This is a genomic window from Specibacter sp. NPDC057265 (assembly GCF_042668835.1).
Classification (GTDB): domain Bacteria; phylum Actinomycetota; class Actinomycetes; order Actinomycetales; family Micrococcaceae; genus Specibacter.
Map to the genome: position 1 here is coordinate 112737 of NZ_JBHUYE010000001.1, position 115343 is coordinate 228079.

The 115343-nt window shown below is 65.8% G+C and carries 89 protein-coding genes, 3 tRNA genes and 1 riboswitch (2 of these 93 cut by a window edge); of the genes, 26 read left to right on the forward strand and 66 right to left on the reverse strand.

Features of this window, described 5'->3' with window-relative positions; translation table 11 throughout:
• On the reverse strand, window positions 1-423 hold the beginning of the coding sequence (locus tag ACFUCV_RS00525) for a carboxyl transferase domain-containing protein (protein WP_380810878.1). The gene continues 1185 nt to the left of window position 1, outside the view; the window shows 423 of its 1608 coding nt (coding positions 1-423); the start codon lies at window positions 421-423; its stop codon lies beyond the left edge, outside the window.
• A 106-nt stretch (window positions 424-529) separates the two neighbouring features.
• On the opposite strand from ACFUCV_RS00525, the gene ACFUCV_RS00530 reads away from it, so the two are divergent.
• Complete coding sequence (locus ACFUCV_RS00530) at window positions 530-1192, forward strand: TetR/AcrR family transcriptional regulator (protein ID WP_380810880.1); 663 nt, start codon at window positions 530-532, stop codon at window positions 1190-1192.
• Here ACFUCV_RS00530 and ACFUCV_RS00535 read toward each other — a convergent pair.
• From ACFUCV_RS00535 to pdhA, 3 genes are read right to left on the reverse strand one after another with little or no spacing between them, the layout of a single operon-like run.
• Entirely contained in the window at window positions 1127-2443 is a 1317-nt protein-coding gene (locus tag ACFUCV_RS00535; protein ID WP_380810882.1) for a dihydrolipoamide acetyltransferase family protein, read from the reverse strand. The two genes, ACFUCV_RS00530 and ACFUCV_RS00535, sit on opposite strands and share 66 nt — an antisense overlap.
• Window positions 2440-3456, reverse strand: coding sequence for an alpha-ketoacid dehydrogenase subunit beta (locus ACFUCV_RS00540; RefSeq protein ID WP_380810884.1), 1017 nt, complete (start codon window positions 3454-3456; stop codon window positions 2440-2442). Before ACFUCV_RS00540 ends, ACFUCV_RS00535 begins: the two co-directional genes overlap by 4 nt.
• Window positions 3453-4577, reverse strand: a complete 1125-nt coding sequence (gene pdhA / locus ACFUCV_RS00545; RefSeq protein WP_380810886.1) for a pyruvate dehydrogenase (acetyl-transferring) E1 component subunit alpha — start codon at window positions 4575-4577, stop codon at window positions 3453-3455. The genes ACFUCV_RS00540 and pdhA overlap by 4 nt, the downstream gene beginning before the upstream one ends.
• 145 nt (window positions 4578-4722) lie before the next feature.
• Here pdhA and ACFUCV_RS00550 point away from each other — a divergent pair, with 145 nt between their 5' ends.
• Window positions 4723-5193, forward strand: a complete 471-nt coding sequence (locus ACFUCV_RS00550; RefSeq protein ID WP_380810888.1) for an Lrp/AsnC family transcriptional regulator — start codon at window positions 4723-4725, stop codon at window positions 5191-5193.
• Window positions 5194-5310: 117 nt separating this feature from the next.
• Here ACFUCV_RS00550 and ACFUCV_RS00555 read toward each other — a convergent pair whose 3' ends face one another.
• Window positions 5311-6933, reverse strand: coding sequence for a cation acetate symporter (locus ACFUCV_RS00555; RefSeq protein ID WP_380811448.1), 1623 nt, complete (start codon window positions 6931-6933; stop codon window positions 5311-5313).
• A gap of 33 nt (window positions 6934-6966) precedes the next feature.
• Window positions 6967-7335 (reverse strand): DUF485 domain-containing protein, encoded by a 369-nt coding sequence (locus ACFUCV_RS00560; protein ID WP_380811450.1) that lies wholly within the window; start codon window positions 7333-7335, stop codon window positions 6967-6969.
• A 180-nt stretch (window positions 7336-7515) separates the two neighbouring features.
• Here ACFUCV_RS00560 and ACFUCV_RS00565 point away from each other — a divergent pair, with 180 nt between their 5' ends.
• From ACFUCV_RS00565 to ACFUCV_RS00580, 4 genes are all read left to right on the forward strand, one after another.
• Window positions 7516-8751, forward strand: a complete 1236-nt coding sequence (locus ACFUCV_RS00565; RefSeq protein WP_380810890.1) for a histidine kinase — start codon at window positions 7516-7518, stop codon at window positions 8749-8751.
• Window positions 8752-8815: 64 nt separating this feature from the next.
• Window positions 8816-9541, forward strand: a complete 726-nt coding sequence (locus ACFUCV_RS00570; RefSeq protein WP_380810892.1) for a LytR/AlgR family response regulator transcription factor — start codon at window positions 8816-8818, stop codon at window positions 9539-9541.
• A complete protein-coding gene (locus ACFUCV_RS00575) occupies window positions 9538-9927 on the forward strand; it encodes a hypothetical protein (protein WP_380810894.1) in 390 nt (129 codons plus the stop codon). The genes ACFUCV_RS00570 and ACFUCV_RS00575 overlap by 4 nt, the downstream gene beginning before the upstream one ends.
• Window positions 9924-11429, forward strand: coding sequence for a cation acetate symporter (locus tag ACFUCV_RS00580; protein ID WP_380810896.1), 1506 nt, complete (start codon window positions 9924-9926; stop codon window positions 11427-11429). The genes ACFUCV_RS00575 and ACFUCV_RS00580 overlap by 4 nt, the downstream gene beginning before the upstream one ends.
• A gap of 27 nt (window positions 11430-11456) precedes the next feature.
• On the opposite strand, the gene ACFUCV_RS00585 is transcribed toward ACFUCV_RS00580, so the two are convergent.
• The 6 genes from ACFUCV_RS00585 to rpsB form a co-directional block, all read right to left on the reverse strand.
• On the reverse strand, window positions 11457-12056 hold the full coding sequence (locus tag ACFUCV_RS00585) for a DivIVA domain-containing protein (RefSeq protein WP_380811452.1): 600 nt from the start codon (window positions 12054-12056) through the stop codon (window positions 11457-11459).
• A gap of 56 nt (window positions 12057-12112) precedes the next feature.
• Window positions 12113-13543, reverse strand: a complete 1431-nt coding sequence (locus tag ACFUCV_RS00590) for a phosphatidate cytidylyltransferase (RefSeq protein ID WP_380810898.1) — start codon at window positions 13541-13543, stop codon at window positions 12113-12115.
• Entirely contained in the window at window positions 13543-14100 is a 558-nt protein-coding gene (gene frr, locus ACFUCV_RS00595) for a ribosome recycling factor (protein WP_380810900.1), read from the reverse strand. Before frr ends, ACFUCV_RS00590 begins: the two co-directional genes overlap by 1 nt.
• 120 nt (window positions 14101-14220) lie before the next feature.
• Window positions 14221-14988 (reverse strand): UMP kinase, encoded by a 768-nt coding sequence (gene pyrH / locus ACFUCV_RS00600; RefSeq protein WP_380810902.1) that lies wholly within the window; start codon window positions 14986-14988, stop codon window positions 14221-14223.
• 233 nt (window positions 14989-15221) lie between these two features.
• Window positions 15222-16049 (reverse strand): translation elongation factor Ts, encoded by an 828-nt coding sequence (gene tsf, locus ACFUCV_RS00605; protein ID WP_380810904.1) that lies wholly within the window; start codon window positions 16047-16049, stop codon window positions 15222-15224.
• 164 nt (window positions 16050-16213) lie between these two features.
• Window positions 16214-17068: a 30S ribosomal protein S2 gene (gene rpsB / locus ACFUCV_RS00610; protein WP_380810906.1), complete on the reverse strand. Its 855-nt coding sequence runs from the start codon at window positions 17066-17068 to the stop codon at window positions 16214-16216.
• 352 nt (window positions 17069-17420) lie between these two features.
• On the opposite strand from rpsB, the gene ACFUCV_RS00615 reads away from it, so the two are divergent.
• The gene (locus ACFUCV_RS00615; protein ID WP_380810908.1) at window positions 17421-17945 is read left to right on the forward strand and encodes a M23 family metallopeptidase; all 525 of its coding nucleotides are present in this window, start codon (window positions 17421-17423) and stop codon (window positions 17943-17945) included.
• An 82-nt stretch (window positions 17946-18027) separates the two neighbouring features.
• On the opposite strand, the gene ACFUCV_RS00620 is transcribed toward ACFUCV_RS00615, so the two are convergent.
• From ACFUCV_RS00620 to ACFUCV_RS00645, 6 genes are all read right to left on the reverse strand, one after another.
• Complete coding sequence (locus tag ACFUCV_RS00620; protein ID WP_380810910.1) at window positions 18028-19218, reverse strand: acyl-CoA dehydrogenase family protein; 1191 nt, start codon at window positions 19216-19218, stop codon at window positions 18028-18030.
• A gap of 164 nt (window positions 19219-19382) precedes the next feature.
• A tRNA-Ile gene (locus ACFUCV_RS00625) sits at window positions 19383-19456 on the reverse strand.
• Window positions 19457-19540: 84 nt separating this feature from the next.
• Window positions 19541-20767, reverse strand: a complete 1227-nt coding sequence (locus tag ACFUCV_RS00630) for a glycosyltransferase (RefSeq protein ID WP_380810912.1) — start codon at window positions 20765-20767, stop codon at window positions 19541-19543.
• Window positions 20768-20794: 27 nt separating this feature from the next.
• Window positions 20795-21691, reverse strand: a complete 897-nt coding sequence (locus ACFUCV_RS00635) for a DMT family transporter (protein ID WP_380810914.1) — start codon at window positions 21689-21691, stop codon at window positions 20795-20797.
• The gene (locus ACFUCV_RS00640) at window positions 21688-22293 is read right to left on the reverse strand and encodes a CDP-alcohol phosphatidyltransferase family protein (protein WP_380810916.1); all 606 of its coding nucleotides are present in this window, start codon (window positions 22291-22293) and stop codon (window positions 21688-21690) included. Before ACFUCV_RS00640 ends, ACFUCV_RS00635 begins: the two co-directional genes overlap by 4 nt.
• A 34-nt stretch (window positions 22294-22327) precedes the next feature.
• A complete protein-coding gene (locus ACFUCV_RS00645) occupies window positions 22328-23182 on the reverse strand; it encodes a phage holin family protein (protein ID WP_380810918.1) in 855 nt (284 codons plus the stop codon).
• Between the two features lie 231 nt (window positions 23183-23413).
• Between ACFUCV_RS00645 and ACFUCV_RS00650 the strand changes: the two genes are divergently transcribed.
• Complete coding sequence (locus tag ACFUCV_RS00650; RefSeq protein WP_380810920.1) at window positions 23414-24634, forward strand: multidrug effflux MFS transporter; 1221 nt, start codon at window positions 23414-23416, stop codon at window positions 24632-24634.
• 486 nt (window positions 24635-25120) lie between these two features.
• Here the strand turns inward: ACFUCV_RS00650 and ACFUCV_RS00655 are convergent, their stop codons facing one another.
• The 6 genes from ACFUCV_RS00655 to dusB all read right to left on the reverse strand — a co-directional run bounded on the left by ACFUCV_RS00655 (window position 25121) and on the right by dusB (window position 32155).
• Window positions 25121-26512, reverse strand: a complete 1392-nt coding sequence (locus ACFUCV_RS00655; RefSeq protein WP_380810922.1) for an MFS transporter — start codon at window positions 26510-26512, stop codon at window positions 25121-25123.
• A gap of 435 nt (window positions 26513-26947) precedes the next feature.
• Window positions 26948-27020, reverse strand: a tRNA-Asn gene (locus ACFUCV_RS00660).
• A 103-nt stretch (window positions 27021-27123) separates the two neighbouring features.
• Window positions 27124-27199: transfer RNA gene (locus tag ACFUCV_RS00665), tRNA-Asn, on the reverse strand.
• A gap of 62 nt (window positions 27200-27261) precedes the next feature.
• Complete coding sequence (dnaG, locus tag ACFUCV_RS00670; protein ID WP_380810924.1) at window positions 27262-29250, reverse strand: DNA primase; 1989 nt, start codon at window positions 29248-29250, stop codon at window positions 27262-27264.
• Between the two features lie 86 nt (window positions 29251-29336).
• Window positions 29337-30611: a deoxyguanosinetriphosphate triphosphohydrolase gene (locus ACFUCV_RS00675; protein WP_380810926.1), complete on the reverse strand. Its 1275-nt coding sequence runs from the start codon at window positions 30609-30611 to the stop codon at window positions 29337-29339.
• Between the two features lie 362 nt (window positions 30612-30973).
• Window positions 30974-32155: a tRNA dihydrouridine synthase DusB gene (gene dusB, locus ACFUCV_RS00680; protein WP_380810928.1), complete on the reverse strand. Its 1182-nt coding sequence runs from the start codon at window positions 32153-32155 to the stop codon at window positions 30974-30976.
• Between the two features lie 142 nt (window positions 32156-32297).
• On the opposite strand from dusB, the gene ACFUCV_RS00685 reads away from it, so the two are divergent.
• From ACFUCV_RS00685 to ACFUCV_RS00695, 3 genes are read left to right on the forward strand one after another with little or no spacing between them, the layout of a single operon-like run.
• On the forward strand, window positions 32298-33575 hold the full coding sequence (locus ACFUCV_RS00685) for a type III polyketide synthase (protein ID WP_380810930.1): 1278 nt from the start codon (window positions 32298-32300) through the stop codon (window positions 33573-33575).
• A complete protein-coding gene (locus ACFUCV_RS00690; RefSeq protein WP_380810932.1) occupies window positions 33568-34317 on the forward strand; it encodes a class I SAM-dependent methyltransferase in 750 nt (249 codons plus the stop codon). Before ACFUCV_RS00685 ends, ACFUCV_RS00690 begins: the two co-directional genes overlap by 8 nt.
• Window positions 34304-35461, forward strand: a complete 1158-nt coding sequence (locus ACFUCV_RS00695) for an FAD-dependent oxidoreductase (protein ID WP_380810934.1) — start codon at window positions 34304-34306, stop codon at window positions 35459-35461. The genes ACFUCV_RS00690 and ACFUCV_RS00695 overlap by 14 nt, the downstream gene beginning before the upstream one ends.
• Before the next feature lie 21 nt (window positions 35462-35482).
• Here the strand turns inward: ACFUCV_RS00695 and ACFUCV_RS00700 are convergent, their stop codons facing one another.
• Genes ACFUCV_RS00700 through ACFUCV_RS00710 form a run of 3 tightly spaced genes read right to left on the reverse strand, consistent with a single transcriptional unit; the run spans window position 35483 to window position 39171 of the window.
• Window positions 35483-36748, reverse strand: coding sequence for a YibE/F family protein (locus tag ACFUCV_RS00700; protein WP_380810936.1), 1266 nt, complete (start codon window positions 36746-36748; stop codon window positions 35483-35485).
• A 45-nt stretch (window positions 36749-36793) separates the two neighbouring features.
• A complete protein-coding gene (locus ACFUCV_RS00705) occupies window positions 36794-37783 on the reverse strand; it encodes a GNAT family N-acetyltransferase (RefSeq protein WP_380810938.1) in 990 nt (329 codons plus the stop codon).
• A 2-nt stretch (window positions 37784-37785) separates the two neighbouring features.
• The gene (locus ACFUCV_RS00710) at window positions 37786-39171 is read right to left on the reverse strand and encodes a glycine--tRNA ligase (protein ID WP_380810940.1); all 1386 of its coding nucleotides are present in this window, start codon (window positions 39169-39171) and stop codon (window positions 37786-37788) included.
• Window positions 39172-39457: 286 nt separating this feature from the next.
• On the opposite strand from ACFUCV_RS00710, the gene ACFUCV_RS00715 reads away from it, so the two are divergent.
• Window positions 39458-40150, forward strand: a complete 693-nt coding sequence (locus tag ACFUCV_RS00715; protein ID WP_380810942.1) for a GTP pyrophosphokinase family protein — start codon at window positions 39458-39460, stop codon at window positions 40148-40150.
• Here the strand turns inward: ACFUCV_RS00715 and ACFUCV_RS00720 are convergent.
• A complete protein-coding gene (locus tag ACFUCV_RS00720; RefSeq protein WP_380810944.1) occupies window positions 40147-41217 on the reverse strand; it encodes a lactonase family protein in 1071 nt (356 codons plus the stop codon). The genes ACFUCV_RS00715 and ACFUCV_RS00720 overlap by 4 nt on opposite strands.
• Window positions 41218-41376: 159 nt before the next feature.
• On the opposite strand from ACFUCV_RS00720, the gene ACFUCV_RS00725 reads away from it, so the two are divergent.
• On the forward strand, window positions 41377-41604 hold the full coding sequence (locus ACFUCV_RS00725; protein ID WP_380810946.1) for an RNA-binding S4 domain-containing protein: 228 nt from the start codon (window positions 41377-41379) through the stop codon (window positions 41602-41604).
• Between the two features lie 26 nt (window positions 41605-41630).
• Here ACFUCV_RS00725 and ACFUCV_RS00730 read toward each other — a convergent pair whose 3' ends face one another.
• On the reverse strand, window positions 41631-42272 hold the full coding sequence (locus tag ACFUCV_RS00730; protein ID WP_380810948.1) for an alpha/beta hydrolase: 642 nt from the start codon (window positions 42270-42272) through the stop codon (window positions 41631-41633).
• A gap of 85 nt (window positions 42273-42357) precedes the next feature.
• Between ACFUCV_RS00730 and ACFUCV_RS00735 the strand changes: the two genes are divergently transcribed.
• Entirely contained in the window at window positions 42358-43152 is a 795-nt protein-coding gene (locus ACFUCV_RS00735) for an SGNH/GDSL hydrolase family protein (RefSeq protein ID WP_380810952.1), read from the forward strand.
• Between the two features lie 161 nt (window positions 43153-43313).
• Complete coding sequence (locus tag ACFUCV_RS00740; protein ID WP_380810954.1) at window positions 43314-43718, forward strand: hypothetical protein; 405 nt, start codon at window positions 43314-43316, stop codon at window positions 43716-43718.
• On the opposite strand, the gene ACFUCV_RS00745 is transcribed toward ACFUCV_RS00740, so the two are convergent.
• From ACFUCV_RS00745 to ACFUCV_RS00755, 3 genes are all read right to left on the reverse strand, one after another.
• The gene (locus tag ACFUCV_RS00745; protein WP_380811454.1) at window positions 43715-44788 is read right to left on the reverse strand and encodes a homoserine O-acetyltransferase; all 1074 of its coding nucleotides are present in this window, start codon (window positions 44786-44788) and stop codon (window positions 43715-43717) included. The genes ACFUCV_RS00740 and ACFUCV_RS00745 overlap by 4 nt on opposite strands.
• Window positions 44789-44919: 131 nt before the next feature.
• The gene (locus tag ACFUCV_RS00750; RefSeq protein WP_380810956.1) at window positions 44920-46236 is read right to left on the reverse strand and encodes a bifunctional o-acetylhomoserine/o-acetylserine sulfhydrylase; all 1317 of its coding nucleotides are present in this window, start codon (window positions 46234-46236) and stop codon (window positions 44920-44922) included.
• A 75-nt stretch (window positions 46237-46311) separates the two neighbouring features.
• Window positions 46312-46428: riboswitch (SAM riboswitch) on the reverse strand.
• Between the two features lie 116 nt (window positions 46429-46544).
• Window positions 46545-48917: a Tex family protein gene (locus ACFUCV_RS00755; protein ID WP_380811456.1), complete on the reverse strand. Its 2373-nt coding sequence runs from the start codon at window positions 48915-48917 to the stop codon at window positions 46545-46547.
• 171 nt (window positions 48918-49088) lie between these two features.
• On the opposite strand from ACFUCV_RS00755, the gene ACFUCV_RS00760 reads away from it, so the two are divergent.
• A complete protein-coding gene (locus tag ACFUCV_RS00760) occupies window positions 49089-49727 on the forward strand; it encodes a VOC family protein (protein ID WP_380810958.1) in 639 nt (212 codons plus the stop codon).
• Between the two features lie 182 nt (window positions 49728-49909).
• Here ACFUCV_RS00760 and ACFUCV_RS00765 read toward each other — a convergent pair whose 3' ends face one another.
• Both ACFUCV_RS00765 and ACFUCV_RS00770 read right to left on the reverse strand, forming a co-directional pair.
• A complete protein-coding gene (locus ACFUCV_RS00765) occupies window positions 49910-51172 on the reverse strand; it encodes a DDE-type integrase/transposase/recombinase (RefSeq protein ID WP_380810960.1) in 1263 nt (420 codons plus the stop codon).
• A 205-nt stretch (window positions 51173-51377) separates the two neighbouring features.
• Window positions 51378-52091 carry a CPBP family intramembrane glutamic endopeptidase gene (locus ACFUCV_RS00770; RefSeq protein ID WP_380810962.1) on the reverse strand — a complete coding sequence of 238 codons (714 nt, stop codon included), beginning with the start codon at window positions 52089-52091 and terminating at the stop codon, window positions 51378-51380.
• Window positions 52092-52263: 172 nt separating this feature from the next.
• Between ACFUCV_RS00770 and ACFUCV_RS00775 the strand changes: the two genes are divergently transcribed.
• Window positions 52264-52941, forward strand: coding sequence for a histidine phosphatase family protein (locus ACFUCV_RS00775; RefSeq protein WP_380810964.1), 678 nt, complete (start codon window positions 52264-52266; stop codon window positions 52939-52941).
• Window positions 52942-52996: 55 nt separating this feature from the next.
• Here ACFUCV_RS00775 and ACFUCV_RS00780 read toward each other — a convergent pair whose 3' ends face one another.
• The 5 genes from ACFUCV_RS00780 to ACFUCV_RS00800 are packed head-to-tail and all read right to left on the reverse strand — an operon-like array spanning window position 52997 to window position 57564.
• Complete coding sequence (locus ACFUCV_RS00780; RefSeq protein WP_380810966.1) at window positions 52997-53788, reverse strand: DeoR/GlpR family DNA-binding transcription regulator; 792 nt, start codon at window positions 53786-53788, stop codon at window positions 52997-52999.
• 28 nt (window positions 53789-53816) lie between these two features.
• Window positions 53817-54665: a ketose-bisphosphate aldolase gene (locus ACFUCV_RS00785; RefSeq protein ID WP_380810968.1), complete on the reverse strand. Its 849-nt coding sequence runs from the start codon at window positions 54663-54665 to the stop codon at window positions 53817-53819.
• An 8-nt stretch (window positions 54666-54673) separates the two neighbouring features.
• A complete protein-coding gene (locus ACFUCV_RS00790; RefSeq protein WP_380810970.1) occupies window positions 54674-55633 on the reverse strand; it encodes a 1-phosphofructokinase family hexose kinase in 960 nt (319 codons plus the stop codon).
• Entirely contained in the window at window positions 55630-56619 is a 990-nt protein-coding gene (locus tag ACFUCV_RS00795; protein WP_380810972.1) for an ROK family protein, read from the reverse strand. The genes ACFUCV_RS00790 and ACFUCV_RS00795 overlap by 4 nt, the downstream gene beginning before the upstream one ends.
• A 39-nt stretch (window positions 56620-56658) precedes the next feature.
• Complete coding sequence (locus ACFUCV_RS00800) at window positions 56659-57564, reverse strand: SIS domain-containing protein (RefSeq protein WP_380810974.1); 906 nt, start codon at window positions 57562-57564, stop codon at window positions 56659-56661.
• Window positions 57565-57828: 264 nt separating this feature from the next.
• On the opposite strand from ACFUCV_RS00800, the gene ACFUCV_RS00805 reads away from it, so the two are divergent.
• On the forward strand, window positions 57829-58473 hold the full coding sequence (locus ACFUCV_RS00805) for a LysE family translocator (protein WP_380810976.1): 645 nt from the start codon (window positions 57829-57831) through the stop codon (window positions 58471-58473).
• Between the two features lie 77 nt (window positions 58474-58550).
• Window positions 58551-59549 (forward strand): formylglycine-generating enzyme family protein, encoded by a 999-nt coding sequence (locus ACFUCV_RS00810; RefSeq protein ID WP_380810978.1) that lies wholly within the window; start codon window positions 58551-58553, stop codon window positions 59547-59549.
• On the opposite strand, the gene ACFUCV_RS00815 is transcribed toward ACFUCV_RS00810, so the two are convergent.
• From ACFUCV_RS00815 to tdh, 3 genes are read right to left on the reverse strand one after another with little or no spacing between them, the layout of a single operon-like run.
• Window positions 59524-60279 (reverse strand): hypothetical protein, encoded by a 756-nt coding sequence (locus ACFUCV_RS00815; protein ID WP_380810980.1) that lies wholly within the window; start codon window positions 60277-60279, stop codon window positions 59524-59526. The genes ACFUCV_RS00810 and ACFUCV_RS00815 overlap by 26 nt on opposite strands.
• A gap of 38 nt (window positions 60280-60317) precedes the next feature.
• On the reverse strand, window positions 60318-61526 hold the full coding sequence (locus ACFUCV_RS00820) for a glycine C-acetyltransferase (protein ID WP_380810982.1): 1209 nt from the start codon (window positions 61524-61526) through the stop codon (window positions 60318-60320).
• 26 nt (window positions 61527-61552) lie between these two features.
• Window positions 61553-62602, reverse strand: coding sequence for an L-threonine 3-dehydrogenase (tdh, locus tag ACFUCV_RS00825; RefSeq protein ID WP_380810984.1), 1050 nt, complete (start codon window positions 62600-62602; stop codon window positions 61553-61555).
• Between the two features lie 109 nt (window positions 62603-62711).
• On the opposite strand from tdh, the gene ACFUCV_RS00830 reads away from it, so the two are divergent.
• On the forward strand, window positions 62712-63737 hold the full coding sequence (locus ACFUCV_RS00830) for a LysR family transcriptional regulator (protein WP_380810986.1): 1026 nt from the start codon (window positions 62712-62714) through the stop codon (window positions 63735-63737).
• 92 nt (window positions 63738-63829) lie between these two features.
• Here ACFUCV_RS00830 and gatB read toward each other — a convergent pair whose 3' ends face one another.
• From gatB to ACFUCV_RS00950, 24 genes are all read right to left on the reverse strand, one after another.
• Complete coding sequence (gene gatB, locus ACFUCV_RS00835; protein ID WP_380810988.1) at window positions 63830-65338, reverse strand: Asp-tRNA(Asn)/Glu-tRNA(Gln) amidotransferase subunit GatB; 1509 nt, start codon at window positions 65336-65338, stop codon at window positions 63830-63832.
• Window positions 65338-66885, reverse strand: a complete 1548-nt coding sequence (gene gatA, locus ACFUCV_RS00840) for an Asp-tRNA(Asn)/Glu-tRNA(Gln) amidotransferase subunit GatA (RefSeq protein WP_380810990.1) — start codon at window positions 66883-66885, stop codon at window positions 65338-65340. Before gatA ends, gatB begins: the two co-directional genes overlap by 1 nt.
• A gap of 3 nt (window positions 66886-66888) precedes the next feature.
• A complete protein-coding gene (gene gatC / locus ACFUCV_RS00845) occupies window positions 66889-67185 on the reverse strand; it encodes an Asp-tRNA(Asn)/Glu-tRNA(Gln) amidotransferase subunit GatC (protein WP_380810992.1) in 297 nt (98 codons plus the stop codon).
• Window positions 67186-67288: 103 nt separating this feature from the next.
• Window positions 67289-67786: a GNAT family N-acetyltransferase gene (locus ACFUCV_RS00850; RefSeq protein WP_380810994.1), complete on the reverse strand. Its 498-nt coding sequence runs from the start codon at window positions 67784-67786 to the stop codon at window positions 67289-67291.
• A 120-nt stretch (window positions 67787-67906) separates the two neighbouring features.
• Complete coding sequence (locus ACFUCV_RS00855) at window positions 67907-69313, reverse strand: CoA transferase (protein ID WP_380810996.1); 1407 nt, start codon at window positions 69311-69313, stop codon at window positions 67907-67909.
• 9 nt (window positions 69314-69322) lie between these two features.
• Window positions 69323-70177, reverse strand: a complete 855-nt coding sequence (locus ACFUCV_RS00860; RefSeq protein ID WP_380810998.1) for an inositol monophosphatase family protein — start codon at window positions 70175-70177, stop codon at window positions 69323-69325.
• A complete protein-coding gene (ligA, locus tag ACFUCV_RS00865; protein ID WP_380811458.1) occupies window positions 70174-72450 on the reverse strand; it encodes an NAD-dependent DNA ligase LigA in 2277 nt (758 codons plus the stop codon). The genes ACFUCV_RS00860 and ligA overlap by 4 nt, the downstream gene beginning before the upstream one ends.
• 158 nt (window positions 72451-72608) lie before the next feature.
• Complete coding sequence (locus ACFUCV_RS00870; RefSeq protein ID WP_380811000.1) at window positions 72609-72872, reverse strand: hypothetical protein; 264 nt, start codon at window positions 72870-72872, stop codon at window positions 72609-72611.
• Window positions 72873-73029: 157 nt separating this feature from the next.
• On the reverse strand, window positions 73030-77466 hold the full coding sequence (locus ACFUCV_RS00875) for an FtsK/SpoIIIE domain-containing protein (protein WP_380811002.1): 4437 nt from the start codon (window positions 77464-77466) through the stop codon (window positions 73030-73032).
• Window positions 77463-78167, reverse strand: coding sequence for a hypothetical protein (locus ACFUCV_RS00880; protein ID WP_380811004.1), 705 nt, complete (start codon window positions 78165-78167; stop codon window positions 77463-77465). The genes ACFUCV_RS00875 and ACFUCV_RS00880 overlap by 4 nt, the downstream gene beginning before the upstream one ends.
• A 70-nt stretch (window positions 78168-78237) precedes the next feature.
• Window positions 78238-80001, reverse strand: a complete 1764-nt coding sequence (locus tag ACFUCV_RS00885; RefSeq protein WP_380811006.1) for a serine/threonine-protein kinase — start codon at window positions 79999-80001, stop codon at window positions 78238-78240.
• Window positions 79998-82076 carry an FHA domain-containing protein gene (locus tag ACFUCV_RS00890; protein ID WP_380811008.1) on the reverse strand — a complete coding sequence of 693 codons (2079 nt, stop codon included), beginning with the start codon at window positions 82074-82076 and terminating at the stop codon, window positions 79998-80000. Before ACFUCV_RS00890 ends, ACFUCV_RS00885 begins: the two co-directional genes overlap by 4 nt.
• Window positions 82069-83079 carry a PP2C family protein-serine/threonine phosphatase gene (locus ACFUCV_RS00895; RefSeq protein ID WP_380811010.1) on the reverse strand — a complete coding sequence of 337 codons (1011 nt, stop codon included), beginning with the start codon at window positions 83077-83079 and terminating at the stop codon, window positions 82069-82071. The genes ACFUCV_RS00890 and ACFUCV_RS00895 overlap by 8 nt, the downstream gene beginning before the upstream one ends.
• On the reverse strand, window positions 83076-84590 hold the full coding sequence (locus ACFUCV_RS00900) for an RDD family protein (RefSeq protein WP_380811012.1): 1515 nt from the start codon (window positions 84588-84590) through the stop codon (window positions 83076-83078). Before ACFUCV_RS00900 ends, ACFUCV_RS00895 begins: the two co-directional genes overlap by 4 nt.
• Before the next feature lie 14 nt (window positions 84591-84604).
• Window positions 84605-87094 carry a transglutaminase family protein gene (locus ACFUCV_RS00905; RefSeq protein WP_380811014.1) on the reverse strand — a complete coding sequence of 830 codons (2490 nt, stop codon included), beginning with the start codon at window positions 87092-87094 and terminating at the stop codon, window positions 84605-84607.
• On the reverse strand, window positions 87091-88416 hold the full coding sequence (locus tag ACFUCV_RS00910) for a DUF58 domain-containing protein (protein ID WP_380811460.1): 1326 nt from the start codon (window positions 88414-88416) through the stop codon (window positions 87091-87093). The genes ACFUCV_RS00905 and ACFUCV_RS00910 overlap by 4 nt, the downstream gene beginning before the upstream one ends.
• A 61-nt stretch (window positions 88417-88477) precedes the next feature.
• Window positions 88478-89449 carry an AAA family ATPase gene (locus ACFUCV_RS00915; protein WP_380811016.1) on the reverse strand — a complete coding sequence of 324 codons (972 nt, stop codon included), beginning with the start codon at window positions 89447-89449 and terminating at the stop codon, window positions 88478-88480.
• Window positions 89450-89599: 150 nt separating this feature from the next.
• On the reverse strand, window positions 89600-91672 hold the full coding sequence (locus ACFUCV_RS00920) for a DUF222 domain-containing protein (protein ID WP_380811018.1): 2073 nt from the start codon (window positions 91670-91672) through the stop codon (window positions 89600-89602).
• A 160-nt stretch (window positions 91673-91832) separates the two neighbouring features.
• A complete protein-coding gene (locus ACFUCV_RS00925) occupies window positions 91833-97946 on the reverse strand; it encodes an Ig-like domain-containing protein (protein ID WP_380811020.1) in 6114 nt (2037 codons plus the stop codon).
• A gap of 166 nt (window positions 97947-98112) precedes the next feature.
• Window positions 98113-104286, reverse strand: a complete 6174-nt coding sequence (locus ACFUCV_RS00930) for an Ig-like domain-containing protein (RefSeq protein WP_380811022.1) — start codon at window positions 104284-104286, stop codon at window positions 98113-98115.
• Window positions 104287-104515: 229 nt separating this feature from the next.
• Complete coding sequence (locus tag ACFUCV_RS00935) at window positions 104516-105937, reverse strand: pyridoxal phosphate-dependent decarboxylase family protein (RefSeq protein WP_380811024.1); 1422 nt, start codon at window positions 105935-105937, stop codon at window positions 104516-104518.
• A 111-nt stretch (window positions 105938-106048) separates the two neighbouring features.
• A complete protein-coding gene (locus ACFUCV_RS00940; RefSeq protein ID WP_380811026.1) occupies window positions 106049-107128 on the reverse strand; it encodes an adenylate/guanylate cyclase domain-containing protein in 1080 nt (359 codons plus the stop codon).
• Complete coding sequence (locus tag ACFUCV_RS00945) at window positions 107112-107711, reverse strand: PH domain-containing protein (RefSeq protein WP_380811028.1); 600 nt, start codon at window positions 107709-107711, stop codon at window positions 107112-107114. Before ACFUCV_RS00945 ends, ACFUCV_RS00940 begins: the two co-directional genes overlap by 17 nt.
• Window positions 107704-108627 carry a biotin--[acetyl-CoA-carboxylase] ligase gene (locus ACFUCV_RS00950; protein WP_380811030.1) on the reverse strand — a complete coding sequence of 308 codons (924 nt, stop codon included), beginning with the start codon at window positions 108625-108627 and terminating at the stop codon, window positions 107704-107706. Before ACFUCV_RS00950 ends, ACFUCV_RS00945 begins: the two co-directional genes overlap by 8 nt.
• A gap of 294 nt (window positions 108628-108921) precedes the next feature.
• Here ACFUCV_RS00950 and ACFUCV_RS00955 point away from each other — a divergent pair, with 294 nt between their 5' ends.
• From ACFUCV_RS00955 to ACFUCV_RS00980, 6 genes are all read left to right on the forward strand, one after another.
• Complete coding sequence (locus ACFUCV_RS00955; RefSeq protein ID WP_380811032.1) at window positions 108922-110505, forward strand: acyl-CoA carboxylase subunit beta; 1584 nt, start codon at window positions 108922-108924, stop codon at window positions 110503-110505.
• A complete protein-coding gene (locus tag ACFUCV_RS00960) occupies window positions 110505-110750 on the forward strand; it encodes an acyl-CoA carboxylase subunit epsilon (protein WP_380811034.1) in 246 nt (81 codons plus the stop codon). The genes ACFUCV_RS00955 and ACFUCV_RS00960 overlap by 1 nt, the downstream gene beginning before the upstream one ends.
• Window positions 110751-110796: 46 nt before the next feature.
• A complete protein-coding gene (locus tag ACFUCV_RS00965; RefSeq protein ID WP_380811036.1) occupies window positions 110797-112500 on the forward strand; it encodes a DUF885 domain-containing protein in 1704 nt (567 codons plus the stop codon).
• Window positions 112501-112616: 116 nt separating this feature from the next.
• On the forward strand, window positions 112617-114026 hold the full coding sequence (locus ACFUCV_RS00970; protein WP_380811038.1) for a dicarboxylate/amino acid:cation symporter: 1410 nt from the start codon (window positions 112617-112619) through the stop codon (window positions 114024-114026).
• A gap of 158 nt (window positions 114027-114184) precedes the next feature.
• Window positions 114185-114817: a TetR/AcrR family transcriptional regulator gene (locus tag ACFUCV_RS00975; protein WP_380811040.1), complete on the forward strand. Its 633-nt coding sequence runs from the start codon at window positions 114185-114187 to the stop codon at window positions 114815-114817.
• 74 nt (window positions 114818-114891) lie between these two features.
• Window positions 114892-115343, forward strand: partial view of an MMPL family transporter gene (locus ACFUCV_RS00980; protein ID WP_380811042.1) — the beginning only. The gene runs 2191 nt beyond the window's last position; only the first 452 of its 2643 coding nucleotides appear in the window; the start codon lies at window positions 114892-114894; its stop codon lies off the right edge, out of view.

The window sequence follows — 115343 nt, forward strand, 5'->3', positions numbered from 1 at the left end:
GTATAGGCAGGGCAGCCGGTTTTCCAAGGCAATTTCCTGCGCCCGCAAATGCTTTTTCACACTCAGCGGATAGTAGCTGCCGCCTTTGACGGTGGCGTCATTGCACACCACCATGACGTGCCGCCCGCACACCAGGCCAATGCCGGCAATGACGCCGGCCCCCGGGGACGCGCCGTCGTACAGGTCATAAGCGGCCAGCGGCGCGATCTCCAGAAAGGGGCTGCCGGGATCCAGCAGAAGGTCAATCCGCTCACGCGGCAGCAGCTTCCCCCGGGCCACGTGCCGCGCCCTGGCTTTATCGCTGCCGCCGCGCGCGGTGGCCCGCAGCCGCTGCCGCAGCTGCTCCACCAAGTCCCGCTGCTGCGCGTCGTTGCGCCGGTACGTTTCCCCTGTGGGGTCCACGCGGCTCTGTAAAGTCTCCATTGACCCCTCGCCTGTGCCATACACTAAGTTAATAATCACTAACTGAATTTCAGGTTAGTGCGTAGTCTTGATGATGTCCAGCACAATTTTTCAGCATGGGGGAAACATGGCCGCCGAACCTCTCACAGCCCGCTCCCTGGCCAAGGCCGAGCGCCGGAGCGTGCTGCTCACTGCGGCCGCGGGGCTTTTTGCCGCCCGCGGCTACAACGGGGTGTCCATGGAGGATCTGGGGGCGGCGGCAGGTGTCAGCGGCCCGGCCGTCTACCGGCATTTCCCGGGCAAGCAGGCCCTTCTGGGTGCCCTGCTGGTCGGCGTGAGCGAGGACCTCCTGCACGGCGGCCAGGCAGTGGTGGACGCCAACGCCGATCCCGGCCGGTGCCTGCGGGCGCTCATTGGCTTCCACGTGGATTTTGCCGTGAAAAAACCCGATGTCATCCGCGTCCAGGACAGGGATTTTGACAGTTTGGGCACCGCGGACCGGGCCGCGGTGCGGCAACTTCAACGCCGGTACGTGGAGCTGTGGGTGCAGGTGTTGGGCAGGCTGTTCCCGGACCGCCCGGCGGCTGTGCGCAGGCTTCAGGCGCAGGCGACCTTTGGGCTCATCAACTCCACCCCCCACAGTGCCCCCCTGCACCGGCAACAGCCCGCCGCCGCCCGTGAGGTGCTGGCGTCCATGGCGTGGGCGGGCCTGACGTCCCTGGAGTCACTCCAGGGCCAGGACCATCGCCGGGTCGGCCAGCACGGCACCGACCTCGGCCAGGAAGAGTGAACCTGCCCGCCCATCCACGAGCCGGTGGTCGAAGGACAAGCTCAAGGTCATCACCTGCCGCAGTGCCACGGCGCCCTTGTGCTCCCAGGGAATGCGCCGGACGGCACCCAGGGCCAGGATGCCGGCCTCCCCGGGATTGAGCAGCGGGGTGCCGGCGTCAATGCCAAACACCCCAATGTTGGTGATGGAAAAGGTGCCCCCGCTCAGCTCCGCCGGGGACATCTTCCCGGCCCTGGCACGGTCGGCCAGGGCGTTGAGCGCGCCGGCGAGCGCGCGGAGCCCCATGTCCTGGGCGTCCGCAATGACCGGGACCACCAGCCCCCGGGGGGTGGCGGCGGCAATGCCCAGGTTGACGTAGTGGTGGCGCACTATTTCCTGTGCCTGCCCATCCCAGCTGGAGTTCAGCTCCGGGTGGCGCAGCAGCGCCCCCGTTACGGCTTTGGCCGCCAACGCCAGGGGCGTGAGCTTGATGCCGGCAAAGTCGCGGTGTGCCCGGAGCCGGGAAAGAAAGGCCATGCCGCGGGTGACGTCCACAGTGAGGAATTCCGTGACATGCGGTGCTGTAAATGCGCTGTGCACCATGGCCTGGGCCATATGTTTTTGCACCCCTTTGATGGGCACGCGCTCCTGCCGCCGGGCCTGCCTTCCGGCAGCCGCCGGCTCGGCGCCGGCCTTTTGCTGCGCGAAGGCATTCACATCCGCCCGGGTAATGAGGCCGTGCTCCCCGGAACCCTGGAGCCGGGTCAAATCGACCCCGAGATCACGCGCCAGCTTGCGCACCGGCGGGGTGGACCGCGGCCGCTGGGCGCCTTGGCCACCGGCCTGCGGCCCGGCGTGGGGCACGGAAGCACCGGACCCGCCGGCCGACGGCGTCGCGGCGGCCGTCGGCGCCGGAGGACCAGTGCCGGCGGACGAGGCGCGGACCCGGCGCACCGGCTGCCGTGCGGATTCCGGATCGGCGCCGTAGCCCACCAGGGTTGGCACACGTTTGGGTTCCCCGGCTGGGGCGTCCGCAGCGACCTCAAAGGCAATGATGACCTCGCCGACCTGCACCACCGTGCCCGCCGGATGCGGGATGGCGGTGACGGTCCCCGCGTGCGGGGAAGGAAGTTCCACCAGGGCCTTGGCCGTTTCCACCTCGCCCAGCACTTGATTCAGCACAACTGTGTCACCGACGGACACCTGCCAACTGACAATTTCCGACTCGGTGAGGCCTTCGCCCAAATCCGGCAGTTTGAACTCTGCAATCATTGCTGGTCCTTTAGGGTGGTTTCCGAGTTGGGGCGGTCCAGGGCACGGTCGACGCCGTCAAGTATGCGGTCCAGATCCGGCAGGTGGTGGTGTTCAAGCTTTGACGGCGGGTAGGGAATGTCAAAACCGGTCACACGCACCGGTGCGCTCTCCAAGTAATTGAAGCACCGCTCAGTCAAGGTTGCGGCAATTTCCGCACCCAGCCCGAGTGTGCGGGAGGCTTCGTGGGCTATGACCACCCGTCCGGTGCGCCGGACCGAGTCCAGCAGGGGTCCGTAGTCAATGGGTGAGAGCGAACGCAGGTCAATGACCTCAATGGACACCCCTTCGGCCGCCGCTGCCGCCGCCGCATCAAGGGCCGTCTTCACCAGCGGCCCGTAGGCCACCAGCGTCACATCCGTCCCCGGTGCCGCGATTCGGGCCGCACCCATGCCGGCGGCGGCATCCAGGGGCGCCTCCAAGTCCACTTCGCCCTTTGCGTGGTAGCGGCGTTTGGGTTCAAAGAACACTACGGGGTCGTCGCTGGCGATGGCCTGGCGCAGCAGCACATAGGCGTCCTGCGGGGTGGCCGGACTGACCACCCGCAGGCCCGAGGTGTGCACAAAATAACTTTCCGGGGATTCCGAATGGTGTTCGGGGGAACCTATGCCGCCGCCAAAGGGTACCCGGATGGTGATGGGCATCCGGACGGCGCCCTGGGTCCGGGCATGGATCTTGGCCACCTGGGCCACAATTTGATCGAAACCGGGGTAGATGAAACCATCGAACTGGATTTCACACACCGGCCGGAAGCCCCTGTAGGCCAGGCCCACGGCGGTGCCAATGATGGCGGCTTCGGCCAGGGGCGTGTCCATGACGCGGTGGCCGCCAAAGTCCTTCTTCAGACCGTCGGTGACACGGAAGACGCCGCCAAGGGTGCCAATGTCCTCGCCGAGCAAAACCACTTTGGGGTCATCCTCCAGGGCCCGGCGCAGGGCTGCATTGATGGACTGGGTCAAACTTAACGAGGTCATGATGCACTCCCGTCACCGGCTGCGGCGAACTGCTCCAAATATTGCTGGTACTGCCTTCGCTGCCTGTCCAGGACCGGATGGTCCGTGACGTACACGTGGTCAAAGACGCTCAGGGGCGCCGGCTCCGGCAAGGCAATGCACGCTTGGCGCAGCTCCGTTGCGGCGGCATCGGCAGTGGCTGACATGCCGGCCTCCATGTCGTCGTCGAATATTCCCTGCGAGCGCAAATAGGCCTGCAGGCGGGCAATGGGGTCCTTCTGCGCCCAATCCTCCAACTCGGTGACGCCACGGTAACGGGTGGGGTCGTCGGCGGTGGTGTGGGGGCCCATCCGGTAGGTGAGGGCCTCAATGAAGGATGGACCGCCGCCGGTGCGGGCCCGCTCGGCAGCCCACCGGGTGGCAGCCAGGACGGCCAGGACGTCATTGCCGTCCACCTGCAGGGTGGGAATGCCGTAGCCGGGACCCCGGGCGGCCAGGGGCAGCGTTGATTGCAGCCCCACCGGTTCCGAAATGGCCCAGTGGTTGTTTTGGCAGAAGAAGATCACCGGGGCCTGGAAGCTGGCGGCAAAAACCATGGATTCATGCACATCACCCTGGCTGGTGGCTCCGTCCCCGAAATAGGCCATGGCCAGCGATCCGCCGCCGTCGAGCACAATGCCCATGCCGTAGCCGGTGGCGTGCAGCGTCTGGGCGCCAATGACAATTTGCGGCGTGGCCATGTTCAAGGTGTAGGGGTCCCAACCCGAGTTGTTGTTCCCGCGCCAAACGCTCATGAGTTCTGCCGGCTTGGCCCCGCGCAGGTAGGCCACGCCGCTTTCCCGGTAGGTGGAAAAAACGAAGTCCGCCGCCTGAAGGGCATGGGCGGAACCTGCCTGCGCGGCTTCCTGCCCCAGCAGCGGCGGCCACAGCGCCAGTTCGCCCTGCCGCTGCAGGGCCGTGGCTTCGGCATCGATCCGGCGCATGCTGACCATGTCCTGCAACAGTTTTTGCAAGGTGCCGGCCGTGACATCGGCGACAAAGCCGTCGAGCAGGCCGTCGGCCATCCGCTCCCCCGTCGCGGTGATGAGCTGATGGCAGGCCACCACCTTACCGTCGGCGGTTTCCTGGTGTACCTTGCCCATCGCTGCACGCCCCTTTGCGTCTTGCCCCTGCTGCATCCACTTCAAGTGTGACCCTACTCACATGCTGCATTTAGGGCAATCGCGGTTCGAAGGATTGATCATTTTGCTCTATCACGGAGGCCTTTGCCGTGCTAACGTGCGCACTATGCCCACTTTGGACGCAAGCGATGCCCGCATCCTGCTGGCCCTCATCCACGATCCCCGGCAGACGGTGGTGGCCATGGCCGCCCGTCTGGGCCTGTCCCGCAACACCGTGCAGGCCAGAATGGCGGCCTTGGAAAAACACCATGCCTTCCTCCCTTTTGACCACCGCATCAGTGCCGAACCACTGGGCTACCCGCTCACAGCGTTCATCTTTGTTCATGTCCAGCAGCAGAAACTGGGTGCCCTGGCGCTGTCCCTGGCCGCCATCCCCGAGGTGCTGGAGGCCCACGGGCTCAGCGGGCGGGCGGACATTTTGGTGCGTGTGGTGTCCACCGGCGCCGAGGACCTGTTCCGCATCAACGGCAAAATCCTGGCCTGTGACGGCGTGGAACGCACTGAAACCTCGCTGGCCATGAACCAGCTGGTGCCGTTCCGCATGACACCGCTGCTGCAGCGCACCTTCGAGAAGTAGCTGGCGCGCAAAAGGCCCCGCCCGGCGTCGTTGCCGACGCGGGCGGGGCCATGTGCCTCACTGCGGCCCCCCGTGGACCGGCCGCCCCCAGCGACCTTGCCACGGGAAACCGCAGGACTAGTGGTTGGTGGCCTTTTCGGCACCAACGCCGGTCAGGGAACGAACTTCCATTTCCGCCTGGACGCGGGGGTTTTCCGAGTTCTTATCCAGCACCGTGCCCAACCAGCCCAGGAAGAAGGCCAGCGGGATGGAGACGATGCCCGGGTTCGCCAGCGGGAACCAGGAGAAGTCCACGTTCTTGATCATGGCCGTGGGGCCGCCGGAAACCACCGGGGAGAAGGCAATGAGCACGATCGCCGAGGCCAGGCCGCCGTACATGCTCCACAGCGCGCCCTGGGTGGTGAACTTCTTCCAGAACAGCGAGTAGATGATGGTGGGCAGGTTGGCCGAGGCTGCGATGGCGAAGGCCAGCGCCACCAGGAACGCAATGTTCTGTCCGTTGGCCAGGATGCCGCCGCCGATGGCGACCAGGCCGATCACGATGACAGTGCGTCGGGCCACCTTGACCTCCATTTCCGGCTTGGGCGCACCCTTGACGATCACGTTGGAGTAGATGTCGTGGGCGAAGGATGCTGCCGCGGTGATGGTCAGGCCGGCCACAACCGCAAGGATGGTGGCGAAGGCGACGGCGGAGATGAAGCCGAGCAGGATGGGCCCGCCCACCACGAATGCCAGCAGCGGGGCGGCGGCATTGACGCCGCCGGGGGCTGCCAGGATGGCTTCCTTGCCGATCAGCGCGCCGGCACCGTAACCCAGCACCAGGGTGAAGATGTAGAAGGCGCCAATGAGCCAAATGGCCCAGACCACCGACTTGCGGGCTTCCTTGGCCGTGGGGACGGTGTAGAAGCGCATGAGCACATGCGGCAGTGCCGCGGTGCCCAGCACCAGGGCCAGCGCCAGGGAAATGAAGTCCAGCGGAGCCTTGCTGTACTGTGCGCCCGGGTTCAGCAGCGCCTCGCCCACACCGCCTTCGTTGATGGAGGTCTGCACCGCCGCGTCCATGAGTGTGGAGAGGTTGAAGCCGTGCATGGCCAAGACAATGATGGTCATGATGGCTGCACCAATGATCAGCAGGAACGCCTTGATGATCTGCACCCAAGTGGTGCCCTTCATGCCGCCAATCAGTACGTACACGATCATGAGCACGCCGACGACGGCAATGACGATGTTCTGGCCGGCCTTGTTGCTGTTGTCCAGGCCAAGCAGCAGCGACACGAGGCCTCCGGCACCGGCCATCTGGGCCAGCAGGTAGAAGAAGCAGACCACCAAGGTGGTGGTGGCTGCGGCAATGCGTACCGGACGCTGCTTCAGGCGGAAGGAGAGGACGTCCGCCATGGTGAACTTGCCGGTGTTGCGCAGCAGTTCAGCCACGAGCAGCAGTGCCACCAGCCAGGCGACGAGGAAGCCAATGGAGTACAGGAAACCGTCGTAGCCATTGACGGCGATGGCGCCGGTGATGCCCAGGAAGGAGGCTGCCGAGAGGTAGTCGCCGGCAATGGCCGTGCCGTTCTGCCCGCCGGAGAAGGAGCGTCCGGCCGCGTAGTAGTCGGCGGCGGTTTTATTGTTGCGGCTGGCCCGGAACACCACAATCATGGTGATGGCAACGAAGCCGACGAAGATCAGGATGTTGATCCAGGAATTTTCCTTGGTCTGTTCACCAAGTGAGGTTTCCAGCGGCAAGGCAGTGGAGAGAACTGAGGACAGGCTCACGGATCAGACCTCTTCCTTGGTGATGGTGGCGTCCGTGATCCGCTTTTCCAGGCGTTCACGGATCACTGCCGCTTGGGGATCAAGCTTGCGGTTGGCGTAGGAGACATACCAGGTGGTGATGCCAAAAGTGGTGACGAACTGCAGCAGGCCCATGACCAGGCCAATATTGAGGCTGCCCCAGACCTTGATGGACATGAAGTCATGGGCATAGGCGGCCAGCAGCACGTACAGGAAGTACCAGAGCAGGAAGCCGATGGCTACGGGAAAAACAAAGTTTCGGTGCGACTTACGGAGTTTCTTGAACTCCGGCGAGGCCTGCTCGGTGACAAAGTCCACCGGACCTTCTTGACTGGCGTGGGCTGAACTACCCATCATTCCTCCTTCAGCTATGTGATCCCTTTCACTATGGAGTGTCGCAGCTCACCTTGGTGGCGCTTTGGGTTGTGCCGCGGTGAACGGCATTGATGCTGCGCCCAATGGCAGGCCGGGCACGAGCTGCGGGTGCTGCAGGTGTTTCCTGGCGCGCAGCGGGCAAAGGCTAGTCTGGACAGCATGCCCTCCCCCGTGCTCAGCGACTCCACGTTAATGCTTGTCACAGCCATTGCCGCCGTGCTGGCAGCCATTGCCATCATGGCCGCCGTGGGCTTCCGCCTCTCTCGCTCCCACCGGGAACTTGGCACGGACGCCGAGCACGCCACCTTTGCCGCCCTGCACTCGGCGGCCGCTGCCGGACAGCAGTTGCGTGAAGGCCTGGAACCGGCGGGGGCGCTGAAGGCCAGCCGCCAGCTCCGTGCCCTGTTAAACTGTGCGGCCTTTGCCATGACGGATGATTCCGCGCTGTTGGCCTGGGACGGCACGGGGGCCGCGGCCAGGCAGCCCAACGCGGACGCCGTCATGGGGATGGCCGCCAAGGCCCTGCGCACGGGGCGCACCCAGGTGGCGACCTTGGATGCGTCCCTGCGCGCGGCCCTGGGTCTGCCGTCCCAGGGCAGCGAGCTGAAGGCAGCCGTCATCTGTCCGCTGAAGGTGGAGTCGCGGGCCGTGGGAACAGTGATCATCTTGTCAAAGTCGCCGTCGGGCGGTCTGGTCCGCGCCACCAGCGAGGTCGCCGCCTGGGTTTCAGCCCAGCTGGAACTGGCCGAACTCGCCTCCTCCCGTTCCTTGCTGGCGGAGGCGGAGGTGCGTGCCCTGCGCGCCCAAATCAGCCCCCATTTCATTTACAACTCCCTGAACGCCATTGCCTCCTTCATCAACACCGACCCCGCGCGCGCCCGGGATCTGGTGGTGGAGTTTGCCGACTTCACCCGCTACTCCTTCCGCCGGCACGGGGATTTCACCACCCTGGCCGAGGAGCTGCGCTGCATTGACAGGTATCTTTTGTTGGAAAACGCCCGTTTTGGTGACAGGCTCCAGGTCAGCCTGCAAATTGCCCCGGAGGTCTTGAGCACGGTCATCCCGTTTTTGAGCCTGCAGCCGCTGGTGGAAAATGCGGTCAGGCACGGCTTGGAGGCCAAGGTGGGCGCGGGGCTGGTGCAGATCACCGCCAGGGATTTGGGTGCCTACGCGCAGGTCACCATTGAGGACGACGGCGTGGGCATGGATCCGCAGCAGCTGGAACTGGTGCTGGCCGGCAAGCACGACGGCGTCCACGTGGGTTTGCGCAATGTCGACGCCCGGCTGCGGCAGGTCTACGGCGACGACCACGGGCTCACAATCGACACCGGCGTGGGCCGTGGCATGCTGATCACCATGACCATTCCCAAAAACCAGCCCGGCCACAGCGCCTAGCGCCTGCCCGCCGTCTTCCACCGGCTTCGCCCCCGCCGGCGCCCCGGCGGATAGGCTTAGCCCCATGATTACTGTCCTTGTCGCCGACGACGAGCTGCCCGCCGTGGACGAATTGGCGTTCCTGCTGGGCAAAGACCCCCGGATTGGGAGAATTTTGCGTGCCACCAGCGGCCCGCAGGCGCTGGAGGTCCTGGCCGCAAACGACGTCGATGCGGCGTTCCTGGATATCCACATGCCGGGCATGTCCGGCCTTGAACTGGCCCGGATTGTGGGCCAAAAAGACAACGCCCCCGTCGTCGTCTTTGTCACGGCCGACGACGACAGGGCCTTGGAGGCGTTCGAGCTCGCCGCCGTCGACTACCTCCTGAAACCCCTGCGCACCGAGCGGCTCACCCGCACCGTGGACCGGGTGGTGGAACTGGTGGCCCACCCGGCGGCGGCTGAAGCGGCGGAGATGATCACTGTCGATCAAGGCGGGACCAGCAAACTGATCCGGCTCGACGAGGTCAAATTTGTCCAGGCCCAGGGCGATTACGCGCGGCTGCACACCGCAGAGGCCAGTTATTTGATCCGGGTTCCGCTGGCGGATCTGGAACAGCGTTGGGCCGCCTCGGGGTTCGTCCGCATCCACCGCTCCTATCTTGTGTGCCTGGGCTTTGTCACCACCATGAGACTCAGTGCCAGCAAACCCACGGTGTCGGTGGAAAAAGCCGTGCTGCCGGTCAGCCGCCGCCACGTCGCGGTGCTGCGGGACCATTTGCAGGCCACCCGGGTACGGCCCCTGCGATGAGCCTGCCCCCCACTGGGCCGCCGGCGGAAGGCCGCATGCGGGTGCGCGCGCCGCGGACCATCCCGCAGCTGGCGCATGAAACCACGGTCCTTGACGAAGTGGCCGAACAATCAGCTGTGGGTGAGGTGATGGTGCGCTCGCTGATCCGGTCCCAGCTGCGCCTGGCGGTGGTGGTGGCCGCGGGGTTCCTGGCGGCGCTGTTTCTGTGCTGGGCCCTCATGGCGTGGTTGCCCAGTTTTTCCCAGTGGCGGATCCTGGGCGTGCCGGCCCCGTGGCTGCTGCTGGGGGTGGGAATCCATCCCTTGATTGCCGTCTGCGCCTGGTTGTATGTGCGTGCAGCGGCGAAAAATGAGAACCGCTACCGGGATTTGGTGGCTGAGGAATGAACCCGGCCATTGGCTACGCGGCCCTGACGGTGGTTTCGCTGGCGACCATGGTCATTGGCGTGTACGGTCTGCGGATTTCACGCACCACCAGCGATTTCTATGTGGCTTCACGCACCGTCAAACCATGGTGGAACGCCTCGGCCATTGGCGGGGAGTACCTTTCCGGCGCCAGTTTCCTCGGCATTGCCGGGCTGGTGGTGATTTCCGGGCTTGATGCCCTCTGGTTTCCCATTGGCTACACGGCCGGATACCTCATGCTGCTTTTCTTTGTGGCCGCGCCGCTGCGCCGCTCGGGTGCCTACACGATCCCGGACTTCGCCGAGGCCCGGCTGGACTCCACCATGGCCCGGCACGTGACCAGCATCCTGGTGGTGCTGGTGGGCTGGTTTTACATTGTGCCGCAGCTCCACGGGGCAGCCCTGACCATTCAAATCACCACGGGGCTGCCTTCCTGGGTGGGTGCGGCAGCGGTGGTGCTGGTGGTGTGCCTGACGGTGGTCACCGGCGGCATGCGTTCCATCACCTTCGTGCAGGCCTTTCAGTACTGGCTCAAGCTCACCGCGCTGGCCGTGCCGGCAGTATTTCTTTTGCTGGTTGTTGCCGGCGGCACGGCCGATCCCCTGGCCGGCTCCGTCCCAGACGCGGACCTTTTTCCCGCCGCCGCCGAAGTCACCGGCAGTTCCATGTACGCCACCTTGTCCCTGATGATGGCCCTGCTGTTCGGCACCTTGGGCCTGCCGCACGTGCTGGTGCGTTTTTACACCAACCCCGACGGCGCCGCGGCCCGCCGCACCACCTTGATAGTTTTGGGGCTGCTGTCGGTGTTTTATCTCTTTCCCACCATTTACGGGGTGCTGGGGCGGGCCTTCCTGCCCGGGGTGGCCGCCAGCGGCCACCCGGACGCCACGGTGCTGTTGCTGCCCGGGGCCCTGGTGGGCGGGCTCGCCGGTGACATGCTCACCGCATTGGTGGTTGCCGGTGCCTTCGCGGCATTTCTATCCACCACCTCGGGGCTCGTTGTCTCTTTGGCCGGCGTCATCAGCCAGGATGTGCTTGGCGGCAGCGTGCGCGGCTTCCGCATTGCGGCGGTGCTGGCGGCAGTGGTGCCCTTCGGCTTTGCGCTGGTGACCGATTCCCTGGCCCTGGCTGGCAGCGTGGGCCTGGTGTTTGCCTTCACCGCCTCCACCATCTGCCCGCTGCTGCTGCTGGGCATCTGGTGGCGCGGACTGACCGATGCCGGTGCAGTGGCCGGCATGGTCACCGGGGGCGCCCTGTGCGGGAGCGCCATTTTGCTCGGCTCCCAGCTTCAGCCCGCGGGGCCGTGGCGGGAGCTGTTGGTGCAGCCTGCGGCGTGGACGGTCCCGGCGGCGTTTTTGGTCACGGTGGTGGTCTCCAAGGCCACCGCACACCGCCGCAGCCACTCCGTGGCGCGCTTCATGACCAAGCTGCACGTGCCGGAACGCCCCCTGGCCGTGGAGGATCCGCGCCACCACGGCGCATAGGAAGCCTTCGCTGCTGCCGGGAGGGGGTCAGCGCGAAGGCTGGGAATCAATGGCCGCCATGAGTTCGACCACGCGGTCCAGGAATGCATCAACCTGGCTTTCCTCATAACCGTCGGCACCCTTTTCCGGGGCAAAAACGGCCCGGCGGACCACGTCCACGCTGAGTTCGCCATTGTCTTCAATGTAGACCAGCAGTTCCCGGCACAGCACATCCACGTCCTTGACGTTGTAGCTGGGGGTGTTTTTCCCGGTGGGGCGGCGGAACCGCTCACCGTCCGGGCGGTGCAGGCGGGCACGCAGCACGGAGGCGGTCTTGCCGATCTTCATCATCCAGGCTTTTTCGCCCTGGGCGGCAATGAGCAGTTCCTTCTCGCGCAGCACGAATTCATCCTCGATCCGGTCCATGGCCGCATCCACCGCCTGCGCGCTGTAGCCGCCCCGGGCGGGGTCAAAAACAGCCGTGCGGACATCGGTGCTGGTGATGGCCGAGCCGTGCGTGTCGGCATTGAGGAAGTAGGCGCGGGCACGCTCAAGGAACACATCCACCTGCTTGATGTTGTAGCCAACTTCCTTGGGCCCAACCAACTTGAACTTGCTGCGGGGTGTCTCTTCCACTGTCACAGTGATTCCTTGAACTTGTGCTCGACGGGTTTGCATGCGGGACCAGGCCCTGACTTCGGGCCTTAGACGCGGCCCACTGCGGTAAAGATTGCGTATGCCACGGGCGCGGCGAACACCAGTGAATCGAGCCTGTCCATGATTCCGCCATGGCCGGGCAATAAATTGCTCATGTCCTTGATCCCCAGCTCGCGTTTGATCATGGACTCGGCAAAGTCACCGCCGGTTGCGGCGCAGACCAGGCCAACGGCCAGGACCAGACCCACCCACCATTGCTGCTCCAGCAGCAGCATGGTGGCCGGGATGGCCACCATGGTTGCGCCCGCCAGGGACCCGGCAAAGCCCTCCCACGATTTTTTGGGACTGATTTTCGGGGCCATGGCGTGCTTGCCAAACAAGACCCCCACCAGATAGCCGCAGGTGTCATTGGCCACCACCAGCAGCAGCATGATCATGACCTGCAGCACTCCGGCGCCCAGGTTGTCCACTTCCAGGGTCAGCCCGGTGGTGGCCCCATTGGACGAGCGCAGCATCAAGAACACAAAGCTGAGCAGAAACGGGATCCACATCAGGGAGAAGACGCCGGCAAAGATGCTTTTGAGCGCGCCGCGGCTGACGTCCATGGAGCGCCACAGCACGGTGGCGGCGGCACTGGCCACCAGGGCGAAGAGCAAACCCTCCGCCCCCGCAAAATAAGCCGACGCCGGCATGGCCAAGGTTCCCACCATGACGGGGGTCAGGGGCGCCTCAATGCCTTTGGACACCAGGGCGCGGTTGACCTCCCACACTCCGACGCAGGCGAAAACCGTGGCCACCACAAGGAAGGCCAGCGGGTAAAACAGCAGTGAGCCGACCACCGCAAGCAGCAGGGCCAAGCCCACGCCAATGGCGGCCGGCAGATCCCGCCCGGCCTTGGGGGTGCGCGTGACCTTGACCGCCGTTGCCTCGGCCGGCATGCCGGCAACCGGTGACAGCAGCTCGGGAACCAGCGGGACGCCGCCGGCGGTCATGGCCGACACGGGAGCGGGTTCGCCCGCGGCGGGCTCCTCCGGCGCTTCCGCCGCCGGCAGATCGTCGTCATCGGCCAGGGGCCGCTGCGCAGTCCGGGCGGATCCGGCGGCTGCGCCCTTCACTGCCGGAGTGCCTGCGGCGACGACGGCGGCGGGCACCGGATCCTGGGCGGACAAGCCGCTCCGGGCCGGCGCCACTGCGGGTGCCGGCGCCCCTTCCGCTGCCGGCGCCAGGGCTACTCCGGTCTGGTTTGTGGCGGGGGCAGGGGCCACTGCAGGGGCCGGCACCGCAGCAGGGGCAGGCTCCACTGCGGGGACAGCACTTTTGGGCACAATGATGGGGATCATGCCCGTCAGCTCGGCTTCGCGGCGTGCCTTCCGGGTGGGGAACTGGTACCCGGGCGGTGCCGGCATCAGTTGCGGCGCAGCATCGTGCTCAAGCTGTTCCCGGGCGGAACCGGCCGGCTTGTTTTGGGGGTCTGACATTAGACCTCGAGAAGCTCGACTTCCTTGCGTTTTAACAACTCGTCAATATTGTCGGTGTGGGACTTGGTCAGGGCATCCAATTCCTTTTCCGCGCGGCTGCCCTCATCTTCACCGGCGTCGCCGTCCTTGACCAGCTTGTCCAACTGCTCCTTGGCCTTGCGGCGCACATTGCGGACGGAAACCTTCGCTTCCTCGCCCTTGGTGCGAACCAGTTTCACGTATTCCTTGCGCCGTTCCTGGGTCAGCTCCGGCATGACGATGCGAATCACATTGCCGTCATTGGACGGGTTGGCACCGACCTCGGAGGAGCTCAGTGCCCGTTCAATCTCATGCATGGACGTCTTGTCAAAGGGGGTGATGAGCAGGGTGCGGGCTTCCGGCACGGCAAAGGCGGCCAGCTGCTGCAGCGGGGTGGGTGAGCCGTAGTAGTCCACCATCACCTTGTGGAACATGGCGGGGTTTGCACGGCCGGTGCGAACCGCGGAGAATTCCTCTTTGGCTACCTCAATGGCCTTGTCCATCTTTTCCTCGGCCTCGAGCAAAGTATCTTCGATCACGCGTCTCTCCCTGAAATTAATGACTGGCTACAGTGTCCACGGGCCGTGCCCGCGGCAATTCTGAACCCATCCTATCGTGAGCTGCACCCCGGCCGGGGCCAGCCACACGGCCACGGCCGCTTACGGCGTGACCATGGTCCCCAGTTCCTCGCCCAGGATGGCCCGGGCCACATTGCCCTCCCCTTCCATGCCAAAAACCAGCATGGAGACATTGTTGTCCCGGCACAGGGCAAATGCCGTCTGGTCCATGACCCTGATGTCGCGGGCCATGGCCTCGTCATAGCTCAAGTGATCAAACTTCACGGCTGCCGGATCCTTTTTCGGGTCGGCAGTGTAGACGCCGTCGACGCCGTTCTTGGCCATGAGCACCACGTCGGCGTGCACCTCCAGGGCCCGCTGGGCGGCCACCGTGTCAGTGGAAAAGTACGGCAGGCCGGCACCGGCGCCAAAAATGACCACACGGCTCTTTTCCATGTGCCGGATCGCGCGCCGGGGAATGTAGGCCTCGGCCACCTGGCCCATGGCAATGGCGCTCTGCACCCGCGTGTCCACGCCGGCCTGCTCCAAAAAGTCCTGCAGGGCCAGGCAGTTCATGACGGTTCCCAGCATGCCCATGTAGTCGGCCCGGGAGCGGTCCATGCCCGAGGCGGACAGCTCCGCGCCGCGGAAGAAGTTGCCGCCGCCGACCACAATGGCCACCTCGACCTGGTCGACAGTGCTGGCAATCTGCTTGGCAATGTTGCGGATGGTGTCCGGATCAACGCCGAGCTTGCCGGCGCCAAAGACCTCCCCGGAAAGCTTCAGCAGCACCCGCCGGCGTTTGCCGGTGCCCGCTGCTGCCAGGGGTGCGTCGCTGTTGGCCGTGTTCTGCGTGTTATTTGTGGTCATGATGCCTTCCGTGGGTGCGTGCTCCGGCGAACCGCGCCCGTGGTGAGGCGGGCGTGCTGATGCCATTGTGCTTTGGTGCTGCTGGGATCCGCTGGGGGATGCCGTGGGTGCCGCGTGTAAAATCCTATCCGACTGCGGGCGCAAAGAAGGGGCAGCCGCATTGGGCGGCCGCCCCTTCCTTTGGATCACAGCTGTTTCAGGCCATGCCTGCGCATGCCTTGTTGCCGTTGTGCCTATGCGCCCACGCGGAAGCGTGCGAAGGCCACGGGCTTGACGGCTGCTTCAGCCAGCACGGCGCCAACGCTCTTCTTGGCGTCCTTCGCGAAGGCCTGGTCCACCAGGACGATCTCCTTGAAGAAGCCGGTCAGGCGGCCTTCGACGATCTTGGTCATGGCCGCTTCCGGCTTGCCTTCGGCCTGCGCGGTTTCGGCGGCGATGCGGCGTTCGCTTTCAACGACGTCGGCAGCAACTTCGTCGCGGGTCAGGAACGTCGGGGACATGGCAGCAATGTGCACGGCCACGTCGTGGGCGACTTCCTGGTTCTCGCCGTCAACAGCGAACAAAACGCCAACCTGGGCCGGCAGGTCCTTGGAGGTCTTGTGCAGGTAGGCGTCAACCGTGGCGCCCTCAACGCGGGCCAGGCGGCGGATGGCCACCTTTTCGCCCAGCAGCGCACCGGCTTCAATGACAACCTCGGACATGGGCTTGCCGTCAACGTCAACGGCCAGCAGCGCCTCAACATCGCTGGCGCCGGAGGAGATGGCCGTGGCCAGAACCTTGTTGGCGAACTCGATGAAGGGGGCGGCCTTGGCTACGAAGTCGGTTTCGCAGTTGACTTCGACCATGACGCCGACGCCGTTTTCAACGGTCGCGGCAACGAGGCCCTCAGCGGTGGAACGGCCTTCACGCTTCGTGGCACCCTTGAGGCCCTTGATGCGGATCAGTTCCATCGCCTTGTCGGCGTCGCCATTTGCCTCGTCGAGAGCCTTCTTGACGTCCATCATGCCAGCGCCCGTGCGCTCGCGCAGAGCCTTGATATCAGCGGCGGTGTAGTTCGCCATGTGAACCCCTCAATGTAGATGTTTAGATATGCAAAATCAGTGACAGGCCAGTTCTGGCAGGACCGCTGTGCCTTGTGGGCGGTGCGATCCTGCCAGCGACTGCGTCCATGTTCGGCAGCGCAGCCGGTGAAAATTAACCGTGGTGCGCTGCTAGGAAGACTTTTTTACTTCTCGGTTGCAGCTTCGGCGGGAGCCTCAACGGCGGCTTCGGCGGGAGCCTCAACAACGGCTTCGGCCGGGGCAGCAGCTGCCTTGTCGCCTTCGAGGAGCTCGCGCTCCCACTCGGCCAAGGGCTCGGCCGGAGCTTCTTCATTGCCGCTGGCCTTGTTGTTGCGGGCCATGAGGCCCTCGGCGACTGCATCTGCAATCACGCGGGTCAGCAAGGCAACGGAGCGGATGGCGTCGTCGTTGCCCGGGATCGGGAAATCAACTTCGTCAGGGTTGCAGTTGGAGTCCAGGATGGCCACAACGGGGATGTTCAGCTTGTGTGCCTCGTCAATGGCGAGGTGTTCCTTCGGTGTGTCAACAACCCAGAGCAGGGACGGAGCCTTGGTCAGGTTGCGGATGCCGCCGAGGTTGTTCTGCAGCTTGGTGAGTTCACGCTTGAGGAGCAGGAGCTCCTTCTTGGTGTGGCCGGAGGAAGCAACATCGTCGAAGTTGATTTCTTCGAGTTCCTTCATGCGGGAGATGCGCTTGGAGACAGTCTGGAAGTTGGTGAGCATGCCACCGAGCCAGCGCTGGTTCACGTAGGGCTGGCCCACGCGGGTTGCCTGCTCGGCAATTGCTTCCTGCGCCTGCTTCTTGGTGCCGACGAAGAGCACGGTGCCGCCGTGTGCAACGGTGGCCTTGACGAACTCGTAGGCGCGGTCAATGAAGGACAGTGACTGCTGCAGGTCGATGATGTAGATGCCGTTGCGCTCGGTGAGGATGAATCGCTTCATCTTCGGGTTCCAACGACGGGTCTGGTGTCCAAAGTGGACGCCGCTGTCAAGCAGCTGGCGCATGGTTACGACGGGCATGCCGGCGCTCCTTCTAGTTAGTTTTACGGTTGTGTCAGCCTTGGTTCCGGCGCGGTTTCCCGTACTGGTTCCTATGCTCCTGGCACCCATCGTGCATTCCATCAACCACCGCAGGGTGGACCGCATGGGCACAATCCCTCAGCAGGATCCTTGGCGTTTTCGCCAAAGCCTCATCGGGGTGGGGTGCGCGTAGTCAGCGCACAAACAGCGCGCTGCTGCCACAATCTTACTACAGCGGGCCCTGTTCCCCTGACCACGGCCGCTCCCCCACAGCCCTGGCCCACCCGCCCCGTTCTCCCCAGCCCGGCCGGCACTGCGGCCACAGCGGCTTCAGGGACGCCAGGATGGGACCATGAGGATCCTTTCGGCGCCGCTGCAGCGATCTGTGGCCCTGGCAGTGGCCATGCTTTTGGCGTTTGTCCCGACGACGGCGGCACCGCTTCCGGCCAACCTCGCCTGGGCGTGGCCATTGGCCGGGGCGCCCACCGTGGTGCGTGGTTTTGACGCACCGGCCAAACCTTGGCTTTCCGGCCACCGCGGCGTTGACCTGCTGGCGGCCCAGGGTACGCCGGTGGTGGCACCGAGCGACGCCGTGGTGTCCTTTTCCGGCGTAGTGGTGGACCGGGCGGTGCTGACCCTGACCCTAAAGGATGGCCTGCGTTTGAGTTTTGAACCAGTGCAGAGTGGACTCCGGGCCGGTGACGCCGTGGTGCGTGGGCAGTTCCTCGGGGTGGTGCAGGGCCCCACCCACTGCCGGGATCCGGCCGCCACTGGCAGTTGTCTGCACTGGGGCGTGCGGCGGGATGGGATGTATCTGGACCCCCTGCAGTTCATCCTGGACCTGCGCCCTTCGGTGCTCCTACCGCTCCGTGGCTGACGGACCGCAGGCTGACGGGCGGCAGGAGGCGGAACCGCAGCGGCCTGACCGCAGGCCGGTGCAGGCCGGTGCAGGCCGGGGTCTAGACGATGGCTGAAATGCCCGTGATGGCCCGTCCCGTGACCAAGGTGTTGATCTCGTAGGTGCCCTCATAGGAGTAGATGGCTTCGGCGTCGGCGAAGATTTTGGCCATTTCAAAGTCGGTGACAATGCCGTTGCCGCCGAGCAGGCTGCGGCCCATGGCCACGGTTTCCCGCATCCTTGCAGTGGTGAAGGCCTTGGCCAGCGCGGATTGTTCGTCCTTGGCCACGCCCAAATCCTCCAGCTGCGAAAGTCTGGCCATCATGCCCATGGAAGCAACAGTGTTGCCGAGCATCTTGACCAACTGGTCCTGCACCATTTGGAAGGAGGCGATGGGGCGGCCAAATTGCTGGCGCTCCACGGCGTACCGGCGCGCCACGTCGAAGGCCGCCATTTGTTGACCCACGGCCTGCCATGCCACGGCAAGGCGCGTGACCTTCAGGACCTTGTTGGTGTCGCGGAAGCTGTTGGCGCCGGCCAATTTATGGTCATGGGAGACCACTACGTTCTCAAGGGTGATGTCTGCGTTTTGAACCGTGCGCAGGGCGGTCTTGTTTTCAATTTTCCTGGCGCTGTAGCCGGGCAGCTTGGTGTCCACCAAAAAGCCCTTGACTTGATTGTCAGCGGTGTCCCTGGCGTAGATGACCACCCAGTCGGAGAATGTGGCGTTGCCGATCCAGCGCTTGGCCCCGTTGAGGGTCCACTGGTCACCCGTGCGCACGGCAGTGGTGCGGGTGCCGCCGGCCACGTCCGATCCCCCCAGGGGTTCGGTCAGGCCAAAGGCCCCGATCTTTTTCATGGCATAAATATCCGGCAGCCATGCCGCCTTTTGCTCCTCGGATGCCAAGGCCTCAATGGATCCTGTGAAAAGGCCGTCGTGGACCCCCATGAAGGTGGCGATGGAGGAATCGGCGCGGGTGAATTCGGCGTGTGCCAGGCCGGCGAAAAGGCTTGAATGGCCTTGGCGGTGCACCGGGCTCATCATGTCCATGGCCGCGAGCTTGGGAATGATCTCCATGGGGAATTCGCCCCGGTTCCAGCAGTCCACGGCAATGGGCCTGACTTCGCGGGCAAGAAAACCGCGCAGTTCGTGCAGGCGGCTGCGCTCGGCATCGGAGAGCATTTGCTCAAATCCGTAAAAGTCGCCGTCGGGGTAGGGAAGATTGTCGGGATCTACAGCAACCTTGGACACGGTGATTCCTTTGCTTGAATTCTTTGTTCAACAGTGAACATGTGCGGCGCAACACTTTGTTACTCACCAGTAACGTACCGTATTCACTGTGTTGCAGGCAACAGAACCGCGGGGGCAAAAAGAAAGCCGCAGTCCAGCAAATTGCTGAACTGCGGCTGTGTACGTAGGGCCACTCGGACTTGAACCGAGGACCTTAGGATTATGAGTCCCGCGCTCTAACCAGCTGAGCTATGGCCCCGTACCGTATGCCTTGGCGGCTGCGCCCCGCTGGGAGGGAGCGCAGTGTCCAAAAAGCACTTTTACCATCCTAAGGGGTCAAGGCCTAAACTGCATGATCCTCGTAGCTGCCGCCACGATAAATGCTTTCAAAGGTGTCCAGTGTCTTCGCCAAACCGTGGCGTGCCACCATGTCGTGGCTGGCCGCGCCCATGGCCAGGCGTTCAGCCTCTTCTGCGGTCATGATGCGAAGGATCTTTTCGGCCAGGTCGTCGCTGTCATTGGGGGTGAAAAGGTAGCCGTTGACGCCGTCGTCCACCAGATGCGGCAGGGCCATGGCGTTGGCCAGCACCACGGGGGTGGAGGCGCTCATGGCTTCCAAGGTCACCAGTGACTGCAGCTCGGCGGTTCCGGGCATGACAAAAAGATCAGCCTTCAAATAGATCCCGCGCAGTTCCGCGTCGCTGATCAGCCCGGTGAATTCCACCCGTTCGGCCAGCCCCAGCCTGGCGGCCTGCGCCTTCAGTGCGGCTTTGACCTCGCCGCCGCCCACCACCACGAGGTGCAGATTCAGCTCCACAGGCGTCTTGGCCAAGGCGTCTATGAGCACGTCAATGTGCTTCTCCTCCGCCAGCCGGCCCACGAAGGCAATGGTGGGATAGGGGTTGCGCGGCGCGGTTTCCCCCTCGTTCAGTTCATAGTTGCCCACCTCGATCCCATTGGAAAGCGGCAGCACCTTGCGCAGGAAGGCATGCTCGTGCATGGCCTTGGCCGCCAGCGGCGTCGGTGTGGTGACCACGTCGGCCCGGCTCATGACCTTGCCCATGTCACGCCAGGAAACCCGGCCCACAATGTTTTTAAACCACTGCGGGAACGGCAGGAAGGGGTTGAGGTTTTCGGGCATGAAGTGGTTGGTCGCCACGATGCGGATGCCGCGCCGCGCCGCCTCGTACACCACGTGTTCGCCAATCATGTAGTGGCTTTGCACGTGCACCACGTCGGGGTTGATGACGTCAAAGAGCGCCGCAATGTCCTTCTTGATTTCCCAGGGCAGTGAAATGCGGAAGTACTCGTGGGTGGGCACCGCCCGCGAACGCAGCCGGTGCACGGTGGCCTCGGGGCGCTGCTCGGTGAACATGGGGCCGCTGCCGGCCCGGCAGGCCATCACATGGACCTGGTGGCCGCGCCCCGTCATGCCCGTGGCCAGCCGCAGACAAAACTGGGCCGCTCCATTGATGTGCGGCGGGTAGGTGTCGGCGGCAATCAAGACGGTGAGCGGCTTTTGGCCACTCGCGCTTGAGGAAGGACTCACGGAATCAGCTCCTGGGTACATGGCTGGCCTGGGGGCCACTGTTGATGCTTAGGCTGCATTCTTTTTTGCAGCGCGCCGCCGCTTCACAACATCAGGGTGGTGCCTTGACAGCGCAATCACCCCAACGATAGCAAGGAACGCGGCCCCGGCCATGGCAATTGCCACCACGGGCGGCACGTCGTCGCGCAGTTCACTCAAAATGGCAATACCGATGGCGATGCCCACTATGGGATCAATCACCGTCAAACCGGCAATGACCAAATCAGGTGGCCCGCTGGCATAGGCGCTCTGGACAAACCAACTGCCCAGACCGCCCGCCGCAGCAATGGCCAGCACTGAATACCACTGCACATTGAGCAGATACAGGCCGTTCGGGTCAAAAATTTGTTTGGAAATGATCCTGGTCAACACCGCCACGAAGCCAAAGAGCACCCCGGAGCCAACAATGTAGAAAAAGGATTTGAGGCGGCGCCTGAACAGCACCAGGATGCCGCTGAAGAAAATCACCACCACAGTCAGCAGCAGCACCACCGTCAGCTCCTGCTCCAGCGTCACATGGGTGCTTTCCCGCACCACGTTCACCGCCATGAGGACAAACAAGGCACTGCCGGCAACACAGGCGGTGATGGAAACCACTGTGGCGCGGTTCATCCTGATGCCTTGATCACGGGAATTGACCACCGTGGTGATGACCAGGGCAATGGCGCCAATGGGTTGCACCACAGTCAACGTGCCCAGGGTCAAAGCCACCACATTCAAAACTGTCCCAAGGCCCAGCAGCAACAGCCCCACCACCCAGCGGGTATTGCTGAACAGGCGCAGGAACCCGGCACCGCCCAAGGCCAGGCCACCGGTGTTGTTGCTGACGGCGCTGCCCTGGCGCTGGGCGCCAAAGGCCAGAAAGAAGGCCCCCGCGATGGCGCACGCGACGGCCAGCCACATCATGCGCCGCCCCGTGCCCCACCGGTCAGGTGAACGGCGCGGTGCTTGGCCAGCAGGGTCACCAGGTATTGGCAAAAGGCAATGACATGCATGACCATGCCTGCGGCCAGAAAAATCCACGCCAGCCAAAAGGTGAAACCGGAGTTCAGGGCCTCGGCCAACAGCAGCATGGGAGTGCCCACCATCAGGGCCGCCGTCCGGGTTTTGCCCAGCATGGTCACCTTGAGGCCAGCGTCGCCGTGGAACAGAAACAAGGTCAGTGCCAGCAGCACGACGTCGAGAACCACCAGCAACAGCAGCAGCCACAAGGGCAGGAATCCGACCAGCACCATGGTGATCACCACTGCGACGAGTGCCACCCGGTCAGCCAACGGATCCATGATGCGTCCGAGGTGGGAGCTTTGCTTGAGCTTGCGGGCCACGAAGCCGTCAATCCAGTCCGTGCACCCCATCATGGCCAAAACGAACACACCCCAGCCATATTCATCACGGGCCAAAACCAGCCAGACAAAGAGCGGTGTGCCCAGAAACCTAAAGACAGTGATGGCGTTGGGGATGGTGAAAACAGCGTTCGAGTAGTCAGTCCGGCCGTCGTGGTCAGTCATCGGCGCTACTTTCCCCCTTTGTGGTGCCGCAAAATTACTTCTGCAACAACTTTCGCAGCAAAACCACCACTGTCGCCGTCGACACGGCAAAAACCGTGGCCGGCTTCCAGCGGTCCTTCACCGTTTCGGTGAAGTCGCTGGCGGCGTCTGCCGCTGCCTGGCCCACGGTATGCCGGGCCTTGTCCTTCGCTGCATCCACCGCGTGGGTGGCCAGCTTCTTCACGTCGGCCTCGATGAGAATTTCTTCACGGAGGTTGAGCAGGTGGTCGCGGCGGGCGGCGGTGCGCTTGACCAGCTCCTCTTCGGTGGGCTTGGGACCCTGCTCGGCTTCCTTGGCTGCGCGCTCGGCGTTGGCCTTCATCTTCTCCTGCGTTTGCTGGACCTTGCGGGCCTTCTTCTCCTCCCGGCTCAATTCCTGCTTCTCCAAGGTTGCGGGGTCAAAGGCCCGGCCTTCCTTGATGATGCCCAGATCATGGCGGACGCCCCGTTTGGCCTGCGGCGGAAGCAAGGGGAGCAGTTTCTGGAATTTCTTGTACGCAATCAGGGCGCTGATGGCCAGCACCAGCAACAGTGCCCCGCAAACCACCAAGGCCGAGAGCCACAGCGGCATCACGGTGGCGAGACCGGCAATGGCCGCCACCACCAGTGCCACCACCAGCAGCGCGGCAAACACCAGGGCCACGGCGGCAAATATGACCACCCCGCCGACCCGGTCCTTTTTATGTTCAAGTTCCAGTTTTGCCAGCGAGATTTCATCATTGAGCTGACGTGGCAGCAGACGGGCGGCGGTCTTGGCCGTTTCCAGCAAGGCACTTGCTCCGGCACCATGATCCTCTGCCACCACAAGCTGCACGTCGTTCTGCTTTTCCGTCACTGTGACCGCCTCCATTGCGAAAGTTCATGCAGCGTACGCAAAAGCGCATGAATTCCTAATCTTTGTGGTGCCCTGGACCAGCGGCACAACCATCATCACAAAATTACCATTCATCGTGCCGGCAGTGGGCTCAGCCCTGCCGTTGTTGCCGGCGGAATAGTAAAGGACCGGCCGGTGTTGCCGCAGCCGTGGGGTGTAGCAACACTCCACTTTTGCATGCGCTCTACATCTTTGAGGATTCTTTAGTTGACCACCACGTCCCACCCCGGCGATGCCTTGTCGCGCCGGCAAAAATTTGTTTATGTCTTAGTGCTGGGGCTGTTGACTGCCCTGGGCCCGTTCACCATTGATTTGTACCTGCCGGCTTTTCCCATCATTGCCCAGCAGCTGGACGTCAGTGCCGCCGCCGTGCAGTTGACGCTCACTGCCACCACCTTGGGCTTTGCCGCCGGGCAGTTGGTGGTGGGGCCATTGAGCGATAAGTTTGGCCGCAAGCTGCCCTTGATTATTGCCACAGCCGTGCATGTGGGGGCATCGCTGGGCGCGGCGCTGTCCACCGACATCACCATGCTGGGAGTGTTCCGGGTGCTGCAGGGCATTGGCGCCGCAGGCGGAAGCGTGGTGGCCATGGCCATGGTCAGGGACCTCTTTGGCGGCTACCGGCTGGTGAAGATGCTCTCCTACATGGCATTGATCAGCGGCATGGCCCCCATTCTGGCCCCCGTCATTGGTTCCCAGCTCCTGGCAGTGGTGGACTGGTCGGGGATTTTTTGGTTCCTGGCCGGCTATGGGGTGCTGGTGGTGGTGGCCTCGGCCGTCTTCCTCATTGAAACCCGCCCGCCGGCGTCGCGCCTGGACGACGGGGTCAGCACCCTGGACCGCTACCGGGCGGTGTTCAGGGACAGGATCTTTGTTGGCACGCTGCTGGTGGCTGGTTTCAATTTTGCCGCCCTCTTCACCTACTTGTCGGCCTCAACGTTCCTGTTCCAAGGGACCTTTGCCTTCAGCGCCCAGGAGTATGGCTTCCTGTTCGCCGTCAACTCCCTGGGCGTGGTGGTTGGTGTGCAGTCGGCCTCACGGATCATGCGCCGCACCGGTCCGCAATGGGTCATTGCTGGAGCCACGGTGGTGCAGGTGCTTATGGCCGGTGCCATGGTCCTGTGTGATCAATTGGGTGCGGGCCTGTGGGGCATCATCATTCCCCTGTGGTTTTTCATTTGCGCCACGGGTTTCATGTTCCCATCCGTGCAGGTCATGGGCTTGACCCGCCACGGCAAGCAGGCAGGCACTGCCGCCTCCCTCCTCGGCGCGGCCAACTTTGGTTTTGCCGGCCTGATGAGCCCCGTGGTGGGCCTCATTGGTGTGGCCACCGCAACACCGATGGCAGTGGTCATGGGCGCCTCCAGCCTGCTGGGCATGGCGGCGCTGTGGTTCATTGTCCGGCCCCGCACGGTTCCCAGCATCTAAAGGATTTGCTTCGCACCCGTCACTGCATGCCCGGGGCAAGCAAGAGCAGTGGTCTTCGCCGCGGCGGAGGCCACTGCTCTTTTCCTTGGTGCCGACCGGTGGCCGACGGCGGTGCCGGCCTGGACTGCGTCGCTTCCGGCCCCGGCCATGGTGGCTCCGCCGCCATGGCCGAGGGGGCCGTCTGGGCTTGGGCGCCTGCAGCGTTGGGTGTTCAGCGCAGCCGATTCACGGCGGTCGGTTCCATAATTGACCTTCAGAACCAGGGCGCAAAGACGCACTCCGCTTCGAGCCTTGACACGGAATCCGGCCGTACCTGCCCGGCAGCTGCGGCCCATGGGAGCAAACATTGTTTGGCGGTACCCAAAACCACCCGCGCTCCCAGGTGCCGTCGTCGACCTCCAAAACAAGATAAAAACGGCCCCCTTGCAATTCATGCAGGCACGCACGGGGGGCCGTTGGTTCCGGGTCCGCAGCCCGGAACAGGATTTAAATCGAGGCTTCCGAGCGTTGCCGGTGGTCCTCAATCGCCGCTTTCTCGTCCTTGTTGATGAGTGCAAAGAAAACGATGGTGATGCCCACGAAGCCAATCATCATTATGAACGCTACGTCCCAGCCAAAGTTTTCGACCACGAGACCAATGCCCGACGAGGCGAGGGTCGCGCCCAGAACGTAGCCAAAGAGGCCGGTGAACCCAGCCGCGGTGCCTGCGACACGGCGCGGCGCAAGGTCGAGGGCCTGCAAGCCAATCAACATGACGGGCCCATAAATGAGTCCGCCGATGAATGTTACAGCGACAAGTGAAACCCACAATGGGGCGGACTGTGGCGTCAGCCAGTACACGGCGACGGCAATGCCGACGGCGGCCATGAATACGATCCCGGTGATCGAGCGGTTGCCCCGGAATATTTTGTCCGAAGCCCAACCGCAAAGCAGCGTTCCACCAATCCCGGCAAGTTCGAACAGCGAGAACCCTGCGATGCCGCCCGTGAGGGAAGCACCCCGCACGGTGGATAGGTAAATCGGTGTCCACGTCAGCACGCCGTAGCGAAGGGCATAGACAAAGACGTTCGCGAGGGCCAAAAGCACCATTGTCCGGTTGCCCAGCACGTGCTTGCGCACGACCGACCACATGCTGAGTTTGGATTCGGCCTCTTCATCCACCTCAACCTTGGCAGGATCATTCCGGAAGGTCTCGATGGGGGGAAGGCCCTGTGACTCGGGAGTGTCCCGAATGAGCACAAAGGCCACAACTGCCACGACGATCGCCACCAAGGCTGGCAGCCAAAACGCCACCTTCCAATCGTTGCCGGTGAGCGATAGACCCAGTGCGGCCAGCGCGCCGACCGCGAAACCACCGACGTTGTGTGCGACATTCCAGATGGAGGTCTTGATGCCGCGCTCGTTCGTGGAAAACCAATGCACCAGAACACGCCCGGAGGGCGGCCAGCCCATGCCTTGGAACCAGCCGTTAATGAACATCACGACCGCGAACAGGGCCAGCGATGCCGAAACTGCCGGAACGAACGCGATGACAAGATTGGCGATCGCGGAGAGAAGCAGTCCAATGGGCAGGAAGTACCGGGCATTGGAACGGTCCGACACCGTCGCGGAGAGGAATTTCGAGAAACCGTATGCGATCAATGCGGCATTGGCGATAATGCCGACACCCACTTTATCCAGGCGTCCATCATCGATGAGCAAGGCGCCTACGAGGGGGATGTTGTTGCGGATGAGGTAGAAGCCTGCGTAACCGATAAAGATGCCAAGGAACACTTGCAGGCGCAAACGCGGGTAGGCGCGTTTGATCTCAGGACCGGTTCGAAGCGGCGCAGGTGGCGGCGCGGCAAGCCACCGGCGGGTTGTGGACGATTGAGACATTTGAGCTCCAAGGTCTAATGCACGCTCCCTGCGTGCTGCTGAAGGTTCGCGAGGGCAAGTCGGGCAGGGATACGCCGTTTGTGTGCACCGCAGGCCGGTTCAGGCGGCCTGCGGTTACGGCGCCTCCCGCCGCTTGGAGAAACACCCATTGGGCGAACCATGATGTGTATCACAACACCATTCCCTTTTTAGTTCCGGTGTTCAAAGAATTGCACAAACGTGCAGGAACCGCCCGCAGGGCTTACGGCTTTGCTGCTTCAATGCCAACTCGGCCAGCTTTCGCCGGCTTGCCCTCAACTCGATCCTGCTCACCGGTGCGGCCAGTGCCAATGCCAAGGCGTCCCGTGGGACATGGTGGGTTAGCTGCGCGACTGAAGGTTTCCGGGACGCGAAAAAACCCCGCACTCAGTACGAGTGCGGGGATTTTGGCAGATGCTCCCCCACCTGGACTTGAACCAGGAACCTTTCGATTAACAGTCGAACGCTCTGCCAATTGAGCTATAGGGGAATGAAGCAAAATAATTCTAGCAGAATTTACGGCCCAGGAATTTACTTCAACACGGGCATAAATTGTCTCCGGCCCAATGACGGGCCGGAGACAAATTCAGCTTTGGCTCCCCCACCTGGACTTGAACCAGGAACCTTTCGATTAACAGTCGAACGCTCTGCCAATTGAGCTATAGGGGATCGTGCAGGAACAACAATAACAAAGGCTTGCCCGGTTGTGAAATCGGTGGATCCTGGGAGAATCAGCCGTCTCCGCGCAACTGCCGGCGGGCTGTTTCCAGCTCCATTAGTTCGCGTTGGAGCAACTGATAATTTTCCGGGTCCACGGCCGGATCCATGCGCTGCAGGGCACCCAGACGCTCCTGCTTGAGCCGGGTGATCTGCAGCTCAAACAACCGCCGCAAAATGTCACGGCAGTACCGTGCCAGCGTGTCCTCCCGCGTGGCCGGCAGCGGACTGAGCGCCAGCTCAGCCACCAGCTGCTCCAATTCCGGGGGAACAGCGGCACGGACGGCTTCAAGCCATTGCACGGAGCTCTGCTGCGCCTGTCCCGCGGCCACGATCCCACCCTGCACGGCCCGGTAGGCGGCATTGACGAACTCGGTTGCGGCAAAATGCTGCCAGTTCCCGGCGCTCAAATAGCCGGGGTGCTGCAAAACCACCTCCAGCGCCTCCCGTTCCATCCGCCCCTGCGGATCGCGCGGATCCGGACGGGCAAAGCCGCTAGGCATTCCAGCCGCAATGTCCCCCTGCGTCGAATCCGCCCTCTCCTGCGCAGCGCCGTGCCCGGCTCCTGGCTGGCCGTTGGGGCCTGCCCCTGTGGCTGCACGGGCGCCGGCGCCAGCCATGGCCTCAGCCGGACGCTGCCGCCCCCGTGTCTCATGCTGGGGGGTGTTGTGGGCCTTGCGGTCGGCGTTTTTCACCGCCCGCAGCACCTCATTGGGATCAGCCAGACCCAGCCAGCCGGCCAGCTCCTGGCTGTAGCCCATGCGGGTGGAGCCGTCACGGATGGCTGCCACCACCGGAGCGGATTCCCGCAGGCCGCTGACACGTCCCTCCACCGTGCTGAGGTCAAACTTGGCCAGGGTGGAACGGATGGCAAATTCAAACAACGGCCTGCGGGAGCGGATCAGGGCGTGCACCGCCTCATCGCCCTTGCGCTGGCGAAGCTCGCAGGGGTCGGCGCCGGAGGGCTCCACGGCCACATAGGTCTGGGCCGTAAAGCGCTGGTCCTCATCAAAGGCCTTCAGTGCAGCCTTTTGCCCGGCCGCGTCGCCGTCGAAGGTGAACACCACTTCCCCGCCGCTGCCGTCGTCGGACAACAGGCGCCTTGCCACTTTAATGTGGTCTGCGCCGAAGGCTGTGCCGCAGGTTGCCACTGCCGTGTCCACCCCGGCCAAGTGGCACGCCATGACGTCGGTGTAGCCCTCCACCACCACCAGCTGGCGTTTGGAGGCAATGCTCCGCTTGGCCAGATCAATCCCGTACAGCACCTGCGATTTCTTGTACAGGGTGGTTTCCGGGGTGTTGAGGTATTTCGGGCCCTGGTCGTCATCGAAGAGTTTTCGGGCGCCAAAACCCACCGTGTCCCCGGCAATGTCGCGGATGGGCCACATGAGCCGCCCCCGGAAACGGTCATAAATGCCCCGGCTGCCCTCGGAGAACATGCCTGTCAGCTTCAATTCCTCGTGGTTGAAGCCCCTGCCGCCGAGGTGTTTAAGCAGCGCATCCCAGCCTTTGGGGGCAAAGCCCACGCCAAAGTGCTCGGCGGCCGCCCGGTCAAAGCCGCGCTCGGCCAGGAACTGCCTGCCTGCCGCCGCGCCGGGATCGAGCAGCTGGGCGCGGAAAAACTCGCCGGCAATTTTATGCGCATCCAGCAAACGCTGGCGGCGGCCAATATCCTCCCGGCGCGGTCCGGTGCCGCCATCTTCATACCGCAATTCATAACCGATTTTGGCGGCAAGTTTTTCCACGGCCTCGGAAAAGGTGATGTGATCCATTTTTTGAATAAAGGAAATGACATCACCACTTTCCTGGCAGCCAAAACAATGGAAATATCCCATTTGCGGGCGCACATGAAAAGAGGGACTGCGTTCATCATGGAAAGGGCATAAACCCTTCCACGAACCAATGCCGGCCGATTTCAACGTCACGTACGCGTCGACCATTTCCTTGAGGTCGGTGCGTGTGCGCACCTCGTCAATGTCTTCACGTCTAATCAGTCCAGCCACCTTGCCAGTTTACGTGAGGAACCCAGCTCCCGGCCCCGTTGTGCACACCTTCGGGCTCCCGGTGCGCGGCCGCTGCGGCCGCCGGGTTACAGCAGCGTGCGTTCGGTGCCCACAAGCCGTTCGTGCAGGGCCAGCGCCGATCCATCGGTGAGCGAGGCGATCTGGTCGATGACCACCCGAAGGCGGGTGCCGTCGTCGTCCGCGTCCCGCCAGTCAGCGGCGAACATGGTTTCCAAATGGGCGTCACCGGTGGCGCTGAGCACTGCCACCAGCTCGCTCAACACGTCCCGCTGGCGCTGGTAAATGGGCTGGCGGTGGTCGGTGGTCATGACAAATGTGGTGGCAAGGCCCTTCATGACGGCTATTTCCGTCAAGGTCTCCTGCGGCACAATCACATCTCCGGCGTAGCGTGAGAGCCGTCCCGTCCCGTGGACCGTGCGGGTGGCAGCAACGGCGCTCTGGCAGAACCGGCCAATGAGCTGGCTCGTCATGTCCTTCAACGCCGCCATGGAGCGCCTGCTGCCGTCGGCATGCCGCACCCACACATCGGTTGCCTCCAGGCGCTGCAGGGCCGCGTCAATTTCCGCCGTGTCGGTGGTGGGCAGGTACCACTGCTGGGTGTAGCCCAAAACCCGTTTCCGCTGGTCTTGGTTCGCCAGCCACTTGAGCTGCACGTGCCCTGCCACGATGGCATCTTCGACGTCGTGCACGGAGTAGGAAATGTCATCGGCGAGGTCCATCACCTGGGCTTCAATGCATGACTTGCCCGTGGGGGCGCCGTCGCGCAGCCAGGTGAAGACGGGCAGATCGTCGGTGTAGGCACCAAACTTGCTGGTCCGCAGCCCCCCGATCACGGGCGCGTCCAAAGCCAGCCAGGGGTACTTGGTGGAGGCATCCAGGCACGCCCGCGTCAGGTTCAGGCCAGCTGAACCCCCGTCGGGCGTGAGCACCTTGGACTCCAACCGGGTCAGCAGCCGCAGGGTCTGGGCATTGCCTTCAAAACCACCAATGTCGTGGGAGAGCTCATTGAGCACCGACTCCCCATTGTGGCCAAAGGGCGGGTGGCCCAGATCATGGGCCAGGCAGGCAGTGTCCACCACATCGGGGTCGCAGCCCAGCGTCCGGCCCAATTCACGGCCAATCTGGGCCACTTCAAGGCTGTGGGTCAGGCGGGTGCGGACAAAGTCGTCGGTGTCCGGGGCCACCACCTGGGTCTTGGCACCCAGGCGGCGCAACGCCGAGGAATGCAGCACCCTTGCCCTGTCCCTTTCAAACACGGTGCGAAGGGAGTTCTTGGGCGTCTCCTGCACCCACCGCTGCTGGTCCTGGGGCAAGTACACCGGATGTGAATCTGTTGACATGTTCCCTAGTTTAGGTCCAACCCCGCACCCCGAGGGGACACTGCCCACAGGCCGGCCCGTCGGCCCAGGAGTCCCCGTTCATTCCGCGAACCCGCAGATAATGTCCCCTTGAGTGCGCCAAAGGGACATGATCTGCGGGTTTGGCGAAGCCGGGAGGAGCGCGAGGGGCGGGGCGGGGCGGCGCAGCGGGGAAAGGGACAATCATCCCCTATTCCGCTCAGGTATCCACGCGAACCCGCACATAACGTCCCCTTGAGTGCGCCAAAGGGACGTTATGTGCGGGTTCGGCGGAGCGCGGCGCAAAGAGCGGAGCGCGGCGCGGAGCACGGCGCCATGCGGGCCCCACACCCCGCACCGCCGCGTCAGCCTCCGGAGACGTCCAGTTCGGCGCCTGCCAGCTCGGCACCCTGGGAGTCGCTGACGGTGCGGCTGTCCAACCAGTTGGCGGGAAGTGCCGTGCGTTTGGGCGTTCCGGCGCGGCCCCGGGGGCCCTCGGCATCCACCCCCGGGTACCCTTCATCCATATCCAGCTGGTCCAAAAGCCCGCGCAGCACTTCCAAGGTGGGCACGCAGGAGAGCTTGGCGCGCAGTTCGCCACCCACCACATACCCCTTGAAATACCAGGCCATGTGCTTGCGGATGTCACGCAAGGCCTTGTTTTCATCGTCAAAGGTGTCCACCAGCAGTTCGGCATGGCGGTACACGGCAGCCGCCACTTCAGCCAACCCTGGCTGGTGCCGGGTGTCGCTGCCTTCAAAGGCCGCCATCAAATCACCAAAGAGCCAGGGGCGGCCCTGGCAGCCGCGGCCAACCACCACACCGTCAACACCCGTCTGGCGCACCATGGCCACGGCGTCCTCGGCGCTCCAGATGTCACCATTGCCCAGCACGGGCACATCCGGCAGGGTCTCCCGGAGCCGGGCAATGGCATCCCAATCGGCTTTGCCCGAGTAGAACTGGTTGGCGGTGCGTCCATGCAGTGCCACGGCCGCCACTCCCGCGTCACGGGCAATGCGGCCCGCCTCCAAATAGGTCAGGTGATCTTCGTCAATGCCCTTGCGCATCTTAATGGTCAGCGGGATCCCGCCGACCGACGCCTCGCGCACCGCCGTCTGGACAATATCGGTGAACAAATCCAGCTTCCATGGCAGGGCCGCGCCCCCGCCGCGCCGGGTGACCTTCGCCACCGGGCAGCCAAAATTCAAGTCGATGTGGTCCGCGTGGTCTTCCTCCACCAGCATCCGCACCGCCTTGCCCACCGTTTCGGGGTCCACGCCGTAGAGCTGGACCGAGCGGACCCGCTCATCCTCATCATGGCTGATCAGGCGCATGGACTCCGGCGTCCGCTCCACAAGGGCCCGGGAGGTCACCATCTCAGAGACAAAGACTCCCCCGCCGTGTTCGCGGCACAGCCGGCGGAACGCCGTGTTGGTGATGCCCGCCATGGGGGCAAGCACCACGGGTGTTTCCACGGTGATGTTGCCTAATTTCAAGGGCGGCAGGTCGAGTTTTGTCTTGCTGGTGGGAAGATCTGTAACAGTCACTGTGCAATTCTCTCAAAGATGGGCAAATCCTGCCCACTCACGATTAAATTGGCGCCCCGGCACCCCCAACGCCGGTTCCGGCGGCGGCCCGCCGCGGGGTGGAGGCATTGTGTTATGAGCTGTGCGCCACTAAGAATGGACTATGACTGTCACACTCAGGGCTTTGGAAACTGCCGTCCCGTCCACCATCTTGATCCAGGAACAGGCCCGGGATGTCTTTGCCGCCCAGCCCGGGTTGACGCGGCTGGGCCAGCGCCTGGTGCGCGCCTGCTTTGACGGCGCCGCCATTGACACCCGGCATACGGCAGTGAGCGAGCTGACCACCTCCTCCCGGAGCGAGGACCCCATGTTTTACGACGCCGGCACCGGGCTGTTGCTCAATCCCACCACCAAGGAACGCAACGACCTCTTTGCCGCCGAGGCGACGCCGCTGTTCATTGAAGCGGCTGCCAAGGCCCTCGCCGCGTGCCCCGAGCTCACAGCCGGCGACGTCACCCACGTGGTCACCGTGTCCTGCACCGGCTTCTTCAACCCCGGCCCGGACTATAAGATTGTCCGTGCCTTGGGCCTGAAGCCCTCGGTGCAGCGCTATCATCTGGGATTCATGGGCTGCTATGCGGCATTCCCGGCGCTGCGGGCCGCCAAGGCTTTTTGCGACGCGGACCCCGACGCAGTGGTGCTGGTCGTGTCGGTGGAACTGTGCTCCCTGCACGTGCGCACCTCCAACGATCCGGACACCATCATGGGGTCCTCGCTGTTTGCCGACGGCGCGGCCGCGGCGGTGGTGAGCGCCCGCGAACTTCCCACAGAGCGTCCGGTCCTGGCCATGGACCATTTTGAAACGGTCCTGACCCCGGTGGGAGAAGATTCCATGGCGTGGAACATTGGTGACCACGGTTTTGAAATGGTGCTGGACAGCTACGTGCCCAAAATCATTGACGAACACATCACCGGCGCCCTTGAACCACTGCTGGCCACCGCCCCCAAGCTGGCGGCCGGCGCCTACAGCGACATCCCGCACTGGGCCATCCACCCCGGCGGCCGCAGCATCCTGGACAAGGTCCAGGCCAAACTGGAGCTCAGTGCCGAACAGCTCATTCCGGCCCGGGAGACCCTGCGCAACTACGGCAACATGAGCAGCGCCACGGTCATGTTCGTGCTCAAACACATTCTGGAACAGCCCGCCAAGCAGGCCAGCGAAGCCATCTGCGCCATGGCCTTTGGCCCGGGCCTGACAGTGGAGACCGCCCTGTTCACCAAACTCTCCACCTTCGACGCCGGCGCACCGGCCACCGGCCGCCCCGCCAGCGCAGCCACCGGACGGACCGGTGACAACGGAGACGGCGGGGACGGCGGAGACAACGGAGACGGCGGGAACCACGCCGGACGCCTCAGCGCCGTTCCCGCAGGCCATGCCTGAAACGCCATTGCGGACGGTGCCCCCGCGCACGGTGCGCCGCTGGCTGCTGGCCGTCCGGGATGTACAGGCACGGGAGGAAATGGACAGCCCCGACTGCGATCCGGCCCAGCTGGAGCGCACCTATGCGCAGTTTCCGCTGATCAACAAGGTGGTGGCCCGTTGGCGGGCGGTGTACCGCAAAAGCATCAGGCCCCTGCTGTCCAACACGCGGGAGACCACCTTGCTGGACATTGGCTGCGGCGGCGGGGACATTGCCGCCGGCCTGGCCCGCTGGGCGGCGCGGGACGGACTGCGGCTGAGCATCACGGCCATTGATCCCGACGTCCGGGCCATTGCCTACGCACGCACCCACAATGTGCTGCCGCGGCTGGAGTTCCGCAGCGTGCACAGCAGTGCCCTGATTGAGGAAGGGGCCGCCTTTGACATCGTCATCTCCAACCACCTGCTGCACCACCTGGGCCAGGAGGAGTTGGCGCTGTTGTTGCAGGATTCGCAGAAAGTGGCCCGGCGCGCCGTCATCCACGGCGACATTGCGCGCAGCCCGGTGGCATACGCCTTGTTTTCCGCCGGGACGCTGCCCTTTTTCCCGGGTTCCTTCATCCGCCGGGACGGGCTGACGTCCATCAGGCGCAGCTACCGGGCAGCTGAACTGCAGGCGGCCGTGCCCCGGGGCTGGCAGGTGGAATCGGCTGCGCCGTGGCGGAACCTGCTGCTGTGGAGCCCCGCGGATGCCCATGCTTGATGTGGCCATTGTGGGCGCCGGGCCGGTGGGCCTGTACCTGGGCGCCCTGCTGCTGCAGGAGGGGTTGAGCGTGCGGATTTTGGAACAGCGCGCGGCGGCCGGCACGCATTCGCGCGCCATTGGCATCCACCCGCCTGGCTTGGACGCCCTGGCCCGCGCCGGAGTGGCGCCGCAGCTGCTGGCCGAGGGGCTGCGCATCACCTCCGGGGCGGGCTACAGCGCCGGAAAACGTGTCACGGAGCTGCGCTTTGACCGGCTGGGCAACGCCTATCCCTTCATCCTGTCACTGCCCCAGGCGCGCACCGAGGCCATCTTGGCGGCCCGGGTGCACGCCTTGGATCCGCACGCCGTGCAGCGGGCCGTGACGGTCACCGCCGCGCACGACGCCGGGGACTCGCTGACGCTGTCCACCGCCCACCACCGGGGGTCGGTGGCCGCCCGCCTGGTGGTGGGCGCCGACGGTGCCCGTTCCACCCTCCGAACACAGCTGGGCATCGCCACCCGGGGACGGGACTATCCGGACAACTTCCTCATGGGTGACTTTGTGGACACCGGTTCCCACGGACCGGCCGCGGTGCTGTACCTGGAACCGGGCGGCATCGTGGAATCGTTCCCCCTCCCCGGCGGGCTGCGCCGCTGGGTGGCCCACACCCCCCGCTTCCACTCCGACGCCGGTGCGGAGTTTTTGACGGCGCTCATTGCCGAACGCACGGCTGTGGCAGTGGATCCGCGCGGCAACAGCATGCTCAGCGCCTTCAAGGTCAGGTCCCGGCACGCCACGCGCATGGTGGCCGGACGGGCGGCCCTCATTGGTGACGCCGCCCATGAGATCAGCCCCATTGGCGGCCAGGGCATGACGCTGGGGTGGCTGGATGCCGCGGCGCTGGCCCCCATCATGGCAGCGGCCCTGCGCGGTGAAGACACCGGGGCGCGCCTGCGGCAGTTTCAGCGCAGCCGTCAAAGGGCGGCTGCCCAGGCCTCGGCCCAGGCATGGCTGAACACGGCGCTGGGCAGGCGGCAGCCGGCGTCGTTGTTGGCGCTCAGGCACCGGCTGGCCGGTGCGGCACTGGACCACCCCCGGATCCACGACGCCGTGGCGCGGCGCTTCAGCATGGCACCGTGGCAGGGGCCCGGGATCCCCTGAGCAGGCGCCCGGCCCGGCGCCTCAGCCGTGGGCCTGCGCCGGCACGCCCTGGGTGCCGGCCGGGGTGCCGGTGGCTTTAACCACTGCCACGGCCACGGCGGTGGTGACCGGAATGGCCAGCACCAGGCCAATGGAGCCCACCAGGATGCGCACAATTTCCTCGGCCAGTTCCACACCCGTCAGGGCGGTGATCAGCTGCTGGTCGTACAGGGAGACCATCAGCAGCACCGGCAAGGCGCTTCCGGCATAGGCGAAGGCAATGGTGTACACGGTGGAGGCAATGTGGTCCCGGCCAATGCGCATGGCGGAGGTGAAAAGTTCCTTCACCGAGGTGTGGGGGGCCAGCTCATGCAGTTCCCACACGGCCGAGGACTGCGTGATGGTGACGTCGTTGAGCACGCCCAGGCCGGAAATGACCAGCCCGCACAGGATCATCCCGGACAGTGACATGCCATTGGTGAGGGTGCTCAGCTGGTAGGCGTTCTCCCCCGTGGTTCCGGTCAAAGCGGCGGCATCCACCGCCCACGCCGCCAGCCCGGCCGTCACTGCCAGACCAAAAAGCGTCCCCAGCAGGGCCGTGGAGGTGCGCACGGAAAAGCCGTGGGCGAAGTACAGCACCCCAAACATGATGGCCGAGGAACCCACCAGGGCAACCAGCAGCGGCGACTGCCCCTGTGACAGGGCCGGGAGCATGAACCAGGCCAGGACCGCAAAGGCCCCGGCCAGACCAACCATGGCCCGCAGCCCGCGCCACCTGGCCACGGCCACCACCACCACGGCATAGACCACTGCCAGCAGCCCCATGGGCACGGTGCGGACAAAGTCCATGAAAACGTACTGCGCCCCGGCCGTTTCCACCCCCGCGACGGCCGCCAGGCCCGTCAGGTCAAGGAAGCTGATGGTGTCGCCGGGTTTCACGCCCCGGGACTGCGCAATGTCCGGGCCCACCACCACGGGCAGCTCCTCTTGGCCGTCCACCGAGGTGTACGCCACATGGCAGTCCATGCCCGCGTTGCCGTCAATGCCGGCGCAATCCTCCGTCACCGCCCGCAGCACCGTCCCGGTCACAATGCTGGCACCGGGGGCCGCCGCCTGCGGATTTCCCGCAGGTGGCGGGCCGGTCTCGGCATTGGGCCACATCAACACCAGAGCCAGCAGCGTCAACACCGCCAATGGTCCCAGCAGCCAGCTGAGCAGCACCACCGCACGGCGACGCACCGCCTTGCGCCGGCGCAGCTCCGGCCGGCTGACAGGGGCCTGCGGAACATGCGAATGTGAGTGGCCCATGGGCTTGAAGGTGTCCTTTGCGTGAAGGGTCCGGGCGTGGAAGTGCTATTCGCCGACGACGAGGGTTTCCGCGCCGCGTTCCTGGGCGGCGGCTACGGAAATCATGGGATCAACCACGGCGCAAAGGGCCTCCATGGAATCATCCAGTTCCAGCAGCACCGGGTACTGGTGCGTAATGAGGGCGAGCAGATCATACACGGCCTGCACGGCCTCATCACGGCCCAGGGCCGGTTCCACGCCGAGGAACACCTCGGAGGCGCCAGCGGCAACGTCCGGGGAAGTGTCGATGCTCCCTCGCGAGTAGCTCAGGGCAAAGGCCTGGATTTTGCCTTTTTTGCTGGGCGCCACGCCGGTGCCAAAGGCGCTGGCGGGCTCCGCCCGCAACACCAGGGCGCCGTGGGCACCTGTGAGGTCGTCAAGGAACATTTGCTGGACCAGGCCCGGGCTCAGCGTGCCGGTGGTATCCCAGCGGTTCACAGATTCGTAGTAGCGGCCCACCACATCCGTCAGTTCCACCGAACCCGTGGCCAGGTCCTGGACGCGGGCGGTGGCCTCTTCCTCGCTCCCGTTGCCGAAGAGGGGCAGCTTCAAGGCGCCGGGCCCCACCTCCACCACCCGGTTGCGCTGCAGCACGTCCAGGCCCATGGCCTGGGCAAAGGCCGCCCCCGGGGTGCCCGGGGCAACCTTGCTGCGCAGCGCCGTGGTGCCCACGAGCCCCGCAGCCAGTGCCGCGGCGGCTTCGGCACGCAGCATGGTCACCAAGGTGGCGCCCACGCCGGCGCGCCGGTGGTCCTTGGCCACCTCCACATAGGTCCACAGCCGTGTGGGGTGCAGCTTCGTGGAGTAGACCACCCCGGCCGCGACCGGGATGCCCTGATCCTGGGCAACGATGGTCCGCCGCCAGGGATTGGCGTCCTGGGACGGCACCAGGGCCGCCCGGAACTGGCGGGCCGGAGCGGAATCGGCGTCGCCCCAAATCTCCAAGAGCGTCAGGTCATCGCCCTCCTGCCAGGGCCGGTAGGAAAGTTCAGCCATGCCTAGGCGCCCAGCAGCCGGGTCGCCAGGTACGCCTGCACCTGATCCAGGGGCACCCGCTCCTGGCTCATGGTGTCGCGCTCCCGGATGGTCACGGCGTTGTCCTCGAGCGTGTCGAAGTCCACGGTGATGCAGAACGGCGTGCCGATCTCGTCCTGGCGGCGGTAGCGGCGGCCAATGGCGCCGGCGTCGTCAAATTCAATGTTCCAGTGCTTGCGCAGGGCGTTGGCGAGCTCCTTGGCCTTCGGCGACAGCTCCTCGTTGCGGCTCAATGGCAGGACCGCGGCCTTCACCGGGGCCAGGCGGGGATCGAGCTTCAGCACGGTGCGCTTGTCCACGCCGCCCTTGGCGTTGGGGGCTTCATCCTCGACGAAGGCGTCCACCAGGAACGCCATCATGGAGCGGGTCAGGCCGAAGGAAGGCTCAATCACGTAGGGGGTGAAGCGCTCGCCCGTGGCCTGGTTGAAGTAGCTCAAATCAGTGCCGGAGCCCTTGGTGTGCGAGCCCAGGTCGTAGTCGGTGCGGTTCGCGACGCCCATCAGTTCGCCCCATTCCGAACCCTGGAAACCGAACTTGTACTCAAAGTCGATGGTGCCGGCGGAGTAGTGCGCACGCTCGTCCTCGGGGACGTCAAAGCGGCGCATGTTCTCCGGGTTGATGCCCAGGTCCAGGAACCAGTCCCAGCACAGCTCAACCCATTCCTTGAACCATGTCTCGGCGTCTTCGCCGGGGACGAAGAACTCGATTTCCATCTGCTCGAATTCGCGGGTGCGGAAGATGAAGTTTCCGGGCGTGATTTCGTTGCGGAACGCCTTGCCGATCTGGCCGATCCCGAACGGGGGCTTCTTGCGGGAGGTGGTCAGCACGTTGTTGAAGTTCACGAAAATGCCCTGCGCGGTTTCGGGGCGCATGTAGGCCATTCCGGCCTCGCTCTCGACCGGGCCGAGGAAGGTCTTCATCAGGCCGGAGAACAGCTGGGGTTCGGTGAACTGGCCCTTGGTGCCGCAGTCCGGGCACACGATCTCGTCCATGCCGTTTTCCGGCTGGCGCTTCTTCTTGGCCACAAAGGCTTCGATGAGGTGGTCCTGGCGGTGGCGCTTGTGGCACTGGGTGCACTCAACGAGGGGATCGGTGAAGGTGGCGACGTGGCCCGATGCGGCCCAGACGGCCTTGGGCAGGATGATGGAGGAATCCAGGCCCACCATGTCCTCACGGCCGCGGACAAATGACTGCCACCACTCACGCTTGATGTTTTCCTTCAGCTCAACACCGAGGGGGCCGTAATCCCAGGCCGACCGCGAACCGCCGTAAATTTCACCGGCCTGGAAGACAAAGCCGCGACGTTTTGCGAGGGAAATGACCTGGTCAAGCTTGGATTGGGGCGCCACTGTTTAACTCCTAAAGGATTTACGAGGCCGCTGGGTGCGGTCCGCCAGTGCACCAGCCTACCTTTGGGTGCCGGTGTGCCGGGAATCCGGCGGTGCTGCCGCGGCGGTGCCCCGGGTGCCCCGGCCGTGCCGGGGCACCCGGGGCACGTACAGCTGGCTCTGCGCTTGCTTGTTTATGCTTGTCCCGGGGGACACAAGCCAAACCGTTCCCAACAGCTGCGGGCTGACCACCCAGTCACGCATCAGCCGCCGCATGTCAGCCATGTGTGATTGGAAGGATCCTTTTATGACCGGGCCGAAGCCATGGTTGGACAGCCACGACCCCGAAACCACCGGGCAGCTGGTCGAGGGCAAGGAGCTGCGTGCTGGTTTGGCCCGCTTCATGCTCAACTACCAGTTCGCCATTGAGGAGATCATGACCAAGATCAACATCCTCAAGACCGAGTTCGAGCACCTGCACGACTACAGCCCCATTGAGCATGTCAGCTCCCGGTTGAAGTCTCCGGACAGTATTTTGGACAAGGCCCGCCGCCGGGAGATACCGCTGACCTTGGCGGCGTTGAGTGAGCACATCACCGACATTGCCGGGGTGCGCATTGTCTGCAGCTTCAACGCCGATGCCTACTGGATTGCGCAGATGATCAGCTCGCAGCAGGACATCACCGTGGTGACCACCAAGGATTACATTGCCAACCCCAAGGCCAATGGCTACAAGAGCCTGCACTTGATAGTGAAGGTGCCGATTTTCCTCTCCGAGTCCATTCAGGACATGGCGGTGGAGCTGCAGATCCGCACCGTGGCCATGGATTTTTGGGCCAGCCTTGAACACAAGATCTACTACAAGTACGACCACGCCATTCCGGCGGCCATTTTGGCCGAACTTCAGGAGGCGGCGGAGGTGGCCAGCCGCCTGGATTCAAAGATGGAACGCATCCACGACGATGTGCACGGCAAATTAATCCGCAGCACCCGCTCCTAGGGTGCTTGCACCAGCACGCAGCTGGGACTGCCAAAATCCACCCGCTGCACCGGCACCGCGCCAAGCAGCCCGTCCCCGTCGAGATCAAAAACCGCCACATTGTCGGAGTATTGATTGGCCACATACATTTTTTGCCCGGCCACGGCAAAGTGGCGTGGCCACTTTCCGCCGCTGGGGAGCTGCTGCACCAGGACCGGTTTTTTGGGGCGCGTTTCGCTGGCCGGATCGGCGGAGAGTCCGCTGACGTCCAGGACCACCAGCGTGTCGGGTCCGCGCACCGCCGCATACAGTTTGCTGGCATCGGCGGAAAGCTCCATGTGCGAGGGGGCAAAATCCTGCGCCTGGGCAATCCGGTCCGCGTCCTCCGCCAACGGCACCTGAAACAACCACCGCCAGGCATTGTTCGCCTGTTCCTGCGGCTCCCGGGCAAAGACGTGCAGGCAGCCGTCCAACTCGCCCACCACCAGAAGATACTGCCCCTTCAACGCCACATGGCGCGGGCCCGCACCCAAGGGCAGTTGGGCGGATCCAAGCAAGACGAACGTTTCGGCGTCGTATTCATCAACACGGTCGGCGCCCAGATCCGTCACCAGCACGCTGCCCCAGGCGGTGGCACTGACCTGGTGCGCATGGCTTGAAGCCTGCCTGCCCTCCTGCGCTTCGGGCTCCTTCAGGTGCGCCACCAGGGTGGGGGCCTGCTGCAGGGTGCCCGCCGTGAGGAACGGCAGAGGCAATGCCGCAGCGGTCCCCGAGGAGTAATGGGCCACCCAGACGGTCTCCCCCACCAGCGCCACATGGCAGGGATCGGCGCCTCCGCTGGCCGTCCGCGCCACCAGCTCCAGCGTCCCGGAATCCAGGGCCACCACCTGCCCCTCCGCCAGCTCCTCAACCGCCAACAGCACCCCCGCGCCCGCAGCCGCAAAGGAGGGGTTGCGCAGCCCCGCGCCCTGCGCCTGGATGGCCCCCACCCGTCCGGCGCCGTCCAAGGCAAAACGGGCAATCCCCGGCCCGGTTCCGGAACCTTCCTCGGTGTAGCCGCTGACGACAAGGGCGGGGGTGGCAGGCATGGCGGATTCTCCTCAGGCACGGCGGGGACGGTGTCCGCTCCAAGCTACAGTGCCCGCGCGGCAATTGCAGCGCGTGACCAAATATTGCACACCCGCCCGCACCGCCCTGACGTCAGCCCTACGTCAGCCAGGGCACCGGCCGTGGGGCACAATTAAGGCATGAGTTCACACGAGATCATTGACATTCCCATCCGCGACAGCATGATCCGCCTGGGACAGCTGCTCAAGCTTGCCAGCCTGGTGGACGACGGCGTGGAGGCGGCCGAGCTGATTAAAAACGGCCTGGTGAAGGTCAACGGGGAAATTGATGAACGCCGCGGCCGCCAGCTGCACCACGGCGACACCGTCACGGTCAACGGCGAAACCGTCCGCATCACCGCCGGCTGACTGCGGCTGCACCCCTGCCCTGCCTGCTAGCGGGCGTCAAGCACCTTGTATTGCAGGAACTCGCTCACGTGGGCAATTTCCTGGGCATTGATGCCATGCATGATGCCCGAATACAGCACCTTGGTGAGCTTGACGTGGGCATGCATCCAGCTGTTGGTGGCTTCAATGGCTGCCTGTGGAATGACGGGATCCGCCTGGTCCCGGCCCCAGAAGATCTCCGGCCTGCATTGCGCCACGGCGTCGTCGTCAAAGTAGCTGTCATTTTCGGCATCGACCACGAAGCCCGACAGGCCCACCACTGCCGCGTAACGGGCGGGGCGGTGGCGCAGCAGCGTGGTGGCCAGGGCCATGCCCTGGGAGAATCCCAACAGGCTCACGGAACTGTGTGCCCCACGGACAGCCTCAAGCCACTGTTCGACGCCGGCCGCAGCGGCGGTCACCGATGACACCGCATAGCCCAGATCGCTGCGCAGCGGGAACCAGGCAAAACCGGCACCTGCCGGCAGCGGGGCACGCACCGCAGCCACCGTGAACTCGCCGGGCAGCTGGCCGGCCAGGGAGAACAAATCCGCCTCGTCGGCGCCGTAGCCATGGAACACCACCAACAACGGTGTTCCGGCGCGGGCATCTTCAGGACGGGACCATAGGACTGTGGGGTTTTCACTCATGGCTTCATCGTTTCATGCGCGGCCGGGGCACCCAAATAAGGGCAGCTGCTGGCGCATCCCCCCTGTTTGGGGGCACCATATGGGCATGGAGAATTCCCAGGCCCCGCATCCCTGGCGCCGCTACGTTGCCCTGGGTGATTCCTTCACCGAGGGCATTGGCGACCCGGAACCCTCCAGCCCCGGCGGACACCGCGGCTGGGCCGACCGTGTGGCCGAGGAACTCAGCCGCAACTGCCCGGACTTCAACTACGCGAATCTGGCCATCCGTGGCAAACTGCTGGCCCAGATCCTGGGTGAACAACTGGAACCGGCACTGGCGCTGCAGGCCGATTTAATCAGCATTTCCGCCGGCGGCAATGACCTGCTCCGCCCCGGCGCCGACCCGGACACGCTGGCCCAAAAACTGGATGCGGCCGTGGCCCGCATGCGTGCCACCGGGGCCACGGTGCTGCTCTTCACCGGACCCGATGTGCGCACCATGCCCGTGCTGGCCAGGATCCGCGGGCGTGTGGCCATCTACAATGAGAACCTGCACGCCATTGCCGCCCGCCACGGCGTGGTGGTGGCCAATATGTGGTCCCTGGAGCAGCTCGCCGACCACCGCATGTGGGATGGGGACCGGCTGCATTTTTCACCCCTGGGCCACCACACCATTGCCATCATGGCCCTGGCGGCGCTGCAGCTTCCGCACACCCTGGTGCCCATGGAGCCGGCGCCGCTGCCCCAGCAAAGGTGGCAGAGCGCACGCGCCGAGGACCTGGTGTGGGCCCGGGAGTTTTTCTTCCCCTGGGTGCTGCGCAGGCTTCGGCACCAATCCCTGGGAGACGGGGTGGGCCCCAAGCGGCCCACCCCCGCCCCCGTGGTGGTCCGTGAACGCTGAGCGGCCGCTCCACTTTGCCGCTGTTGCATCCGCTGTTGCGTCCCCCCGTTGCGTCCCCCGTGGGACGCCCTGCCCGGGGCGCGCATGGGGATGCCCCCGGGCGCCGCACTAGGATGAAGCCAGGTGTTGCAGTTGGCGCGCCCGGGTAGAAAAGGTGAACCGTGGGAATCTTGTCCAGTCAAGGGGTGATGGAGGGTGCGGCCGCCTCGGCTGAGGGCTCCTTTTCATTCCAGCCGTTCCTTGTTGTACTGCTGGCCGCCGTGGCCGTGGTGAGCTCCTTCATCCGCGCGGCCGCCCGGAAGAAGCGCAGCCGCACACCGGCGGCAAGGCCGCCCGGGACGGACCGGAACGCCGGACCCCACGCGACGACGCTGCTCAATGGGGTGCCGTTGAAGGGTCACAACACCCCCCTTGGGGCGCATGAGGCCGGCTTCGCCCATGAGCGCATGCGGGTGGAGGCCGAACTCAAGCGTCAGCTCGACGCCCTGGATGCTGCCCGCCGGGCCGGGCAGGTCACTGCCGAGCAGTATGCAGGCCACCGCGAAGCCATCTTCAAGAATTTTTAGCCGCGGAACAGCGAGTTTTGCAGCAGTTCCCCCACGGCTTCCACCTCGGTCAGGAAACCGTCGTGGCCAATGGGTGAGTCAATGAGCCCCCAGGTGACCTTGCCGGGCAGTGCCGCGGCCAGTTCCCGCGACTGGGCGGGAAAATACAGCCTGTCGCTGCTGACGGCAGCCACCAAAAATTCCACCCCAGCAGTCACTGACAAGGCCTCCTGCAAGGTCCCGCGGCCGCGGGCCACATCGTGGCTGATGAGGGCTTCAGTGACGGCAATGTAGCTGTTGGCGTCAAATCTGCCCACCAGCTTGCGGGCCTGATGGTCTAAATAGCTCTCCACCCGGTACAGCCCCGCCCCCGTGCCGACATTGCGTGCGGCGGTGACAGTGCCGGCGTCGTCCTGGGCCACACGACCGAAGCGGGCACCCATCTCGGCTTCGGAGCGGTAGCTGATGTGGGCAATGCGCCGCGCCAGCCCCAGCCCGGCGGTGGGGGCCGCGCCGTCGTAATAGTCTCCGCCGGCGAAATGGGGATCCTGGACAATGGCCAACAGCTGCGCCTGGGCCAGGGCAATCTGCTCGGCGGTGCTTGCCGCGCACGAGGCCACCACGGCGCAGCGCTGGACCATCGCCGGGAAACTGACAGCCCACTCCAGTGCCCGGGCCCCTCCCATGGAGCCGCCAATGACGGCATGCCAGGACCGGATGCCGAGCTGCGCGGCCAGCTGCGCCTCTGCCTGGACGGAGTCGCGGATGGTGATGAAGGGAAAACGTGAACCCCACGGTTTTCCGTCGGCGGCAATGCTGGAGGGCCCGGTGCTGCCGTAGCAGCCCCCCACCATGTTCGCGCACACCACAAAGTATTTGTCGGTGTCAATGACAGCCCCTGGACCCACCAGACCTTCCCACCAGCCGTCTTCCTCGGAGTCGCCGCGGCTGACGTGGGTGCTGCCCGTGAGCGCATGCTCAATGAGCACGGCGTTGTCGCCGCGCCCATTGAGCGTGCCCCAGCATTCATAGGCCAGCGTTACGCCCGGCAGTTCACCGCCGGCCTCCAGCGTCAGCGCCCCAATGTCCATGGAACGCAGCAGTCCCCCGCCCTGCCCCACGGCCGCGGACCACAAGGGAGCCGTGCCGGTGTGGTTGTTGGTGCGGTTGTTGGTGTCCGGGGGGAACCCGGCGTCGGCGGTTTTCGGTTCCAGCATGGAACTCACGCTGATTTTGCCGCGCGAAATCCCGCCTCGAGATCTGCAATGATGTCGGCAACGTTTTCCAGTCCCACCGAGAGCCGCACCAGTCCGGGGCGCACGCCCGCCGCCAGCTGCTGCTCGGGCGTGAGCTGGGCGTGGGTGGTGGACGCCGGGTGGATGACGAGGGAGCGCACATCGCCCAGGTTGGCAACGTGCGAGTGCAGTTCCAAGCCGTCAACAAAGCGTTGACCGGCCTCGGCCCCGCCCACAATGTCGAAGGCCACAATGGCGCCGGTGCCCCGGGGCCCATATTTGCGGCCACGCTCAAACCAGGGGCTGGAGGCAATGCCCGCATAGGCCACCGACTGAACATTGTCATTGCCCTCCAGCCACTGCGCAACCTCGACGGCGTTGCTGACGTGCCGCTCCACACGCAGGCTCAAGGTTTCCAGCCCCTGGGCGATCAGGAAGGCGTTGAAGGGTGAAATGGAGGCGCCAAGATCGCGCAGCAGCTGCACCCGGGCCTTGAGGATGTAGGCCAGGTTTGCCCCGAGTGCGGACCCCACGCCCAAATCACGGGCGAACACCAGGCCGTTGTAGCTTTCATCCGGGGTGTTGAAGCCGGGGAACTTTTCCTTATCCGCCGCAAAGTCAAAGGTCCCGCCGTCCACAATGACGCCGCCAATGGCGGTGCCGTGGCCACCGAGGTACTTCGTGGCGGAGTGGATCACAATGTCCGCCCCCCATTCCAAGGGCCGGATCAAGTAGGGCGTGGCCAAGGTGTTGTCCACAATCAGGGGCACGCCCGCCTCATGGGCGATGCCACTGATGGTTTCCAGGTCCAAAACGTCCTGGCGGGGGTTGGAAACGGTTTCGCCAAAGAAGGCCTTGGTGTTGGGCCGGACGGCCGCGCGCCATTGCTCGGCATTGTCCGGATCGGCCACGAAGGTGACGTCGATGCCCAGCTTTTTCAGCGAGTGGGCGAAGAGGTTGAAGGTGCCGCCGTAGACGCTGGGGCTGGAAACTATGTGATCCCCGGCCTCGGCCACATTGAGAATTGCAAAGGTGGTTGCGGCCTGTCCCGAGGCCAGCAGCAGGGCGCCGACGCCGCCTTCAAGATTGGCGATGCGTTGTTCCACGGCGTCGGTGGTGGGGTTGCCGATGCGGGTGTAGATGGGTTCCAGCTCAGCAAGCGCGAAACGTGCCGCGGCGCTTTCGGCCGAGGGAAACACAAACGACGTGGTCTGGTAAATGGGCAGGGCACGGGCGCCGGTGACGGCGTCGGGCTCCTGTCCGACGTGGATCTGACGGGTTTCAAATGACCAACCATTGCTCATGGATGCGTTCCTTCACACTTGGGACCGGCAACAAAGCCCTCCTGCGCACGCATGCGGGAGGGCCGTGGCACTGCTGGCCCGCGCTTGCACCGGAACCGGACGATTCGGTGCCAGGTCTTCACCCGGGGCACCCCGCCGCGGAAGGAGGGTTGCCGGCCAGCAAGCCGGGGCTGGATGCTGGCACTCATGACCTTGGCATCAAGTCTGGAAGAATCCCCTGGGCCCTGCAACAATGTGACGCCTATATGACTTTTGCCGAAACAATGCTTGATTTTCGGCCCGAAAATGGCAGCATCCTGAATTAATGGCTACTGTGTCGGCTTTCGCAATCCGGCCTGGCGCAGGGCCTCGGCCATGGCCGTGTCCACCACCGGCCCGGCTTTCGGCCCTTTTGCCTTCTGTGGGCCCCGTGGCCCCGCAGCCACCTGCCGTGCCGCCTTGGGCCGGGCCCCGCCGGCGGTGCCCGGGACCTCCCTGCCCTGCCCGCGCGCCGCGGCGTCGTTCTCCAGGCGCAGGGAAAGCGAGATGCGCCGGCGTTCCGGATCCACCTCCAGGACCTTGACGCGGACCACCTGGCCCGATTTGACCACCGTGTGGGGGTCCGAGACGAAGGAGCTGCTCATGGCCGAGACGTGGACCAGGCCGTCCTGGTGCACGCCAATGTCCACGAAAGCGCCAAAGGCGGCCACATTGGAGACCGTGCCTTCCAGGATCATGCCTGGGCGCAGGTCCGTGATTTTTTCAATGCCGGCGGCGAACGTGGCGGTTTCAAAGCGGGGGCGGGGATCCCGGCCGGGCTTTTGCAACTCGGCGATGATGTCCTTCACGGTGGGCAGGCCAAAGCTGCCGTCCACAAAAGCTGCCGGATCCACTGTTGCCGCGGCGTGAACCCCGGCACGGATGTCCGCCGGGGCCGCTCCCACCGCGGTGAGGATCCTGCGCGCCACACCGTAGGCTTCCGGGTGCACGCTGGAGGCGTCCAAGGGCTCGGGGCCACCGGCAATGCGCAGAAAGCCTGCACATTGTTCATAGGCCTTGGGGCCCAGCCGGGGAACTTTAAGCAGCTCCCGCCGCCTGGTGAAGGGCCCGTGCTGGTTGCGGTGCGCCACAATGTTTTCACTCAGCAGCGGACCCAGGCCCGCCACCTGTGAAAGCAGGGCCGGCGAGGCCATGTTCAAGTCCACGCCCACGGCATTGACGCAGTCTTCGACGACGGCGTTCAGCGAGCGCTCCAGTTTGGCGGGGGTCAGATCGTGTTGGTACTGCCCCACGCCAATGGACCGGGGGTCAATCTTCACCAGTTCGGCCAGGGGATCCTGCAGGCGGCGGGCTATGGAGACGGCGCCGCGCAGGGACACGTCCATGCCCGGCAGTTCCGCACTGGCCAGCGCCGATGCCGAATATACGGACGCGCCCGCCTCGGACACCACGACCTTGGTCACTGTCCTCCCTGGATCACGGCGTTTGAGTTCGGCGACAAGTTCGCTGGCGAGCGTGTCGGTTTCGCGGCTGGCCGTGCCATTGCCGATGGCGATGAGTTCAACGTGGTGTTTGTCGGCCAACCCCAGCAGGGTGGCCAGGGATTCCTGCCATTTTCTGGCTGGAGCGTGCGGATGGATGGTGTCGGCGGCAAGCACCTTGCCTGTGCCATCAACCACGGCCACCTTGGTTCCCGTGCGCAGACCCGGATCCAGCCCCAGGGTTGTCCGGCTGCCGGCGGGGGCGGCGAGCAGGACATCGCGCAGGTTCGCAGCGAAGACCCGCACCGACTCCTCTTCGGCCTGCTGGAAGAGGCGCACCCGCAGATCCGCTGACAAGCGCGCCAAAATGCGGGTGCGCCAGGCCAGGCGCGCCCCGTCCAGCAGCCAAGCATCCGCTGCCCGGCCGGAGGCGTGGATGCCCAATGCGCGCGCCACGGCAAGCTCATAGGCACCACGGGCCTGCGTGTGGGCCTCGGCATCCCGGGGGTCGGCCGCCGCCACATCCAGGGACAGCACACCCTCTTTTTCTCCACGCAGCAGGGCCAGGACGCGGTGGCTGGGCACTGTGTGGGGCGCCTGCACAAAGTCAAAGTAGTCCTTGAACTTCTCCCCCTCCCCGGCTTTGCCTGTTTTGACGCAGGAGCGCAGTGCACCCCTGGTCCACAGCCGCTCCCGGAGGCCGCCCACCAGGGCCGCATCCTGGCCCGCGCGTTCAATCAGGATGGCCCGGGCACCGGCCAGCGCCTCATCCACGGTGGCCACGCCGCGCCCCGGGTCCACAAAGGCGCCGCCGGCAAGCTCCGGAGCCGCGGTGGGGTCGGCCAACAACGTATCCAGCAAGGGTTCAAGCCCCGCTTCCCGGGCAGCGTCGGCCTTGGTTTTTCGCGTCGATTTATAGGGCAGGTACAGGTCCTCGAGCCCGGATTTGGTGGCAGCTGCCTCAATTCCGCGGCGCAGGGCGGCACTGAGCCTGCCCTGCCTGTGGATGGCCGTCAACACCGCCACCCTCCGGGCCTCCAGTTCGCGCAGGTACCGCAGCCGTTCCTCCAGCGCGCGCAGCTGCGCATCATCCAAGGTGCCGGTGGCTTCCTTTCGGTACCGGGCAATGAAGGGCACGCTGGCGCCGTCGTCGAGCAAGGCCACGGCTGCGCGCACCTGCGCATCCCGCACACCGAGCTCGGCGGCAATCGCCGTCCCCATGGCGTTGGCTTGGGCGGTGGGAGTGGGCAGAATCAATTCGGCGGTGCTTGCATCATTCACCCCTCAATTCTGCCCCACGGCCGGACCCCGCCATACCCTGAGATTTGACGTCCCATGACGCTAAGGGTGCACTAAGTCGAGTGCAGGGGTGCAAAGTGCCAAGATGATCACATGCGAATGGACCATGTTTCTTATGCCAGTGAATCAGACGGATTGGCTGCCACCACGGAGCGAATCTCTTCAGCCCTCGGGGTCAAGGCAGTCAAGGGTGGCATCCACCCGCGCTTTGGCACCCGCAATATGATTATCCCGCTCACGCATCACCACTATGTGGAGATTGTGGAGTGCCTGGACCACCCCGCCTCCGACAAGGCGCCCTTTGGCCAGGCCGTCAGGGCGCGGTCTTCCGCGGGCGGCGGATGGATGGGCTGGTGTGTGGCCGTGGATGACCTGGCACCGTTTGAGTCCCGCCTGGGCCGCAGCGCGGTCCCTGGCAACCGCAAGTTCCCCGACGGACAGGAACTTGTGTGGCAGCAAATTGGCATCAAGGGGCTCATTGCCGACCCCCAGGTCCCCTACATGCTCAAGTGGGACGGCAACCCGGCGCTGCATCCATCCCAGGCGCGGCCCTCCACCGTGCGCCTGGCATCCTTGACCATTGCCGGCAGTGCCGAACGGGTCACGCAATGGCTCGGTGAACCCGTGGAGGCCCCGCTGGAGGATGTGGCAGTGGAGTGGATCGCCCCCCGCGGCACCCCCGGCATCATGAGCGTCACCTTTGAAACCGGGAACGGCACGGTCACCATTTAGCTTTTTTGGCCCCTGCGGATCCGCCCCGCACGGATCCGCCCCCGCCCCGCACGCGAACCCGCACGGATCCGCCCCGCACGCGAACCCGCAGATAATGTCCCTTTGCCACGGTGTCATGTCTCGGACCTGTGTAGACACTTTATGTCTCGGACCTTCGTTGACGGTTGATGTCTTGGACCTTTTTAGACGCTTGGCGTGGTGGGCGTTTGGGTCGGTGTGGTTGTCGCTTTTGGGGTTGTGGTTGTTTGGTTGATCATGAAGCCTCGGGGCTGGCCGTTGCCGATGTACGGGGTGCCTTTGGTCGGGATCGGGTGGGTGATTATTTCTGTGCCGTTGGCGGTAAAGAACATGATGGTTTTGGTGTCATAGAGGATGTTGATCGTTTCCCCTACGTAGCTTTTGCCCATGTTGAAGTGCGTGCCGATGATGGTGGCGGTGCCATCTTTTGCGACTTTTCGTTGGGCTGCCTGGCGTTGTGAATCTGGTTCTTTGTCGGGTTCTGGAGGGATCGGCGCAGGTGCCGCAGGTGTCGCGTTCCAGGCCTCCTGCGGCGTCATCCGATTCAGGCTTTGATGCTCGCGTTCGTTGTTGTAGTAGTTATCGAACTCATCGATTTGGGCTTGAAGGACGGCCATCGTCGCCGCTGGTTCCTGGTGTTCCAGATATTTATGCAAGGTGCGGTGGAAGCGCTCATTTTTGCCTTGGGTAGTGGGTTTCCCGGGTTTCCCGGTCATGGGTTCCACACCGAGTGCTTTGAGGAATTCCACGAGTTCCCCCCGCCTGCCACGCCGGCTTGGATTGAACGCCGCACCGTTATCTGAAAGGAAACGTTGCGGCACACCGTGCCGTTCGATGGCCATCGCCACCACGGCCAGGGCGCCGGCACTGGTTTCCGCGCTGGCCACCAAAGTCGCCAGTGCAAGACGGGAATGATCATCAATGAGCTGGAAGACTGCGACCTTGCTTCCATCCGCCAGGCGCCATTCAAAAGCATCGATCTGCCAACACTCGTTGGGGCGGGCGTAAACGAAGCGGATGTACAAATGCCGTGGCTTTTTCCTGGGCTCGGGAATAACAACTCCGGCACGGCTAAAGATTCTGGAAACCGTCGCCGGCGATGGCGGTATGAAGCCCTGTCGGCGTAGTTTCGCGATCACCGACAACGCCCCGTAATCAAAACCCCGCCCCATCAACTCGGCCCTGGTACCCAGCAATAATTCGACCATGCCCGGTGGGGTCTTGGCTGGATGACTCAAAGCCACCGGCGGCTTCTTCTCCAACGCCTTAACCGGGCCCACCGCAGCAGCTGCTGCCCGGACTTGATAAAACCAAGCCCGGGACACACCATGTTCCCTGCAGAAATCAGCCACCGCACCCCGAGGCGCATCAACAGGCCACATCGCTACGGCATGGCGGACTCTAATCGAAGGCTGCTTTTTAGTCATTCACCCAGCAAAAACCACAAACCATCTCAAAAGGTCTGAGACACAATGTCTAAAAAGGTCCGAGAGAGAAACGTCCAAAAAGGAGTGCGACATTACAGTCCCTTTGCCACGGTTATAGGGACATTATCTGCGGGTTTGCGTCCTCCGGGCATCGTCTGGGCATCGTCCGGGCGTCCCCCTCGCGTCCCCCGGAGCGGAATGCGCCTCAGCCACCGAATCCGAGGGCCGGTCCCACGGTAAATGCCGCCACGTCCACCAGGGCGTGGGCCAGCACCAGCGGCGCCAAGCGGCCCCACTTCCTGTAGACCCAGCCAAAGAGCAGCCCCATGGCAAAATTGCCCAGCATGGGTCCAAAACCCTGGTAGGCGTGGTAGCTGGCACGCAGCAGCGCGCTGAGCACAATGGCGCTCCACGGCCCGCATCCAATCTTCGCCAGCCGTCCCAATAGATAGCCGTTGAGGATGACTTCCTCCAGCACACCTGCGCGCACCGCGGAAAGAATCAGCACCGGAACTGTCCACCAGTACTGCGCGAGGGCGCTGGGTATGATCTCGGTGGTCACACCCAAGGCGCGGCCGGCGGCATAGAGCCCCAGTGACGGCACCCCAATGACCACCATCAAAGCCACCGCCCCCAAACCGTCCCGCAGGGGCCGGCGGGCATCGAGCCCCATGGCGCGGAACACTGATTTTCCAGGTTCAGCCAGCAGGTAAAACACCAACACCACCGGCACCAGGGCAAAAACAATGTCCAGCAGCTGGTAGGCCAAATCGAAAAATTCCCGATTGTTACGCACGGCATTCAAGGTCGAGGTGCCCTGCGCCAGCGGGGCCCGGCTGAGCTTGTCCAGCAGTGAGAGCAGCGAATAAACGGCCGACTGTCCCAGGGAGACCGCCAGCACCAATGCCACTTCCAGCATCAGCCTGCCCCTGGAGCGTGTCCCCCACCCCTGTAGCCCGGGATCCGGGGCCGCTGCGGATTCCGCACGGTGTGGTGCCCCGCCTGGCGGGGGAACTGCTGGAAGGGGTTGCTTCATCTTTGCCATCCTTGTTCTTGCGGGCATTGGCCCACACCAAGGATAGGGTTTTGGCATGGGAGCTCCTGAACAAATCATTATGCTGCGGCACGGAGAGTCGGCGGCAAACATTGACCCGGGCATTTACGACAGCATCCCCGATTACCGGATTCCGTTGACGGAGCTGGGGGTGGCGCAGGCCCGGGCAGCCGGCGAGCGGGTGCGCCGGCAGTTGGACGGCCAAAAGGTGCGGGTGTATGTCTCACCGTATCTGCGGGCCCATCAAAGCCTTGAAGCCATGGAGCTCGGCGATCTGGTGGAGTCAATTATGGAGGAGCCGCGCCTGCGCGAACAGGACTGGGCCAACTTCCAGGACCCTGCCCAGATTGCTGCTCAAAAAGAGCTGCGGGACGCCTACGGGCACTTCTTCTACCGCTTCCGGGAGGGCGAATCGGGTTCGGACGTGTATGACAGGGTGTCCTCGTTCATGGAAACCCTCTTCAGGCACTGGGCCAAAGCCGACCATCCGCCCAACGCGCTCTTTGTCACCCATGGCCTGACCATGCGGCTTTTGTGCATGCGCTGGTTCCACTGGTCGGTGGAGTACTTTGAATCTTTGAACAACCCCGACCACGCACAGATCCGCACGCTGCACCGCAAAAATGGCAGCTACACCCTGGACGTCCCCTTCAGCCAGTGGACCGCCGCGACTCCGCAGACCACTGTGCTGGACCTTCCGCAGCGCCTGCAGTGAACAGCGTCTTCCGGAAGGGGCCGCTGCCCCAGGGGCCGCGGCGCCGGGGGCCTGCCTAGAGCTGCGGCGCCACAATCACTGTGGTTCCGGCCTCCTGGAAGGCCTGCAGCTGGGCGGCTGTGATGGCCGAGTCGGTGATGATGTGGTCAAAGTTGCTTCGGTCCATGGTGGCAAAGGCGCGTTGGCCAATTTTGGAGGCATCGGCCAAAATGTACGCCTCCGAGGCCCGGCGCGCCATTTTGGCATTGACCGAGGCCTCCCCCTCATCATTGATGGTGGGTCCGGAGCCGGGTTCAATGCCATTGACGCCAATGAAGGCGTAGTCCAGCGCCACCCGGTCCAGGATTGAGTCGGCGTAGGGGCCCACCAGTTCGTAGGAGCGTGGACTCACCACCCCGCCGGTGACCATGATCTTGAAGTTGGGCCGGATGGCCAGCTGGGCGGCAATGTTGATGGCATTGGTGACCACCGTCAATGTGGGCCTGTTGGAGGGTTCCATAAGATCCTCCCGGGTGGAGAGCACCTGGGCCAAGGCCGTGCTGGTGGTGCCGCCGCACAATCCAATCACCGCGCCCTTGGGTATCAAGGCGCTGGCCGCATGCGCTATCTGCTGTTTTTGCAGCGCAAAGTTGTCCCGGTTGTACCGTCCCGGAAGGTCATAGGACACCGCGCCGCTGGTGGCCCCGCCGCGGGTGCGGGTGAGCAGGCGCTCATGGGCCAGGGAGTCCAAATCCCTGCGGGCCGTCGCCGGAGACACTGCCAGCTTCCCAACAATCTCCTCAACCTCCACCTGCCCGTCGGCGGCAAGGAGGTCCAGGATTGCGCTCAGTCGTTCTGTTCTGTTCATGTGGTGCTCCTGCCGGCCAAGGCCGTGTTTAGTGACGTGGCTGCGCAGCGGCAAACAATGCCAGCAGTCGTGCTGCCTCCGGAACCAGTGCGTCCCGGCCGGCCCCGAGGTACTTTCGGGAATCCACCACCTCCGGATGCCTCTGGAGGTACTCCCGCACGGCCCGGGTGAAGAAACCGTTCAAGTGGGTGGAGACATTAATCTTAGTCATGCCGGCGGCAATGGCCGCCACGATGTTGGCATCGGAGACGCCCGAGGAGCCATGCAGCACCAGTGGCACGTCCAGCGCGGCTTTCAGGGCGGCAATGCGCTCCAGGTTCAATGCCGCTGAACGATCCGTCATGGCGTGGGAGGAACCCACCGCCACGGCCAGCGCATCCACCCCGGTGGCGGCGACGAATGCCGCGGCCTCGCGCGGATCCGTCAGCACCCCGGGGGCGTGGGCGCCGTCCTTTCCGCCCACTTTGCCCAGTTCGGCCTCCACATACACGCCGCGGGCATGCGCATAGGCCACCACCCGGGCGGTCGCTGCGACGTTGTGTTCGTACTCAAGATGTGCCCCGTCATACATGACCGAGGTGAACCCCAAATCAATGGCCTGGCAGGCCAGGGCCTCGTCCTGGGCATGGTCCAGGTGCACCGCCACCGGGACGCGGGCAGTGCGGGCCGCGGCCAAGGTGGCGGCCGCAATGGCTTCCAGACCGCCGTGGAAGGCTGCGCAGTTTTCTGAAATTTGTAGAATGACCGGCAGTCCGGCGGCCTCCGCCCCGCCAATGAGCCCTTCGAGGGTTTCCAGGTGGATGACGTTGAATGCCCCTTGGCCCGTCCCGGCCTGTGCTGTCGCGTCCATGATGCTGCCGGTGCTGGTGAGTGCCATGAAGGTCCTTAGTGCTCTGTAATGATCAATTGCTGGGCAAGTTCGGTGTAGCGGGGGGAGATTTCCCCGGCGCCGGGCATCAGCACCGCCGCGGCACTCCAGGCGGTGGCGGCCCGCAGGATCTCCAACAGCCCCGTCTCCCCGCCGGCAAGGGCGACGGCGGCGGCGCTCACCGCGGCGTCGCCGGCGCCTGTGGGGTTGCCGCTCAGGGGCCGGGGCAGTTTTGCCTGCAGGTACCCGGAGGTGGTGGCGCTGAAGGCGAGCATGCCCTCCTCCCCCACGCTGACCAGCACCCGCTTGGCGCCAAGTCCCAGCAGCACCCGCGCCGCCTGGACCAAAGAGCGCTCCCCCGTGGCTTCCAGCAGTTCGTGGTTGTTGGGTTTGAGCAGGTCGGCCCCGGCCCTGGCGGCGGCCAGGATGCCGGCCCCTGAGGTGTCAATGATGGCCGGGACGCCCGCGGCATGGGCCAGGGCCACCAGGGCCGGATGGAAATCAGCCGGCGCCTGGTCAGGGAGGGATCCCGAAGCAACCAGGACTCCGGGGCGCTGCACGCCGTCGGAGCTTTGGACGCCTGCCAGGTGCGTCACCACGGCTGCCGCCAGCTGTTGCCATTCGGCGGCTGAAAGGGCCGGACCGATTTCGTTGAAGATGCTCGTCCTGTTGTTCCCGGCCGTTTCCACGAGCGCCACGGTGCGGCGCGTCGCGGCGGCGACGGGCACCAGGTGGTGTGCGATGCCGGCGGCTTCCAGGTCCCGGCGCAGCTGTTCACCGGTGGGCCCGCCGGCCGTGGCAATGGCGAGGGTGGCGTGGCCCAGCTGGTGGGCGACACGGGAGACGTTGAGCCCCTTACCCCCGGCCCGGTGCAGCGGGGCGGGCACGCGGTGGGAGGAACCGAGCTCGATTCCTCCCACGGTGTAGGTCACGTCGACGGCGGGGTTGGGTGTGACAGTGAGGATTAGTTTGTTCATGACAGGGTCCCTGCCGCAGTGCCCGCGCAGAGGCGGCGGGCCTTGAGCGCTGAACCAATCAGGCCTGCATTCTCGCCGAGGGCGGCGTGCACATAGTCCGGGCGGCGGTGGAAGCTGAGCAGTTCATCCACACGTGCCGCCAGGGGTTCGAAGAGGGCGGTTCCGGCCATGGAGAGTCCGCCGCCCAACACCACCGTCTGGGTGCCCAGGATGGAAACGCACTGGGAGATGCTGAAGGCCAGGGCGTCGAGCGCCTGCCCCCAGATGGTGCCGGCCACCGCGTCGCCTGCCTCCGCCCGGAGCAGCACCTCCCGGGCCCCGGCCACGGCGGTCCCGGTGGCCTGCGTGTAACGGCGTGCGACGGCGCCTGCCGAACCCAGAGATTCCAGCACGGCCGTGCCGCCTTCCGGTGCCGGCACCAGGGCGTGGCCAATTTCGCCGGCGTAGCCGCCGCCGGAAACGCGGCGGCCGTCACACAGCACTGCGCCGGCAATGCCGGTGCCGATGATCAACACCAGGACGTCCTTCCTGCCGGCTGCGGCGCCGAGCCGGACTTCCGCCTCACCGGCCATGCCGACGTCGTGTCCGAATCCGACGGGTACGCCCAGCGCCTTGGTCAGCGTGGCGGTGAACGGGAAATTGCGCCAGCCAAGGTTGGCGGAATATATACCCACGCCGGCAGCCTCGTCCACGATGCCCGGGACCGTCACGCCCACGGCTGCAATGCGCAGCTGCGGGTGTGCGGCGCGGTATTGCCCTGTGAGCTCCACGATCCGCGCGCACACGCTGTGCCCGGAACGGCTGCCGTCCAGGGGTGTCCGGTGGCGCTGCAGATCAAGAAGGTCAACGGCCCCGTCGGGGATCACCCCGTTGGGGATTAAACCCACCTTCATGTCGGTGCCGCCCACGTCGAAGGCCAGCACCGCCTCGGGGCCGTCCCAGGCCGGGGCGCTCAAGGGCCCGGCGGATTCTGCTGCCTGCTTCATGTACGTTGCCTTTTCTCCTGGGCGCGGGTGCGGGCGTGGCTAGTCTTCGAGGATCACCGAACGGCTCAGGTTCCGCGGCAGGTCCGGGTTCATGCCGCGGGCACGGGCACGCTCCAGGGTGACGCGGTGGACACGGGCCAGTTCGGCCAGGGGGTGGACGGCGGCGTTGATGTACAGCGCTCCGGTTTTGGCCACCTCCTGATCCAGGCCTTCCGGCTGCCCGCCAAACATCCACGTGACACGGTTTGGTGCGGCAATGGAGATGGGTCCGTGGCGGTATTCCTTGGCCGGGTAGGACTCGGTCCAGCCCTGCACGGCCTCGCGCATCTTCAAGCCCGCCTCGTGCGCCAGGCCCACCGTCCAGCCGGTGCCCAGGAACGTGAACTGTTCCGCGTCAATGAGCTCGGGCTCCACGGGGGCAGCCACGGCCGACTTGGCGTCCTCAACCGCTGCGCCGAGGTCCATGCCCACGCTGGTCAGCAGATAGGCCAGGGCGGTGGTGGCAAACCGGGTCTGGACCACTGACTGCTCGTCGGCGTAGGGAAGTTCGACGACGGCGTCGGCCACGGTCATGATGGGCGAGGTGATGTCACCGACCAGGGCAATGGTGCGCACTGTGCCTTGGAGCCGCCGCAGGACTTCCAGCACCTCCGTGGTGGTCCCGGAGCGGGTGATGGCGATGACGGCGTCGTACTGGCGGGCAGCTCCCAAAAATGCCTCTGAGGCGGCGAAGGCATCGGTGACTCCCCTGCCGGCGGTTTCGCGCGCGGCGGCGTAGCTTTGCGCCATGAACCAGGAGGTGCCGCAGCCAATGACGGCCACCCGCGCGCCGTCGGCCGGCAGCAGCTCCTCCGCCTTGGCCTGGGCAATGGCCTGGGCCCAGACCGCAGGCTGGCTGCTGAGTTCGGCATCCATGAACTGGCCAAGCTGGGTGTTTTCGATCATCTTGCACATACTCCTCGACTGGCTTTAATGGGCCGCAGACAACTGCAGCGTGTTTCATGCCAGAGTAGCATGTCATGATTGCAATACCCCCATAAACGTCATCTTCAATCACAAAGGTGGCAATAAGACGGCCTGCACCGCCAGGGGGTCCTGTCCGCTGGCCCTGGCGGCCCTGCCTGCCGGGTTGGGCCGCCTGCCAGGGCGGACGCCCAGGACCGGCACCGGTTTTGGCACTATTGAATCCCACAGCCGACAATGGAGGTTATGACCTTTGTTTCCCTTGTGGCCTTTGCCGGGCTGTGCCTGATGCTGGCGCTCATTCCAGGACCGGACACCTTCCTGGTGCTGCGCATTTCACTGAACCGTGTTGGTGCCGGCATTTCAGCGGCCGCCGGCTCCGCCACCGGCGCCCTGGCCTGGGCCGCCCTGGTGGGCCTTGGCCTGGCCGCCATTGTGGAGCAGTCCGCGGAGGTCTTCCGCTGGATCAAGATCGCCGGCGGGCTGTACCTGTTGTATCTGGGCCTGTCCTCATTTGTGAAGGCGCGCAGGGCCGCCAAGGCCGGGATCACCGCCGACGGCGCCGGGCAACAGCCCCTGGTCTACAGCAGGCGCTCAAGCTACGCCGCCGGCGTGGTCTCGACGCTGCTCAATCCCAAGGTGGGCCTGTTTTACCTGGCCGTGGTGCCCCAGTTCATCCCGCATGGGGGCAACACCCTGGCCATGGCCATGGTGTTGGGGCTGACCCTGGCAGGAATTGGCTTCCTGTACATGTCCACCATCGCCGTGCTTGCCTACAAGGCCATGAAATGGCTGCGCAAGCCCAAGGTCAACACCTTCATTGAACGGATCAGCAGCGGCATCCTTGCCGTGTTGGGCGTGGGGGTCATGGCTTCCGGCGCCACGGGCTGAACCTGCCTGCCCCGCAGCGGTCCTGGGCAGACGCATAGACTCAAGGGACCCGCAGATTCCTGTTGCAAAGAGAGCCCATGAACAGTTGTTGCAGTCCCGGCGGCCGCGCCGGCCAGGGGGAACGCGTCCCCAACAAAACGCAGTTGATGTCCCTGGGCGCGGCGCCGGCCCCTGCCGCAGGCTGCGCCGCCCCCCGGCACGCCGAAGTGCAGCTTCCCGGCGGCCTCTTTGCCATGGGGGACCCTTTCGACGAGGGCTACCCCAACGACGGCGAAACACCGGTGCATGCCGTTGAGCTCTCCGCCTTCAGCATTGATGTCAAAGCCGTCAGCAACCAGGACTTCGCCGCCTTCATCGACGCCACCGGCCACCGCACCGAATCCGAGCTGTACGGCACTTCCGCCGTGTTCCACCTGGCCGTCCAGGCAGACCCGGCAGACATCCTGGGCCACGCCGCCGGCACACCCTGGTGGTTGAATGTGCGTGGCGCCGACTGGGCACACCCGGCCGGGCCCAAATCCTCCTGGCGCCACATCCCCGGCCATCCCGTCACCCAGGTCTCCCACAGCGATGCCTTGGCCTACTGCGCATGGGCGGGGCGGGCCCTTCCCACCGAGGCGCAGTGGGAATATGCCGCCCGCGGCGGCCTGGTGCAGGCCCGGTACCCGTGGGGAAATGAACTGCACGGCAGTGGCAGCGACGGGGATCCGGTGCACCGCTGCAATATTTGGCAGGGCACCTTCCCCACGGAAAACAGCTGCGACGACGGCCACCTCACCACCGCCCCCGTGGACAGCTTCAGTCCCAACGGCTATGGCTTGTTCCAGACCAGCGGCAATGTTTGGGAATGGTGCGCCGACTGGTTCCTGCCCAAATACTACAAAAGCTGCCTGGCCCGGGGCACCGTGGTGGACCCGCCCGGCCCCACCATTGGCCGCGGCCGGGTGATGCGCGGCGGGTCCTACCTGTGCCACGACTCCTATTGCAACCGCTACCGTCTCGCCGCCCGCAGCGCCAACTCCCCCGAATCCGCCAGCGGCAATCTGGGCTTCAGGACGGTCGCGGCGCCAGCGTAAGCACAGTGGCGTCGTCGGCCACTTCACCAATGCGGGCCTGTTCCCGGCGCAGTTCCAGCATCAGTTCCAAAGCGTCAAGGGTGGTTGCCGTGCGGGCCAAAAATTCCTCCGGCCCGTCCACCAGGCCCAGCTCGACCGCGCGCCAGGCGCCGTCGCTGGCCATCACCATGAGATTGGGCCGGTCCAGCTGCACCACCAGGGCGTGATTGGCCGCCTCCGGTTCCCGCCGGGCCACCCACAGCTTCCCGGGGGTGTTGCGCAGTTCACGGTCCCGCCGTAGCCGTGCGGTGCGGGCTGCGGCATCCTCGGCCGCCGGCGAGGCCCGCACCAGGTGCGTGACGCCGTCGTGCGTGCGCACCAGCACCGTGCAGTCCGCCAAGCTGGCCACTTCCACACCGTCGCGGTTAAGCTGCGCCACGGAGGCGGCGGCGCTGGGAAAGCGCACCCGTTCCGGGCCCACCAGGGCGGTGGCGTCGCGGTCAATGGCGGCGAGCGCACCGGCCAGCAGCGCCTTGACCCCGCCCGCCCCGGCCCCGGCCGCCAACTCCGTGTTCAGGCGCTGGGCCAGCCACTGGGGGTCCGAGGCGGCGGGCAGGCCCAGGGGCTCCAGCAGGGCCGTGGCCCCGTCAATGATCCACGCATTGGCGCCGCGGAAGCCGCAGGCATCCTCCTGGACGTGTGCGTCCCCTTCATACTGCACCCGTGCGCGGATGTCCCAACTGCCGGTCATGGTTTCATCCTGCCATGGCCGGCAGTGTTTCCCGGGACCTATTTTTGGCTGCGCGCCGCCACGAACGCGCGCACGCAGGCCTCGACGTCGTCGGCGCTGTGCGCGGCGGAGAGCTGCACCCGGATCCTGGCGGCACCGCGCGGCACCACCGGGAAACTGAAGGCTGTGACAAAGACGCCCTGGGCCAGCATGGCGTCGGCCATCCGCGCCGCCTCTACGGCGTCCCCAAACATGACGGGCACAATGGCGTGCTCGCCCGGCAGCAGCTCAAAGCCCTCCTGGACCATCCGGCGCCGGAACAGGGCCGCATTGGCAAAGAGCGTGCTGCGCAGTTCAGCCGAACCGGCCACCAGCTCCAGGGCCTTGAGGGTTGCGGCAACGATCGACGGTGCCAGCGAATTGGAGAACAAATAGGGACGCGCCTTTTGGCGCAGCATCGCCACAATTTCGCCGCGGCCCGAGACGTAGCCTCCGGAGGCGCCGCCCAGGGCCTTGCCAAAGGTGCCGGTGTAGATGTCCACCCGCTTTGAGACCCCTGCATGTTCCGGCGTGCCGGCGCCGCTGTCCCCCATGAAGCCCACGGCATGGGAATCATCAACCATGACCAGGGCGCCGTACTGCTCGGCCAGATCGCAAATGCCCGCCAGCGGGGCCAGGAAGCCGTCCATGGAAAAGACGCCGTCAGTGACGATGATGGTGCGCCGGGCGCCGGCCCCGTCATTCATGGCGGCTGCGGCCTGCAGCTGGGTTTCCAGATCGGCCAGGTCCTGGTTGGCGTAGCGGAAGCGTGCGGCCTTGGACAGGCGGATGCCGTCAATGATGGAGGCGTGGTTCAAGGCATCGGAAATGATGGCGTCCCCGGGGCCAAAAAGGGATTCAAACACGCCGCCGTTGGCGTCAAAGCAGGAGGAGAACAAGATGGTGTCCTCGGTGCCGAGGAAGGCCGAAACTGCCGCCTCCAGCTCCAGGTGCAGATCCTGGGTGCCGCAGATGAAGCGTACGCTGGCCATGCCAAAGCCGTGGCTGTCCAGGGCGTCTTTGGCCGCGGCAATGATCTCCGGGTGGTCGGCCAGGCCCAGGTAGTTGTTGGCGCAAAAGTTCAGCACCGGCGCCCCGGACCCGTCCAGGGGCCCGGCGGTGACGTGGCTGGACTGCGCTGAGGTGATTTTGCGTTCGGTCTTGAACAGGCCGGCGGCGCGGATCCCGTCCAGTTCTGCGCTGAGTGCGCTCTTCATCTCGGTGTACATGCTTGGCGTTCCTTTGGGTTGGAGGGTTAGGAAAAGACTGACCAGTCAAGGACCACTTTGCCGCCCTGGCCGGAGCGGGCAAGGCTGAAGGCCTGTTCCCACGCGGTGGCGGGCAGGACGTCGGTGACCACCGAGGCCACCGCAGTGCGCAGCACCGGGTTGGAGGAGAGCATGGCACTCATGGCGTACCAGGTTTCAAACATTTCCCGCCCGTAGATCCCCTTGAGCGTGAGCATGTGGGTGACCACCTTGCCCCAGTTGATGTCGATGCCGGCACTGGGCAGTCCCAGCAGGGCGATGCGGCCGCCGTGGTTCATGTTTTCAATCATTTCCGGCAGGGCGGTGGGATGGCCCGACATTTCCATGCCAATGTCAAAGCCCTCGCACAGGCCCAGCTGGCGCTGCGCGGCCTGCAGGCTGGTGGTGGCAACGTTCACCGCCAAGTCCGCGCCCATGGCCGCCGCCATGTCCAGCCGTGGTGCCGAGACGTCGGTGATGGCAATTTTGCGGGCGCCGGCGTGGCGGGCCACAGCCACTGCCATCAGGCCGATGGGTCCTGCGCCGGTGACCAGCACGTCCTCGCCCACCAGGGGGAAGCTCAAGGCGGTGTGGACGGCGTTGCCCAGGGGATCAAAAATGGCTCCGAGTTCAGGGGTGACGAGGGGATCCTTGTGCACCCAGACATTGGATTCCGGTATGACCACGTACTCGGCAAAGGCCCCGTCCCGCTGGACGCCCACCGAGAGGGTGTTGATGCACATTTGGCGGCGGCCGGCCCGGCAGTTGCGGCAGTGTCCGCACACCACGTGGCCCTCGCCGGAGACCTTGTCCCCCAGCTGCACGCTGAGCACATCGGCACCGAGCTCCACCACTTCACCATAAAATTCATGCCCGGCTATCAGGGGTGCCTTGATGGTTTCCGCAGCCCAGGCGTCCCAGGCCTGGATGTGCAGGTCCGTGCCGCACAGCCCGGTGGTGTGCACCCGGATCTTGACCTCGCGGGGGCCCGGCTGGGGTTCGGGGCGTTCAAGGAGTTCGAACCCGGCGTGCGGGCCGGATTTGTACAGGGCTTTCATGCTGTGTTCCTTACGTACGGGAGGGGTTGTGTCCATTACAACCCCTGAACCGATTTAGCACAATCGACACTTTCTCCACTGTTGCTTTAGCTTGGACTAAACTGTCTGCATGGAACTGCATCAACTGCACATGCTGCGCGAACTGGGTGAACTGGGCAGCGTCAAGGCCGTGGCCGAGACCTTGTCCGTCACCTCCTCCGCCGTGTCCCAGCAGATCTCCCTGCTGCAACGCCAGGTGGGCGCCCCCCTGACGCGCCGGGACGGCCGGAATCTGGTGCTCACGGAGGCCGGGCAGGTGCTGGCGGCCGCGGGCGCCCAGGTCATCGATGCCATGGCCGGGGCGCAGGCAGCCATTGGCGCCTACCAGCGAAACGGCGGCGGCACCGTCACCGTGAGCGGCTTCCACAGTGCCGGCCAAGCCCTTTTTGCCCCGCTGGTGCGCCGGCTGGCGGCGGCTTCCGCGGCCTCCACGGCCGACGGCGGCAATCCGGTGCCCCTGCCGGCGCCGGCCGGGCCAAAGGTCAAGTTCAGCGACGAGGACGTTGCGCAACACGACTTCCCGGCCCTGACCTCCCGCTATGACCTGGTGCTGGCCCACCGCATGGACCACAGCCCGGCCTGGCCCCAGGAGCGGGTGCGCGTCATTCCCCTGGCCCATGAGCCGCTGGATGTGGCAGTGGCGGCGGACCATCCCCTGGCGGCACTGCCGGAACTGTTTCCCCAGGACGTGGTGGCGCACCCGTGGGTGGCCAGCCGCAGCGGCTACTCCCCCGCCGATGTGCTGACCGCCATTGGTGCCGTGACCAGTAAATCCGTCAATGTGGTGCACCGCATCAATGACTATTCCGCCGCCGCGGCACTGGTGGCCACCGGGGAAGTCATTGGCCTGCTGCCGCGCTACACCTCCGGGCCGGTGGTGAATCCGGCGGCGGGTGTGGTGCTGCGCCCTTTGCGGGGCATCAATACGCGCCGGCGCATTGACCTGCTGGCCCGCCCCGAGCATTTTCAACGGGACGCCGTGACCACGGTGGTCCGGGCCCTGCAGGAGGTCATGGCTGAACTCGTCCGCCATGGGCACAGCCAGCCAGACCAGCCGTCCCGGCCGGCGTCAGCAGGCCCCGGCGTCCGGGCATGAAAAAGCGCCCCGTGCCGCTGCGGCCCCCGGCGGGGGCTGAAAGCGGCACGGGGCGCTGGCGCACCAACACGCACCGGACAGGCAGGGCTGTGTCAGCCCTCCACGCCAAGCGTCTTCAGGATCAGTTCGCGTACGCGGGCCGCATCGGCCTGGCCGCGGGTGACCTTCATGACGCCGCCCACAATGGCGCCCACGGCCTGGATCTTGCCGCCGCGGATCTTCTCCGCGACATCGGGTTGGGCGGCCAGGGCCTCGTCAATGGCTTTTTGGAGCGCACCGTCGTCGGACACCACTGCCAGGCCGCGCTGGGCCACCACCTCGGTGGGCGTGCCCTCACCTGCCAGGACGCCGTCAAGGACCTTGCGGGCCAGCTTGTCATTGATGGCACCGGCAGCAATGAGCTGTTCAATCTCCACCACGACCGCGGGGCTGACGCCCAGCGCTGCGGGGTCGACGTCGGCCAGCTTGGCGCGGCGGGTAATCTCGCCCATCCACCACTTGCGGGCGGCGGCCGCCGAAGCGCCGGCCGCCACCGTCTCCTCAATTTCATCCATGAGCCCGGCGTTGACCACGTCACGGAATTCCAGGTCCGAATAACCCCAGTCGGCCTGCAGGCGCCTGCGGCGCTCCGCGGGCGGCTCGGGCAGCGTGGCGCGCAGCTCCTCGACCCATTCGGCGCTGGTGACAATGGGCACCAGATCCGGTTCCGGGAAGTACCTGTAGTCGTCGGCGTCGGACTTGGGACGCCCGGAGGTGGTGGACTTGGTGTCCTCGTGCCAGTGGCGGGTTTCCTGGGTGATCAGCACGCCGGAGTCCAGCACTGCCGCGTGCCGCTGGATTTCAAAGCGCACGGCATGTTCCACCGCGCGCAGCGAGTTCACGTTCTTGGTCTCGGTGCGGGTGCCGAACTTTTCCTGGCCGTAGGGGCGCAGGGACACGTTGGCGTCGCAGCGAACGTTGCCGCGCTCCATTTTGGCATCGGAGACGCCCAGGTTTTTGACGATCTCGCGGATGGCCGCCACATAGGCCTTGGCCAGTTCCGGGGCGCGGGAACCGGCGCCCTCAATGGGCTTGGTGACAATTTCCACCAGCGGCACGCCGGAGCGGTTGTAGTCCACCAGGGAGAAGTCGGCGCCTTGGATGCGTCCCGTGGCGCCGCCCATGTGGGTCAGCTTGCCGGCGTCCTCCTCCATGTGCGCGCGCTCAATCTCGACCCGGAACACCGTGCCGTCCTCGAGCTCAATGTCAATCCAGCCGTCGTAGCAGATGGGGTCTTCATACTGGGAGGTCTGGAAGTTCTTGGGGGTGTCCGGGTAGAAGTACTGCTTGCGGGCAAAGGTGCAGTGCGGGGCAATCTTGCAGTTCAGCGCCAGGCCGATCAGGATCGAGGACTCCACTGCCTTTTTGTTCACCACCGGCAGCACGCCGGGCAGGCCCAGGTCCACCTCGTTGACGTTGGAGTTGGGCTCGTCGCCAAAGACGTTGGGGGCGGAGGAGAACATCTTGGTCTTGGTGTTCAGCTCCACGTGGACCTCAAAGCCCAGGACGGGGTCGTACTTTTCCATGGCTTTTTCGAAGCTGAGGATGGTGTCAACGCTCATTACTTAGCCTCCTTGGCTGCGGTGGTGACCAGCTCGGCCAGCTCGGGTGCCTTCTCCAGGATGGGGCCGCCCCACTGTGCCTCCAGCAGGGATTCCAGCACGGCACCCACGCGGTACAGGCGGGCATCCTCCCGGGCCGGGGCCAGGATCTGGATGCCCACGGGCAGGCCGTCCTCATCCGCCAGGCCGCCGGGCAGGGTCAGGCCCGGGACGCCGGCCAGGTTCGCCGGGATGGTGGCAATGTCGTTGAGGTACATGGCCAGCGGGTCATCGAGCTTCTCGCCGAGCTTGAACGCCGTGACCGGCGAGGTGGGGGAAAGCAGCACGTCCACCTGCTCGAAGGCGGCGGCAAAGTCGCGCTGGACTAAGGTGCGCACCTTTTGGGCCGAGCCGTAGTAGGCGTCGTAGTAGCCGGCGGAGAGGGCGTAGGTGCCCAGAATGATGCGGCGCTTGACCTCCTCGCCAAAGCCCGCGGCGCGGGTGGCGCCCATGACGCGCTCAATGGTGAGCGGGCCTTCGGTGGGCAGGGTGCGCGAGCCGAAGCGCACGCCGTCGAACTTGGCCAGGTTGGAGGAGGCCTCGCTCGGCATGATCAAGTAGTAGGCGCCCAGGGCGTAACCGAAGTTGGGGCAGGAGACCTCCACAATTTCAGCGCCGGCGCCGCGCAGCAGCTCCAGGGACTCCTTGAAGCGGTTTTCCACCCCGGGCTGGAAGCCTTCGCCGTGGAGTTCCTTGATGATGCCAATCTTCATGCCGGCAACGTTGCCCAGGCGGGCGGCGTCGGCCAGTCCGGTGGCGGAGTCGGTCAGGGAGGTGGAGTCGAAGGGGTCGTGGCCGCCAATGACTTCCTGCAGCAGCGCCGAGTCCAGCACGGTTCGGGAGACCGGGCCGATCTGGTCCAGCGAGGACGCCATGGCAATCGCGCCGTAGCGGGACACCCCGCCATAGGTGGGCTTGACGCCCACGGTGCCGGTGACGGCGCCGGGCTGGCGGATGGAGCCGCCGGTGTCGGTGCCCAGGGCCAGGGGCGCTTCAAAGGCCGCCACGGCCGCCGCCGAGCCGCCGCCGGAACCGCCGGGGATCCGGTCCAGGTCCCAGGGGTTGCGGGTGGGTCCGTAGGCGGAGTGCTCCGTGGAGGAGCCCATGGCGAATTCGTCCAGGTTGGTCTTGCCCAGCATGGGCATGCGTGCGGCGCGGATCTTCTTGATCACCGTGGCGTCGTAGGGGCTCATCCAGCCTTCAAGGATCTTTGACCCGGCAGTGGTGGGCTGGCCCTTGGTGACGATCAGGTCCTTGATGGCGATCGGCACACCTGCCAACTCGTGGAGCTCCTCGCCGGCGGCGCGGCGGGCATCGACGTCGGCCGCGACGGCGAGCGCCTCTTCGGCGTTGACGTGCAGGAAGGCGTTGACGCCGCGTGCTCCGCCGTCGACTTCGGCAATGCGGTCCAAGTGGGCCTGGACCAGCTCAACGGAGGTGATCTCGCCGGCGGCGAGCTTCGCGGCCATGACGGCGGCGCTGGTACGGATTAGTTCATTGGCACTCATGGTTTAGCTTTCCTCCAAAATTGCCGGCACCTTGAAACGGCCCAGGGCCGCATCGGGGGCGCCTGAGAGCGCCTCGTCCACGGTGAGCACGTGGCCCACCACGTCCTCGCGCATGACGTTGCTCAGCGCAATGGGGTGCGAGGTGGCGGGCACGTCGTCCCCGGCGGCCTCGCTGACGCTCTTGACTGAATCCACAATCACTGCCAGTTCCTGGGCCATGCGGTCCAGTTCGTCATCGCTCATCTCGATGTGAGCCAGTTGCGCCAAATGCGCCACGTCGTCACGGTTGATCGCAGCCATGGATCTCCCTACACAAAAGAAAAAGTTGTCCCTCTAAGCTTATCCGCCACGGCATGGCGTGAAATCCCGCCGCGGGTCCAGGCGCCCTGCCGGCTGCGGGCCGTTACAAATCCAGGGTGTACACCAGCAGCAGCTTGCCGTTTTCCGGAATGGGCCAGTCACGTTCCGGGGCACGGGCGAAGCCAAGTTTGCGGTACAGGGCATGTGCGCCGTGCCAGCTCTCCCCGGTGGTCAGCGCCACGGAGGTGATCCCCGCCATGGCTTTGGCCTTGGCAATGATCCATTCCACCATGGCCTGCCCCGCACCGCTGCGCTGCACTGCCGGGTCCACCACCAGCAGGCGGAACTCCAACTCATGCGCCCTGGCAATGTCCGCCCATTCATCCCCGTGCACCGCCAGGGTGGCCGAGCCAATGACTGCGCCGTCGCGCTCGGCCACAATGACCGGGGCCACCGCCGCCCGCGCCGGCACGTCCATGATTTCGCGCATGTAGCGGTGGTCGGCGCTGGCGAAGTGGCCTGCCCCCAGGTACGCGGCGGCGGTGATGCGTGCCACGGCGTCGTAATCGGCGGGGTGTGCGGGACGAATGGTGAGGCTCATGCTGACTCGTTCTGTTGCGGGTGCAGGTGCTGTGCCCCAGGGGCGGGTCGCCGCCACAAAAGCACCAGGCAACTTTAGCGCTGTTGTGCAGACCTGCCGCATTTGCCCTGTCAGGACCTGTCAGGGCCCACCATTTCCGGGGTGCGGCGGCGGGCACGGGAACGCCCGGGCCGGGGGCGCTGCCGGCCAGGTGGCCGCGGCGGAGCCAGGACCTTCCGCCGTGACGGTGGTGCCGGTGCACACGCCGGAAATGCCGACGGCGGACGGCAGGCGCAGCCCCGGGCCCCACCGGGTGCGCTCGGGCACCCAACGGCCAGGGTCCAGGCTGGGGACGGGTTGTGGCGGACCGGTGGGCCCGGAGCGCATGAGTTCCGCGGCCGTGCGGGCCAGGGAAAGCCTGGCATTGCGTGCCGTGCCGCCCAATCGTTCCCGCCATGCAGTGACGGCCGCGGCGGCACACAGGTAGCCGGTGGCGTGGTCCAATGCCTGCACCGGCAGCGGCACCGGTGTGGTCCCGTGAAAGTGCGCCATGCCCGCGGCCGCGATGCCGCAGCTCATTTGCACCAGGGAGTCAAAGCCGCGCCTGGTGCTCCACGGTCCGCTCCAGCCGTAGGCGTTGAGGCCAATGTTGAGCAGTGCCGGGTATCGGCGGGCCAGTTCCGCCTCGGAGAGTCCCAGCTTGTCCAAGGCGCCGCGCCGGTAGCCGTGGACCACCAGGTCCGCGCCGGCCAAAAGTTCATGCAGCCGGGCCAGCCCGCCTGCGCTTTTGAGGTCAAGGCGGGCACAGTGCTTGCCCACCGTCATTTCCGCTGCCAGGGCCGGTTCCGCCCAGTGCGGCGGGTCAATGCGCAGCACCTGCGCGCCATGCAGGGCCAGAAAACGGGTGGCAACCGGCCCGGCAATGACACGGGTCAGATCCAGCACCCTCACCCCCGCCAAGGGCCGCACGGCGTTGGCGGCCGTTCCGCCGCGCACTTGCGCGGCCCCGGCTTCGCGCGGAACACCCCAATCGATCAGGGGCCCGGCAGCCGCGGCCTGGCCCTGCGGATGGTTTTGCCACTGTTGCGGTGTACGCATGCAGGCGGCCGCGCCACCGGCGGCAACCACTGCCGCTTCCAGTTCCTCCCCGTCCCAGCGGGCAACCCGGGAGGCCACCGTGTCCCGGCCGGCGCCGGCACCGACGCCCAAGGCCTGCACAGCGGCGGCACGGTGGTGTGCGGCATTGGTGTGCAGGCGGATCCACCCGTTGGCGCTTTTGTAGTCGCCGGCCAGGGCATCCCAGGCCGGTGGCAGGGTCCATCCCAGCGGCTGAAAGGACATCCCAAACCACAGGCCGGCCAGCTGCCGGTCCACGGATATTGTCCCAGGATCCCCGCCGTGGTGGGCGGAGAGGGCCGCGACGGCCGAGGCTGCCTGGGCCATCACCGCCACTGCCAGCCCGGAAACGTCATAGGCGGAGGCAAGCGCCCCCTCACCGGTGACCACCACGGACGGTGGTGGCTGAAAGTGTCCGTGCCGCAGCATCATGGCACCACCCTACGCCTGCGGCTGCTCCTGTGGTGTGAAGCTGCCTTCCATCCCCGGCACGCAGGCGGCCGTCCACGCTCCCAGGACTTCCTCCCGGGCGGGCAGGCCATTGATGGCGGGACTCAGTTCGGGCCGGCGCACCCACGCCCCGGCTTCCTCGGCGATCAAGGCACCGGCGGCAAAGTCGTGTTCAAAGAGACCATGCTCAAAGTACGCATCCACCCCGCCTTCGGCGACCGCGCACAGTTCCAACGCTGCCGAGCCGAGCCGGCGCATGTCCCCGAAGTTGTCCATGCGGCCATCCAGCCCGGAAACCAGGCGGCGGCGCACGGCGGGGTCGTAAGTGAAGGAGGTTGCCAGCAGTGTGCCTGCGCGCTGGTCGGCAGGTCCGGTCAGCGGCCGCAGGGACGCGGCGCCGTCGGCCCTGCTTTCCTGCAGCCAGGCGCCTTCGCCGCGGGCGGCAAAGTAGACCCGGTGCAGCGCCGGTGCATGCACCACCCCTGCCAGCCACACCCCGTCCGGACCCATGACGGCCACGGAGGTGCCGTAGTAGGCAATGTTGCGGATGAAGTTCATGGTCCCGTCCAACGGATCAATGCTCCACCGGTAGCCCGAAGGCTCGGCCGGCAGTGCCGGCGCGAGCTCCTCGCCGGTGATGACGTCATGCGGGCGGGCACTGGAAATGGCGGCGCGCACGGCCTGCTCGGCTGCCACGTCGAAGGCCGTGACCCAGTCCGCGTCGGAGGACTTTTCGCTGGACTTGAAGGCCGCCGGGTCCCGGCCCGCCAACACGGCGGCACCTTCGGCGGCGGCCCGCAAAGCCAGCTCCAGCAGCTCCTCCAGGCTTGCCTGCCGGGCCGTCATGCCGGCTCCCCCGCTTCGGCAAACGCCGCGGGCCCTTCGGCCAGCAGCCGCACGAAGCCTGCATCGTCGAGCACCCGCACGCCGAGCGCCTCGGCCTTCTCCAGCTTGGTTCCCGCCGACTCCCCCGCCACCACAAAGGAGGTGTTTTTGGAGACCGATCCGGCAGCCTTCCCGCCGCGGAGAATAATGGCTTCCTTCGCCTCGTCCCGGCTGAAGGAGGCGAGCGTGCCGGTGACCACAATACTGAGCCCCTCCAGGGTGCGCGGCAGCGACTCATCCACGGCGTCCGCCATCACCACGCCCGAGGCGGTCCAGGCGGCAATGATTTCCTGGTGCCAGTCCACGGCAAACCATTCAATCAAGGCCTCGGCAATGATGGCGCCGACGCCGTCCACATTGGCCAGCTGCTCCCGCGCATCCGGGGCTTCAAGCACCTCGGCAATGGCAGCCATGGAGCCGTAGCGGGTGGCCAGGGCGCGGGAGGCGGTGGGCCCCACATGCCGGATGGACAGGGCCACGAGCACCCGCCACAGCGGCGCGCCCTTGGCCTTTTCCAGCTCCGCAAAGAGCTTTTCGGTGTTTTTCGACGGCACCGAGGGCTTCTTGGCGGTGGCCTTGGTGTAGAAATAAGGCACCTGCACAAAGTTGCCCGTGCCCTGGCCCTTGAGGCGCACCTCGCGCCAGACCACCACCTGAGAGAGGTCCAGCTGGGCAATGTTGAACACTTCGGCCTCGCTGCGCAGCGGGCCGGGCCCGGCGGGGGTGATGAGTCCGTTGTTCTGCGCCGGATCGGGCCCGGGGCCGGCAGTCAGCGCCCGGGCCGCCTCATAGCCCAGGGCTTCAATGTCAAAGCCGCCGCGCCCGGCCAGGTGCGCCACACGCTCGGTGAGCTGGGCCGGGCAGGAACGGGAGTTGGGGCAGCGGATGTCCACGTCCCCCTCCTTGGCCGGGGCCAGCTCCGTGCCGCAGGAGGGGCAGTGCGTGGGCATGATGAATGCGCGCACCGGCGGGTCCTGGCTTTCCCGCAGGGCCATCACGGGACCCACAATTTCCGGGATCACGTCCCCGGCCTTGCGCAGCACCACCACATCCCCAATCATCACGCCCTTGGCCTTGACCACCTCCTGGTTGTGCAGGGTGGCCATTTCCACGGTGGAGCCGGCCACCTTCACCGGCTCCATGAGCGCGTAGGGGGTGATGCGTCCGGTCCGGCCCACATTGACACGGATGTCCAGCAGTTTGGTGTGCACTTCCTCCGGCGGGTACTTGTACGCCACCGACCACCGCGGCACCCGCGAGGTGTGGCCCAGTTCGCGCTGCGTGGCCAGGTCATCGACCTTGACCACAATGCCGTCAATCTCATGGATCAGGTCATGGCGGCGGGCACCAAAGTCGGCAATGAAGTCCATCACCTCATCCAGGGTCCCCAGCACCTTGTAGTAGGGGCTGGTGGGCAGTCCCCAGGCCTTGAGCTGCTCGTACGTCTGCGACTGGGTGGCGGTGCCCAGGCCCTCCCGGGCGCCAATGCCGTGGACGTACATGCGCAGGGGCCGCTTGGCCGTCTCGGCGGGGTCCTTTTGCCGCAGGGATCCGGCGGCGCAGTTGCGCGGGTTGGCAAAGGGGGCCTTGCCGGCCGCGACCATCTGCTCATTGAGCGCCAGGAAGTCTTTGGAGGCAATGAAGACCTCACCGCGGATCTCCACCTCGGCCGGGAAGCCGCTGCCGTGCAGCTTTTGCGGAATGTCGGCAATGGTGGCCACATTGTGGCTGATGTCCTCGCCCGTGGTGCCGTCGCCGCGCGTTGCGGCCCGCACCAGCACCCCATCGCGGTACAGCAGGTTCACTGCCAGCCCGTCAATCTTCAGCTCGGTCAGCCAGGCCGGGGCCTTCCCGCCGCGTTTGTCCACCGAGGCCGCGGCCCGCTCCAGCCAGGTGCGCAGCTCCTCAAGGGTGAACACGTCCTCCAGGGAGTACATCCTGGCCAAATGTTCGACGGCGGCAAAGGCCACCGACACGTCCCCGCCCACCACCTGGGTGGGTGAATCATTGGTGATCAGTTCCGGATGCAGCGCCTCAAGGGTTTCCAGTTCGCCGTACAGCTGGTCAAACTCGGCGTCCGAGACCAGGGGGGCGTCGTCGTTGTAATACGCGGCCCGGTACTTTTGCACCAGATCCACCAGCACACCGTGGCGTTCCCGGTCCGCCCCGGCGGGGACGTCGGCGGGACCGCTGCCGGGGCCACTGCCGGCGGCTGGGTCAAGGTCTGGGCTCATCTGGGTATCTGCGCTTTCCACAATCCCATCTTGCCCCAAGCCGCCCACATGCGCATCACCACTTCAAGCAGGGCACGCAAAAACCGACCCGCAGCGGCGGCCCAGGGCCTGTGCTGCGGGTCGGTCCAGGGGCTTTTGGGCCCCTGCCGCCGGGGGAATTATGCGGAGGCGTTTTCCTGTTCGGACTTCTGACGGGTGACAAGCACCTTGACCTCGTTCAAGTCAGCGACCACACGGTTGAGCTGCTGCTTGGACTGCGGCCACTGTGAACCCTTGAAACGCTTGGCGTCGGGGCCTTCCCAGCGGACGGACTGGGCCTTGGAGTCCAGGGTGCCCATGGCCGACTGGATCTGGTCGATTGCCGTTGCCAGCTTCGAGATCAGTTCTGCCATGTCCTGGGGATCGCTGCCGAGCATTGCCATGGTGCACTTCCTTTACTAAGAGGTTGGTTGCGGCCTGCGCCGCGGTGGTGTTGCGCCTGTGCCGGGGATGTCCGGTTCAGCGCCTACCAAGAATCTATCCCAGCGGGGCAAATGACGTCGATGGGCACAACTCCCCGTGCCTTTTGGTGCGTCACCATCACCTTTCGTGGCCCATGGTGTCGGCCACCTGCAGCTTGAACGCCTTGCCGCGCCCCACCACGTAGCCGCGGCCGGGAATGAACTTGTTGTTGCCCAAACGCCCCAGCGAGGTGTTCATGAGGGTGTCGCCCTCAATGTCGCTGGGGTTCATGAGCAGGCCGCGGCGGCCGGACTTGAACAGCCCGGACAGGCTCCAGGCCCCGCCCCAGGTGGAGGTCTCCGCCTCGCCCACCACAAAGAGGTTGGCCTTGATGGCCGCCTTGATGAGGTTGACCAGGTCCATCTCGGCCTCCGAATCGGCAAATTCCGTGACCCCTTCAATGAAGAACGCCACCGGCTGCACCTCGGCCTCCACCAGGTCAATGAAGCGCTGCAGCTCCGGTTCCAGCGCCCCGGCCGTGACAATGGCCTCGTCCCAGACCGGCAGATTGGCCACCGCCGACCGCCGCGAGCCAAAGTACACCCGCCGGGTGCCCGGCGTCGAACGCTTCAGCGCCTCGGCGAGGGTCACCAGGGCGGTGGTGCGCCCGGACGACGGCGGACCGGTGAGCATGAGCGCGCCCACGGCGGGCAGCCCGGCCGGTTCCAGGTTGTAGTCGTCCACGCCAATGATGACGTTGCCCGGCGTGCCGGGGGGCAGGATGTCCAGATCCAGCATTTCCGGCAGCGCCTCCATGCGCAGCGCCTGCGGCACGCCCTGGCGGCGCATGGTTTCGGCCAGGCTGGCCACCTGGCGGGCCTGCAGCGCCAGGTTGGAGGTGCCGCCAAAGATGGCCAGCTGGATTTCGCCGCCGTCGATCATGCCGCGGCCCGGAGGCGACGCGGCCGTGAGCACGTCCCGGGGCAGCCCCAGGTTCGAGTAGTCGTCAATGGTGGCCAGGCGGAACACCAGCAGCCGCTGCACCGAGGACGCCAACGACGCCGGCAGCGACTTGGGGCTGTCGCCGGCCATGACAATGTGGATGCCCATGGGGCGGCCATCGGTGGCAATTTGCTGCAGGGTCTCAAAGTGCGTCATCCCCACCCGGAACTCATACAGTTCCCGGAAGGCCGCCAGGCCGTCCACGAGCAAAATGATGCGCGGCTCGCCGGGCTTGTTGGCCAGGCGCCGGTATTCGGCAATGCTGCCGGCCTTCACGGCGGCAAAGCTTTCGGCCCGTTCCTCAATCATGGCGCGCAGGTGGCGCAGCAGCCGGCCCACCCGTTCGGTGTCCTCGGCATTGATGATGCCGCCCACGTGCGGCAGGACGTCGAGCATCTGCAGGCCGTTGGAGGCGGCGTCAATGCCGTACACCTGCACCGGTCCGCCGCGCGGGGTGATGGCGGCGGAAATGGCAATGGTGCGCAGGGCCGCGGACTTGCCCGAACCGCTGGCGCCCAGGATGGCCATGTTGCCGTCCTTGTCGGGTTCAAAGAACACCGTGGGCTGGGCCTGGTGTTCGGGATCGTCCATGACGCCCAGCAGCAGCTGCTCGTCAGTGCGCGGGGTGGGGAGCTTGGAGAAGTCGTAAATTTCCGACAGTTCGCTCAGCCAGGGCTTGCGGGGCGGCTTGACACCCATTTCCACCGCGGCCAGGGAAATGTTGGCCACCACCTTGGCAATGTCGTTGGGACCGTCGGCCTCCTCCACGGGGACGGCGTCGAGCTCCTGTTCCCAGGGCGTGCCGGCGCCAAAGTCCATTTCCACAATGTCAATGCGCGGCCGCTGCGGGGTGCGGGAGGTCCAGCCGCCGGCGTAGCCGGTCTGGAATCCCTGGATGCGTCCGGGGCCGGTCTTCGCGGCGCCGCGGCCGGGAATGGCGGGGCTGAAATAGGCTGCGGTGTCCTCGCCCAGGATGTCCTGGGAATCGTCCACGTCCGCCATGCGCAGGGCAATGCGCATATTGGTGTTGGCGCGCAGGCTGTCCTTGATCACGCCCGAGGGGCGCTGCGTGGCCAGGATCAAGTGCAGGCCCAGGGAGCGGCCGCGGGCGGCAACGTCCACCACGCCGTCCACAAACTCGGGCACCTCCTTGGCCAGGGCGGCAAACTCATCCACCACAATGATCAGCGACGGCGGCGTTTCCGGATCCGCCTCCCGCTCCATGGCCAGGAGGTCCTTGGCCTTCTTGCGGTTCAGCAGGTGCTCGCGGTGGTGCAGTTCGGCCCGCAGGGAGGTCAGGGCCCGGCGCACCAGGTGCGGGGACAGATCGGTGACCAGGCCCACCGTGTGCGGCAGCTTGACGCAGTCGGCAAAGGCCGCGCCGCCCTTGTAGTCCACAAACAAAAAGGACAGCCTGTCGGGGCTGTAGGCCGCGGCCATGCCCAGCACCCAGGCCTGCAGGAACTCGGACTTGCCGGCACCGGTGGTGCCGCCCACCAGGGCGTGCGGGCCCTCGGTCTTCAGGTCCAGGTACATCGGTTCCACACCCTTGGAACCGACCAGGGCGCGCAGGGAGCCCTGGTGCTTGCGGTTGCGCACGGCGCGGGAGGCCACGGAGTTGTTTTCCAGCCAGCGGTCGGCAATGCCGGTGGTGCCCTCCACCAGGTCGTGCCCGGCGAGCGCCACATAGGAGACGCTGCGCGGCAGGTCGGAGTCGTCGTCGACCGGCTTGCCGGCGTCCACCACCGGCGCCATCATGCGGGCCAGCTGGGCGGCGAGTTCGGCGCTGATGCTCTCGCAGCTCACCGGATAGCTCAGCTGGCCCAGCCGCACCTGCCCGGTGGTGGCGGTTTCATCCACATGCACAAAATCGCGGCACGGCGCCGGCAGCGCCTCCACGGACGCCGCCACCCAGACAATGTGCACGCCCACGTCCGCGCCGTGTTCCACCAGGCGGGTCAGGCGGGCCCTGTCGGCGCGCACGTCATCTTCAATGATGACCAGCAGCGACGGTGTGACGGGGGCCGGGATCTCACCCTTTTTGGGATCCAGCGGTCCCCGGCGGGCTGCGCCGTGGGCGTTCATATTGGCGCCCCGGGTCACCAGCAGATCCTCCAATGCCGCCAGCAGCACGCTCACGGCGCCGTGTCCGGAGGCCAGGTGCTCCCCGCCCAGGGGCGAATGCACCGAACCCACATGCGGCAGCCACTGCAGCCATTCCCAGCGTTCCTTGGACTCGGTGGAGGTCAGGGCGGCGATGGCCAGCTCGGCCGGCGAGTGCAGCCCGGCGGCCTGCAGCACCAGGGCACGGGCCACGTCATCGACCACCCCGCGCGGGCCGGCCACACCCACGGCGCCGCTGGTGCGCAGCTGTGCCACCACCGGCACCGCGTCAATGTGGGAGAACTCCTTCTTCAGGTCCTCAATCTCGGCCATGAATTCCGGCACCGTGTTGTTGTCCCCGGCCGTTTTGACCGGGGTGCGGGACGGCTGGCGGCCCACCCCCAGGCGCAGCGACAAAAAGGCCGTGTGTTCGGGCCGGTGCGTCCACATCAGCGGACCGAGTTTGTAGATGGCGTCCACGGTTTCAGCGGTGGAGGGGCTTTCGGCCAAACGCACGGCGCGCTCCACCTGCTGCCGTGCCGTCATTTGCCGGCGGAACTCGGTGACGGCTCCGCGGAACTGCTCAATGGCGTCCTTGAGTTCACGCTTCATGTTCATGTTCTGGTCCACCCAGCTGCCCACAATCATCAGCGGCATCATGGCCATGAACACCACGGAAAACACGTTTTGCGTCACGGCGTACATGACGGCGCCCATGAGGATGGGCGCCATGAGCAGGATCAGCGGGAAGCGCTGCCGGCGGGGCCGCTGCGGCCCGGCCGGGATGAGTTGTTCCTCAATGTCAAAGTGCGGCACCACGCGCGGGGAGCGGTTGAACTCCACCAGCGGGCCGGAGGGGCCCGCTTGCGCCCCGCGGCCCAGCGCCACCACGGAGATGGTGGTCTCCCCCAGCGTCACCTCGTCGTAGGAGCCCAGCACGGCCCGGGAGATTTGCGTGCCCTCCATCATCAGCCCGTTGGCGGAGCCGGTGTCGGCAATTTCCACGCTGTCGCCCACGGTGATGCGGGCGTGGCGCTTGGAGGTCATGGGGTCGGCCAGGCGCACATCGGCGTCGAAGTCGCGGCCCACATAGCTGGTGCCGGCCGGGAGGGGGAATTCCCTGCCCGCATCCGGGCCCGCCACCACACGCAGGGTGGCCACCGCCGGGCCGCGGTCCTGGTTCGGCATGGAGAAGGTCTCGGAAACCTGGGTCAGGGACACGGTGGCGCCGGGGCGCAGCCCTGATTCGAGCAGGTTGCTTTCCGGGGGCAGGGTCCGCCCGCGCACCCCGCCCACCATGGATTCCTCCACCAGCAGGGACAGCTGGGGCGGGGCCTGCGCGCCCTTGCGGGCAGGGTCGGAGAGGTACAGTTCGGTGGCAATGTCCCCCACCGAGGCCAGCCCGTCCACGGTGACGGCCAGGTTTTTGTCCGCTTCAGGAACCCGCCGCAGCGTCAGCCTGATCCTCATTCATCTTCCGTTCCACGCTCGGAGTCCAGCAGGGGCAAATCATCGGCGGTGACCAGGTGGCTGGTCACCGCATGCTCCACCAGGCGGGCACGGCGGTTGGTGGCCAGCTTGCCGCCGCCGCCGCGCAGGCCCACCACCCCCACCCGGTCAAGCTTGTCGCACACATTGTCCAGCTTGCGGTTGAAGCGGGTCAGCGCCCAGCCCAGGCGTTTGGCGGCCTGCGCCGAGGAGGGGATGGAGCTGAAACCGGTCCCGCCGCGGCGGAGCATGGGCTCGGCCAGCGCCACAATCAAGGCTTTTTGGGACGGCGTGAACACCACCGGGCCAATGGTGGTGGAGCCGGCGCTGTCATCCTCGCGGCTCTGGGACATGAAGGACGGGGAGGAGACATGCACCGAGAATTCGTAGGTGGTGGGCCCGGCCGTGAAGATCACACTGGTCTGGCTGAACACCAGCGGGATCCGCGCCCCGGGTGCCATCCACGCCTGCATGCCGCCGGCGGCGTCGGCAATGGTGGCCGAAAGCATGGTGCCGGTGTTGGTGAGCCACCAAATGCCGTCATATTTGCTGATTTCCAGGAACTTGCGGTGCAGATAAGGGTTGTCGTCCACCTCAATGTCACCCTCGCGGCCAATCCGGAAGACGGCGTCAGGGTCAGGTTCGTACCATTCGCCACAAAATTCAACTGTTAATTCCGCCATGGTGGCATCCCCTTGTTGATGGTGCTGATGATGGTGTTCCGGTGCGGACCAAATGCTGCAGTGTGCGGCCTCAGGAGCACTTTTTGCTCTCTTCGGACACTTGCCCGTTTTGACGCAGCAGCTTCACGGCAATGCAGGACTGCTCGTTGGGTCCGTTGACCACAAAGACCCTGGCGTCGGAGGTGGGTTTGAATTCCCCGGAGTCCACGGCGCTGATGGAAGCCCACAGGTACCTGTCCCCGTCCTGCGGATCCGGATTGGTCCACGCCCACTCGGCCCCGCCGTTTTTGGGCGTGGCCGTCAGCTCCGTCACGGGCGGGACCTCCGCGCCGACGATCAGGGCCGTGGGCGGGGCGGTGTTGGCCGTCTCGGCCACCTCCGGCGCCTTTTCTCCGGCACCGTTGGTGAACAGCACAACGCCCACCACGACGGCGGCCGCCAGCACCAGCGCCGAACCCAGTCCCAGCCACCGGCCCCTGCGCCCGGCCGGGGCGGCGGGGGCCGTCGGCTGTGCGGCGCCGGCCACGTCCCTGCGCGGAACGGTGGAATCCAGCACGGGGGCGCCACCGGCCGCTGCCAGGCCCGGGTGCGCCGGATTGGAACCAGCCGGCGCGTCGCTCCACTGCGTGGGCGAGGCGACATTGGAAAACCGGCTGCGCACGGTGGGCCCGCCCAGGGTTTCACTGGGCGCCGCCCCGGTGGCACCGGCGGTCCCGGCGCCGGCGGTTCCGGTGTCCGCCGCGGCGCCCGCGCCGCCGGCCGAGGGCAGCGTCTGGGCATTGCGGTTCAAGCCGGTGGTGTTGCCCGTGGATCCCGGGACCGTGCCGCCGCGGTGGGAGGGGAAGCCCGGGTTGGGGGTGAGGCCGGGGTTTGAGGTGGCGGCGTCGGGGTCAATGGAGACAATGCGCCGGACCCGGGTGGCCTCTTCATGGTCGTCATTGCGGGATTCAGCTACAGCCACCTCCTCCTGCACCTCAAAGGGTGTGACGGAGAGGTTCAGGTCCGCCTGCACCCGCATCAGGCCGCGGGCAAAGTCCTTGGCGGAGCCGTAGCGCGAGTTGGGCGACTTGGCCATGGCAGTGGCCAGCACCAGTTCCAACGCCTCGGGCACGTCGGCGCGGCCCAGCCGCGGCAGCGGTGCGGAGTTGATGCGGTTGATCAGTTCCCGCTGGGAGTTGTCGGCGCCCGGGATGACAAAGGGCGAATGTCCGGCCAGCAGCGAATAAATGGTGGCGCCCAGGGACCAGACATCCACCTTCACGCCGTCGGTGGCGCCGGCGCCAAAGGATTCCGGCGGCGACCAGGGGATGGACATGCCGCCACCCTCGTCCTGGATGGCGTCCATGGTCCCGGAAATGCCAAAGTCGGTCAGGGCGGGCCGGTTGTAGTCGGTGACCAGGATGTTTGCCGGCTTGATGTCGCGGTGCGCAATGCCCGCCCGGTGCGCGGTTTCCACGGCCGAAGCCACCTGGATGCCCACTTCCAGGGCCCGGTCCACGCTGAAGCGGCCCTGCCGGTACTGCATGTCCAGGCTGGGCCGCGAGCAGTACTCCATGGCCAGGTACGAGTGCCCGGCGTCGGTGATTTCAGCCTCGAAAATGGTCACAATGTACGGGTGCGCGGACAGCTGCGCCATCAGGTTCGCTTCGGATTCAAAGCTGGCCCGGGCACCTTCGGTGCGTAGATCCGCGGTCAAAACCTTCACCGCCACCTTGCGGCGCGGCCTGTCCTGTTCATACAGGTAGACGTCGGAGAACCCACCGGAACCCAGCACCGAGACAAAACGGTAGCCCGGCAGCACCGGAGGTGCCGCCGGTGCCCGGCGGGCGCTCACAGCAGACCGTCAAAAAGCAGCGAGACCCCATCGCCGAGCTCGGCAATGTCACCGTTGAGCAGGATGGCTTCCTCACCCTGGCTCAGGCGGCGCGGAGACTGGCCTTCGCGGACCAGCACGGTGCCGTTGGTGGCCTTCAAATCCACCAGCAACACGTCCCAGCCGTCCAGCCGCACTTCCACATGGGAACGGGAAATGTCGCCATTGCCACTCTTGACCTGCACCAGGCGCGGCATGGCACCACCCATGACCCGGGACACGGACGGCTGGCGGCCAATGATCAGCGAATGGTCCAGTTCCACCACCTCGCCCGTGGAGATGTGCATGGTGCCCAGCCGCGGCCGGCCCACTTCACGGGGCTCGGCATTAATGGCGGTGGCACAGCTCCAGCAGCTGGCACGGCTGGGCGGGTTCGCATGCCCATTGGGGCACATGCGCGCCAGCACCATGGGACCGGTGGGCGGGCGGGATTCCAGCGGCGCCGGGGCCTCCTGCGCGTCCTGCTCGTCCTGAACTTCGCTGCGCATGACCGTGTGCCCGTCGTGGTCAGGATCATAGGGGACGTGTGACGCCGCCGGCCCCGTGGGCGCGGCCACGGCGGCTTCGCTGCTGGGCAAGCCCGCGGCGGGTGTTGCCGCGGACTGCCCTTGGCTGGCCCACGGCACCGAGTCGATCATGAGCCCGGCGTCCTCGGACTCCGGCTCCACGGGCGCGACCACGGCGGCGGCATCCCCGCCGCCGTCCGCCTGGCCGCTGTCCGCCTGGCCGCCGTTGTTGCGGCCGCCGTTGTTGCTGCCGCCGTTGTTGCTGCCGGCCAGGGGCGGCGCCGAGGGCATGGGCGGCATGATGGTTGCGCCGGTGGCTGCTTCGGGCGCGTCCTCGTCCGTGCGCACCGCCGCCGCCTCCACGCTCTTGGCCACGGTGGCGCCAAAGAGGAAGTCATAGTTGATGGTGAAGCCGTCGTCGACGGCGTCCTCGGCCGAGGGGGCCGCCTCCCCCGTGCCTGGCTCCGCCCCGTCCTCCACACCGTGCTCAGGCCCGCTTCCGGAGCCCGTCCCGTCCGCCGCGGCGTCTTCGCTGTCCTCCGCGGCGCCGTGCACCTCCTGTTGGGCCGGCTCCTGGACCGGCTCCTGGGCCGGCTCGGGATCGTGCCCGGTCAGGGCCTCCTCGTCCTCGTAGGCGTGGATGGTCAGGTTCATGTCCGGCTCCGGCCCTTCCAGGCCGATGCCGTCGGGTCCCGCTGCCAGTTCCAGTGCCTGATTTGCATCCAGCCGTGCCACCGGCGCCAACTGGGCGTTCCATTCGGCGTCAGCGGCCTCGGCTGCCATGGCGAACTCCGCGTACGCGTCCTCGTCGGCAAAGTCCTGCGGATCCAGCTCATGACCTTCGACGTATTCGTCAACGCCCTGTTCGTCCTGTGCGTAGGCGGCAAGCTCGAGGGGCGTTTCCACCGGCGTCAGCAACGCCATGCCGTCGTCGTGCTCGGCGGTGGTGGGCTCCTGGTCCACGAGCTCCTCAGTGTCAAAGTCCGCCAGGAAATCCGCGGCGGCATACTGCTCCGCGGATTCGTGGTCGACGCCGTCACCGGCGTCGTGCGCGGCCTGCGCATCCTGCGCGGCCTGCCCCACGGTGAGGGACTGCAGACGCACCACGGCCTCGGCGACGGGCAGTTCCAAAACGGCGCCGCCGGGGAATCCGCCGTCGGCCAGATCGTCGGCCAGCGTCAGCATGAAGGCCTCGGGCAGGGGCAGGGAACGCTCGCTCCAGGTGGTGACGTCCCGGCCGGAGACGGTGTCGGTGCCTGCAGGGGAACTGGCCACCAGCTCCATGTCTCCGCGCAAAATCACATGGAGCCTGTCGCTGCGCACCACAATGGCAAACGGCGGCATATTGGTCAGCCCCGTGCCGAACGCTTCGGTGACCTCGTTCAACACCCCGTGGAGTGTGGGTTCCTGGGCCAGGCAGTCCCACAGCTGCGTGACTATGCGCGGGTCGGTGCTCGCGGACAAGGCAATCACCGAGCCCGAGCGCACAATGCCGATCCAGGAACCGCTGCTGTACGTGCTGCTAACCATGATTCTCCTTGTGCAGCGGTGCTGCGACGTTTGCCTGTTCGGCCGGTTCCTGCGCGGCAGGGGGAACTTCCCCGGCGCCGCCGCCGGGGTTGCGCACAAAGTCGGGGATCGACTCCAAAACCTCCTCCGGCACCGCGGGCCGGGAAGCCGGCGGCGCCTCGGGGTCCTGCACCATCCGGGGCAGGGTGTCCGCCGCCTCCGTGGTGGGCAATTGGGCGGTGTTGAGGGTTTCCTCGCCGTGGTTGCCGCTGACGTTGCTGGCGTCAACCACCACCACCGTGACATTGTCCCGGCCGCCGGAACGCAGGGCCGACTGGATGAGGGAGTCCACTGCGTCCTGGGGGTGGCGCAGTGTGCCAAGGGTGCGGTGGATCTGTTCATCGGAGAGCTCTCCGGAGAGCCCGTCGGAGCAGACCATGATCCGGTCCCCCTCCTCCACCGGGACCAGCCAAAAGTCCGCTTCCGTATCCGATCCCGTGCCCAAGGCCCGTGTCACCACATGGCGCCGCGGGTGGATGAGGGCCTCGGCGGGGGTGATGAATGAGCCATCCACCAGCTCCTGCACTTCGGAGTGGTCCACACTGACCTGGGCAAAGCTGCCCTGGCTCAGCCGATAGGTGCGGGAGTCCCCCACATTGAACACCAGCCAGTACGGCACGCCACGTTCCTCCACCAGCACCACGCCGCTGACGGTGGTCCCGGCGCGGGCATTGGTCAGTTCCCGGATGCGGCTGTCGGCTTGCTGCAGCGCCTGATGCAGCTGGGCGGCGGTGGCTTCCCGCGAGCCGGCCGCCAGCACGCTTTGGCTGCTGAGGGTCTGGATGCATTCACGGCTCGCCACCTCCCCGGCCTCATGCCCGCCCATGCCGTCGGCGACGGCAAAGAGGGGGTCGGCGGCCAAAAAGGAATCCTCGTTCAATTCCCGGCGCAGTCCCCTGTCGGTGCCAAAGCCGTAGCTCAGCCGCACCCCCGGGGCCGGCGAGCCGGTGCCACTTTCACTCATGCCTTGGCCACCACAAAGGACCTGTCACCAAAGTGCACGCGTGCGCCCACTTCCGCCAGTGCCGGGGTGCCGCCCACCAGGGTGGTCCTGGCTCCGGCGGCGGTGGCAATGGCGCTGCCGTTGGTGGAATTCCTATCCGTGACCCACACGCCTTCGGAGCTGACCCGCACATGCAAATGCGTTTTGGAGACGGACCGGCTGGTGTCGTGGACGGAAATGAGTCGGGAAATCATTTCCCCATCGTATCCGGCGGGATTGCGTCCAATGAGCGCCAGCGCGCTGACGTCCTCATGGCGGCCGTCATCGAACACCAGCCGGTAGGTGGGCGTGGCGGCTGCCACGGGCCGCACCCGCGTTTCCCCGGCGTCGTCGTCGGCCTGCGCGGAGGCGGCCACATCCCGGGGCGGCGGCGGGGCGGTGATGCCCGGAACGGAGGTGATGGGGCCGGACTCGGCGAACTGTGCAGGCTGCGCCGGCACGGGCGACGGCGGCGCAAAGGTGCCGCCGTAGGGTGCGCTCTGGCCGGGTGCGGGCTGGGCGCTCTGGCCGCTCTGGCCGTGGAACTGGATCGGGGCGAAGGGGTCCGCCGCGGGCGCTTTTTTGCGGCGCCGGCTGCCGGCGCCCACGGTGTCCGACGGCGCCGGCATGGTTGCGCTGGGCACCGCCGCCGTTTCCTGTCCGGGCCTGACCATGGGCGCGGCCACGGGGGAAATGGCCTGCACGGGCGCCGGAGTGTAGTTTTCCCGTTCCGCAATGCCGCCGGTCTCCAGTGGATCGCGGCCGGTCCTGACATTGAACACCAGGGTGTGCGCCACCTTGTCGTGCCAGCCCTGCTTCTTGGCGTTGCCGTCCCAGGCGTTGGAAAGCACCACCAGCAGGGGCCCGATGGTGGGCACAATTGAGCTGACGGAGACAATGAGCAGCCGCAGGAAGATGGCCAGCACCCCCGCGGGGTGCCCGTCCATGTTCGTGGTGCGCAGGCCCAGCAGAAGATTGCCCAGGGTCTTGCCCTTTTTGGCCTCCCACAGCCACTGGAACACCACCCAGCCCAGGGACAGCACCGAAGCAATGCCCAGCAGGATCCCCAGCCAGGTGAAGTCCACCACGTTTTGGCTGCCCACGCGCCTGACGTCAATGAGGGCAACACCCACAGCCGAGGCGATGCCCAGGAGGATCCCGGGCACGGCGGCGTCAATGAGCCAGGCCGAGAGCCGGCGGCCGGCTCCGCCGGGCACCAGGGCGGTGGCCTCGGCCAACCGCGGGTCCACGCCGAGCTGGCGTGGCGGGACCAGCGGGGCCAGGGGGCCGGCACCGACGGCAATGATGCCGGGCACGGCGGCCTTGCCGCCGGCGTCGGCGGCGGCGCCGGCCGGGGCGCCCACGGGCACCGACGACGGCGCCGGGGAGGCTGCCCGGTTGCTCATGGCGGTGCCGCACAGCGTGCAAAACGGTGCGCCCGGGGCAAGCTCCGCCCCGCAGTTCCGGCAGGGATCGGCCACTTTCTGCGCCATGATGGGTACCCTTCTTAGGATTTCTTCGACAACCGGTTCAGGAGGCGTTTTACCGCCCCTTCCCGGTCTTGGCCACTGTTGCGCAGGCTGCGCCCACGTTTTTGCTTGCCGGCTCGCGCCTTCGCATCCGCCAGGAGCGACCGCGGGGAGAACCTGGCCCGCTGCCGCTTCCAGAATCCTACCGATTCGCCCATCCCGGTGACGGAACGGTCCACGTGTTTCCAGTAGAGCTCAACTTCCTCCTCGGCCGGCTGCCCCGGACCGAAGACTGCGGCATCGGCGCGTTCGGCCAGCAGGGCGGTGTTTGCCTGCGTGGCGGGGAACGCGCCATAGAGGGACACGGCCGCCTCCCGGCGGGTGCCGCCCTGCGGGTACTGCGCGCCAAGGTCGGTGGCCAGGCTCAGCACTTCCTGCCAGCCGCCGCTGACGCGGTCGGCCGGTTCGCCCTCGGTGAGGCGGCGTTTCCGGCGTCGGGCCTTCAACACCGCCACCAGGACCAGCGGCAGCGCAAGGATCAGGATGGGAATGGCTGCCACCCCAATGATCAACAGGATGGTGCCCAGCAGGCCCGCGTCCTGATCCTTTTTGCCGTCGGTGTCGAGTGCGTCGGGGGCGCTGTCCGGCGGCAGCTCGGCCGGCTCCTGCGGCGGCGGCGGGGGCTGGAGCACCTGCGGCTTGGGTTTGGAGGCGTTCTGGGGTTCGGGCGGATTGGGAACGTTGTCCTTGTCCGGGGTGGGATTGAAAGGCACCCAGCCCTGGCCGGCAAAGTTCACCTCCACCCAGGCATGCACGTCGGCGCCCTTGATTTCAACGCTCGGCGCACCGTTGTTGGGGTCCTTCTCATCAAGGTAAAACCCCATCACCACGCGCGCCGGGATGCCCATGTGGCGGGCCATCAGGACCATGGCGGTGGCGTATTGTTCGTCGTCGCCCACCATCTCCTTGCCGCTGAGCAGCTTGGTGATGCGCGCGGCACTGTGGCCGGAATTGGACTGGACCTGACCTTCCAGGCCATTGCTGAACTTGCCCTCGCGCTGCAGCGCCCCTTCCAGCGCCTGCACCTTCTTCAGCGGCGTGTCCACCTCGCCCACAATGTCATTGGCCTTGGTGCCCACCACGGGCGGGACGTTTTCCAGCTTGGGCAGGCGCACGGAGGCAAAGTTGGAGGCCGCCAGCTTGTTCTGGTCCACAGCCGGGAACTGCACGTCCAGGGCATAGGAGTCCCCCGTCTGGATGCCGGACAGGTTCAGGGCCGTGCCGGATTCCTTGTTCAGGTACAGCGTGGTGTTTTGTCCCTGCGTGCTCTCATAGGCCAGGCTCTGCGCGGCTGCGACGGTGGGGATCCAGACGCCCTGGTAGTTGCTGATGGAAAGGTCGACGGCGGTGCTGCCGTCGGTGCCGCCGTTGTTCAGCGCCTTCGGGTCGCCGATGGGGGCAAAGGAGGCGGAGCTGTTGGGGTCGACGTTGAACACCACGCCGTCGTAATTATCCATGGCGGCAATGCGGACGCGGCCGTTCTTGGGCAGGCCCTGGACAGTGAACAGGACCGTGTCCTTTTCATTTTTGACGTAGTCGCGGAACTTGGTCAGCGGCGACGGCAGGCTGTGCAGATCCGGCGGCGGAATCACGGCGTCGCGCAGGACCTCACGGTCGGCACTGGTGGTCAGCGCCGGGGCCGCCGCCATGGTGAGCGATCCCGCCACCACAATGACCCCGGCCGCCAGGGCCAGGCGGCGCAGCAGCGCCGTGCGGGCACCGGCCCGGTCCTGCACCGGCTGGTTGGCGGAAATGGCTCCGGCGGTTTCCCTCCGCAGCGCCTCCTGCCGGTAGGCCAGCCAGGCAATGGCGCCGATGGCCAGCAGCGAGCCGCGCAGCACCGGCAGGAAAAGCTCGGCCGTGCCAAAGGCGATGCCCACAATGAACATCACCACCACCGGGATCATGGCCCAGTAGGCCCGGCGCACCCGCCAGGCGAGCGTGCCTGCCACAATGGCCAGCAGGAAGGCGGCCAGGTAGGGCACCACCATCACATCAACGCTGCTTCCCACCGGGGCCGCCAGGGTCAACAGCTGCTTCCATGACAGCATGATGCCCAAAAGCAGTCCGCGCAGGGAATCCAGGCTGGGAATGAAGCCGGCAATGGATTCATCCCGGGCTGCCAGCGGTGTGCCAAAGAACATGTACACCAGCAAGCCAAGGCCGGCGGTGGTGATCAGGCCCAGGCGCCAATGCGCCCCGGCTGCGGCCACGGCCAAACCCAGGATGATCGCACCGAAACCGGCCACCAGGTAGGCGGGGTCGTGGCCAAAGGTGGGCCCGAAGCCCAGCACACCCAATCCCAGCAGGACTGCCAGCACTGCGGCGTCAAGGGCAAAGTGCCACCAGACGCGGCCGCCGGCGAAGGCCGAGGCCTTGCGGCGGACGGGCTGCGGCGCCCTGCCGGCGGTGCTTTGGGTGCTGGTGTGGCTCTGAGTGCTTCTGTTGCTGCTCCTGCGGGCGCTCACGCAACTGCCTTCCGTAGCACAATGGCCAAATCATCCAGTTCGCCCAGGGTCAGGACAGTAAGGTCGGCAATGTTGGCGCGGGCGGACTGTGCCCCCGTGTAGCAGCGCACGGCAAAGGCACGCACGCCCGGCGGCACCGAGGCTGCGGCGCTGCGCAGCTGCGCCGGTGTGACCCGCGAACCCACCACAAAAAACACCACCGAGGCATTGGGCACGGCATCCATGAGGGTGCGGGCCAGGTCCACGGAGTTGCCCCTGCGGGTGTTGCCCTGCAGCCGGGTCATGTCATCGAGCAGGTTCTTGCCGGTTTCACAGCGAATGGGCCCGCGCTGGGTGATGACGCTCAGCTCCCGGTTTTCCTTGATGGCCTGCCGGCCCAGCGAGGCAGCGGCGGAAATGGCCATCTCAAAGTCATCCTCGGACTCGTATTCGTCAGTGTTGACTGACAGGGCCACTGCCATGTGGGAGCGGCGGGTCTCCTCAAATTGGCGCACCATGAGTTTGCCCGTGCGGGCGGTGGTCTTCCAGTGGATGTGCCGTCTGTCGTCTCCGGGCACGTAGTCGCGCAGGGCGTGGAAGGCAATGTCCGACGTCGTCAGGTCCCGGGTGGTGAGCCCCTCCAGGTCCTTTAAAAAGCCCGCCGCCGGTCCGCCAATGGCTGTGGTGCGCGGGTGGACATACAGGTCCGTGGGTTCGGTCCACAACAGTTGACGGCGCAGCAGCTGCAGTGGGTCGGCACGCACCGAACGGACCGGTCCCACGGTGATGACAGCGCGGCGCGTGGTGGGGATGGTGAAGAGGTCCTCATGAATCTGCGACGGGGCCATGCGCGGCAGGTGGAACAACGCCGTCGCATGCCCCACCGGCAGCTCCAGGGCAGCCGGCAGGACGGTGCGGGAGGAGGTGTTGGCCACGGCAATGCTGCCCACTGCATGATCGCCCACGGCCACGCGGGTGCGCGCCAAATCCAGCTTCACCGCATACATGGATTTACCCAGGACGAAACCAATGGCAATCAGCAGCAGCAGCAGCGCCAGCAGGGCCGCCACCTTCGCTTCCTGCCAGCCAAAGGCCACCCCCAGGATGCACAGCAGCACGGCAGCACCAATGACCACCCTGCCCAGCATGCTGATGGTTGCCAGGGCAGGCAGGATCCACTTGCGCAGCCATGGCGCGGCCTTGGACCACGTGGGAGCAAGGTGGACCCCCGCCAGCTTTGCCCCTTCCCGCCACAGTGACGCGGGGTGCAGCCGGGTGGGTTTCCCGTTGCTGTGGAAGGGTCGGGAGAGCACCTCCCCCACCTTCCGGGCGCTGGATTTCATGCTCATGATTTACCTTTTGCTGGCTGTCTTGGTGCTGTGCATTCGCGGAACTGGCAGGGCCCTACGCCGAGACGCGCTGCTGCGGCGCGGCAACTTCGGCCAGGATGCGGCCAAGCACCACCTCCGGGGTGGCTCCGGCAAATTCAGCCTCCGGGTCCATGACAAAACGGTGCGTCCACACATAGGGAGCCAGTTCCTTCACGTCATCGGGCAGGACGTAGTTGCGGCCCTTGGCCGCGGCCCAGACCTTGGCAATGCGCACCATGGCAATGGCGCCACGCACCGAAACGCCCAAACGGGTTTCCGGGGCGTTGCGGGTCTCTTCACACAACCGGGAAATGTACTCCAAGACGGCGGCGTCCGCGTGCGTGGTGGAGGCCAGGTCCGCCATTTCGGCAACGGCCTGCGGCGTGATGATGGCCTGCATCTTGGAGGTGCGGTCACGCTGGCCAGAGCCTGAGAGCAACTGAACGGTGGAGGCGTGGTCCGGGTAGCCAATGGAGGTCTTGACCAGGAAGCGGTCCAACTGCGCCTCGGGCAGCCTGTACGTTCCAGCCTGTTCAATGGGGTTCTGGGTGGCCAGCACCATGAAGGGGCGTCCCGTTTCATAGGTGGTGCCGTCCATGGTCACCCGGGACTCTTCCATGACTTCCAACAGGGCCGACTGCGTTTTCGGCGAGGCACGGTTGATTTCATCAGCCAGCACAATCGTGGCAAAAATGGGGCCCTTGTGGAATTCAAATTCCTGCGACTTTTGATCGTAGATCATGACGCCGGTGACATCCGAAGGCAACAGGTCCGGGGTGAACTGGATGCGTGAATGGGTTCCCTTGACAGTTGCCGAGAGAGCGCGCGCCAACATGGTCTTTCCAGTTCCGGGTGCATCCTCAAACAAGACGTGGCCCTCGGCGAGCATGGCCGCCAGAGTCAGGCTGACGACGTGCGACTTGCCAAGGATGGCCTGGCCTACGTTGGCGACCAGCTTCTCAAAAGTACCTGCGAACCACGTGGCCTGTTCCGGCGTCATGGACATAGTTGTTCTTCCTTCAATCGTGTGGATCACGCATTTTTGCGGCAAAAACCTGCATTAGTTTATCCACTAATTGGTGTTACCCGCCATTAGCCCACACTATGGCCACTGTGTCCCACGGCCGGGCACCCTTTAATGGTGTTTTGCCCGGTATTACGTGCCGCTCCCGGAACCGCGTTGGTCGATGAGGGTTTGTTCTTCTTCGTCGGGGAACATGCCGGGGGGTGGTTGGGGGACGGTGTCTGGGGTCCAGGTGGGTGGGATGTGGTCTTCTGGTGGGAGGTCCCAGGACGGGTGGGTCGCGTCCCATTGCCGCCAGGAATCCTCGTCGTGGTCGTGGAGTTGTTGTTGGAGGTTGTTTTTCAGCCATTGCGGGTAGGTCGGGGCTGGGGTGTCGTCGGTTTCTGGCGGGTACCAGTGTCCGGTGGGGGATGTCCATCCCACGCGTCCTTCTTCGGTGATGGTGGGGGTCCAGCCGCGCAGGCGGGTGTTTTGACGTTCGGCGCTTTGGTCCGTGCGAACGCATCCTTGGCGGGTTTTGTCGTCCTTGAAGTGTTTGAGGAGGTGGTGGCTTTTGCATAGGGTTTGCAGGTTGTTGTAGACGCTGCGGCCCCCGGTTTCAAAGCGTTTGACGTGGTCGACCTCGCAGTTCACGGCCACGGTGGTGCAGCCCGGGAAGAGGCAGTATTCGTCCCGGATGGCCAACATTGTTTTCATGGCTTTACTGATCCGGTACGACTCCGGTGCGTGGTCCAGGGGTTTGTTCGTGATCGGGTCCACCAACACCCGGTACAGCGAACCCGCTTGTGCGGTGAGACGCTTAGCGAGGTCCACACTGATCGGCCCGACACCTTCCATCCACGCCGGTTCGTCCGTGAAGCCCAGCAATGACAGGGCAGGCACCACCAGCACTGGGGTCACCCTGGGCAGCGGCGGCCACACACCACCCGCATCCTTAGCCCCCGGATTGTTGCTAGGCGTTGTGGGGCACGGGGTTAGCTCCGGTGGACGGGACCCGTCAAACCCATCCCACGCTTCATCGCTCCACGGTTCAGGGACAGGATCCACAAAACCAGGGTCCGTGTAATCAGGATCATCAAACACCGGAACCACGCCGTCTCGTCCCAATCCCGGCTCCCTGGGCGGGTAAAACGACGCACCAGGTGCGTGCCCATGAGAATGGGCGCCGTGGTAGCTCGAGCCCGGCTGGGATGCTGCCGGTCCTGCTGGCTCCGTCATCTCCGGCTCCGGGGTTCCCGCCGGAGCTGCGGTGGCCGCCGCCGCCGGTTCTGACACGGCTGGTGCTGGTGGGGTGTGGATGTGGTTTTCGTCCATGGTCTGGCCCAACAGCAGGGCCGCGGCAACATCGGCGCGCAACTGGGCCAGGGTCCGTGATTCGTGGGGACCCTGCGCGGCCTGGGCGGTGGTGGTGCACTGGGAGAAGATCGCAGCGACCGTCGGCGAAGGCCCAAACAGGGTCAGCCAGGACATCCCGTCCTGACCCCGACCCACCCGCAGGGACCGGTCCTTGAACGCCCGCCGCGTTTTCGCAGCCATCGAATCCGGGTGGGTCCGTTCCCGGGCGCGGCGGGCCTTGTCCCTGAAGCTCGGCCCCGCGCACCCTTCGGCCTTTCCCAACAACACCTGTTCGAAAGCGTCAATGACGGACTGTGGGTGCCCGGCGTCCCGCAACACGGTCGTCTCCTCAGCAATCACGACCGCCTGCTCCCACCCCAACCCACCCTCACTAAAAATCTTCATCGTCGCCGGAAGGTGATGGACCAGGGTCCCGGCATGATCCATCAGCTTTCCCGCGACCGCTTCGGTAATGGTCAGCAACCCGGCCACCTCGGCCCGGATGCCCATCATCTGCGTCTGCCGCTGCCAGGCATCCAGCCCCAGCACCACACCCTCCACCCGGGCGGCCGCTTGGAGGCGTTCGACCAACACCACCAACAACGCCGCACACCGGTTCCGATGCACACTCAAAGCAGCAAGGGCGTCAGTGCAGTCATCCAACAAGCCCCGCACCCCACCCAACCGCGAGGAACCACGATCCTCGGTGGAGGCACTGGGAACAGGGAAATCAGGCAACCCCGCCAACCCCGCCACATCCACAGCAAGGGAGGAAAGAACGGGAAGGGTAAGGGCAGTGATGCGGTCCGCCACAGAAACTGTGGTGGATGAATCCTCCGGACCTGCCGGGAAATTCACTGAACTACCCATACCCCCATAATAAACCCCACCAACGGGTCGAACAAGAGAATCAAACAATTATTCGAAACTATTTTCCCACTACAGGCCAGCAATGACGGGAAACTTCATGCGATAAACCTTCATGCCTCCTTTCGAACGTCTCCCCTGTTCTACCGGTGTCCAGCACGCCCTAGCAGCGCGGCATGTCGGCCGGGATGCTTTCCCTATTGGTCGTGCGGACGGACACATGGTTCCACTGGCCGTATCCCCCGGAGGTGATGCGGTACCACTGCTTGCCGCTGTCGGAAGAGCCCCAGTATTTCCAACAGCTCACCTCAACCGACACTCCGGGTTCCAACCACTTGGAACTGCAGGAGGGCGGGTTGCCGTCCACAAAGTGGTCGCTGCCAGTGGTAGCTTCCAAACAGCTTCTGTACGGAGCCGCCTGAACCGTCCAGCTGGTGGGCTTCGGCGGGGTTTCCGCGCCGCTCTTTGGAGAAACCCTTTTGACGCCCCCGGGTGTGCCCACAGAGTTGACGGTCCGGGCTTCAATGACCGCCTCGGTGTTGTAGCCGCCAGTGTTGAAGGTGTCGCTGCCATTGTCTCTCCGGTCTGTCCATCCGCCGCCGTTGACGCGTGTCTGGACCACTGCAGCATCCGTTGCGCCGCCGGGGTAACGCCAGGAGTAGGACACATTTTTGCTGTCTTTGGCACCGTCGTTGCCGTCCAGCCCCACCGTTCCGGGGGCACCAAAGGGCACCACCGCGTTCGACGCCGGTGACGCGTTCCCGGCGCTGGCGAAGGCCGACGATTTGGCATAGACGGTGACGGTGGTGGAGGCACCATTGCTGGCGGGCACGGTGCCGCCGGGGGTCACGGCAATATTCTTGCCCCCAGGGGTTACATTGGCGAAGTAGCTCATTTCCGCCGGCGTGGATCCACCCAGGGCCGGTCCAGACAGCGGCGCGAAATTAACTGTGACGGATCCGCCGGCTCCCCCGGTGTTGGCCGCCGCGATGATGGGCGCAGCCACCTGGCCCGGCTGGCTGACGGACCGCCACGGCGCTGAGGCTGGACTTAAATCCGAGGGCTGCACGTCAGTGGTGGCCTGCACCTTGAATGTGTATTTTGCCACCGCATTGGGCAGGGACACGGTTTGGCTGGTCTGCGTGGTGGTGACCGCTGCAGTCTGGGCACCGTCAAGGTAGGTAAACAGCGTGTACTGCTTGAGATCCCCGCCATTGAGGTTGGGCTGCGTCCAATTCACCCGCAGCTGGTTTTGGCTGCCAATCTGGTCCACGAGCGTGGTGGTGGGCGCGGCCGGGGTGAACGGCTTGCCCGCGGGCTTGCCCGGCTTGGCGGCGTACCCGCTCCACTCCGAGGGGTCGGGGGCGTCATTGATTGCCTGGACCCGGAAGGTGTACTCCGTGCCGTTGACCAGTCCCGGCCAGGTGAGCTTGGTGGCCGTGACCGTCCGCTGCGGATTTTGGCCGGCGGGAACGGGTGAAATCTGAACATTGAAGGACTTCACGGGCGAATATTCACCCACCGGCTTGACCCAGTTGAGCTCCAGCTGCCGGTCCCCCCGAACAATGGTGGGCGGGGCCGGCTTGTCGGGCTTTTGGTCCGGCGTGGCCGTGGCGGAGGCCTTGGAGTAGGCGGACTCCCCCACGGCGTTCTTGGCGCTGACGGTGAAGGTGTACGGCTTGGCATTGGTGAGGCCGGTGATTTGGCAGGTGTTGCTGGCACATTCCTGCTTCACACCGTCGCTGCGCATGACCGTGTACCCGGTCAGGGGCGAGCCGTTGTCCACCGGGGTGGCCCATTTGAGCAGCACGGTCTTGCTCTTGACCTCCTGCACCAGGGGCGCGGCGGGCGCGGCCGGCTTGCCCTTGACGTTCAAGGTGATGCGGCCGTCCACGTTCCGGGCGCTGTCGCCGGTTGCGTCGGCCACCGTGTAGCTGACCACCACATTGCCGGTGAAGTCCTCCGGCGCCTGCACAGCCACCTGGTCCCCGGCCACCGCCACCTGCGTGCCCGGCGCGCCCGTGCTCATGACCGCGTTGACAACTTTCAGCGGGGTGTCCGGGAAGGGGTTGACGTCATTGCCAAGCACGTCCACGGATTCCAAACGTCCGGCGAAGGCGTCGGGGACGGAGTCGTCGTTGGCCACGGCCTTGGGCCTGGTCGACGACGTGACGGTCACTGACACCTCCGCCCGCACGGACGGATTGCTGCCATCATCGACCGAGATGCTCAGCGAGAACACGGCACCGAGGGTGGCGTTCCTGTCAGCCTCCACGGTGAGCTGGGCGCCGTCGAGCGTGGCCTTGATGCCGGGCACGCCGGGCTCCGCCACGGAGAACTTCAGCGGATCCTTTTCGGGATCGGCGGCCAGCAGTGCCAGGTTGACGGTGGCCGATTCCAGCTGGGCCACTTCGATGGTGGTGCCCTGCAGCGCCGGGGGAAGGTTTTTGGCCGGCGCGGGGGCCACCTCGGTCATGATGGTCAACGTCGATTTCAGCCCCGACGGATCTTCGGGTCCCGTGCCGTCGGTGACCTCAAAGGTCATGGAGCCGGGACCGTAAAACTCCACAGAGGACCTGTAGTCCAGCCCGGCGCCGTCGGCGGTCACGGCATTTAGGGCCGGTGCGCCAATCATTTGGACCTTGTCGGCCTGCGTGATGCGTGGCGTGCGGCCCTCGCGGACCTTGACGTAGTCGCTGAGTTTGACGGTGGCGCTCTCCCCCGCCTGGAGCTTGATGGCTTCGCTGTTCATAAGCACCGGGTACTGCGCGTCCTGGCCCGGGACCCACACAATGGCGGTGGAGGCCAGGCCGTCGCGGTCGGTGACCGTGTACGGGACCATTTGCGGCTCCGGCAGCAACGGAATCTGCAGAGAACCCCCGGAGGTGACCGTGGCGTTGGAGGGCACGCCGGCGCCCTGGACCAGGGAAATCTCCAGTGCCTCGGCCACGCCGTCGGGGTCCTCGTCGTTTTTCAGCACGGGCACGCTGACGGTGTTCTTGCCCAGGGCCTCCTGCACCGTCACCTCGTCGTCGCGGGCAATGGGGGCGCGCAGCGGCGCATCGGCGGTGACAGTCATGCGGATGTTGGCTGTGGCCGTGGCGCCGGAGGGGTCGCTGACGGTGTAGCCCATGGTTGCGGTGCCCGGGGTGGACGGGCTGGTCAGCAGCACGCGGCCCAGCTCCGTTACGGAGGGCCGCATCTCTTCCGGACCGGCAAAGCCGTCCTTAGTGACGAACAGCTTGTCGGCGTCCGGATCGGCGTCGTTCAGCACCACGTCCAGGGCCACGGGGCGGTCCGGGCGCATGGAGATGAAGTCGTCGGCGGCCACCGGCGGGCGGTTTACGGAATCCTCCGGGGCAATGCCCACTTCCACTGTGCCCACCGCCTCTGCGCCCAGGCGGTCCCGCACGCGGTAGCTGAACTTGTCGGTGCCGGCGGAGTTTCCGGCGGCGGTGTAAATGATGAAGCCGTTGCCGGCGACGGCGGTGCCCAGGGTGGGTGGAATGTCCACGCCCACCAGGCGCACGGAGTCGCCGTCGGGGTCAATGCCGTCCAGCGGGATTTGGATTTTGCTCTGCCCGCCGGCAATGGTCCGGCCTTGGACGTTTTTCGGCGCCGGCGGCAAATTGCGTTCCGGATCGGCGGCAATGACATTGATGGTCACGGACGCGGAATCCGATTGCCCGGAATCATTCGTGACCTTGTAAATGGCGGTCATGGAACCCGGCACGTCCTTGGCCAAAAAGCGCAGCGAGTCCTGGTCCACCCAGAGGCTGCCGGCATCCGCTGCCGGAGCTTGAATAATCTCGGGGTTTTTCAGCACATCGCCGTTGGGATCGTAGTCATTGGCCACCACCGGGATGCGCGCCACATCCCCCACCCGGACATCGACGGTGTCCGGGGAGGCCGTGGGCGGCTGCAGCGTGGACGCCGACGGGATGCGGACGACGGCGATGCTCCCCTTCGCGCTGCCCTGTGCGTTGGCCACCGTGTACTCCAGGGCGATGGGGCGGAGTGGGTCGCGGATGTCGGTGATTTTGACAATGTTGTGCTCCAGCACCGTCACGGACACGCCGGAGTCCTGGGGCACGGTGACGCCCCGGACCACCAGCACCCCGCCCGCGGGATCGGTGTCATTGCCCAAAACGTCCACCAGCACGGTGCCGCCCAGGGGCAGCAGCGCCATGTCTTTGACGGCAATGGGGGCCAGCTCCTCCTGCGCCGGCACCACGTCAATGCGGATCAGTCCCGTGGCGCTCTGCGGGCCGTTGGTCACCTGGTAGCTCAGATAGCTGGCGCCCACGGTGTCGGCGGAGAAGGTGAAGGTGCCGTTGTCGGCAATGGCTGAGACGCGGCCGGTCTCGGACTTGTCCACGCTGGCCAGCCGGAGCTCCCCGCCCAGGGGGTCCTGGTCGTTCTTCAGCGGGGCCACCACGGCTTCCTGCCCCACCACCACGCGCTGGTAGTCGGCGTTGGCCACCGGCGGCACTCCGCCGGCCGGTTTGACGTTGACCTTAATGTCCTTTTCCACAATGGAGCGGGTGTCCGAGACCTGCACGGTGACGGTCTTCATGCCGTTGGTGGAGCCGTCATCGCTGTAGTTCAACTCCCCGTCCGGGGTGAATTTCACCTGTCCGGTCTCCTCCTTGGACGTGGCACCCACCAGATAGATGCTGTCCCCGTCAGGGTCGATCATGTCGGCCAGAACGTTTTGGGCAATGGTCTGCCCCTGCGCCACCACCATGGTGGTGGCGCGCATGGAGGCCGGCTCGGTGTTCTCAGTCTCCGGCACCACGCGGATGCTGACATTGCCGGTGGCGGTGCCGCCGCGGCCGTCGTCGGCGGTGTAGCTGAAGGATTCCGTGCCGGTGGGGGCATCGGCGGGCACGGTAATTTGCAGGCCGGTGCCGCCGTAGACGGTCTGCAGGGTTCCGGCGGCAATGCTCCCGGCGCTGTCGCGGACCGTGAGGACGTCGCCGTCCGGGTCGGAATCGTTGTACAGCACGGGCAGCAGGGTGGTGCCGCCGGCGCGGACGCCGAACTGGTCGGCCTCGGCCAGGGGCGGGCGGTTGGGTTTGGTCCTGTCCGGCAGTGTGTTGACCACGTTCGGGTCAGTGGAGTCCTTGTCGGCGTCCTTCGCGTTTTGCTGATCCACGGTGAGGCCATCCCAGTTGTTCACCAGCAGCATGTTTTGGTTCACCAGCCACACATCGCCGCCGGCCATGTCGTTCAGGACCACGTTGCCGCGGTTTTTGCGGAACACCAGCTTGGAGGCGGCGGTGGCCTGGGGGATGCTGACGGGTTTTCCGTCCTGGCCGGGGCAGTAAAAAAGGTACTGGTTGGAGCCGTTCCAGGCAGCGTGGACGCAGCCGTCCTGCTGCACGGGGGCAATGGGGCGGCCCACGGAGCCGGCGTCGACCGTGCCGGCGGCGCCGCCGTCCAGGGGCTGGAGCAGCAGTTCCTTGCCGCTCTGCAGGGCCACAAAATCCCCGGTTTCGCTGCGCTGCTGCAGGGCCGCACCCTTGGCCTGGGGCAATTCCACCCGCTTGTTGCCGGGCAGGAACACGGTGCCCGTCTCGGGGTTGAACACCACCGGCTGCTCCCCCACGGTGGTCAGCTGCAGCTTGTTCGAATCCGGCAGGCCCTCAAGGGTGGTGTCGCTGCTGTGCAGGACCTTGCCCTCGGCATCCAACCGCGCCTCGGTGAGGACGGCACCACGGGGGTTGAGGGCGAAAACCGTACTGACGCCGTCGTCGATGGCCAGCGCGACGGCGGCCCTGGCGTTGCCCAGTTTCTCCTGGAGGGGTTTGCTGGTCTTCTCATCAAAGGAACCGGCCATGGAGGTGGGCAGCGCCCAGACCTTGCCGGCATTTTGATCGGCAATGACTGTGATGTGGGAGCCGAGGGACACGCCCTTGCTGCCACCGAGCGGCGTGTCCTGGGTCAAGGTCATGGCGGGGACATCCACCTGGTTCAGCAGCGTGCCGGAATCGTTGTCCATGAACACCGTCCCGGCATCCTGCAGCACGTCAAAGCCAGGAGCCGTGGCAGTGAAGCCGCCGTCCAACAGCTTGGAGGGGACGTTGAGGTGGCCCACCATGTTGATGCTTTGGTTCGTGACCCAGACGCCGCCGTCGTTGAGGTCCACATCGGCGGAGCTGAAGCCGGGGTAGATCAACGCCCCGGCCACCACCGCGCCGGTGAGCAGCGTTGCCGCACCCGCCGAGTAGAGGCGCCTGCGTGCGGACGTGGTGGCAAAAGCGGGTAAAGCCATGAAAAACCCTTAACTCAGCCGGTGGGGTCCGGCGGGATGAGACGGTGTGCTGCGAGCTGGCGGACGGAATCCGCCATTGCCACTGTCCACCCCCGGGGCGGAAACGGCAATGGGGAGCACTCCCCCGCAAGGAAGCGCCCCCCACTTTAGCTGCCGTCAGCTGCGCCTAGCAGCGGATGCCGCCGCCGTCCTCGTCACGGGCGTTCACGGTGTCACCGCGGACCCAGCGGCCCGGGTGGGGCCCACTGGACATGACGTACCAATCGTTGCGGCAACCGGACACCCGTACCCAGCCGTCGGCCGTGTCCAGCCACTTTCCGCCCAAGTCCACGTTCCCGCCGGGGGAACGCACACCATCACAGATGGACGTGCCACCGGAGTTGGAATAGTTGCTGTTCTCGCCGGGACCCTGGGTGCAGGAGTGCCAGGTGCCGGCCTTGACCTGGACGAAGGTCTTGGGCTCCGGCGGCGGGGGCGGCGTCTTGGCGCCACTGGTGAGCCTGACGCTGTCCTCGGGGCCGTAGGTGCCCACGGAGTTCTTGGCACGCACCTTGATGGTGACGGGAGTGCTGTAGCCGCCGGTGTTGTAGCTGGCGCTGCCATTGCCGGCCTTTGCCTCCCAGCCGCCGCCGCCAACCTTGACTTCAATGGACACGGCGTCCACGGATCCACCCGGATAGGACCAGGAGTAGGACACATTTTGGGAGTCCTGGGCGCCGTTGCTGCCGGAAATGCCGGCCTTGCCGGGAGTGCCAAAAGGCTTTACCGCAGCTGAGGCGCCGGAGGCGTCGCTGGTGGAGGCAATTCCACCGGCGTTGGCCCTGGCCAGCACCGTGGCCGTCACATTGGCCCCGTTGGGCGAGGGCAGTTCCACGCCCGAGGGCACCCCGCACCGCTCACCCGTGGTGGAAAGGATCACGCAATACGTGACCTCGTTGGCGGCGTAGCCATTGAGCTGGGCGGCACTGAGCGGCTGATACGTCACGGTGACGCGTCCGCCGGCGGCGTTCTGGTTGGCCACGGCAATCCCTGGTGCCGCCATGGTGCCCACCTTGCCCACTGCCCTTTGCGGGGTCGAGGACGGGCTGGGTCCGCCGGTGCCGGCCTTGTTGGTGGCTGTCACAGAAAAGGTGTAGGCGGCCGTGGAGTTGTCCACGGTCACTGTTTTGCTGGTGCCCGTGACGGTGGTGGATACGGCCCCGCCGCCGCCGCCCTGCTGCGTCAAGGTGTACTTGGCAATGGCCGCGCCATTGGTGAAGGGCTCGTTCCAGCTCACGGAGATCTGGTTTTGGGTGCCCACGCGGTCCAGCACCTGAACGGTGGGCGCGGCTGGGGCGGCCGGCTTGCCGGCGGGCACCACGGACTTGGAGTACGGGCTCCATTCGGACGGGTTGGGCGCATTGTTGATGGCCCGGACCCGGAACTGGTACTCGGTGCCGTTTTCCAGTCCCGTCCACGTCAGGGAGTTGCCGGTGACCGCGGACTTTTGCGCGTTTTGGCCCGCCGGTGCCGGGGAAATCTGCACGTCGAACTTGGTGACGGCGGAGAATTCACCCACCGGGGTCACCCACTGCACAGTCGCTGCCTTGTCACCGAACTCGGTGCTGGGGGCTGCGGGGGCATCGGGTTTGCGGTCGGGAATGGCCACCACCGACTGCGCCGACGGGGCCGAGGTGGCCACGGCATTGGTGGCGGCAATGGTGAACCGGTATTCCTTGGCGTTGGTGAGGCCCTTGATGGTGCAGGTGTTGGTTTCACAGTCCTGCGTGCCGCCGGCCCAAGCCACCGTGTACTTGGTGATGGGTGAGCCGTTGTCGGCAGGAGGCTCCCACTTCAGCAGCACCGACTTGTCCTTTTCCTCCAGGATCTGCGGCTTCTCCGGAGCGTCGGGCTTGCCCTTGATGGTGATCTTAATGCGGCCGGTGGCGTGGCGTGCGGAGTCCTTGGTCTTGTCCTCCACCACATAACGCACCACCACGGTGCCCTTGTAGTCGGGATCGCTGTTGACTGTCACGGCATTGTCCACATGGGTCACCGTCACACCGGCACTGCCCGTCTCCGTGGAGGTGTTCACCACGCGCAGGGCCGTATCCGGGTAGGGGTTGACGTCGTTCTCCAGCACCTTGATCACTTCGGCCCGCCCGGCGTGCGCATCAAGGACCACGTCCTCATTGGCCACGGGCAAAGGCAGGGACGACGACGTGGCGCGCAGGACCACATCGGCGGTCACGGGCGGGTTGCTGCCGTCGTTGACGCTCAACTGCACGGTGGCACTCTCCCCGACCTTGGTCCCGTCACGCTGCTTGACCTTCAGCACCGTGCCGGAGAAGTCCACGTCAAAGTTTGCCGGCTTGTTGCCGCTGAGTGCGTAACGGAACTTTTCCTGGTCCCCGGGGTCAATGTCAAAGGCCAGCGGCCCCACGTCCAAGGTCACTGTCTCCTGCTGCGGCACCTCAAGGGAGGAGCCGGTGAAGGTGGGCGGGGTGTTTTTCTTCTCCTCCGGCTTTTCCTCTTCCTCGTCCTTGGCGCCCACGGGGGCAGGGTCCACCAGCGTCATGACGGTCAAAGTGGACTTCAGGCCTTCCGGATCATCCGGGCCCGTGCCGTCAGTGACTTCAAAGGTGATGGAGCCGGGACCGTAGAACTTGATGTCCGCGGCGTAGTTCACGCCCTCGCCCTCGCCCACAATGACGTTCTCCTTGCCCGCTCCCACCAGGGAGATCCGGGCGGCCTCGGTCAGGCGCGGCTTGCGGCCTTCGCGGACCTGGACGTAGTCTTCGAGTTTCATGACGGCGCTTTCACCGGCGGTCAGGCGGATCACCTCGTTGCTTTTAAGCACCGGGTACTGCTTGTCCAGCCCCGGCACCCAAACCACTGCCGTGGATTTGAGGCCATCGACGTCCGTGACGGTGTAGGCCACCATTTGGTCCTGGGGTGCCAGCACCACACGGACAGTGCCGTTGCCGGTCACCGAGGCGGAATCGGAATTGATGCCGTTGACCTTCTCAATGCTGATCTCCAGGTCCTCCGTCACACCGTCCGGGTCGGCGTCGTTCTCCAGCACCGGCACATCCACGGTGTTCTTGCCCAGCATCTGCGCCACTGTGACACGGTCGTCGCGGGCAATGGGCGCCTTCAACGGCGCATCGGGGGTCACCGTCATGCGGATGTTGCCGGTGGCGCGGGCGCCAAACTTGTCAGCCACCGTGTACAGCATGGTGGCAATCCCCGGTTCCGCCGGGGAGGTCACCAGCACCTTGCTCTTGTCGGTGACGGAGGGCAGCATTTCCTGCGGGCCTTCGAAGCCGTCGGCCACCAGGCCCAGCGCACCGCCGTCGGGGTCCGCGTCATTGAGCAGCACATCCAGCGCCACCTTCCGGCCCGGGCGCATGGTGATGTAGTCATCCTCGGTCACGGGCGGGTGGTTCACTGCCAGCGGCGGTGCCACACCCACCTGCACGCTGGCGGTGGCTTCGGCCCCCTGACGGTCGCGCACCCGGTAGCTGAAGGAATCGGTGCCTGCGGAACTGCCGCCGGCGGTGTAGAAAATGTAGCCGTTGCCGGTCTCCGCCGTGCCCAGGGCCGGGCCCTGGTCAATGCCGACCAGTTCCACGGAGTCGCCCTCGGGGTCAATGCCCGACAAGGGCACGGGGATGCGCACCAGGTCCCCGGCAATGACGCGGCCGGTCAGGTTCTTGGGCGCCGGCGGCAGGTTGTTTTCCGGATCCGCGGCCACAATGGTGATGGTGACGGGGGCGGAGCTGAACTGGCCGGTGCTGTTGGCCACCTTGTACACCCCCTGCACGGTCTTTGCCGTGGGTCCGGCAATGAAGCGCAGCTGGTTCTGGTCGGTGAACAGCTTGCCGTCAGCCGCATCCGGGGCCTCCACCACGGCCGGGGACTTCAACACTTCACCATTGGGGTCGGTGTCATTGGCCAGCACCGGAATGCTCACCACATCCCCCGCGCGCACAATGGCCGTGTCCGGTTCCACCCGCGGCGGCTTGAGCTTGTCCGGGGCGGGAATGCGGACCACGGAAATTTCGCCCGTGGCGCTGCCGGCACCATTGGAAATGGTGTACTTGATGCTCATTTTGTCCTGCAGGCCGCGCAGGTCGGTGAGCTTGATGATGTTGCGTTCCACAATGGTGGCCGAGACCGGTGAGCCGGCAGGCAGCTCCACGGACTGGATCACCAGCACCCCGCTGGCGGGATCGGAGTCGTTGCCCAGCACATCCACCAGTGCCGTGCCGCCCGAGGGCAGCATCACCAGGTCCTTCACAGCCACCGGCAGTCCCTGCGTGTCCGGTTCCACCACGTCGACACGGATCAGGCCCGAGGCGCTCATGGGGCCATTGGTGACCTGGTATTCCAAGTAGACCGGACCGACGGTGTCGGAGGTGAAGGTGACGGTGCCGTTGTCCGCAATTTCGGAGATCGTGGCGGTGCCCACCTTGGCCACACTGGCCAGGCGCAGTTTGGCGCCGGCCGGGTCCTGGTCGTTCTTCAGCGGTTCCAGCACCACCGGCTGCCCGGCCACGGCGCGGACAAAGTCGGCGTTGGCCACCGGCGGCACGGTGCCGGCGGGCAGCACGTTGACCTTGAGCTTTTTCTCGGTGATGTCACGGCCGTCGGAGACGGAAATGGTCATGGACTTCATGCCGATTTCCTCCCCGTCGTCGGTGTAGCTCAGCTCGCCGTCGGGGGTGGTTTTAATGACCGCGGAACCGTCGTCGGAGACGGCTGAGTTGAGGTAGATGTCGTCGCCGTCGGGGTCGATCCAGTCCGTGAGCACATTTTGCTTCATGGTCTGGCCCTGCTCGACCACCAGCGTGGTGTCGCGCATGGTTTTGGGCGGGGTGTTCTCGCTCTCCGGCACCACGCGCACATCCACGGTGCCCTTCGCCGTTCCGCCCCGGCCGTCGTTGGCCGTGTACGCGAAGGTGGCGGCGCCGCCCTGTTCGGCGGGGACGGCAATCTGCAGGCCCGTGCCGTCGTAAATGGATTCCACCGCGCCAAGGGCAGGGCCGACGTCGGGCGCGGACACCGTGAGCACGTCGCCGTCCGGGTCCGAGTCATTGAACAGGACAGGCAGGATCGTGGTGCGGTTGGCCCGGACGCCGAAGGAATCCGGGGCGGCCTCGGGCGGGCGGTTGGGTTTGGTGCGGTCCGGGAGGGTGTTGACCACATTGGGGTCGGCGGATTCCTTGTCCGCATTGTCTGCGGTCTTCAGATCGGTCTTCAGGTCATCCCAGTTGTTCACCAGCAGCATGTTCTGGTTCACCAGCCAGACGTTGCCGGTGTTGGTGTCATTGAGGACCACCACGTCACGGTTTTTGCGGAAGACAAACTGTGAGGAGGCTGCGGCCTTGGGAATGTCCACCAGCTCCCCGCTTCCCTGGCAGGAAAGGGCGTACTTGTTGGCCCCCGACCAGGCCGCATGCACGCAGCCGTTTTGCACCACCGGCGCCACGGCCTTGCCGCTGCCGCCGAGCTCCAACACCTTGGCGGCGGTTCCATCCAGGGGCTGGGTGTAAAGGGCGGTGGCGGTCTCCACGGCCACGAAGTCGCCCTCGGCGCTGGGTTGGGCCAGCAGTGCGGCCCCGGCGTTGGGGATGGTGGCGTTTTTGCCGTCGGGCAAAAACAGCTTCCCGCTCTTGGGATCAAGGACCACCGGCTTGCCGCCGGCCACCGTGATCTGCACGGTGGCCGTGCCGGCCAGGCCCGCCAAGACCACCCGGTCCTGGGAGGCGGCCTTGCCGGCGTCGTCCAGCACGGTGGTGATCAGCTCGCCTTTTTCACTGTCGACGGTGTAGATGGTGTCATCCGGGGCGGTGACGGAGACTGCGCTGTCCAGGCCGGACAGGATGGGCTGGAGGGTTTTGTCATTAAAGGCCGGCACTGCCGCGTTGTCCATGGCCCAGACCTTGCCGGTGCCGGAATCGGTCAGGGCAATGATGTTGCTGCCCTGCGAGACCTGCCTGCCGCCCACGCGGGTCTCGGACGACATGGCCATCATGGGGACATTGACGGGGTTGAGCAGACTGCCGCCGTCACCGCTCATGAAGACATTGCCGCCGTTTTGAACCACGTCAAATTCGGCGGTGGTGGCGCTGAAGCCGCCGTCCAGGACCTTGGACTGGTCATTGAGGTGGCCCACCAGGCCGTCCACCTTGTTGGTGACCCAGACACTGCCGTCATTGAGGTCCACGTCGGCGGTGGTGAAACCCGGATACACCACAGCACCTGCAACCACCACTGTGGCGGCCAGCGCCGTGGCACCGGCACTGAATAACTGTTTTTTGTTCGAGGACTTGGTGAAGAGATCGCTCAAAGCCATGGAAAACCTTTATCTATCCGAATCGTGGTGACCTCGGGTACGTGAGACCGGGCGCCTGCATGCGGAGCCCCCTGCAATCCTAGCGGATTGCTCCACATGATGGGCTAATGGTTTTCTCAACGTCACCACGGCTTTGTCACATCACGGCGGCGCCCCATCCCCCGCTGCGGTCCTTGGGAAAGCGGGGACATTGCGCAGGGGGTGGGGTGCCGCGGGTCAGCCGTCGGGGTCAATTGCGGCTTTGCGGCATGGGCTCATTGGCGTCCTCGGCCGCCATGGCCTGTTCGACGGCGGCGAGGGAGAGCGCCACATCGCGGGCGTCAGTGGTCCAATTGCTGACCGAAATCCGCAGCACGTCCCGCCCGGCCCAGTGGGAGCCTGACATCCAGGCCGTGCCGTCGGCCAGCATCCGGGCAGTGATGTTGCGGGTGCGTGCATCGGAGCCAAAACTGACGCACAGCTGCGTGTACACCACCTCGTTCAGGACCTCCACGCCCTCCAGCCGCCCCAGGCCGGCGGCAAAGCTTTGCGCGTGCTCCACCAAAGTGTCAATGAGGGCCGCCACGCCCGAGGTGCCCAGGGAGCGCAGGGCCGCCCACACCGGGACGCCGCGGGCCCGGCGCGACATTTCCGGCACCTTCTCAAAGGGATCGCCGGGCCCGTGGTCATCGGAGATGAGGTAGCTGGTGTGGGCGCCAAACACCGAGCGCAGCACTTGCGGGCGGGAGACCATGACCACGCCGCAGTCATAGGGCACATTAAGTGTTTTATGCGCATCGGTGGCCCAGGAGTCGCAGTCCGCCAGGCCGGCAAGCTGGTGGCGGTGGGTGGGACTGGCAGCCGCCCACAGCCCAAAGGCGCCGTCAACGTGCACCCAGGCCCCGTGCCGGTGGGCGATCTCCGCCAGTTCGGCCAGAGGGTCCGAGGCGCCCGAATGCAGGTTTCCGGCCTGCAGGATGACAATGGCCGGTCCTGCCTTGCGCTCCAACGCCGCAGCCAGCGCCGCAGGAAGCATGCGCCCCTGGGAATCCGCCGCCACCGGGATTGGCCGGCCCAGGCCCAGGTATTTCAGGGCCAGCTCCACTGAAACGTGCCCCTGCTCGCCTGTGAAGACCTGGATCCGCGGAGCCCCGCAGAGCCCGTCCGCCGCCAGGTCCCAGCCGGTTTGGTCCAGCACGTGGCTCCGGGCGGCGGCCAGGGCTGCAAAGTTGGAGCTGGTGGCCCCCGTGGTGAAGCCCACGTCGGATCCCTCGGGCAGGCCCAGCAGTTCCAGCAGCCACGCTCCGGCCGCTTCCTCGGCGGCGGCCGTGGCGGGGGTGGCGTAGCGCATGGCGGCATTTTGATCCCAGGCACTGACCAGCCAATCCGCGGCCATGGCGGCCGGGAGCGTGCCGCCTATGACCCAGCCAAAGAAACGGCCCGCAGGCATGGCCATGAGCCCCGGTTCCGCAAGCCGCGCCAACTCGTCAATGACCGCGGCAGGCTCCAGGGGCTGCTCCTGCAGGGGTGTGGCGAACCGCGCCAGCAGCTGGTCGGCATTCATGCGCGGCCCCATGGGGCGTGCCGGCAGGGAGTCCAGCCATTGGTTTGCATGCTCATGCGCCCGGTCCAGGGCTGCCCGGTATCCGTGGTCCGCGCTGTCGGTGTTCATGGCCCCTGGCCTCCCGTATGCCGCGCGGCCGCACCTCTTGGGTGGCCGCTGCTGTTTCACCCTACTCCGCCTTGGGCGCGGAGTTAAGGGCTAAAACGCCGCAGGGTGCAGCTAATCGACCACCAGTCCCTGGCCCTCGCCGCGGGAAAGCAGCACGGGGGATATTTCACCAAAGCCGCGGACGTTTTCCATCGGCAGCTGGGTCAAGACAAAACGGTCGTCATCGGTCAGGGCGGAGGCCGTGACGGAGTCAATCAATACTGTGCCGGGCTCGGCCAGGGAGGTCAGGCGGGCGGCCAGGTTCACGGTGGGGCCGTAAATGTCGCCCAGGCGGGAAAGCACCCGCCCCCACACCATGGCCACGCGGGCTTCGGGCAGGAAGTCGTCCGCTGCCATGGCCTCGGCCAGGGCCAGGGATATTTGGGCTCCGGCCACGGGTGTTTCACAGTTGAACAGCACCTCGTCCCCAATGGTCTTCACCAGCCGGCCACCGCCGACGCTGATGATTTCCGCGCAGATGTTTTCAAAGCGCTGGACCAGGCGGGCCAGGGTCTTTTCATTCATGCGCCGTGAAAGGGAGGTGTAGCTGACCAGATCGGCAAAGCCCACGGCCCGGGCCAGCGGCAGCGGCGCGTCGTCCTCGCCGCCCACCCGGCCCAGTTCGCTGGCGGCCAGGCCCTCCTGGGCGCGGACGGCCAGGCGCTGCACGCCGGCATTGAGCTGGCGGCGGTAGGAGTAAATGAGCAGTTCCTCCAGCGGGGCAATGAGGTTGGGCAGTTCGGACACCACTGCGCGGCGGGCCTCGGCGTCGCTGACGCCATGTTCAGCCACCAGGTCCTCCACCAGCGCCTCAATTTGCCACACCGCCATGCGGTCGGTCATTTGGCCAATGGAGCGTGTCACGGAAATGGCCGTCTCCTCCGTCAGCAAACCCTCGCGGACCATCGTGACCACCGTCTGCAGGGCGTCCTTGTCACGCTCGGTGAAGGCGACGTCGTCGTCCCCGAGGTTGGGAAAGCCCATGGCGCGCCAAATTTTGCGGGCCGAGAGCAGGGACACACCGGCCCCGGCGGCCACGTCACGGCGTTTGAGGGTGCGTTCCCCACCCAGTAGATGCGCTTCCAGGGCCTTGGTCTGGTTGCGGGAGGCAGGGGACAGCGAGGGCTCGGGTACATCAGTTGTTTCTTCCAAGCTCGCGCAGCTCCTTTTCACTCATGTTTTCCCCACCAGCGTAGTCCCCCAGCCGGGGAGTTTGCTGGACAGGGAACCGCGCCGCCAGGCTCCAGGCCTGCTGCGCTTCACTGTTGAAGCTGCGCAGGAACGGAACTTCGGGCACCGTCCGCACGGACCCCGCCAGCAGGAACAGCTGCAGATCCCCGGAGCCCACCAGGCGCTGCCGCCAGGACTGGACGGTGCGGATTTCCTGCAGCTGCTCCAAAAAATAGCTTTCCATGCTGCGCTGCAGCAGGCCGCGGCGCACCAGCAGGCGCCGGCTGGTCAGGACATAGCGGGTGGAATTCCACCGCAGCACCCGACGGAGGGGATACAGCACCAGCAAAAAGGCCACCACCGCCAGCAGCAGCACAATGGCAGGTCCCCGCAGGGGCTCGGCCCCGGCGGCCCAGTCGTCAAAGGGTGCCGGCTGCAGCTTGGCCAGGCCCGCCGAACCCCACAGAATAATGAACAGGCCCACGGTGATGGGCCAGATGAGCACGCGCGCATGCGGCCGGCACTTGATTTCCACCTGCTCTCCGTCCAGGAGCCACTTATGCATAGCGCACCGTGCCGTCAGCTCCGGCGCGGCGCAAATGCACCACGTCCCCGGCACTGATGGTGTGCACGCTGCCATGGGCCTCACGCAGCAGCAGGGCGCCGTCAACTGCCAGCCCGGTGGCGGTGCCGGTCAGGAGCACGCCGCCGGGCAGTTCCGCGCGGACCTGTTGGCCCAGGGTGCCCATGTGGTCCGCGGCCAACTCCAGCAGCGTGGTCCCGGCACCAGGCGCCCCGCCGCCCAGGGGTGCCTGGGCGTCGCCACCGGCTGCAAGGAACTGCCGGTACAGCGCGGCGAAGCCATTGAGGTAGGCGGGCAGGAGGGCATTGCGGTCCAGCCCGGCTGCGGCGGCGCCTTCGAGCAGCAGCGAGGTGGCGCGGTCCGTGGGCAGCTCGTGGCCCCGGGCGCTGACATTGAGGCCGGCACCGACCACCACGGCAGGGCCGCGGCCCGCCGGCCCGCCGGGGCCCGCCGGCACCACCTGGGCCAGGATGCCGGCGAGTTTGCGGCCATTGACCACCACATCGTTGGGCCATTTAAGTTCGGCGGAAATGCCGGCCACGGACTTCACGCCCCGGCACAGGGCAATTCCCGCCAGGACGGACAACCAGGCGTAGCCGGTGGGGGCAAATCCGGCGCCGGGCAAGGTGGATGCGGCAGGCCGCAGCAGCACGCTGGAGATCATGGCGGCACCGGCAGGCACCACCCAGGAACGTCCCAGGCGGCCCTTGCCGTCCTCCTGGGCATTGGCAATCAGGACCGAGGCATCGGGCCAGTGCTGCTGTGGATCGGCGGCCGCGGCGGCAAGGTCGGCATTGGTCGAGCCGGTGGAATCCACCACTTCCACCCGTTCAAAGGCCCCCTCTGGATGCAGCAGCGCAGCTTTGAGCGCCGGGGCACGCAGGCTGGGCCGGTTCATGGCTGAAGCATTACAGGGAAAACGCCGTTCATGCCTTAAAGCCTATCCCGGGTCACTGACACGCCGAACTCCTGCCCGCACCCCCGCCCCGCCCCCACCCCCGCCCGCACCCCCGCCCCCACCCGGCGCGGCGCCGCCGGAGGGGGGAACCTGCCAGCGATTCCTTGCGACTTTGTAGGGTTCCTACACAGGCAAGGCACGCAGGCATTACTACACTGGAGCTACACTTTGCTTTTTTGTGTGGTTCCCATCAATGGGGGCGCCACGTGACAGCCCTACCGAGCCGGAGTATGTATGAGCCACGACCTTTCCACGACAGCGGGCAAGATAGCCGATTTCCGCGAGCGCTCGGCTCAATCCAAGATGCCCTCGGGCCAGGCGGCCGTTGAGAAGCACCACGCGAAGGGCAAGAACACCGCCCGCGAGCGCATTGACCTGCTGGTGGACCCGGACTCCTTCGTGGAGTTCGACGCCCTGGCCGTGCACCGCTCCACGGCTTTTGGCATGGAGAAAAAGAAGCCGCTGGGTGACGGCGTGGTTTCCGGCTACGGCACCGTCGATGGCCGCCTGATCGCCGTCTACAGCCAGGACTTCAGCGTCTATGGCGGCTCCCTGAGCCAGGTCAACGGCGAAAAGATCGTCAAGGTCCAGGAATTTGCGCTGCGCAACGGCTGTCCCGTGGTGGGCATCAACGACGGCGGCGGCGCCCGGATCCAGGAGGGCGTGGCCTCGCTGGCCATGTTTGCGGACATTTTCCGCAACAACGTCCACGCCTCCGGCGTCGTGCCGCAAATTTCCCTCATCATGGGCCCGTGTGCCGGCGGCGCGGCCTACTCCCCCGCCCTGACCGACTACGTGGTGATGGTGGACAAGACCTCCCACATGTTCATCACCGGCCCCGACGTCATTAAGACCGTCACCGGCGAGGACGTGGACATGGAGACCCTGGGCGGGGCCCGCCAGCACAACGCCACCACGGGCACCTCCACCTACCTGGCCAGCGACGAGGCCGACGCCATTGACTTTGTCCGTGAACTGTTGGACTTTCTGCCCGCCAACAACCTGGCCGAGGCGCCCGTGGCCGAGCATGAGCAGGAGCTGGAGCCCGACGCCGGCGATCTGGCGCTGGATGCCTTGATCCCGGATTCGGCCAACCAGCCGTACAACATGCACACGGTCATTGAGCAGATCCTTGACGATGGCCACTTTTTGGAGATGCAGGCCCTGTACGCACCCAACATCATGATTGGCTACGGCCGCGTGGAGGGCCACACCGTGGGCATCGTGGCGAACCAGCCCATGCAGTTTGCCGGCACCTTGGACATTGCCGCCTCGGAAAAGGCCGCCCGCTTTGTCCGCAACTGCGATGCCTTCAACATCCCCATCATCACCCTGGTGGACGTGCCCGGCTTTTTGCCCGGCAAGGACCAGGAGTTCCAGGGCATCATCCGCCGCGGCGCGAAGCTGCTGTACGCCTACGCCGAGGCCACGGTGCCCAAGCTGACGGTGATCACCCGCAAGGCCTATGGCGGAGCGTACATTGTCATGGGCTCGAAGAAGCTTGGCGCGGATTTGAACCTGGCCTGGCCCACGGCCCAGATCGGCGTCATGGGCGCCCAGGGCGCCGTGAACATCCTGTACCGCCGCGATTTGGCGGCAGTGGAGGCCGACGGCGGCGATGTGGAGGCCCGGCGCGCGGAGATTGTCCGCGATTACGAGGACGAGCTGCTCAACCCCTACCAGGCTGCCGAACTGGGCTACGTGGACGCCGTGATTGCCCCCTCGGACACCCGCATCCAGCTGATCAGGGGCCTGCGCGCGCTGCGGGACAAGCGTGCCAGCCTGCCCGCCAAGAAGCATGGGAACATTCCGCTGTGATGCCCGCACCCTCCCAGAACCCGGACGGGACCTTCGGGACACCGGCGCAGGAGCCGCTGTTCAGCGTGGGCCGCGGCAATCCCACCGCGGCGGAACTGGCCGCCGTGACGGCAGTGGTCCTTGCCCTCCAAAGTGGCGCGGCGCAGGCGCGGCAGGGACACAATGCGCGCCACTGGGCGCGGCGGGCCCGCCTGCACCTGCCCCCCGCACCCGGTGCCGGGGCGTGGCGGCGCTCAGCCAAATAGCGCCACCGGCCCCGCCGGCGGCAGCCGGCCCGGTAGGCTCGGTGGCATGACCTTGCCATCGCAGCCTGCCCGGACCGCCACCGCCATTGATGCAGTCGCCAACTCCTACACAGAGCGCCTGCTTGAACTTGACCCCGGCTTCGCCACCGAACTGGGCCGTCCCGGGGGCGAGCGCGCATACCGCGACCACTCCCCGGCCGGGCTGGACGCGCTGGCGCAGGCCGCGCGCACCGCCCTGGCGGAATTGGCGCCGCTGGAGCCCGTTGACGCCGTCGACGCCGTGACCCTGCACGCCATGCGGGAGCGTCTGGGCCTGGAGCTGGAACTGCACGCCACCGGCTGGCCCTTGGCTGAACTAAACAACATTGCCTCCCCCGCGCAGAACATCCGGGCCATTTTCGATCTCATGCCCACAGCCACCGCCACCGACTGGGAGCACATTGCCGGCCGGCTGGCCAACGTCCCCGGCGCCATTGCCGGCTACATCCAATCCCTGCGCGCAGGCGCCGAGCGGGGGCTGGTCAGTGCGCGGCGGCAGGTTGTGGCGGTGGCGCAGCAATGCCGGCGCCACGCCGCGCCGGACGGCTTCTTCACGTCGCTGGCAGCAGGGGCCCCCGCGGAGCTTGGCGCAAAGCTTCGCACAGCACTGGAGGCCAACGCCGGACTGGCCCGGGCGGCGTACGCGGCCCTGGAAACCTTTTTGCAGCAGGAACTGCTTCCGGCGGCGCCCGCGGCGGACGCCGTGGGGCCCGAACGCTACGCCCTGGCCTCCCGGGAGTTTTTAGGCGCCACCGTGGACCTGGCGGAAACGTACGCCTGGGGCGTGGCTGAATTGGACCGCATCATTGCGCAGCAGGAGGCCGTGGCGCAGCGCATCGCCCCCGGCGCCGGGATAGCCGAGGCGAAGGCACTGCTCAACGCCGACCCCGCACGGACCCTGCACGGCACCGATGAACTGCTGGCGTGGATGCAGCAGCTGTCCGACGCCGCCGTGGCCGAGCTTGCCGGCACCCAGTTCGACATCCCCGACTTCATGCGCACCCTGGAGTGCAGGATTGCGCCCACGCAGGACGGCGGCATCTACTACACCGGCCCCTCGGAGGACTTTTCCCGCCCGGGCCGCATGTGGTGGTCCGTTCCGGCCGGCGAGGACACCTTCACCACCTGGGCCGAAACCACCACCGTCTACCACGAGGGCGTCCCCGGCCATCATCTGCAGGTGGCAACGGCCACCGGGCAAAGCGGACTGCTCAACGACTGGCGCCGCAATGTCTGCTGGGTTTCCGGGCACGGCGAGGGCTGGGCCCTGTACGCCGAACGGCTCATGGACGAGCTGGGCCATTTGAAGGACCCGGGCGAGAAAATGGGCATGTTGGACGGGCAGCGCATGCGGGCCGCCCGGGTGGTCTTTGACATTGGCGTGCATTTGGAACTGCCGGTGCCGCCGCAGTGGGGCACCGGCACGTGGACGGCGGAAAAGGGCCTGGAATTCCTGCGCGCGAACCTGGACATCTCCGAAGGCCAGCTGGACTTTGAATTCAACCGCTACCTGGGCTGGCCCGGGCAGGCGCCGTCGTACAAGATCGGGCAGCGGCTGTGGGAGGAGATCCGTGATGCCCGGGCAGAGCGCGACGGCGCTGACTTCTCCCTGCGCGGCTTCCACACCCAGGCATTGAACCTTGGCTCGGTGGGCCTGGACACCCTGCGCAAGGCCCTGCTCGGCTTCCAGGACCCCTCGGCGCAGTGCTGATCCTGCCGGTGGCGCCGGCACCACAAGTGCCAGAAACGTCACATTGGGGTGGATCGGCGTCATAAAGGGAAATATAAATTATGGGGTGTTATATTTCCGCGCCTAACGTGGAGGCCATGACTTCCACAGCAAGCACCTCCACAACACGCAGGCTGCCCGCATGGGCCGGCTCCTTTGGCGTGCAAATCATTGCCGGGCTCCTCATCGGCCTCATTTTGGGCCTGGTGGCACGCCAGCTGGGCCCGGGCGCGGATGGGAAGCCCAATGGCCTCATGACGGCCCTGGCCACCATCGGCTCCAGCTATGTCTCCATTTTGAAGGCCGCCGTGGTGCCGCTGATCTTCACCGCAGTGGTCTCCTCCATTGCCAATCTGCGCCAGGTCACCAACGCCGCCCGGCTGGCTTGGAACACGCTGCTGTGGTTTGCCATCACCGCGCTCATTGCCGTCACCATTGGCATTGTGCTGGGCACCATCTTCCAGCCTGGCGCCGGGACCGGCACTGCCACACCGCAGGACTACAAGGGCGGCACCGGTGACTGGTGGGCCTTTGTGGTGGGCCTGTTCCCCTCCAACTTCCTGGGCTTGAGTGCCTCGACCAAGGCGGCCGAATCCGGCGCGCTGAGCACCTCCGTGAGCTTTAATGTGCTGCAGATCCTGGTCATTGCCGTGGTGGTGGGCATTGCCGCCCTGAAGGTGGGCAAGGCCGCCGATCCCTTCCTCAAGCTCAACGGCTCCGCCTTGGCAGTGATCCAGAAGGTGCTGTGGTGGATCATCCGCCTGGCGCCCCTTGGCACCGTGGGCTTGATTGGCAATGCCGTGGCCAGCTACGGCTGGACCACCATTGGGTCCTTGGGCAAGTTCACCCTGGCCATCTACGTGGGCCTGGCCCTGGTCATGTTCGTGGTCTACCCGGTGCTCATCAAGGCCCACGGCCTGTCCATCAAGCAGTACTTCTCCGGCGTGTGGCCGGCGGTGCAACTGGGCTTTGTGTCCCGCTCCTCCATTGGCACCCTGCCGCTGACCCAGCGCGTCACCGAACGCAACCTGGGCGTGCCCCGGGCCTACGCATCCTTCGCCGTGCCCCTGGGCGCCACCACCAAGATGGATGGCTGCGCAGCCATCTACCCGGCCATTGCCGCCATCTTCGTGGCCCAGTTCTTCGGCATTGACCTGAACCTGGGACAGTACCTGCTCATTGTGCTGGTGTCGGTGCTCGGCTCGGCCGCCACCGCCGGCACCACCGGCGCCGTGGTCATGCTGACCCTGACCCTGTCCACCCTGGGTCTGCCGCTGGCCGGCGTGGGGCTGCTGCTGGCAGTGGACCCCATTGTGGACATGGGCCGCACCGCCTTGAATGTTGCCGGCCAGGCCCTGGTGCCCACCATTGTGGCCAAGCGCCAGGGGATTTTGAACCAGGAGCTGTACAACGCACCGCGCAACGGCAACCCCTTCGCCGATGACAGCGATGAGGAGCTGGCCGCCCTGGCCGACGACGCGCCCAAGCGCGACGCCGTCAACGCCTGACCCCTGCCGCGGATCCTTTCAACCGGCCCCAAAGCCCCGCCGCAGTTTGCCCGCCAGGGAAAACTGCGGCGGGGCTTTGGCGTGCCGGCGCCCCGGCGGAACCCGGCGCACACACGGCAAGTTTGCACCATGTGCAAACTTGCACTTAGTGTATTCATGTGAGTATTTCCGTCAACCCCGCCGAGCGGCTTCCCGGCACGCCGCCGTCGCGGCGGGAGCTGAACAAGGCTGCCACCCGGGAAGCCATTGCCGCCGCCGCGCTGGATTTTTTGCGCAGCAGCGGCCTCGGCTCCTTCACGGTGGACGACGTCGCCGCCGCCGCTGGCGTTTCCCGGCGCACCTTCTTCAACTACTTCTCCTCCGTCGAAGCGGCCGTCACCAGCTACACCCAGCGCTACCTGGACTCGGTCATCAGTGAGTTCCAGGCCCGGCCCGCAGACGAACCTTTCCTGGAATCGGCCCTGCAGGCCCTCTCCGTGGTGGGAAGTTCCGCGGATCTGGCCATTTTGGCTGAGACCTTCACCCTGACGCAGGATCCCCATCTGGACCGCTTCCAGCTCCAGGCCTGGGATGAATGCACCAGGAAAATTGTGCAGGTGGCGCGCCGGCGGCTGCCGGCGGACACCACCGAACTGTATGTTCTGGCGCTGGTGGGGGCCATTGTGGGCAGCTGCCGCGCAGCCGTCCAAATCTGGTACGCCGAATGCGGCGCCGACACCTCGGAGCCGTCAATGGCGCGTCTGCGCCAACACCTCGGCACCACCCTTTCCCTGGTGCGTGACGGTTTTTAGTCCTGACCCAAATGTTTTAGCGATTCAATTTGGCTGGTGCACCCCGGTGCCCGCCTCCACAGAATGGATGCATCATGGCCCTTTGGCTTTATCGACTGGGACGGTTCTCCGCCCGACGTGCATGGCTGGTGATTGCGGCGTGGGCCGTGATCATGGGCCTGGTGGGCGGCGCCGCCGCGCTGTTCATGGGCCCCCTGTCCAACAACTTTGAAATTCCCGGCACCGAGACCCAGCAAATTGCCGACAAGCTGCAGGCCGAACTGCCCGAGGCCAGCGGCGGATCCGGTTCCGTGGTGTTCACCAGCACCGACGGCGCCGAATTCAGCCCCGCCCAGACGGAAGCCATCACGGCCGCCCTGGAGACAGTCACCACCGTCCCCTCCGTCAAGGGCGTGGTGGACCCCTTCCTGACCACCGCGCAGCAGGAGGCCGGAGCGGCTGAACTGGCCGAAGGCGCCAAGGCGCTGGCCGCCGGTGAAGCCGAGGCCGCAGCCGGCAAGGCCACCCTGGATGCCTCGGCAGCCAA

Bases quoted from the DNA above. Each gene is read 5' to 3' on its own strand.
- ACFUCV_RS00725 (WP_380810946.1), top strand. From the start codon at position 41,377: ATGAGTTCACACGAGATCATTGACATTCCCATCCGCGACAGCATGATC.
- ACFUCV_RS00630 (WP_380810912.1), bottom strand. From the start codon at position 20,767: ATGTACCCAGGAGCTGATTCCGTGAGTCCTTCCTCAAGCGCGAGTGGC.
- ACFUCV_RS00890 (WP_380811008.1), bottom strand. From the start codon at position 82,076: ATGGTTAGCAGCACGTACAGCAGCGGTTCCTGGATCGGCATTGTGCGC.
- ACFUCV_RS00895 (WP_380811010.1), bottom strand. From the start codon at position 83,079: ATGAGTGAAAGTGGCACCGGCTCGCCGGCCCCGGGGGTGCGGCTGAGC.
- ACFUCV_RS00870 (WP_380811000.1), bottom strand. From the start codon at position 72,872: ATGGCAATGCTCGGCAGCGATCCCCAGGACATGGCAGAACTGATCTCG.
- ACFUCV_RS00755 (WP_380811456.1), bottom strand. From the start codon at position 48,917: ATGGGGACGGCGATTGCCGCCGAGCTCGGTGTGCGGGATGCGCAGGTG.
- ACFUCV_RS00855 (WP_380810996.1), bottom strand. From the start codon at position 69,313: ATGATGCTGCGGCACGGACACTTTCAGCCACCACCGTCCGTGGTGGTC.
- ACFUCV_RS00565 (WP_380810890.1), top strand. From the start codon at position 7,516: ATGCCCTCCCCCGTGCTCAGCGACTCCACGTTAATGCTTGTCACAGCC.
- ACFUCV_RS00780 (WP_380810966.1), bottom strand. From the start codon at position 53,788: ATGAACAGAACAGAACGACTGAGCGCAATCCTGGACCTCCTTGCCGCC.
- ACFUCV_RS00730 (WP_380810948.1), bottom strand. From the start codon at position 42,272: ATGAGTGAAAACCCCACAGTCCTATGGTCCCGTCCTGAAGATGCCCGC.
- ACFUCV_RS00590 (WP_380810898.1), bottom strand. From the start codon at position 13,543: ATGTCAGACCCCCAAAACAAGCCGGCCGGTTCCGCCCGGGAACAGCTT.
- ligA (WP_380811458.1), bottom strand. From the start codon at position 72,450: ATGAGCCCAGACCTTGACCCAGCCGCCGGCAGTGGCCCCGGCAGCGGT.
- ACFUCV_RS00705 (WP_380810938.1), bottom strand. From the start codon at position 37,783: ATGGCTGAACTTTCCTACCGGCCCTGGCAGGAGGGCGATGACCTGACG.
- ACFUCV_RS00945 (WP_380811028.1), bottom strand. From the start codon at position 107,711: ATGCATAAGTGGCTCCTGGACGGAGAGCAGGTGGAAATCAAGTGCCGG.
- ACFUCV_RS00635 (WP_380810914.1), bottom strand. From the start codon at position 21,691: ATGATGTGGCTGGCCGTCGCGTGCGCCATCGCGGGGGCCTTCTTTCTG.
- ACFUCV_RS00540 (WP_380810884.1), bottom strand. From the start codon at position 3,456: ATGACCTCGTTAAGTTTGACCCAGTCCATCAATGCAGCCCTGCGCCGG.
- ACFUCV_RS00955 (WP_380811032.1), top strand. From the start codon at position 108,922: ATGAGCCACGACCTTTCCACGACAGCGGGCAAGATAGCCGATTTCCGC.
- ACFUCV_RS00805 (WP_380810976.1), top strand. From the start codon at position 57,829: ATGACCTTTGTTTCCCTTGTGGCCTTTGCCGGGCTGTGCCTGATGCTG.
- gatA (WP_380810990.1), bottom strand. From the start codon at position 66,885: ATGAGTGCCAATGAACTAATCCGTACCAGCGCCGCCGTCATGGCCGCG.
- ACFUCV_RS00530 (WP_380810880.1), top strand. From the start codon at position 530: ATGGCCGCCGAACCTCTCACAGCCCGCTCCCTGGCCAAGGCCGAGCGC.
- ACFUCV_RS00970 (WP_380811038.1), top strand. From the start codon at position 112,617: ATGACTTCCACAGCAAGCACCTCCACAACACGCAGGCTGCCCGCATGG.
- ACFUCV_RS00760 (WP_380810958.1), top strand. From the start codon at position 49,089: ATGCGAATGGACCATGTTTCTTATGCCAGTGAATCAGACGGATTGGCT.
- ACFUCV_RS00875 (WP_380811002.1), bottom strand. From the start codon at position 77,466: ATGAGGATCAGGCTGACGCTGCGGCGGGTTCCTGAAGCGGACAAAAAC.
- ACFUCV_RS00930 (WP_380811022.1), bottom strand. From the start codon at position 104,286: ATGGCTTTGAGCGATCTCTTCACCAAGTCCTCGAACAAAAAACAGTTA.
- ACFUCV_RS00675 (WP_380810926.1), bottom strand. From the start codon at position 30,611: ATGTCAACAGATTCACATCCGGTGTACTTGCCCCAGGACCAGCAGCGG.
- ACFUCV_RS00750 (WP_380810956.1), bottom strand. From the start codon at position 46,236: ATGAGCAATGGTTGGTCATTTGAAACCCGTCAGATCCACGTCGGACAG.
- ACFUCV_RS00700 (WP_380810936.1), bottom strand. From the start codon at position 36,748: ATGGGCCACTCACATTCGCATGTTCCGCAGGCCCCTGTCAGCCGGCCG.
- ACFUCV_RS00640 (WP_380810916.1), bottom strand. From the start codon at position 22,293: ATGACTGACCACGACGGCCGGACTGACTACTCGAACGCTGTTTTCACC.
- gatC (WP_380810992.1), bottom strand. From the start codon at position 67,185: ATGGCTGCGATCAACCGTGACGACGTGGCGCATTTGGCGCAACTGGCT.
- ACFUCV_RS00900 (WP_380811012.1), bottom strand. From the start codon at position 84,590: ATGGCGCAGAAAGTGGCCGATCCCTGCCGGAACTGCGGGGCGGAGCTT.
- ACFUCV_RS00735 (WP_380810952.1), top strand. From the start codon at position 42,358: ATGGAGAATTCCCAGGCCCCGCATCCCTGGCGCCGCTACGTTGCCCTG.
- ACFUCV_RS00655 (WP_380810922.1), bottom strand. From the start codon at position 26,512: ATGTCTCAATCGTCCACAACCCGCCGGTGGCTTGCCGCGCCGCCACCT.
- ACFUCV_RS00815 (WP_380810980.1), bottom strand. From the start codon at position 60,279: ATGACCGGCAGTTGGGACATCCGCGCACGGGTGCAGTATGAAGGGGAC.
- ACFUCV_RS00910 (WP_380811460.1), bottom strand. From the start codon at position 88,416: ATGAAATCCAGCGCCCGGAAGGTGGGGGAGGTGCTCTCCCGACCCTTC.
- ACFUCV_RS00645 (WP_380810918.1), bottom strand. From the start codon at position 23,182: ATGGAGGCGGTCACAGTGACGGAAAAGCAGAACGACGTGCAGCTTGTG.
- ACFUCV_RS00950 (WP_380811030.1), bottom strand. From the start codon at position 108,627: ATGAACCGGCCCAGCCTGCGTGCCCCGGCGCTCAAAGCTGCGCTGCTG.
- ACFUCV_RS00790 (WP_380810970.1), bottom strand. From the start codon at position 55,633: ATGAACAAACTAATCCTCACTGTCACACCCAACCCCGCCGTCGACGTG.
- ACFUCV_RS00570 (WP_380810892.1), top strand. From the start codon at position 8,816: ATGATTACTGTCCTTGTCGCCGACGACGAGCTGCCCGCCGTGGACGAA.
- ACFUCV_RS00765 (WP_380810960.1), bottom strand. From the start codon at position 51,172: ATGACTAAAAAGCAGCCTTCGATTAGAGTCCGCCATGCCGTAGCGATG.
- ACFUCV_RS00925 (WP_380811020.1), bottom strand. From the start codon at position 97,946: ATGGCTTTACCCGCTTTTGCCACCACGTCCGCACGCAGGCGCCTCTAC.
- ACFUCV_RS00775 (WP_380810964.1), top strand. From the start codon at position 52,264: ATGGGAGCTCCTGAACAAATCATTATGCTGCGGCACGGAGAGTCGGCG.
- ACFUCV_RS00850 (WP_380810994.1), bottom strand. From the start codon at position 67,786: ATGAGCCTCACCATTCGTCCCGCACACCCCGCCGATTACGACGCCGTG.
- ACFUCV_RS00795 (WP_380810972.1), bottom strand. From the start codon at position 56,619: ATGAAGCAGGCAGCAGAATCCGCCGGGCCCTTGAGCGCCCCGGCCTGG.
- tdh (WP_380810984.1), bottom strand. From the start codon at position 62,602: ATGAAAGCCCTGTACAAATCCGGCCCGCACGCCGGGTTCGAACTCCTT.
- gatB (WP_380810988.1), bottom strand. From the start codon at position 65,338: ATGAGCGTTGACACCATCCTCAGCTTCGAAAAAGCCATGGAAAAGTAC.
- ACFUCV_RS00720 (WP_380810944.1), bottom strand. From the start codon at position 41,217: ATGCCTGCCACCCCCGCCCTTGTCGTCAGCGGCTACACCGAGGAAGGT.
- ACFUCV_RS00535 (WP_380810882.1), bottom strand. From the start codon at position 2,443: ATGATTGCAGAGTTCAAACTGCCGGATTTGGGCGAAGGCCTCACCGAG.
- ACFUCV_RS00715 (WP_380810942.1), top strand. From the start codon at position 39,458: ATGACCGGGCCGAAGCCATGGTTGGACAGCCACGACCCCGAAACCACC.
- ACFUCV_RS00690 (WP_380810932.1), top strand. From the start codon at position 33,568: ATGCCTGAAACGCCATTGCGGACGGTGCCCCCGCGCACGGTGCGCCGC.
- ACFUCV_RS00935 (WP_380811024.1), bottom strand. From the start codon at position 105,937: ATGAACACCGACAGCGCGGACCACGGATACCGGGCAGCCCTGGACCGG.
- ACFUCV_RS00550 (WP_380810888.1), top strand. From the start codon at position 4,723: ATGCCCACTTTGGACGCAAGCGATGCCCGCATCCTGCTGGCCCTCATC.
- ACFUCV_RS00830 (WP_380810986.1), top strand. From the start codon at position 62,712: ATGGAACTGCATCAACTGCACATGCTGCGCGAACTGGGTGAACTGGGC.
- ACFUCV_RS00800 (WP_380810974.1), bottom strand. From the start codon at position 57,564: ATGATCGAAAACACCCAGCTTGGCCAGTTCATGGATGCCGAACTCAGC.
- pdhA (WP_380810886.1), bottom strand. From the start codon at position 4,577: ATGGGCAAGGTACACCAGGAAACCGCCGACGGTAAGGTGGTGGCCTGC.
- ACFUCV_RS00745 (WP_380811454.1), bottom strand. From the start codon at position 44,788: ATGGACATTGGGGCGCTGACGCTGGAGGCCGGCGGTGAACTGCCGGGC.
- ACFUCV_RS00770 (WP_380810962.1), bottom strand. From the start codon at position 52,091: ATGCTGGAAGTGGCATTGGTGCTGGCGGTCTCCCTGGGACAGTCGGCC.
- ACFUCV_RS00785 (WP_380810968.1), bottom strand. From the start codon at position 54,665: ATGGCACTCACCAGCACCGGCAGCATCATGGACGCGACAGCACAGGCC.
- ACFUCV_RS00965 (WP_380811036.1), top strand. From the start codon at position 110,797: ATGACCTTGCCATCGCAGCCTGCCCGGACCGCCACCGCCATTGATGCA.
- ACFUCV_RS00820 (WP_380810982.1), bottom strand. From the start codon at position 61,526: ATGTACACCGAGATGAAGAGCGCACTCAGCGCAGAACTGGACGGGATC.
- ACFUCV_RS00960 (WP_380811034.1), top strand. From the start codon at position 110,505: ATGCCCGCACCCTCCCAGAACCCGGACGGGACCTTCGGGACACCGGCG.
- pyrH (WP_380810902.1), bottom strand. From the start codon at position 14,988: ATGACCACAAATAACACGCAGAACACGGCCAACAGCGACGCACCCCTG.
- ACFUCV_RS00860 (WP_380810998.1), bottom strand. From the start codon at position 70,177: ATGACGGCCCGGCAGGCAAGCCTGGAGGAGCTGCTGGAGCTGGCTTTG.
- tsf (WP_380810904.1), bottom strand. From the start codon at position 16,049: ATGGCGAACTACACCGCCGCTGATATCAAGGCTCTGCGCGAGCGCACG.
- rpsB (WP_380810906.1), bottom strand. From the start codon at position 17,068: ATGCCCGTCGTAACCATGCGCCAGCTGCTTGACAGCGGCGTCCACTTT.
- ACFUCV_RS00580 (WP_380810896.1), top strand. From the start codon at position 9,924: ATGAACCCGGCCATTGGCTACGCGGCCCTGACGGTGGTTTCGCTGGCG.
- ACFUCV_RS00695 (WP_380810934.1), top strand. From the start codon at position 34,304: ATGCCCATGCTTGATGTGGCCATTGTGGGCGCCGGGCCGGTGGGCCTG.
- ACFUCV_RS00810 (WP_380810978.1), top strand. From the start codon at position 58,551: ATGAACAGTTGTTGCAGTCCCGGCGGCCGCGCCGGCCAGGGGGAACGC.
- ACFUCV_RS00685 (WP_380810930.1), top strand. From the start codon at position 32,298: ATGACTGTCACACTCAGGGCTTTGGAAACTGCCGTCCCGTCCACCATC.
- ACFUCV_RS00880 (WP_380811004.1), bottom strand. From the start codon at position 78,167: ATGGCGGAATTAACAGTTGAATTTTGTGGCGAATGGTACGAACCTGAC.
- ACFUCV_RS00575 (WP_380810894.1), top strand. From the start codon at position 9,538: ATGAGCCTGCCCCCCACTGGGCCGCCGGCGGAAGGCCGCATGCGGGTG.
- ACFUCV_RS00920 (WP_380811018.1), bottom strand. From the start codon at position 91,672: ATGGGTAGTTCAGTGAATTTCCCGGCAGGTCCGGAGGATTCATCCACC.
- ACFUCV_RS00915 (WP_380811016.1), bottom strand. From the start codon at position 89,449: ATGTCCATGACGCCGGAACAGGCCACGTGGTTCGCAGGTACTTTTGAG.
- ACFUCV_RS00615 (WP_380810908.1), top strand. From the start codon at position 17,421: ATGAGGATCCTTTCGGCGCCGCTGCAGCGATCTGTGGCCCTGGCAGTG.
- ACFUCV_RS00560 (WP_380811450.1), bottom strand. From the start codon at position 7,335: ATGGGTAGTTCAGCCCACGCCAGTCAAGAAGGTCCGGTGGACTTTGTC.